The sequence below is a fragment of the Streptomyces sp. NPDC012769 genome, from assembly GCF_042901205.1.
Classification (GTDB): Bacteria; Actinomycetota; Actinomycetes; order Streptomycetales; family Streptomycetaceae; genus Streptomyces.
Genome location: NZ_JBIBCP010000007.1, coordinates 113633 through 224638 on the forward strand (window position 1 = coordinate 113633; position 111006 = coordinate 224638).

Consider the following 111006-nt stretch of genomic DNA (forward strand, 5'->3'; position numbering starts at 1 on the left):
CCATCGTCTGCTGGACGACGGACAGGGCGGTCTCCAGGCCGACCATGCCCATGGCGGCGGCGGCCCACTCGCAGTCCTTGTCCTCGTGGGGGTGCGGGGCGTGGTCGGTGGCCACGATGTCGATGGTGCCGTCGGCCAGGGCCTCGCGCAGGGCCATCACGTCGCGCTCGGTGCGCAGCGGCGGGTTGACCTTGTAGACCGGGTTGTACGTCCGGACCATCTCGTCCGTGAGGAGGAGGTGGTGGGGGGTGACCTCGGCGGTGACGTCGATGCCGCGGGACTTGGCCCAGCGGACGATCTCGACGGAGCCGGCCGTGGAGAGGTGGCAGATGTGGACGCGGGAGCCGACGTGCTCGGCGAGGAGGACGTCGCGGGCGATGATCGACTCCTCGGCGACGGCCGGCCAGCCGCCGAGACCGAGCTCGGCGGAGACGACGCCCTCGTTCATCTGGGCGCCCTCGGTGAGGCGGGGCTCCTGGGCGTGCTGGGCGACGACGCCGCCGAAGGCCTTCACGTACTCCAGGGCGCGGCGCATGATCACGGCGTCGTCGACGCACTTGCCGTCGTCGGAGAAGACGGTGACGCCGGCGGCGGAGTCGTGCATGGCGCCGAGCTCGGCGAGCTTCTTGCCCTCCAGGCCGACGGTGACGGCGCCGATGGGCTGCACGTCGCAGTAGCCGGCCTCCTTGCCGAGCCGGTAGACCTGCTCGACCACGCCGGCGGTGTCGGCGACGGGGAAGGTGTTGGCCATGGCGAAGACGGCGGTGTAGCCGCCGGTGGCGGCGGCGCGGGTGCCGGTGAGGACGGTCTCGGAGTCCTCGCGGCCGGGCTCGCGCAGGTGGGTGTGCAGATCGACCAGGCCGGGCAGGAGGATCCGGCCCTCGGCCTCGATCACCTGGGCGTCCTCGGCCGACAGGCCGGTTCCGACCTCTGCGATGACCTCGCCGTCGATCAGGACGTCCTGGGCCTCGCCGCCGAGCACCTTCGCACCACGGATCAGGATCTTGCTCATGCGCTTCTCAGTTCTCCTCGGTACGGGCGTGGGTGGCGGCGGGCTCGGAGCCGCCGAGCAGCAGGTAGAGGACGGCCATGCGGATGGAGACGCCGTTGGCGACCTGCTCGACGACCGTGCAGCGGTCGGAGTCGGCGACCTCGGCCGTGATCTCCATGCCGCGGACCATGGGCCCGGGGTGCATGACGATGGCGTGCTCCGGCATCTTCGCCATCCGGTGGCCGTCCAGCCCGTAGCGGCGCGAGTACTCGCGCTCGGTCGGGAAGAAGGCGGCGTTCATCCGCTCGCGCTGCACACGCAGCATCATGACCGCGTCGGACTTCGGCAGCACGCTGTCGAGGTCGTAGGAGACCTCGCAGGGCCAGGTCTCGACGCCGACCGGGACCAGGGTGGGCGGGGCCACCAGGGTGACCTCGGCGCCGAGGGTGTGCAGCAGGTCGACGTTGGAACGGGCGACCCGGCTGTGCAGGACGTCGCCGACCAGGGTGATGCGCTTTCCGGCCAGGTCCTTGCCGAGACCGGCGTCGCGGCCGACGAGGCGGCGGCGCATGGTGAAGGCGTCGAGCAGGGCCTGGGTGGGGTGCTGGTGGGTGCCGTCGCCGGCGTTGATGACGGGGGCGTCGATCCAGCCGGAGGTGGCCAGGCGGTACGGGGCGCCGGAGGCGCCGTGGCGGATGACCACGGCGTCGACGCCCATCGCCTCCAGGGTCTGGGCGGTGTCCTTGAGGGACTCGCCCTTGGAGACGCTGGAGCCCTTGGCCGCGAAGTTGATGACGTCGGCGGACAGGCGCTTCTCGGCCGCCTCGAAGGAGATCCGGGTGCGGGTGGAGTCCTCGAAGAAGAGGTTGCAGATCGTGCGCCCGCGCAGGGTCGGGAGCTTCTTGATGGGCCGGTCGGCCACCCGGGCCATCTCCTCGGCGGTGTCGAGGATGAGGACGGCGTCGTCGCGGGTGAGGTCGGCGGCCGAGATGAGGTGACGCATCATCGGGGTTTCTCTCCGTGGTGGGGAGGAGGTGGGCATGCGGGTGCGCAGGGCTGTGCCCCGGACCCGTCGTGGGCCGGTCCGGATCAGGAGGCGGGCTTGCTGCCGAGCAGGACGGTGTCGCGACCGTCCTCCTCGGCGAGCTGGACCTTGACCGTCTCCCGCAGCGACGTGGGGAGGTTCTTGCCGACGTAGTCGGCGCGGATCGGGAGTTCGCGGTGGCCGCGGTCGACGAGGACCGCGAGCTGGACGGCACGGGGGCGGCCGATGTCGCCGAGGGCGTCGAGGGCGGCGCGGATGGTGCGGCCGGAGAAGAGGACGTCGTCGACGAGGACGACGAGGCGGCCGTCGATGCCGTCTCCGGGGATCTCGGTGCGGCCGATGGCGCGCGCCGGCTTCATCCGCAGGTCGTCCCGGTACATGGTGATGTCGAGGGAGCCGACCGGGATCTTGGCGCCGGTGATCGACTCGAGCTTCTCGGCCAGCCGGCGGGCGAGGAAGACGCCGCGGGTGGGAATGCCGAGGAGGACCACGTCGTCGGCGCCCTTGGCACGTTCGACGATCTCGTGGGCGATGCGGGTCAGGACCCGCGCGATGTCCGGGGCCTCGAGAACGGGCCGGGCGGCATCGGTCTGCTGCTGTGCGTCCATATGAAAACGGACCTCCTTCTCCGCCTCACGGGACGGACCTTAAAGGACGTCGGAATTGCGCCGTCCACCTTACCAGGGGCGGATGGGTGCCCTGCTCACCCCTGGGGCGCCACTCCGTGCGCCGTCCCTCGGGAGTGGGCGGTATGGACCATTCGGCTTGACGGGAGAGTGTCACGCTGCGTAACCTCACAGTGAGTTACCAGCCGCGCGGCGCAGCCGCATGTCGTCACAGCGTCCGGGAGCGTTATGTCCAGCGAATACGCAAAGCAGCTCGGGGCCAAACTCCGTGCGATCCGCACCCAGCAGGGCCTTTCCCTCCATGGTGTGGAGGAGAAGTCCCAGGGCCGCTGGAAGGCGGTCGTGGTCGGTTCGTACGAGCGTGGCGACCGTGCGGTGACCGTGCAGCGTCTGGCCGAGCTGGCGGACTTCTACGGTGTGCCGGTGCAGGAGCTGCTGCCGGGGACCACGCCGGGCGGGGCCGCCGAGCCGCCGCCGAAGCTGGTCCTCGACCTGGAGCGCCTGGCCCACGTCCCCCAGGAGAAGGCCGGCCCGCTCCAGCGCTACGCGGCGACGATCCAGTCGCAGCGCGGCGACTACAACGGCAAGGTGCTGTCGATCCGCCAGGACGACCTGCGCACCCTCGCCGTCATCTACGACCAGTCCCCCTCGGTCCTCACCGAGCAGCTGATCAGCTGGGGCGTGCTGGACGCGGACGCGCGCCGCGCCGTCGCCCACGAGGAGGGCTGACCGCCCTGACCCCTTCTCGGGTCACCGCAGAAACGTGCCGCCGGGCCCTGGGAGTCACCGACTCCCAGGGCCCGGCGCTTTCCCGCCCACCGCCCAGGCACGTCGAAGGGGCCCGCAGCACCGAGTGCTGCGGGCCCCTTCGACCGCCAGGGGGGACTAGACGTCCGCGTCCCGGCGCAGGCGCGGCTTCAGGTCCTTGAAGCGCGCGAGCAGACCGTTGACGAAGGTCGGCGACTCGTCCGTGGAGAACTCCTTGGCGAGCTGCACGGCCTCGTCGATCGCCACCGCGTCCGGGGTGCCGTCGTCCCAGATCAGCTCGTACGCGCCGAGGCGCACGATGTTCCGGTCCGCGACGGGCATCCGGTCGAGGTCCCAGTCCACCGCGTAGGTCGCGATCAGCTCGTCGATCCTGGCGATGTGCTGGGCGTAGCCCTCGACGAGCTGCATGGTGAAGTCGTTGACCGGCGGCTGGCGGTCGTCGGCCCGGTGGAGCCGGACCTGGTCCGCGAGGACTTCCTGCACCGAGGCACCGCGCTGATCGGCCTCGAACAGGATCTGGAAGGCCCGCCTGCGGGCCTTGCTCCGGGCGGCCACGGTTAGCTGTTCACCCGGCCGAGGTAGTCGCTGGTGCGGGTGTCGACCTTGATCTTCTCACCGGTGGTGATGAAGAGCGGGACCTGGATCTCGTGGCCGGTCTCCAGGGTGGCGGGCTTGGTGCCACCGGTGGAGCGGTCGCCCTGGACGCCCGGGTCGGTGTGCTGGACGGTCAGCTCGACGGCGGCGGGGAGCTCGACGAAGAGGACCTCGCCCTCGTGCCGCGCGACGGTGGCGGTGAAGCCCTCGATGAGGAAGTTGGCGGCGTTGCCGACGGCCTTGCGGTCGACCATCAGCTGGTCGTAGGTCTCCATGTCCATGAAGACGAAGTACTCGCCGTCCATGTAGGAGAACTGCATGTCACGGCGGTCGATGGTGGCCGTGTCGACCTTCACACCCGCGTTGAAGGTCTTGTCGACGACCTTGCCGGACATGACGTTCTTGAGCTTGGTGCGCACGAAGGCCGGGCCCTTGCCGGGCTTGACGTGCTGGAACTCGACGACGGACCAGAGCTGGCCGCCTTCGAGCTTGAGCACCAGGCCGTTCTTGAGGTCGTTCGTGGAAGCCACGGTTGCGGAATCTCCTGGACTGACGTGGACCCCGGAGGCGTACGCGCCCTACAGCGCGAGCAGCTCCTTGGTCGTGATGGTGAGTAGCTCGGGTCCGCCGTCCGCCTCCTGGCGCACGACGAGCGTGTCATCGATCCGGACCCCGCCCCGGCCCGGGAGGTGGACCCCCGGTTCGACGGTGACCGGCACACAAGCGTCCAGTTTACCCATGGCCGCGGGTGCGAGCTGCGGGTCCTCGTCGATTTCCAGGCCCACGCCGTGCCCCGTGAGGGCCGTGGTGTCGTCGCCGTGGCCCGCCGCGGCGAGAATCTGCCGGGCCGCGCGGTCCACGTCGCGGTACGCGGCGCCGGGGGCGAGCGCCTCGCGTCCGGCCCGCTGAGCGGCGAAGACGAGGTCGTAGAGCTCGATCTGCCAGTCGGCGGGGCTGGTGCCGATGACGAAGGTGCGGCCGATCTCGCAGCGGTAGCCGCGGTAGTTGGCGCCGAGGCAGACGGAGAGGAAGTCGCCCTCCTCCACCCGCCGGTCGGTGGGCCGGTGCCCGGCCCGCCCGGAGTGCGGCCCGGTGGCCACGGAGGTGGGGAAGGCGGGCCCGTCGGCGCCGTGGTCGACGAGCCGGCGTTCCAGCTCCAGGGCGAGGTGCCGCTCGGTCCTGCCGACCAGGATCGACTCCAGGAGCTCACCGAGGGCCTGGTCGGCGATCTCGGCGGCGATCCGCAGACAGGCGATCTCGTCCTCGTCCTTGACGATCCTCAGCTGCTCGACGGCCGAGGACAGGTCGGCCAGCCGCAGGCCGGGCGCGACGGAGCCCATGGCCCGGTGGCGGGAGACCGTCAGATGGTGCTCCTCGACGGCCAGGGCGTCCGCTCCGGCCTTGCGGGCGAAGTCGACCGCGGCGACCGCCGGGTCGCCGCCGTCCGTGGGCAGGGCGAGCCGGCGCAGGAGCTCGTCGAGCCGACCGTCGGCCGGATCTCCGCCCGGGGCGGTCGGGCACAGCAACACGTCCTCGTCGGGGCCGAGCAGGAGCACGGCGCCGGCGGGCGAGCCACCGGTGAGGTAGCGGACATTGGCGGGGCGGGTGACCAGGGCCGCCGCGTTGCCGGCGGCCGCGCACCGGTCGCGCAGCCGCATCCGGCGGTCCGCATACAGCTCTGACATGTTCCGAGCCTACGAGCGCCCGGGCGCCCCGGCCTGTTGTGCGCGGCCGACCGGGAGCCGACCGCTCAGGAGGAGCGCTCAGGACTGCGGCTGGCCGGATATCGCGCGGGCGAGGACCTCGTCCAGGACGCGGGCGGTGGTCTCCACGTCGTACGTGGAGTTGTCGATGATCGGCAGGCCGGAGCCGTACCAGCCGGCCATCCGCCCGTGGATCGCGGCGACCTCCTCGTCCGCGAGACGACGGTTGCCGCTGCGTTCGGCGTTGCGCTCCAGGACCACGTCGAGGCCGGGCAGCAGGACGACAGGGAGCAGACCCGGGCCCACATGGCGTTTCCAGCCGCCGAGGCCGACGACGGGCCAGTCGGGGAAGACGGCGTCGTCGAGGATGCAGGAGATGCCGTTGGCGAGGAAGTTGCGGGCGGCGAAGCCGCAGGTGCGGCGGGCCAGCCGGTACTGGGCCTCGGAGTTCTCGTTCCAGCCGGACTGCGGGTCGGCGAAGCCGGAGCAGACCCACTCGCGCACGTCGTCGAGGCTGATGTGGGCCGTCGGCACGCTCCGGCGGCCGGCCCAGTGCCGGGCGACGGTGGTCTTGCCGGCGCCGGCCGGGCCGATGAGCAGCACGGCGATGGTGGCGGTGCCGGCCGCCGGGGGCGGCGCCGTGAGGTGTCCGGTGACCTGCGGTCCTGCGACGGGCCCGGTGACCTGCGGACCGGCGGTCTGCGGGCCGCCGACGGGCCCGGCGGCCGGTGCGCCGCTCCAGCCGGCCGGCGGGCCGGGCGGCGGGCTCTGGGGCACGGGCGGAGCCGGGTAGGGGTGGTGCGCGTGCGCCGGGGGGACCGGCGGCGGTCCGCCCTGGGCCCGGGCGCCGGGGGCGCCGGGAGCCCAGTGGGTGTGGCCGGCGGGTTCGTTCGGTGGCAACGGAGCCCCCATCCCGTGCTGCATCCGGTGCCCACTCCGTCCCTGCGCCGATGATTCCGTCGTTGCCGGAACGTTACCGCCCCCGGCTTCTCCAGGGGAAACGGCCGGGGGCGGATCGACGTGCCCGGTCAGGAATCGAGCTCCTCCGCGAGCGCGCGCAGGGCGAGCCGGTAGGAGCCGATGCCGAAGCCGGCGACGGTCCCGGTGGCCACGGCGGCGACCACCGAGGTGTGCCGGAACTCCTCGCGGGTGTACGGGTTGGAGATGTGCACCTCGATCAGCGGCGCGGTGCGCTGGGCGGCGGCGTCACGCATCCCGTACGAGTAGTGCGTGAAGGCGCCCGGGTTGAGGACGACCGGCAGGGAGCCGTCGGCGGCCTCGTGCAGCCAGCGGATCATCTCGCCCTCGTCGTTGGTCTCCCGCACCTCGACGTCGAAGCCGAGCTCCTCGCCGAGGGCGCGGCAGGACTCCACGAGCCCCTTGTAGGAGGTGGCGCCGTAGATGTCGGGCTCCCGGGAGCCGAGCCGGCCCAGGTTCGGGCCGTTCAGCACGAGGACGCGGCGGCGCTCGCTCACGCGGACACCTCTCCGTACGCGGCGATCAGCACGGCCGGGTCGGGGCCCTCCAGGACGGTCGGCTTGCCGAGCCCGTCGAGGACGATGAAGCGCAGCAGGTCGCCGCGGGACTTCTTGTCGACCTTCATGGTCTCCAGAAGCTTGGGCCACTGGTCGCCTCGGTAGGTGAGCGGCAGTCCGACCGACTCCAGGACGGCGCGGTGCCGGTCGGCGGTGGCGTCGTCGAGGCGGCCGGCGAGGCGGCCGAGCTCGGCGGCGAAGACCATGCCGACCGAGACGGCGGCGCCGTGGCGCCACTTGTACCGCTCGTTCTTCTCGATGGCGTGGGCGAGGGTGTGGCCGTAGTTGAGGATCTCGCGGCGGCCGGCCTCCTTGAGGTCGCCGGAGACGACCTCGGCCTTGACCCTGATCGACCGCTCGACGAGCTCGGCGGTGTGCGGTCCGGCCGGGGTGCGGGCGGCCTGCGGGTCGGCCTCGATCAGGTCGAGGATGACCGGATCGGCGATGAAACCGGCCTTGATGATCTCGGCGAGACCGCTGACGTAGTCGTTGACCGGCAGCGAGTCGAGCGCGGCGAGGTCGCAGAGCACGCCGGCGGGCGGGTGGAAGGCGCCGACGAGGTTCTTGCCCTCGGCGGTGTTGATGCCGGTCTTGCCGCCGACGGCCGCGTCGACCATCGCGAGGACGGTGGTGGGCACCGCGATCCAGCGCACGCCCCGCAGCCAGGTCGCGGCGACGAAGCCGGCCAGGTCGGTGGTGGCGCCGCCGCCGACGCCGACGATGACGTCGCTGCGGGTGAAGCCGGTCTGGCCGAGCGCCTTCCAGCAGTAGGCGGCGACCTCGGCGGTCTTGGCCTCCTCGGCGTTGGGCACCTGGATGGCGACGGCCTCGTAGCCCTGGTCGGCGAGGTCGGCGCGCAGCGCCTCGCCGGTCTCGGCGAGCGCCTCCGGGTGGATCACGGCGACCCTCTTGACCGACGGGCCGAGGAGCCCGGGGAGCTCGCCGAGCAGCTGCCGGCCGACCAGCACCTCGTACGGGTCGGTGCCCGCGGAGCCGCCGACCTGGATACGGGTCACTTCCTGGTCCGTCATACGTCCTTCAACTCCAGTGCGTCGAGGATCGCGTCGGCGACCTCTTCGGGCGTGCGCTCGTCGGTGGCGACGACGACACGCGCGACTTCTTCGTACAGGTGGCGGCGCGCCTCCATCAGCTCGCGCCACTGGCGGCGCGGGTTGACGGCGAGCAGCGGCCGGGCGGCGCCGAGGCCGACGCGGCGCACGGCGGCCTCGACGTCCATGGAGAGGTACGCGACGGGCAGCCCGCGCAGCAGGGCGCGGGTGCCCTCGTCGAGCACGGCGCCGCCGCCGAGGGCGAGGACGCCCTCGTGCTCGGCGACGGCCGTGCGCACGGCCTCCCGTTCGAGTGCGCGGAAGTGGTCCTCGCCGTCCTCGACGAAGACGTCCGCGATCTCGCGTCCCTCGGCGGCGACGATGTCGGCGTCGGTGTCCCGGTAGGCGGCGCCGAGCCGTTCGGCCAGGAGCGCGCCCACGGTGGACTTGCCGGAGCCCATCGGGCCGACGAGGACGACCAGCGGGCCGCCGGTCACCGGATGTGGAGGTTGTCGAGGTAGCCCTGGACGTTGCGGCGGGTCTCGGGGACCGAGTCGCCGCCGAACTTCTCCAGGACGGCGTCGGCGAGGACGAGGGCGACCATCGCCTCGGCGACGATGCCGGCGGCCGGGACGGCGCAGACGTCGGAGCGCTGGTGGTGGGCCGCGGCGGCCTCGCCGGTGGCCACGTCGACGGTCGCGAGGGCGCGCGGGACGGTGGCGATCGGCTTCATGGCGGCGCGGACGCGCAGCAGCTCGCCGGTGGTCAGGCCGCCCTCGGTGCCGCCGGAGCGGCCGGAGGTGCGCCTGATGCCGTCCTCGGTGGCGACGATCTCGTCGTGGGCCTGGGAGCCGGGGACGCGGGCGAGCTCGAAGCCGTCGCCGACCTCGACGCCCTTGATGGCCTGGATGCCCATGAGGGCGGCGGCGAGCCGGGCGTCGAGCCGGCGGTCCCAGTGGACGTGGGAGCCGAGGCCGACGGGGACGCCGTAGGCGAGGACCTCGACGACGCCGCCGAGGGTGTCGCCGTCCTTGTGGGCCTGGTCGATCTCGGCGACCATCGCCTTCGAGGCGTCGGCGTCGAGGCAGCGGACCGGGTCGGCGTCGAGCTTCTCGACGTCGGCGGGGGTCGGGTAGACGCCGTACGGGGCCTTGGCGGCGGCGAGCTCGACCACGTGGGAGACGATCTCGATGCCGGCCGCCTCCTTCAGGAAGGAGCGGGCCACGGCGCCGAGGGCGACGCGGGCGGCGGTCTCGCGGGCGCTGGCGCGCTCCAGGATCGGCCGGGCCTCGTCGAAGCCGTACTTCTGCATGCCGGCCAGGTCGGCGTGGCCGGGGCGGGGGCGGGTCAGGGGCGCGTTGCGGCCCGTCTCCTTGAGCTCGGACGGGTCGACCGGGTCGGCCGACATGACCTTCTCCCACTTGGGCCACTCGGTGTTGCCGACCATGACGGCGATCGGCGAGCCGAGCGAGAGGCCGTGGCGGACGCCGCCGAGGAAGGTGATCTCGTCCTGCTCGAACTTCATGCGGGCACCGCGTCCATAGCCGAGGCGCCGCCGCGCGAGATGGTCCGCCACCAGCTCCGTGGTGACCGGAACGCCGGCCGGAAGTCCCTCAAGGGTTGCAACCAGCGCGGGTCCGTGGGACTCCCCCGCCGTCAGCCAACGCAACCTGCTCAACGATGCTCCTCATGCTCGCGCCTGGGCACTGCGACGGCGCGACCGGGGTGCGCGGCCCTGGTCCGCCACCCCCGATCCTCCCACGTCCCGGCGGTCGATCGATCGCCGGTCCACGGGTCGGGACACATGTCTCACGTGTCGGCCGGGGTTTCCGCCGCGTCGGGCGGCGTGGCGCCCCGCTCCCGCCACCAGTCCCGGACCCGGGTCCCTATCACCCAGAGGACGAAGGCGCCTCCCAGGATGAGGACGGGATATCGGATCCATTCCGGCAGCGCCATGAACGCGATCCTGATCAGTCCCCACACCAGATGCGCGAGATCGAATCCAATATCCCATTTCGACGCGAGTTCCACGCCGCCCCCCTTGCCTTACGACGTATCTGTTCTTCTGCGTTCTCAGCGCTCGGCGAGCGCCTTCTCCCCCGCCGCCCGCATCGCCGCCAGCGGGCCCGGAGCGCGGCCGGTCATCTGCTCGACCTGCAGCACCGCCTGGTGGACCAGGAGGTCGAGCCCGCCGACGACCTTGCCGCCGCGGGCCGACCAGGCGGCGGCGAGGCGGGTGGGCCACGGGTCGTAGAGGACGTCGAACAGGGTGCCGGGCGTGTCGGGGACGGACGCGGCGAGCGCGTCCGTGGTCCCGGCCGGGGTGGTGGCGATCACCAGCGGCGCGCCGAAGGCCTCGGCGGCGGCGTCCCAGGCGGCGGTGCGCACGTCGACGCCGAGCCGCTCGCCCCAGCCACGCATCTCCTCCGCGCGCGCCTCACTGCGGACGTACGCGGTGACGGGACCCGAGCAGATCCGGGCGAGCGCGGCGAGCGCCGAGGAGGCGGTGGCACCGGCGCCGAGGACGGCCGCGGAGTCCACCTTCTCGACGCCCCGCTCGCGCAGGGCGGCGATCATGCCGGGGATGTCGGTGTTGTCGCCGACCCGGCGGCCGTCCTCGGTGAGGACGACCGTGTTGACCGCCTCGACCGAGGCGGCGGTGTCGGTGACCTCGTCGAGCAGCGGGATGATCGCCCGCTTGAGCGGCATGGTGAGCGACAGGCCCGCCCAGGACGCGTCCAGCCCGCCCACGAAGCCGGGCAGCGCGGCCTCGTCGACCTCGAAGCGGTCGTACGACCAGTCGTCGAGGCCGAGCTCCCGGTACGCGGCCCGGTGCAGCACCGGCGAGAGGGAGTGGGCGATGGGCGAACCGAGGACGGCCGCCCGGTGTCTCGTACTCACTGCCCCGACTTCTCCCGCTCCTTCTCGTACTCCGCGACGTTCTTGTTGTGCTCGGCGATCGTCACGGCGAAGACCGTCTTGTTCTCGTTGATCGACACGAAGTAGTACCACGGGCCGGGCGTCGGGTTCAGGGCCGATTGGACGGCCTCGAGACCCGGGTTGCTGATCGGGCCGGGGATCATGCCCTGGACGCGGTAGGTGTTGTACGGGTCCTGGATCTTCCGCAGGTCCTTGACCGCGCCGACGTCGAGGGTGCTCTCGCCCCTGAGGTAGTTGACCGTGGAGTCGAACTCCAGCCGGCCCACGGTCTCCATGTTGCCGGGCTTGAGGCGGTTGTAGACGACCCGCGCGACCTTGTCGAAGTCGTGCTTGTACTTGCCCTCGACCTGCACGAGGCTCGCGACCGTGATGAGCTCCCACGGTCCCTTCAGACCGAGTTCCCGCGACTTCGTGTCGAGGTCGAGCTTGGTGTACTCGGCGTTCGAGCGCGCGACCATCTTGCGCAGGACGTCCTCGGGCTTGGTGCCCTTGGCGACCGGGTAGCTCGCCGGGAAGAGGAAGCCCTCCAGCGGGTCCTTGACCTCGGGGTGGTTCTTGGCCCAGTCGGGCAGGCCGAGGCTGTTCGCCTGTTTGACGGCGATGCCCTTGGTGGTGCCCGGCTTGAGGTCGAGCCGCTTGTCCAGCTGGTCGTAGATCCAGGCGTTGCGCTTGCCCTCGGGGATGACGAAATTGGCCTGGCTCACCGGGTTGAGCATGAGCGCGACGGCGCTCTCCGCCGACATCTCCTTCTTGAGGGTGTAGACGCCCGCCTGGATGAGCTGGCCCTTGGGGTTCTTCTGCTGGGCCGAGACGAAGGCGTCGACGCTCTTAACGACACCGTTCTTCTTGAGGATGTTGCCGATCTCGTAGCCGAGGGCGCCCTTGGGGATCTCGACCTGGACCTCTCCGCTGCCCTGGCCCGTGTAGTCGGGTGCCGCACCGAACTGGCCCTGCCAGAACTGGTAGCCGAAGTAGCCGACGCCGCCGACGCCGCCCACGAGGACGAGCGCCACGATGAGGCAGGCGACCCCGTTCTTGGCCTTCTTGCCCTTGTTCTTGTTCTTGTTGCCGCGACGGTCACGGCCGGCGCGGCGACCCACCGGCGCCTCGTCCCGGTCGTCGCGCTCGTCGTAGTCGTCGTCGGGCGCGTCCTCACCGGTGAAGAAGGGATGCCGCTCCTCTTCCCGCGGCTCCGCCTCCCAGTCGGTCACCGGCTGCGGCGGCACCTGTCGGCGGCCCGGGGGCTGCGGCGGCGGATAGGCCTCGGGGGTGCCGTAGAGGTCGGGGTTCTGGCCGCCGTAGGGATCGGCGGGCGGGGCGTTGTACGGCATGGCCGCCTGGCCCGTCTCCCAGGTCGTGTCGTACTGCTGTGCGGGATACCCGGGCGTGTCGTAACCGCCCGGGTTCCCGTACTGCTGCTCGCCGTACTGCTGTGCGCCGTAGTCCTGCGGCTGCTGCTGGTACATGCCGTCGGCATATGCCTGCTGCTGCCCGTACGGGTCCTGGTGGCCGTACTGCTGCGGCTGCTGCGGGTACTGCTGCTGGCCCTCCCACCCCTGGTCCCCGTACAGCGGGTCCGTGGGGTGCCACGGTTCGGAGCCGGGGCTCCGGCCATACTCAGTCATCGATCCCCAAACAGCCGCGAGGCTTCCGGACGTTCCGCCTCTACGTTGTGCGGCAGCTGTTCGAACACCGCCGCATCGCGCGGAACGTTACCGTATCGCGATCAGATGACCACTTCGACGCCCTCGCCGGGCGGATTACCTGATACCCGTTCGGACTCAAGAGCTGCCTGAAGGATGATCACAGCGGCGGCCTGATCGATGACGGACCGCCCCTTCTTGGCCTTCACTCCGGAGGCCCGCAGCCCCTGGGTCGCCGTGACCGTCGTCATCCGCTCGTCCACCAGGCGGACCGGCACCGGGGCGATGCCCTTGGCCATCTCCCGGGCGAAGGCACGGACCTTGGTCGCGGCCGGGCCCTCCCGCCCGCTGAGCGAGCGGGGCAGACCCACGACAACCTCGATCGGCTCGTACTCCTCGACGATCTGGCGGAGCCGCCGGTGGGCGGCCGGGATGTCACGTCCCGGCACGGTCTCCACCGGCGTGGCCAGGACCCCGTCGGGGTCGCACGAGGCGACCCCGATCCGGGCGTCCCCGACGTCGACCGCGATACGGCGTCCGCGACGCATCGTCACGCGGTCTCCACCGCGAGACGCTCGACGGCCTCGATGGCCTCGCCGACGGCCTGCGGGTTCTGACCGCCGCCCTGGGCGACGTCGGGCTTGCCGCCACCGCCGCCGCCGAGGGTCTTGGCGGCCGTGCGGACCAGCTCGCCGGCCTTGAAGCCGCGCTCACGGGCGGCCTCGTTGGTGGCGATGACCGTGAGCGGCTTGCCGCCCACGGTGCTGAACAGGGCCACCACGGCCGGGCGGTCGGACGGGATGCGGCCGCGGACGTCGAGGACCAGCTTGCGCAGGTCGTCGGCGCCGGTGCCGTCCGGCACCTGGCCGGTGACCAGGGCGACGCCCCGGACGTCCTTGGCGGACTCGACCAGACCGGCGGCTGCCTGCAGGACCTTCTCCGCGCGGAACTTCTCGATCTCCTTCTCGGCGTCCTTCAGCTTGCCGAGCATGGTGGAGATCTTCTCCGGCAGCTCCTCCGGGCGGCCCTTGACCAGCTCCTGGAGCTGGGCGACGACCGTGTGCTCCTTGGCGAGGAAGCTGTACGCGTCGACGCCGACCAGGGCCTCGATGCGGCGCACGCCGGAGCCGATGGAGGACTCGCCGAGCAGCTTCACCAGACCCAGCTGGGCGGTGTTGTGGACGTGCGTGCCGCCGCACAGCTCCTTGGAGAAGTCGCCGATCGTCACGACGCGGACCTTCTCGCCGTACTTCTCGCCGAACTCGGCGATGGCGCCCTGGCGCTTGGCCTCGTCGATCGGCATGACCTCGGCGTGCACGTCGAGCTCGCGGGCGAGGACCTCGTTGATCTTCTGCTCGACGTCCATGAGGACCGTGCCGGGAACGGCGTTCGGCGAGCCGAAGTCGAAGCGGAAGCGGCCGGGCTGGTTCTCGGAACCGGCCTGGGCGGCCGTCGGGCCGAGGGCGTCGCGCAGCGCCTGGTGGGTCAGGTGGGTGGCCGAGTGGGCGCGGGCGATGGCCCGGCGGCGGCGCACGTCGATGGCGGCGTAGGCGGTGGCGCCCACGGTCACCTCGCCGACCTGCACCGATCCCTTGTGCACGGAAACGCCCGGGACCGGCTGCTGCACGTCGCGGACCTCGATGACGGCGCCGGAGTGCAGCTTGATGCGGCCCTGGTCGGCGATCTGGCCGCCGCCCTCGGCGTAGAACGGGGTGCGGTCGAGGACGACCTCGACCTCGTCGCCCTCGGTGGCGGCCGGCGACGGGACGCCGTTGACCAGCAGGCCGACGACGGTGGTCTCGCCCTCGGTGTTGGTGTAGCCGGTGAACTCGGTGGCGCCGGCGGCGTCGGCGATCTCGCGGTACGAGGTGACGTCGGCGTGACCGGTCTTCTTGGCCTGGGCGTCGGCCTTGGCGCGCTCCCGCTGCTCCTTCATCAGGCGCCGGAAGCCGTCCTCGTCCACGGACAGGCCCTGCTCGGCGGCCATCTCCAGGGTGAGGTCGATCGGGAAGCCCCAGGTGTCGTGGAGCAGGAACGCCTTGTCGCCGGAGAGGACCGTGCCGCCGGCGGCCTTGGTCTCGGTGACGGCGGTGTCGAGGATGTTGGTGCCGCCCTTGAGGGCCTTCAGGAACGCGGCCTCCTCGGCGAGGGCGACCGTCTCGATGCGCTTGCGCTCGGTCTCCAGCTCCGGGTACTGCTCGCCCATCGTCGTGATGACGGTGTCGACGAGCTCGCCGACGACCGGGCCGGTGGCGCCGAGCAGGCGCATGTTGCGGACGGCGCGGCGCATGATGCGGCGCAGCACGTAGCCGCGGCCCTCGTTGCCGGGGGTGACGCCGTCGCCGATGAGCATCACGGAGGTGCGCATGTGGTCGGCGACCACGCGCAGCGAGACGTCGGTGTCGTGGGACTTGCCGTAGGCGACGCCGGTGAGCTCGGTGGCCTTGTCGATGACGACCTTGAGCGTGTCGGTCTCGTACATGTTCTGCACGCCCTGGAGGATCATCGCCAGGCGCTCCATGCCGAGGCCCGTGTCGATGTTCTTGGACGGCAGGTCGCCGAGGATCTCGAAGTCCTCCTTGCCGATGCCCCGGCCCCGCTCGTACTGCATGAAGACGAGGTTCCAGATCTCGACGTACCGCTCGTCGTTGACGGCGGGGCCGCCCTCGACGCCGAACTCGGGGCCGCGGTCGTAGTTGATCTCGGAGCAGGGGCCGCAGGGGCCGGGCACGCCCATGGACCAGAAGTTGTCCTTCTTGCCCAGGCGCTGGATGCGCTCGGCGGGGACGCCGACGACGTCGCGCCAGATCTGCTCGGCCTCGTCGTCGTCCTGGTAGACGGTGATCCAGAGCTTCTCCGGGTCGAGCCCGTAGCCGCCGTGCTCGACCGAGGAGGTCAGCAGCTCCCAGGCCAGCTTGATGGCGCCTTCCTTGAAGTAGTCGCCGAAGGAGAAGTTGCCGCACATCTGGAAGAACGTGCCGTGGCGGGTGGTCTTGCCGACCTCTTCGATGTCCGGCGTGCGCACGCACTTCTGCACGCTCGCGGCGCGCGGGAAGGGCGGCTTGACCTCGCCCAGGAAGTAGGGCTTGAAGGGCACCATGCCGGCGGGGACGAGCAGCAGAGTCGGGTCGTCCGCGATGAGCGACGCCGAAGGGACGACGGTGTGCCCGCGCTCCTCGAAGAAGCTCAGCCAGCGGCGGCGGATTTCAGCCGACTCCATCAGTGGTCCTCATTCCGGTTGTACGAAAGCGAATAGGTGGTCGTGTCTGTGGGGGTGTGGGGCCCGAGCGCGGCCCGGCGGCGGGACGCCGGGAGCTCGTGCTCCGGGTCCACCGGTGCGTCGAGGCCGAGGGCCTCGCCGAGCTCGGCCTCCCGCTGGAGCATGTTCGCCCGCACGTCGAGGGCGAAGTCCTTCAGCCGGTGGCCTGCCTCGACGGCCTTGTCGGCCGCCTGGGCGGCGAGGCTCTCCGGGGTCAGCTGCCTGAGCTTCCGGTTGACCTTGGTGGTGGCCCACACGCCGGCGGCTGCGCCCGCGGTGAACCAGAACGTACGGCGGAACATGGTGCTCAGCCCTTCTGCTTCCGGCGCCTCGCGGACGGCACGGTGCGACCGACGATCACAGTACGCCGCTCGCGCGCGGGCGGCGTGTCCTGCCGGTCCCGGCCCAGCGCCTTGCGCACTCCGTAGCCGAAGGCGGCGACCTTGACCAGCGGGCCGCCGAAGGTGGAGGCGACGGTGGTGGACAGCGCGGAGGCGTTGGAGGTGACCTCCTGGACGTCCGAGGCGATGGCGTCGACCCGGTCGAGCTGGGTCTGCGCGGAGCGGACGGTCGCGGAGGCGTCGGCGAGCAACGGGACTGCCTGGTCGGTCACATCCGCCACGAGCTTGGTGGTCGCCTTGAGCGTCTGCGCCAGTCTCACCAGCACCACGGCGAGGAAGGAGACGAGAATCGCCCAGAACACGGCCACCAGGATCCCGGCAACCTCTCCACCGGTCACTCCGCACCGCTCTCTGCTGTCGTCGGGCCCCGGACGGTCGTCGGACCCGTGCTGATATACGTCCTCCGACCCTATCGCGCCCGAGGTCGGGCGCCCTACCGCATTACCGCCCGCGGGGAGGGGAGTTGTCCGGCGTCGATTGTACGGAGCGCGCGCGGATGAGTACGCTCCGTGTGCCATGCGACGGAGCAATCTCCCTGCGGAGCTGAATCGGTTCGTGGGACGGGCCGCCGAACAGGACGAACTGGCCCGGCTGCTCGGCGAGTTCCGGCTGGTCACGGTCGTCGGGGTGGGCGGGGTCGGCAAGACCCGGCTGGCGCTGCGGGCCGCCGGCGCCTTGCAGAAACGCTACGCCGACGGGGTCCGGCTGGCCGAGCTGTCCTCGCTGCGCGATCCGGAGCTGGTGGCCCATGCCCTGGTCGAGGCGCTCGGACTGACCGACCACACCGTGCGCGGGCCGCGCGAGGTGCTGCTCGATCACCTCGCGGAGCTGCGGCTGCTGCTCGTCGTGGACGGCTTCGAGCACCTGGTGGACGCGTGCGCGGAGCTGCTGCGCGAACTGCTCCTCGGCTGCCCGGGACTGACGGTGCTCGCGGCGGGCCGCCGCCCGCTGCGGGTGGACGGGGAGGCGGTGCTCGGCCTCGCGCCGATGGACGAGGCGGACGCGCTGACGCTGCTGACGGGGCGGGCCCTGGAGGCGGGTGCCGCCGCCGTGGGTGACCGGGGAACGCTGCGGGAGCTGGTCCGGCGTCTGGACGGGATTCCGCTGGCGCTCGAACTGGCGGCGGCGCGGCTGCCGCTGCTGACCCCGGAGCAGGTGCTGCGGCGGCTCGACGACCGCTTCCGGATCCTCGACGGCGGCCGGCGGGGCGCGCTGCCCCGGCACCGGACGCTGCGTACGGCGATCGGCTGGAGCCATGAGCTGTGCACGCCGGAGGAGCGGCTGCTGTGGGCGCGTCTGTCGGTGTTCGCCGGGCCGTTCGACCTGGAGGCGGTGGAGTACGTCTGCGGGGGCCCCGAACTGCCGTCGGACCGGGTGCTCGACGTGCTGGGCGAGCTGCTGGCGCAGTCGCTGGTGGCCAGGGAGGACACGGCCGCCGGGCCGCGCTACCGGATGCTGGACACGGTCGCCGCGTACGGGGCGGAGTGGCTGGCGGCGCTCGGCGACACCGAGCGGATGCGCCGCCGGCACCGGGACTGGTACATGGGACTCGCGACCTGGTGCGAGCTGGAGTGGTTCAGCCCCCGGCAGGCGGAGGTGGCGGCCTGTACGGACGTGGCGCTGCCGAATCTGCGGGCGGCCCTGGAGCTGTGTCTGGAGTCGGCGGAGGAGTCCGCGCTCGCCCAGCACCTGGCGGGGACGCTGTGGTTCTCCTGGGTCGGGTGCGGGCGGCTCTCGGAGGGGCGGCACTGGCTGGACCGGGCGCTCGCCATGCCCGGCGCCGAGGAGGTCGTGCTGCACGAGGACGCGCGGCTGAAGGCGCTGTGGGTGCTGGGCTATGTGGCGATCCTGCAGGGCGATCCGACGGCCGCGGTGGCGGCGCTGCACGAGTGCGGGGAGCGGGCCCGGATCACGGGGAACCCGGTGGCGCGGGCGTACGCGACGCACCGGATGGGCTGTCTGGCGCTGCTGTCGGACGACATGCCGCGGGCCGAGGAGCTGATCGGCGAGGCCCTGGAGACGTACCGGGAGATCGGCGAGCTGAACAGCAACGTGCTGATGGGCCAGGTCGAGCTGGCGATGGCGCGGGCCTTCCAGGGCGATCTGGAGGGTGCGGTGGCCCTGTGCGCGGAGGTGCGCGAGGTCTGTGAGGAGCGGGGCGAGCGCTGGACCCGGGCGTACGCGCTCTATGTGCTCGGCTACGCGGCGCTGACCGGCGGCGACCACGCGGCGGCGCGGGAGCTGCTCGTCGAGTGCGTCGCGATCAACCACGCCTTCCACGATCTGGTGGGCCTGGTCCTGGCGATCGAGCTGCTGGCGCTGGTGACGGCGGCGGAGGGGGACGCGTCGGAGGCCGCGGTGCTGCAGGGCGCGGCCCGGCCCGTGTGGGACTCGGTGGGCGTGCCGGTGTTCGGTTCGGCGTACTTCGACGGGCCGAGGACGCTGTGCGAGCGGCAGCTGCGGGCGGCCCTGGGCCGCGAGGCGTACGGGGCCCGCTATCGGGAGGGCCTGGCCCTGTCGCTGGACGCGGCGGTGGACCGGGCGCTCGCCGAGCGTCGGGCTCCGGCCCTGGGCGGGCACGCGGGGGCACGGGTGCCGCGGCCGCCGCGTACGGGCGGGTCACCGGTCCCGGACACGCGGAAGCCCGCCGGCTCCCCCACCGGTAAGGGCGGGGAAGCGGCGGGCTGAACACCGCGGAGGTGGTACTACGTCCTGACCGGGATCAGCGGGCGTAGTACTCGACGACCAGCTGCTCGTCGCAGATGACCGGGATCTCCTTGCGGTTCGGGTCGCGGTCGAGGCGGAAGGCCAGGGCCTTCAGGTTGACCTGCAGGTAACGCGGGGTCTCACCGTCGGGGGCGAAGCCACCCTCGCGCGCGACCTGGAAGAGGGTCTTGGAGCGGGACTTCTCGCGGACCATCACGACGTCGTCGGGACGGACGCGGAAGGACGGCTTGTCGACCTTCTGGCCGTTGACCTGGATGTGGCCGTGGACGACCATCTGACGGGCCTGGTAGATGGTGCGGGCGATGCCCGAACGCAGGACCAGGGCGTCGAGGCGACGCTCGAGCTCGACGACCAGCGCCTCACCCGTCTTGCCCTCGGCCTTCTTGGCACGGTCGTAGGCGCGGGCCATCTGGCGCTCGCTGATGTCGTACTGGGCGCGCAGACGCTGCTTCTCGAGCAGACGGACCTTGTAGTCCGAGTTCTGCTTGCGGCCACGGCCGTGCTCGCCCGGCGGGTAGGGGCGGGCCTCGAAGTACTTGACGGCCTTCGGCGTCAGCGCGATACCGAGGGCACGCGACTTCTTGACCTTGGGGCGGGACTGGTTCGGCATGAACCAACCTCTCTGTTCTGTACGAATACGGCTTCACCAGTGGTTGAGGAGGTCGCATCCGCAGCCGGGAAACCCCACGGGTCCTCGAGGACCCGCCGGGCAGCCGCTCCCTGGTCTGGGCACGTACGTGCAGCACGCGAACGACCCACCGCCGCTTCCGGAGACCCGGAGGGTGGTGGGTGGCACGCGACACCTTCGAAGGTGCGCGACGCTCCTGGAACTCCGCACGGAGGCGGTGTTCCGGCTGACTGTCCCGCTCTGGTGGCGCCGGCCGGGGCCGGACACGGGACGCAGCTCTCCGCACGAGTGTACCGGTTCGCCGGAGCGGCCGTGCACGGGGCCGGCGGCCCGGGCCGTCAGCCGCCCTCGCCGCGCAGCCGCTCCCGGACCTTCTCCACCACGTCCGCGTAGCGCGCCTCCGCGCCGTACCTCGTCGGCTCGTAGTAGCGCTTGCCGTGGACGGTGTCCGGGGCGTACTGCTGGGGCGCGATGGCGCCCGGGACGTCGTGCGGATACACATAGCCCTGGGCGTGGCCGAGCTTGGCCGCGCCCTTGTAGTGGCCGTCCCGCAGATGGGGCGGGACCGGGCCCGCGAGCCCGTTCCGGACGTCGGCGCGCGCCGCGAAGATCGCGTTCGTCGCCGCGTTGGACTTCGGGGCCAGGGCCAGGGCGATGGTGGCGTGGCTCAGGGTCAGGGCCGCCTCGGGGAAGCCGATCATCGCGACGGCCTGGGCGGCGGCGACGGCCAGCGGCAGTGCGTGGGGGTCGGCCAGGCCGATGTCCTCGCTCGCCGAGATCATCAGCCGCCGGGCGATGAACCGGGGGTCCTCCCCCGCCTCGATCATCCGGGCCAGATAGTGCAGCGCCGCGTCCACGTCCGAGCCGCGGATCGACTTGATGAGGGCGCTCGCCACGTCGTAGTGCTGGTCGCCGTCCCGGTCGTACTTCACGGCCGCGCGGTCGACGGTCTCCTCGACCGTCTCCAGGGTGATCTCCGGCTCAGCCTTGGCGAGGGCCGCGCCCGCCGCCGCCTCCAGGGCGGTCAGGGCGCGCCGGGCGTCGCCGCCGGCGATCCGCAGCAGATGCGCCTCGGCGTCCTCCGGCAGGGTCACCGCGCCGCCGAGTCCCCGCTCCTCCTCCAGCGCCCGGCGCAGCAGCCCGCGCACGTCCTCGTCGGTGAGCGGCTCCAGGGTGAGCAGCAGCGAGCGGGAGAGCAGCGGGGAGATCACCGAGAAGTAGGGGTTCTCGGTGGTGGCGGCGATCAGCGTCACCCAGCGGTTCTCCACGGCCGGGAGGAGGGAGTCCTGCTGGGCCTTGGAGAAGCGGTGGATCTCGTCGAGGAAGAGGACGGTCTCCTTGCCGTAGCCCCCCGCGGCCCGCCGGGCCCCGTCGATGACGGCGCGGACCTCCTTGACGCCCGCGGTGATCGCGGAGAGCTCCACGAAGCGCTTGTCGGTGGCCTTGGACACCACGTAGGCGAGGGTGGTCTTGCCGGTGCCGGGCGGCCCCCACAGGATCACCGAGGACGCGCCCGCCGGGCCGCCGGCCCGGTCGTCGACCAGTCGGCGCAGCGGCGAACCCGGCTTCAGCAGATGGCGCTGGCCGACGACGTCGTCGAGGGTGCGCGGACGCATCCGGACGGCCAGGGGGCTGCTGGTCGGGTCCTTCTCCTGGCGTTCTTCGGCGGCTGCGGTAAAGAGGTCGGGCTCCACGTCATGAAGCCTAAGTCAGAGCACTGACAGTCCCGTCAGCTCGTCCAGAAGTCCCACCAGCGGGTCAGGACCAGCATCCCGATGATGCCGACGTGCAGCGCCGGGAGGACCCAGGTGAACTCGTCGAAGAAGCTGCGCAGGCCGGACGGGGCGGGGATCACGCCGCGGCGGACGTTGTGCGAGGTCGTGTACCAGAACATGACGAGGGTGGCGACCCAGGCGAGGCAGCACCACAGGCACAGCGCGTTGATCTCGTACAGCGACTGGATCATGAGCCAGGTGCAGAAGCCGACGCCGAAGAGCGTGCCGGCGTTGAGGCCGAGCCAGTACCAGCGGCGGTAGCGGGCGCCGGCGAGGAGACCGACGCCGAGGGCGACGACGACGGCGTACGTGACGAGGCCCAGCATCGGGTTCGGGAAGCCGAACGCGGCGGCCTGCTCGCTCTTCATCACGCTGCCGCAGGAGACGATCGGGTTCAGGCTGCAGGCCGGGGTGAAGTTCGGGTCCTCGAGGAGCTTGAACTTGTCGAGCGTGATCACCCAGGAGGCGAGGAGTCCGGCGGCGCCGGTGATCACCAGGATCCAGGCGAAGCCACGGCCGGCGCCGATGGCTCGGGAGTCCTCCCGCTCCGCGGTCCGGTTCGCTGCCGCTGCTTTCGTCATGTCGCTGTGCTCGCTCTTCTCGCTCTGCTCGTCCCCTGACCGGCCACGGTCATTGTGCCGCACAGGGTGGCACGGACGACGTGAGCGGACGGTAAGGGCCCCCGGCCTGCGCCGGGGGCCCTCCTTCGTCGTCGCGCCGGTCAGGCCAGCTTCGCCTTGACCGCCTCGACCAGCGCGTCCAGGGGAACCGCCTGCTGCTCGCCGGACTCCATGTCCTTGAGCTGGACCACGCCCTCGGCGAGGTCGCGCTCGCCGGCGACGACCGCCAGGCGGGCGCCGGAGCGGTTGGCGTCCTTCATCGAGCCCTTCAGGCCCTTGCCACCGAAGGAGAAGTCGGCGGCCACGCCTTCCTTGCGGAGCTCGGTGACCTTGCCGAACAGCACCCGGCGGGCCTCCTCGCCGATCGCGACGGCGAAGACGCTGGTGGTCGCGGGGATGTCCAGCTCCACGCCCTCGGCCTCCAGGGCGAGGACGGTGCGGTCCACGCCGAGCGCCCAGCCGACCGACGGCAGCGCCGGGCCGCCGATCATCTCGGACAGGCCGTCGTAGCGGCCGCCGCCGCCGACCGCGGACTGCGAGCCGAGGCCGTCGTGGACGAACTCGAAGGTGGTGCGGGTGTAGTAGTCCAGACCGCGCACCAGCTTGGGGTCGTCCTCGAAGACCACGCCCGCCGCGCTGATCAGCGCGCGGACCTCCTCGTGGTACGCCTTGCACGCGTCGCACAGGTAGTCGCGCAGCAGCGGGGCCCCGGCCAGCTGCTTCTGCACCGACTCGCGCTTGTCGTCGAGGACGCGCAGCGGGTTGATCTCGGCGCGGCGCAGGGTCTCCTCGTCGAGGTCGAGGCCGCGCAGGAAGCTCTGCAGGGCCTCGCGGTAGACGGGGCGGCACTCCTTGTCGCCGAGCGAGTTCAGCAGGATGCGGAAGTTCCGCAGCCCGAGGGAGCGGTAGGCCTGGTCGGCCAGGATGATCAGCTCGGCGTCGAGCGCCGGGTCCTCGGCGCCGATCGCCTCGGCGCCGACCTGCGAGAAGTGCCTGTACCGGCCCTTCTGCGGGCGCTCGTAGCGGTAGTAGGAGCCCGAGTACCAGAGCTTCACCGGCAGGTTGCCCTGCTTGTGCAGGCTGGCCTCCAGGGCCGCGCGCAGCACGGACGCGGTGCCCTCCGGACGGAGGGCGAGCTTGTCGCCGCCCTTGGTCTCGAAGGCGTACATCTCCTTGGTGACGATGTCGGTGGACTCGCCGACACCGCGGGCGAACAGGTTGACGTCCTCGAAGCCGGGCGTCTCGACGTAGCCGTAGCCGGCCGTCCGCAGCGGGGCGGAGATGGCCTCCCGGACCGCCAGGTACTTCGCCGAGTACGGCGGGATCAGGTCGTAGGTGCCCTTCGGGGCCTTGAAGGTGCTCACGTGGGTCTCGTCACATTCCTCGTCGGGGAGCGTCCGCGCTCCCGAGGCCGGCGGCCACCTGCCGCAGATAGGGGTTGGTGGCGCGCTCCTGGCCGATGGTCGTCTGGGGACCGTGCCCCGACAGCACCACGGTCGAGTTGTCGAGCGGCAGGCACACGCGGGCCAGCGACCGCATCATCTCGTCCATGTCACCGCCGGGCAGGTCGGTGCGTCCGATGGAGCCGGCGAACAGCAGGTCACCGGAGAAGAACACGGAGGGGACCTCCGTGGTCTCCGGCGTCCGGAAGGTCACCGACCCCTTGGTATGACCGGGCGCGTGCGCGACGGAGAACTCCAGTCCGGCGAGCTTCAGCTCGGCGCCGTCGGTGAGCTCGTGCACGTCGTCCGGCTCGCCCACGGTCAGCTCGCCCATGAGGGGCATCCCGATGGAGCGGCCGAGGGCCTTCTCCGGATCGCTCATCATGTACCGGTCGGCGGGGTGGATCCACGCGGGTACGACATGGGCGCCGCAGACCGGGACGACGGAGGCGACGTGGTCGATGTGGCCATGGGTGAGGACCACGGCGACGGGCTTGAGCCGATGCTTCTTCAGCGTCTCCTCGACACCCTGGGCGGCCTGGTGGCCCGGGTCGATGATGACGCACTCCTCGCCTGCGGCGGGGGCGACCACGTAACAGTTGGTGCCCCAGGCTCCGGCGGGGAACCCGGCAATCAGCACGATCGTCCTTATTTGTCGTCCGGCAGAAGGCCGCTGCGGTGCGCTGTGCAGCGGAATGCAGCAGATCAGAGCCTACCGGCGCTGCGTATTCCACAGCCAACCCGTATACGGTACGGGCCATCCGGCCAGGACTGAACAGACGATCGACAAGGAGCGGACCCGGTGGTCACCAGCGATCAGCGGCGGCGGCAGCTCGCCAGAGAGAAGTACCTTCGGCAGCAGCAGCGGCGCGAGGAGGCGCGGCGCAGGTCGCGCCGGAACATCGTCATCGCCTCGACGCTGGCGGTGGTGCTCGCCGCGGGCGGCGCCGTGTGGGCGTCGGTGGCGCTGACCGGCGACGACTCGAAGGGCCCGGACAACGTGGCGTCGAGCCCGTCGGACTCCCCGAGCCCGGAGCAGAGCACGCCCTCGCAGCCCGAGCCGAAGATGGCCATCGACAAGAAGGCCACGTACACGATGGCCCTGAAGACCAACCTCGGGGACATCACCGTCACGATGGACGCGGCGAAGGCCCCGCGGACCGTGAACTCCTTCAAGCACCTCGCCGACAAGAAGTACTTCGACGGCACCAAGTGCCACCGCCTCACCACCTCGGGCATCTTCGTGCTCCAGTGCGGCGACCCGAAGGGCGACGGCACCGGCGGCCCGGGCTACTCCCTCCCGGACGAGAACCTGAACGGCCTGGGCAAGGCCGGGGCGGACGGCTCGGTGACCTATCCGAAGGGCACCGTGGCGATGGCCAACGCCGGTCCGAACACCGGCGGCAGCCAGTTCTTCCTCGTCTACAAGGACACCAAGCTCCCGCCGAGCTACACCCCCTTCGGCACCTTCGACGCGGACGGCCTGAAGCTCGTCGAGGACGTCGCCAAGGCCGGTGTCGCGGGGGGCTCCGGCGACGGGGCGCCGCAGAAGGCGGTCACGATCCAGAAGGCCGCCGTCACCAAGAAGTGACGCGGGGGCGGCCCGGGAGCCGCACCAGCGCGTGACCGCCGAATTTCGGTCGCGCTGAGTGCGGACAGCCGGGCCGCCGTTCGCCTAGATTGGCGTTGTGCAGCGCAGGCCGTCGGCCGCGCTGTGGAGGGCGGGCGAGGCCCGCCGGGAAACCGTGGACGATGCCAGGGGGCCGGGCCCCCGAGTCGGCATCATGTTGAGGAGGCGCTGTGAGCAGCGACCCGTGGGGCCGCGTCGACGAGACGGGCACCGTGTACGTGCGTACGGCCGAGGGCGAGAAGGTCGTCGGTTCGTGGCAGGCCGGCAGCCCCGAGGAGGCGCTGGCCTACTTCGAGCGCAAGTACGAGGGCCTGGTGGTCGAGATCGGCCTCCTCGAGAAGCGGGTGAGGACCACCGACCTCTCGGCGAAGGACGCGCAGGCGGCCATCGAGCACATCCGCCAGCAGGTCGACGAGCACCACGCGGTGGGCGACCTGGCCGCGCTGTCGGCCCGGCTCGACAAGCTGACCGAGACGGTGGAGTCGCGCCGCGAGGAGCGCAAGGCCCAGAAGGCGAAGCAGGCCGACGAGGCGCGGGCCGCCAAGGAGGCGCTGGTCACCGAGGCCGAGGAGCTGGCGCAGAGCGAGCAGTGGCGCGCCGCGGGCGAGCGGCTGCGGGCGCTCGTGGACACCTGGAAGGGCCTGCCGAGGCTCGACCGGAAGTCCGACGACGAGCTGTGGCACCGCTTCTCGCACGCCCGCTCGGCCTTCTCCAAGCGCCGCAAGGCCCACTTCGCGGCGCTGGACGCGCAGCGCGAGGAGGCCCGCAAGACGAAGGAGAAGCTGGTCGCCGAGGCCGAGGCGCTGTCGAATTCGACCGACTGGGGTGCGACGGCCGCCCGCTACCGCGAGCTGATGGCGGACTGGAAGGCGGCGGGCCGGGCCCAGCGCGAGCACGAGGACGAGCTGTGGAACCGCTTCCGCGGCGCCCAGGACGTCTTCTTCGCGGCGCGCGGCGAGGTCTTCGCCGAGCGTGACGCCGAGCAGACCGAGAACCTCAAGCTGAAGGAGGAGCTCGCGGCCGAGGCGGAGAAGCTGGTGCCGGTGACGGAGCTGAAGGCGGCCCGCGCCGCGTTCCGCTCCATCAACGAGCGCTGGGAGGCCATCGGCCACGTGCCGCGCGACGCCCGCCCGAAGGTCGAGGGCCGGATGCACGCGGTCGAGCGCGCGATCCAGGAGGCCGAGGAGGCCGAGTGGCGCCGCACCAACCCGGAGGCGCGGGCGCGTGCCGCGGGTCTGACGGGCCAGCTCCAGGACGCGGTCGACAAGCTGCAGAAGCAGATCGACACGGCCCGCGCGGCGGGCAACGACGCCAAGGCCGACAAGCTCGCCAAGGAGCTCGAGGGCCGTCAGGCGCTGCTCGACCAGGCCCTGAAGGGCCTGCAGGAGTTCGGCGGCTGATCCCGCCCGGCTGACACGAGGAGGGCCCCCGGCAGACGCGCCGGGGGCCCTTCTCGTACGTACCGGGGGCGTACGGCCTAGGGGGTGTCTTGTCGATCAGGCCGGATCAGGGAGCGGCGTCTGATGCCTGGGGTCTCCCCAGGCCCGCAGGGCCTAGGGGACGGATCGCAAGGCGGAGGAGGGAGTCCATACGGTGGGGGCCCCTCCCAGGCGAAGCTCTGGGGGACATCGGCGACCGACGACAACGCAGCGAGGCGCGGTGCCAGACGCCGCGAGCCCGGCAAGATCGGCGAGACACCCCCTAGGGGCGCCGGGCGCTGGTCACGCGGTAGACGTCGTAGACGCCCTCCACGCCCCGCACGGCCTTCAGGACGTGGCCGAGGTGCTTGGGGTCGCCCATCTCGAAGGTGAAGCGGGAGGTGGCCACCCGGTCGCGGGAGGTCTGCACCGCCGCCGACAGGATGTTGACGTGCTGGTCCGAGAGGACCCGGGTGACGTCGGAGAGCAGTCGGGAGCGGTCCAGGGCCTCGACCTGGATGGCGACGAGGAACACCGAGGACTGGGTGGGCGCCCACTCGACGTCGAGGATCCGCTCGGGCTCCCGGGACAGCGAGTCGACGTTGACGCAGTCGCTGCGGTGCACCGAGACGCCGCTGCCGCGGGTGACGAAGCCGATGATCGGGTCGCCGGGCACCGGGGTGCAGCAGCGGGCCAGCTTGACCCAGACGTCCTCGACGCCCTTGACGACCACGCCCGGGTCGGCGCTGGAGCGGCGCTTGGACCGGCCGCGCGAGGGCGGGGCGGTCTCGGCGATGTCCTCGGTGGCGGCCTCCTCGCCGCCGAGGGCCTGCACCAGCTTCTGGACGATGGACTGGGCGGTGACGTGGCCCTCGCCGATCGCCGCGTACAGCGAGGAGATGTCGCTGTAGCGCATCTCGTGGGCGAGGGTGACCAGCGAGTCGCCGGTGAGGATCCGCTGGATCGGCAGGTTCTGCTTGCGCATGGCCCGCGCGATGGCGTCCTTGCCGTGCTCGATGGCCTCGTCGCGGCGCTCCTTGGAGAACCAGGCGCGGATCTTGTTGCGGGCGCGCGGGGACTTGACGAAGCCCAGCCAGTCCCGGGAGGGTCCGGCGCCGGCGGCCTTGGAGGTGAAGACCTCGACGAGGTCGCCGTTGTCGAGGGTCGACTCCAGCGGGACGAGCCGGCCGTTGACCCGGGCGCCTATGGTGCGGTGGCCGACCTCGGTGTGCACGGCGTAGGCGAAGTCGACGGGGGTGGCGCCGGCGGGCAGCGCTATGACGTCGCCCTTGGGGGTGAAGACGAAGACCTCGTTGCGGGAGAGGTCGAAGCGCAGCGACTCCAGGAACTCCGAGGGGTCCTCGGTCTCCTTCTGCCAGTCGAGCAGCTGGCGCAGCCACGCCATGTCGTTGAGGTGGTCGTCCTTGCCGCCGACCTTCTTCGGCACGTCGGCACGGACCTTGGAGGCGCCGGCGACGGCCTCCTGCTTGTACTTCCAGTGCGCGGCGATGCCGTACTCGGCGCGGCGGTGCATGTCGAAGGTGCGGATCTGCAGCTCGACCGGCTTGCCGTTGGGTCCGATGACCGTCGTGTGCAGCGACTGGTACATGTTGAACTTCGGCATCGCGATGTAGTCCTTGAACCGGCCGGGGACCGGGTTCCATCGCGCGTGGACGGTGCCGAGGGCCGCGTAGCAGTCGCGGACGGTGTCCACGAGCACGCGGATGCCGACCAGGTCGTAGATCTCCGCGAAGTCACGGCCGCGGACGATCATCTTCTGGTAGACGCTGTAGTAGTGCTTGGGGCGTCCGGTGACGGTGGCCTTGATGCGGGCGGCCCGCAGGTCGGCCTGGACCTCGTCGGTCACTATGGCGAGGTACTCGTCGCGCTTGGGGGCGCGCTCGGCGACGAGCCGGACGATCTCGTCGTACATCTTGGGGTAGAGGATCGCGAAGGCGAGGTCCTCCAGCTCCCACTTGATGGTGTTCATGCCCAGCCGGTGCGCCAGCGGGGCGTAGATCTCCAGGGTCTCGCGGGCCTTCTTCTCCTGCTTCTCCCGCTTGAGATAGCGCATGGTGCGCATGTTGTGCAGGCGGTCGGCGAGCTTGATGACGAGGACCCGGGGGTCCTTGGCCATGGCGACGACCATCTTGCGGACGGTCTCGGCCTGCGCGGCCTCGCCGAACCTGACCTTGTCGAGCTTGGTGACGCCGTCGACGAGCAGCGTGACCTGGTCGCCGAAGTCGCGGCGCAGGTCCTCCAGGCCGTACTCGGTGTCCTCGACGGTGTCGTGCAGGAGCCCTGCCATCAGCGTCGCCGGGTCCATGCCGAGCTCGGCGAGGATGGTGGTGACGGCGAGCGGGTGCGTGATGTACGGGTCGCCGCTCTTGCGCTTCTGGCCGCGGTGCCAGCGCTCGGCGACCTGGTAGGCCCGCTCGATCTGGCGGAGCGTCGCCGTCTCGATCTTCGGGTCGTTGGAGCGGACGATCCGCAGCAGCGGTTCGAGGACCGGGTTGTACGGGGAGGAGCGCTGGACGCCCAGGCGGGCGAGCCGGGCGCGGACGCGGCTGGAGGATCCGCCGGAGCGGGCGGACGGGGCCGGAGCGGGCCGGGCGGACGGGGCCGGTGCGGGTGCCGCGGGCCTGGGCCGGGTCTCCGCGGGCGGGTTCTGGGGCGCGGCGGGGCCCGTCGCGGCCTTCTCGGCCTTCGGATCGGGCTGCGCGGCGGAGAGTGGCTGGGCCTCGTCTGGCAAGAGCGCTCCTATGGGGTACCCCCGGACGGAGTCGGGGGGAGTTTCCGGGTCCCCCGGTCAGGCCCGGAAAGGCCATCGTATCGACCTGGAAGCGCCTGTGCTCACGTGCCTGGGGGCTGAGACGCCGCCGGTGCGCGCACGGTGCTTCGCCGGGTCCCCGTTCCGGGGTCTGTCCGGAAAACGACGGGGGCGGTCCGGGGAATTCCCCGGACCGCCCCCGTACGGGACCGACGGTGTCAGACGGTGATGAGCGCGGTGAGCGGGGCGCCGCCGAGGGCGGGCTCCAGCCGGGCCCGGCCCGGCAGGAAGCCGAGCTCCATCAGCACGGCGACCCCGGCGACCTCGGCCCCGGCGCGCCGGATGAGCTCGATGGAGGCCTCGGCCGTGCCGCCGGTGGCGAGGACATCGTCGATGACCATGACGCGGTCGCCCGCGGCGAGGTCCTCGGCGTGCACCTCGATCTCGGCGGTGCCGTACTCCAGCTCGTAGGCCTGCCGCAGCGTGGCCCCGGGCAGCTTCCCGGCCTTGCGGACCGGAATGAAGCCGAGGCCGGCGCGGACGGCGACCGGCGCGGCCAGGATGAAGCCGCGGGCCTCCAGGCCGACGATCTTCGTGGCGCCCTGCTCGGCGCAGAGCGCGGCGAGGGCGTCGGTGAGCGCGGTGAACGCCTCCGGGTCCGCGAGCAGCGGGGTGATGTCCTTGAACAGCACTCCCGGCTTCGGGTAGTCGGGGACGTCCCGGATGCGGCTGAGCAGCAGCTCGGTGGTGCTCTGCGTCCCGGCCGTCATCCGTGCCGCTCCGAGGAGCGGCCGCGGCGGCCCTGACCGACGACGGCGGCCTCGCCGGCGAGGGCCTCCTCCTGGAAGTCGGCGTCGGACTCGCCCCGGTCGGCCGCGGCGGACCGCCTGGCGAGGACCTTCTTCCGCAGGTTCTTCATGGCCGGCTCGCGCTCCTTGAGGTCGGCGACGAGCGGGGTGGCGATGAAGATCGAGGAGTACGCACCGGCGGCGAGACCCACGAACAGCGACAGCGAGATGTCGTTCAGCATGCCGGCGCCGAGGACGCCGCCACCGATGAAGAGCAGGCCGGCGACCGGCAGCAGGGCGACGACGGTGGTGTTGATCGAGCGGACCAGGGTGCCGTTGATCGAGCGGTTCGCCATGTCGCTGTAGGTGAAGCGGGTCTGCTTGGTGATGTCCTTCGTCTGCTCCTTGAGGGAGTCGAAGACGACGACGGTGTCGTACAGCGAATAGCCGAGGATCGTCAGCAGACCGATGACCGTACCGACCGTGACCTCGAAGCCGACGAGCGTGTAGATGCCGACGGTGATGGTCAGGTCGTGGATCAGGGCGATGAGCGCCGCGACCGCCATTCTCCATTCGAAGGCGATGGCCAGGTAGATCACCACGAGGATCATGAAGACCGCGAGACCGGTCCATGCCTTGTTGGCGATCTGCTCGCCCCAGCTGGGGCCGACCAGCTCCGCCGCGATCTTGTTCTCGGGGATGTTCAGGTCCTTGGCGAGCTCGGCGCGGACCTGGTCGGACTTCTGGGTGTCGAGCCCGCCGACCTGGATGCGCAGCGCTCCGCTGCCGAGCTTCTGGACCAGCGCCTCGTGGCCGGAGGCCTCTTCCGCGTACTCCTGGGCCTGGGAGACCGAGACCTCGGACTTCGGCGTCGTGAAGACGGCACCGCCCTGGAACTCGATGCCCATGTTCAGGCCGCGGACGGCCAGCGCCACGATCGCCGTGATGGTGATCAGGATGGAGACGCTGTACCAGAGCTTGCGGTTGCCGATGAAGTCGTAGGCGACCTCACCGCGGTTGAGTCGGGCGCCGAGACTGTCGCGCTTCTTCGCCATCTCACGCCTCCTTCGGGGAGTCGACGGGGCCGGCGGCGGTGGCACGGCGGGAGCGGCGCAGCGGCGGCTTGGCGCCGAGGCGCTTCGGGTCGAGGCCGGACCAGGCGTGGCCTTCGCCGTAGAACTTGGTCCTGGCGAGCAGCGTCATCAGCGGCTTGGTGAAGAGGAACACCACGACCACGTCGAGCAGGGTGGTCAGACCGAGGGTGAAGGCGAAGCCCTGGACCTTGCCGACGGTGACGACGAAGAGGACGGCGGCGGCGAGGAACGACACGAAGTCGGAGACGAGGATCGTGCGGCGGGCGCGCGGCCAGGCGCGCTCGACGGCCGGTCGCAGCGTCCGGCCCTCGCGGACCTCGTCGCGGACACGTTCGAAGTAGACGATGAACGAGTCCGCGGTGATGCCGATGGCGACGATGGCGCCGCAGACGGCCGGCAGGTTCAGCGCGAAGCCGATGGCCGGACCGAGCAGCGACATGATCACGTACGTGAGGAGGGCCGAGGCCGCCAGGCTGAGCAGGGCGATCAGCGACAGGCCGCGGTAGTAGACGACCAGGTACAGCACGACGAGCCCGAGACCGATGGCGCCGGCGATCAGACCGGCCTCCAGCTGCTCGCTGCCGAGGGCGGCGGTGACGGTGTCGACGCTCTGGGTCTCGAAGGCGAGCGGCAGGGCGCCGTAGGACAGGATGTTGCCGAGGTCCTGGGCGGTCTGCTGGTTGAAGCTGCCGGAGATCTCGGCGCTGGCGCTCAGCGTCTGGCGCACGGAGGGTGCCGAGACGACCTGACCGTCGAGGACGATCGCGAAGCGGTTCTGCGGGTCGGTCTGCTGCGAGAGCTTGCTGGTGATCGACTGGAACTTCTTCGAGCCCGCGCTCGTGAAGTCCATGGTCACGATCCACATGCCGCGCTGCTGGTCGAAGACGCCCTTGGCCTCGTCGACGTCCTTGCCGTCGACCTCGGCCGGGCCGAGCAGGTACTTCGACCACTGGCCGGGAGCGTCCTCACCGCACGCCACGGTCGACTCGGTGGGCTTGGCGCCCTTGCCGGCGGACGCCTGCTGCTTGGGGTCGAGGCAGTTCAGGGTGGCGAACTTCTGCTCGAGCGCCGCCGTGCCCGGGTCGGGGGTCTGGCTCGCCCCGGGTGTCGCCGGGGCCTTGGGGCTCTCCGAGGTCTTGGGGCTCGCGGAGCCCGTGGGCGTGGGGCTCGGGGCCTTGAGGGCCTCGGTGAGCGCACGGCCCTGCGTGGAGGCGGTGGCCGTCGGCGTGGCCGACTTCCCGCCCTGCGGCTTGCCGGAGGCGGTGGGCGTCGGCGGGGTCGACGGGGTGCCGGAGGGCTTGGCACTCGGCACCGGCTGCGGCGTGGCGGCTGCGACGGCGATCACGGGGCGGAAGTACAGCTGGGCGGTGGTACCGACCTGCTCCCGGGCCTGCTTCTCGTTCGTCCCGCGAGGGATGTTCACGATGATGTTCTCGCGGCCCTGCGTCTGGACCTCGGCCTCGGAGACGCCGAGACCGTTGACACGGCGGTCGATGATGCCGACCGCGGTGTTCATGTTGGTCTCGTTGATCGCCGATTCCTGGCCGGGCTCAGCCGTGGCCTTGAGCGTGATCGACGTTCCGCCGGCGAGGTCGATGCCCAGGCGCGGGGTGGTGTGCCCCGACCAGAACATGCCGCCGGTGAGCGCGACCATGGCGATCAGAATGAGTGCCAGGGCGCGGCCCGGCCGGCCCTGGCCCCCCGCCGGCCTTCGGCCCTTCTTCGGTGCTGCCACCTTGTCGTTTCTCCCTGTCCAAACCGCCGCGCGCCGGGTGGGCGCGAGACGGCCACGAAGTGTGTGTGGGGACCTGCCCCCGCGGTCGAAACCGTCGCCGGAGCCGCGCGCACGCCGGGTGGGCGTGACGCGCGGCTCCGGCCGCGAACTACTTCGCCTCGGTCTCGCCGTCGGCCTTGCCGTCGGCCTTGCCGTCCTTGTCGCCCTCGTCGGCGTCCGTCTTCTTGGTGAGGTCGGCCTTGGCGGTCTCGCCGGGCTCGTCGGCCTCGTCGGCCTTCTCGGCGGCCTCGGTCAGCGAGGAGGCGTCGTCCGGGACGACGGTGTCGTCGTCGCCGTGGACGATGCGGTTGTACTCGCTGTCCTCGAGGACGGCGCCGATGGCGTTCTTCGCGTAGACCGCGTGGACGCCGGGAGCGACCTCGAGGAGGACGGTCTCGTCGCCGACCTCCTTGACGGTGGCGTACATCCCCCCGATGGTTCGTACGCCGGAGCCGGGCTGCATCTGGTTGCGCATCTCCGCCGCCTGCTGCTGCTTCTTCTTGGCAGAACGGGTCATGAGGAACATGGCCCCGATGAGCACGATGAACGGGAGGAGCATGCCGATGTTATTCACGGGACGGAATTTCCTTCGCAAGGCCGGGGAAGACTCCGCGGCCTGATTCGGGGGTGGGTGCGCCGACCACAAGGAGCGGCATCGGCGGAGTCTAGGCGAGTCCGCATCGATGGAACAACGCCCAGCATCGCACCCCGGTTCCCGAACGGGCGAGTCTCCGCGCCGTCACGCCCCGAAGAGCCCCTGTTGTCCCTTTCCCGCTCCGTTCCCCGCGCCTCCCGGGCCCGCTGCCTGCGGCGGAACCAGTCCGAGGTGCGTCCATGCCGCGGGAGTGGCGACCCGGCCACGGGGCGTGCGGGCGAGCAGTCCCTCCCGTACGAGGAAGGGCTCGGCGACCTCCTCGACGGTCTCGCGCTCCTCCCCGACCGCGACCGCGAGGGTGGACAGGCCGACGGGTCCGCCGCCGAAGAGCTTCAGCAGGGCCTCAAGGACCGCCCGGTCGAGGCGGTCGAGGCCGCGGCTGTCGACCTCGTAGACGGCGAGGGCGGCGGCGGCGATCTCCCGGTCGATCACCCCGTCGGCCCTGACCTGGGCGTAGTCGCGGACGCGGCGCAGCAGGCGGTTGGCGATGCGAGGGGTGCCGCGGGAGCGGCCGGCGATCTCGGCGGCGCCGGCGGTGTCGATCTCGACGTCCAGGAGCCCGGCGGAGCGGCGCACGACCCGCTCCAGCTCGTGGGGCTCGTAGAACTCCATGTGGGCGGTGAAGCCGAAGCGGTCGCGCAGCGGTGGCGGCAGCAGACCGGCCCGGGTGGTGGCGCCGACCAGAGTGAAGGGGGGCAGGTCCAGCGGGATGGCGGTGGCGCCGGGGCCCTTGCCGACGATCACGTCGACGCGGAAGTCCTCCATCGCCATGTAGAGCATCTCCTCGGCGGGCCGTGACATCCGGTGGATCTCGTCGAGGAAGAGGATCTCGCCCTCCTGGAGGGAGGACAGGATGGCGGCGAGGTCGCCGGCGTGCTGGATGGCGGGCCCGCTGGTGATCCTGATCGGGGCGTTCATCTCCGCCGCGATGATCATCGACAGGGTCGTCTTGCCGAGGCCGGGGGCGCCGGAGAGCAGGACGTGGTCGGCGGTGGCTCCGCGCTGGCGGGCGGCCTTGAGCACCAGGTCGAGCTGCTGGCGGACCTTCTCCTGACCGACGAACTCGCTGAGGTCCTTGGGGCGCAGCGCGGCCTCGACGGCCTGGTCGTCGCCCTCGGCGGAGGCGCCGACGAGGCGCGCGTCCGGCTCGGCGGTGCTGTCGTCGTCCCAGTTCACGGTGGAGTCTGCCTTCTGGTGGAGTGCGGTGCGGGTGGGCGGGGCGGGCCCCCGGGCCCCGTACGGCCTGCGGCCGTCAGCGGGCGCGGTTCAGGGTCTGCAGGGCGGCTCGCAGGAGCTGCGGGACCGGGGCCGAGCCGTCGGCGGCGATCGCGGCCTCGGCCTGCGGGGTGACGGCGGCGACGGCCTCGTCGGCCTCGCGGCTCGCGTAGCCGAGGCCGATGAGCGCGGCCGCGAGCTGCTCGGTCCAGGGGGCCGGGCCCGTGGCCCCGCGCTGCTGGCCGACCAGGCCGCTGCTGCCGAGCGGGGCTCCGAGCTTGTCCTTCAGTTCGAGCAGGAGCTTCTGGGCGCCCTTCTTGCCGATGCCGGGCACGGCGGTGAGGGCCTTCTCGTCGCCGGTGGAGACGGCGAGGCGCAGGGCGTCCGGGCTGTGCACGCCGAGCATGGCCTGGGCGAGCCGGGGGCCGACGCCGCTGGCGGTCTGGAGCAGCTCGAAGACCTGGCGCTCGTCGTCGTCCGCGAAGCCGTACAGGGTCAGCGAGTCCTCCCGGACGACCAGGGAGGTGGCCAGCCGGGCGTGCTCCCCGACGCGGAGGCCGGCGATGGTGTTCGGGGCGCACTGGACGGCCATGCCGACGCCGCCTACCTCGACGACGGCGGTCGTGGGGGCGAGGGCGGCCACCGGGCCGCTGACGAAGGCGATCATGACGGGCGGCCTTTCGAGGCGTGCAGGGCGACGGCCTGCTGGAGACGGTTCTGGGCGACGGCCTGCTGGAGACGGTTCTGCGCGGGGGCGCGCCAGATGTGACAGATGGCGAGGGCGAGGGCGTCGGCGGCGTCGGCCGGCTTCGGCGGGGCGGAGAGCCGCAGCAGTCGGGTGACCATGGCGCCGACCTGTGCCTTGTCGGCGCGTCCGCTGCCGGTGACGGCGGCCTTGACCTCGCTGGGGGTGTGCAGGGCGACGGGCAGTCCGCGGCGGGCGGCGCACAGCATGGCGACGGCGCTGGCCTGGGCGGTGCCCATCACCGTCCGCACGTTGTGCTGGCTGAACACCCGCTCCACGGCGACCAGTTCTGGCTGGAAGCGGTCGATCCACTCCTCTATGCCCTGCTCGATGCCGACCAGCCGGGGACCGATGTCCGCGTCCGCCGGGGTCCGCACGACACCGACGCCGAGCATCGTCAACGGCCTTCCGGCCACGCCCTCGACGACGCCGATGCCGCACCGGGTGAGCCCCGGGTCCACCCCGAGTACGCGCACGCCGCCCCCTCCTGTCCCGCACCGATCGCAAGCCTGTTTGTGCAGGCTATCGGCTGCCACTGACAACGCAGCGGGCCGACGGGGTGTGTCCCGTCGGCCCGCTGGTGGAAAGCACCGGGATCAGGCGTCGACCTTCGCCATGACCTCGTCGCTGACGTCGAAGTTGGCGAAGACGTTCTGCACGTCGTCGCTGTCCTCGAGCGCGTCGATCAGCTTGAACATCTTGCGGGCGCCCTCTTCGTCGAGCTCGACCTGCATGGTCGGGACGAAGCTGGAGTCGGCCGAGTCGTAGTCGATGCCGGCCGCCTGGAGCGCGGTGCGGACCGCGACCAGGTCGGTGGCCTCGCTGATGACCTCGAAGCTCTCGCCGAGGTCGTTGACCTCCTCGGCACCGGCCTCGAGCACGACCTCCAGGACGTCGTCCTCGGACAGCTCGCCCTTGGGCAGCACGACGACGCCCTTGCGGTTGAACAGGTACGAGACGGAGCCCGGGTCGGCCATCGAGCCGCCGTTGCGGGTCATGGCGACGCGCACGTCGGAGGCGGCGCGGTTGCGGTTGTCGGTGAGGCACTCGATGAGCACCGCGACACCGTTCGGGCCGTAACCCTCGTACATGATCGTCGCGTAGTCCACGCCGCCGGCCTCGAGGCCGCCGCCGCGCTTGACCGCGGAGTCGATGTTCTTGTTGGGCACCGAGCTCTTCTTGGCCTTCTGGATGGCGTCGAAGAGGGTCGGGTTACCGTCCGGGTCGGCACCGCCGGTGCGGGCCGCGACCTCGATGTTCTTGATCAGCTTCGCGAAGAGCTTGCCGCGCTTGGCGTCGATCACGGCCTTCTTGTGCTTCGTCGTAGCCCATTTAGAGTGGCCGGACATCTGCCTGTCTCCTTCGCGTAACCAATTTCCCTACGAACCCCAGAGATCCTACCGGGATCCTCTCACCGCTCCGCGCGCACCATGTCCACGAACAGTGCGTGGATCCGGTGGTCGCCGGTGAGTTCGGGATGGAACGAGGTCGCGAGGGCCTTGCCCTGCCGTACGGCGACGATGTGCCCGTCGTGCTCGGCGAGCACCTCCGTCTCGGCGCCGACCGACTCCACCCACGGGGCGCGGATGAAGACGCCCTCGACGGGAGAGTCGATCCCGGCCACGGTCACACCGGCCTCGAAGGACTCGTTCTGCCGCCCGAAGGCGTTGCGGCGCACGATCATGTCGATGCCGCCGAAGGTCTCCTGGCCCGAGCGCGGGTCGAGGATCTTGTCGGCGAGCATGATCAGGCCGGCGCAGGTGCCGTACACGGGCATGCCGCCCGCGATGCGCTCGCGCAGCGGCTCCATCAGGCCGAAGAGGACGGCCAGCTTGGAGATGGTGGTGGACTCGCCACCGGGGATGACGAGGCCGTCGACCTCGGCGAGCTCTTCGGGGCGCCGGACCGGCCTGGCCACGGCATCGGCCGCGGCCAGGGCGATCAGGTGCTCCCGTACGTCGCCCTGGAGAGCCAGGACACCGATCACGGGAGTGGTCATTACCAGCCCCGGTTGGCGTAGCGCTCGGCCTCGGGCAGGGTGTCGCAGTTGATGCCGACCATGGCCTCGCCCAGGTTGCGGGAGGCGTCCGCGATGATCTTCGGGTCGTCGTAGAAGGTGGTGGCCTTCACGATGGCGGCGGCGCGCTTGGCCGGGTCGCCCGACTTGAAGATGCCGGAGCCGACGAAGACGCCCTCGGCGCCGAGCTGGCGCATCAGGGCGGCGTCGGCCGGGGTGGCCACGCCACCGGCGGAGAACAGCACGACCGGCAGCTTGCCGAGCTCGGCGACCTCCTTGACGAGCTCGTACGGGGCGCGCAGCTCCTTGGCGGCGGCGTACAGCTCGTTGTTGTCGAAGCCGCGCAGCTTGGCGATCTCGTTCTTGATCTGGCGCAGGTGGCGGACGGCCTCGACGACGTTGCCGGTGCCGGCCTCGCCCTTGGAGCGGATCATGGCCGCGCCCTCGGCGATGCGGCGCAGGGCCTCGCCCAGGTTGGTGGCGCCACAGACGAAGGGGGTGGTGAAGGCCCACTTGTCGGAGTGGTTGACCTCGTCGGCCGGGGTGAGGACCTCGGACTCGTCGATGTAGTCGACGCCGAGGGACTGCAGGACCTGGGCCTCGACGAAGTGGCCGATGCGGGACTTGGCCATGACCGGGATGGAGACGGCCTCGATGATCTCTTCGATCATGTTCGGGTCGGACATGCGGGCGACGCCGCCGTCCTTGCGGATGTCGGCGGGAACCCGCTCCAGGGCCATGACGGCCACGGCGCCGGCGTCCTCGGCGATCTTCGCCTGCTCGGCGTTGACCACGTCCATGATCACGCCGCCCTTGAGCTGCTCGGCCATGCCGCGCTTGACGCGGGAGGTGCCGATCGCCGAGGACTCAGCGGACTGGGGGGTGGTGGAAGGCGTGGTGGACACGGGGTACCTCACTCGTGACAACGGGGTTGACGACAAGAGTGAGGAAACAGGCCACGTGCGGTCCACATCAAGGGCCAATGTGCAGCGGGTGGCTCGTTTTCGCAGGTTACGAAGGTGGATAGGGGTCAGGTGGGGCGATCCGCAAGGGCTACGGGCGGTTCGTCATCCATTTCGAAGGCGAGCGGAAACGGAGCGTGCCCGGCCAGGCGGAACCAGCGCACCTTGCGGTGCCGACGCAGCGCCCGTGCGGCGCGGACGGCGTCGTTGTGGAACCGGCGCGCCATCGGCACCCGCCGGACCGCCGCGGCGAGCTCGCCCGCGGCCTCCTCGCCGCCGGGCGCCTCCCGCACCAGCTCGACCTGCTCGGGCTCGCCGAAGACCGCCCGCAGCGCCTGGCTGAGCTCGCTCTCGGCGACCTCACGGTGGTCCTCCTCGGCCTGCCGGGCCGCGTGCGCCGCCTCGTACAGCACGATCGACGCGGCCGGATCCAGCACCCCCGAGGTGGCCAGTTCCTGGGCGACCGAGGCCCGTCGCAGCAGCTGCGCGTCCAGCGCGGCCCGGGCCGCGTCGATCCGCGTGTGCAGCCGGTCGAGCCGGCCGGCGGTCCAGCTCAGGTAGACGCCGACGAGGATCAGCGCGACGACGGTCCAGATCAGGGTTTCGGTCACGGGCGCACAGGCTACCGGGGCAGCGGCAGCGTCCCTTCCCACACCTCGTGGTCATGGGCGAACAGCACCCGCACCCGCCGCCCGGCCGCGAGCTCGCCGATCCGCCCGAGCCAGGAGCGGTACGGGGTGCCGAACTCGTGCGCGAAGTCGTACGCCTGCCCGGCGAGCAGGGTCACGCGGTCGCCGTGGTCGAGGACGAGCGACTGGTGCCCGTCGGTGTGGCCGGGCGTGGGGACGACGCGCACGCCGGGCGCGATCTCGTGCTCGCCGTCGAGCTCCACGTACCGGACGCCGGGGAGCAGCGCGTCGATGGTGTAGTCCCCGGCGAGGGCGGTGGCGAGCTCGGTGCGCTGGACGAGGACGGGGGTGCGGGGGAACCGCTGGTTGCCGCCGATGTGGTCGAAGTGCAGATGGCAGTTCACGACGAGGTCGACGTCGTCCGGCCCGACGGCGAGCGGCCTGCGCACGGGCCGGTAGTGCGCGTCGGCCTCCGGCGAGCCCTCCCCCAGCCCCGTGTCGAACACGAGGGCGCCGCCCTCGTACCGCACGAGATATCCGAGGGCGGGCTCGCGGCGGTCGTGGGGCCCGCCCCACTCCGCGGCGGGCCGGGTGAAGTGGCCGAGGTCGAGCGTCTCGATCGAGATCATGCCCCCACCCTGCCCGCCGGCGGCCCGCTCCACGACCGCCTCCGCCGAGAGCGTACGGGCGGGGGCCGTCGCCGCGTCCGTTGTGGACTGCGCCCCCCGGGCGCGGCGCCCGTCCGCCGTCGCCGCCCCCCGTTGTGGGCATTCGTTCCGCCGGAGCGGTGCCCACCCGTCTCCCGGCGCGGCGCGCCGGGGAGTGGGCCGCGCCACGCTGGGGCGTTGCCCCCTCCCACCCCCGTTGTGGGCATTCGTTCCTCCCCCAGACTTCGTCCGGGGGTGCCCCCAGGCGGAACGGGTGGGCACAACGGAACGGCGCCCCTTGCCGGGCCTAGGCTCCCGGTTCCTTGACCCGCACCACGAGCGCGCCGTACTCGTGGTGCGGGCAGGTGCAGGTGCGGAACGCGCCCGCAAGGGGCGCCGTCCCGTGTGCCCACCCGTCCCTCCCCCTAGGGCTTCGCCCTGGGGGGACCCCCAAGCGGGACGAAGGCCCACACGGGGCGGGGGCGGCGGCCCGCAGGGGCGCGGGGCGGCGGGCCGCGCCGGCCACAGGCGGGCCGCACGCGCGCGCGGCAATGGCTCGCACAGGGGCGCGGGCGCCGGCCCGAGCCGGCTGCGGGCCGCGCGGGCGCCGGGCCGTACGGGGCGCGGGCGCCCGGCCCGCACAGGCAGCGGCCCCTCCCCCTACAAGCCCAGACGCGCCCGCAAGCCCCCCGTCACGCGTTCGTCCGTCGCCACCGAGGCCGCGCCGTCCGTCACCGTCTCGTAGACCGCGAGGATGTCCGCGCCGACCGTCGACCAGTCGAAGCGCCGGACGTGGGCCGAGCCCCGGTCGCGCAGCTCGTCGCGGCGGGTCTCGTCGCCGAGGAGGCGGATCGCCCGGTCGGCGAGGTCGTCGGCGTCCTCGTTGGTGAAGAGCTCGCCGGCCGCGCCCTGGTCGAGGACCTGGGCGAAGGCGTCGAGGTCGGCGGCGAGCACGGGGGCGCCGGCGGACAGGGCCTCGACGAGGATGATGCCGAAGCTCTCGCCGCCGGTGTTGGGCGCCACGTACACGTCGACGCTGCGCAGCAGCCGCGCCTTGTCCTCGTCGCTGACCATGCCGAGGAACTCGACCCGCGACCGCATCTCGCGCGGCAGCGAGGCGACGGCCTCCTCCTCGTCGCCGCGCCCGGCGACGAGCAGCCGGGTCTCGGGCCGCTCCGTGAGGATCTTCGGCAGCGCCCTCATCAGGACCGGCAGGCCCTTGCGCGGCTCGTCGATGCGTCCGATGAAGCCGAGCGTGCCCCCCTGCCACTCCTTCTTGGGCTCGGCCCGGGCGAAGAAGTCGACGTCGACGCCGTTGGGGATGACGACCGCGTCGCCGCCGAGGTGCTCGACGAGCGTCCGCCGGGCGTACTCGCTGACCGCGATCCGCGCGCTGATCTTCTCCAGGGCAGGCTGGAGGATCGGGTACGCGGCGATCATCGCCCGCGAGCGCGGGTTGGAGGTGTGGAAGGTGGCCACGAGGGGCCCGGTCGCCGCCCAGCAGGTCAGCAGCCCGAGCGACGGCGAGGTCGGCTCGTGGATGTGGACGACGTCGAAGGTGCCGTCGTGCAGCCAGCGCCGGACCCGCGCCGCCGAGAGGAAGCCGAAGTTGAGCCGGGCCACCGAGCCGTTGTACGGCACGGGCACGGCGCGCCCGGCGGACACGACGTACGGCGGGAGCGGGGTCTCGTCGTCGGCGGGAGCCAGGACGGAGACGTGGTGACCGAGCCGGATCAGGTGCTCGGCGAGGTCGCGGATGTGGAACTGGACGCCGCCCGGCACGTCCCAGGAGTACGGGCAGACGATGCCGATCCTCAAGGCCGCCGCTCCCCCTCGCCGGTCCCGCGCTCCTCCAGGTCCGCGAGCCACAGCCGCTGCAGCATGTGCCAGTCCTCCGGGTGGTCGGCGATGCCCCCGGCGAAGACGTCGGCGAGGGCCTGCGTCATCGAGGACGTCTTCTCGGCGCGGGTGCCTGACTCCGGAACCTCCACGGGGGCGTGGACCTGCCCCCGCATGACGTCGCTGTCGTCGTACCAGAGCGTCACGGGCAGCAGCAGCGCGCCGGTCTGCTGGGCGAGTATCGCGGGCCCGGCCGGCATCCGCGCCGTCTCGCCGAAGAAGGAGACCTCCACCCCGGACGCGGACAGGTCGCGGTCGGCGACCAGGCACACCAGGCCGCCGGCCCGCAGCCGCCGCGCGAGGGTGCCGAAGGCGGCGCCGCCGGTGTGCGGCAGCACCTCCATGCCCAGCGACTCGCGGTAGGCGACGAACCGGTCGTACAGCGTCTCCGGCTTGAGGCGTTCGGCGACCGTGGTGAACGGCACGCCGAGCGCGCGGGTGACCCAGACGCCGGCGAGGTCCCAGTTGGCCATGTGCGGCAGGGCGATGATCACGCCGCGGTCGGAGGCCAGGCCCTCCTTGAGGTGGTGGACGTCCTTGGGGTCGAAGCTGGCGGTGGCCCGCTCCTTGCTCCAGGTGGGCAGCCGGAAGGACTCCATCCAGTAGCGCATGTACGAGCGCATACCGGCCTTCGACAGCTCGGCGAGGCGCTCGGGCGACGCGTCGGGGACGACCCGCGCCAGGTTGGACTCCAGGCGCAGGACGCTCTTGCCGCGCCGCTTCCACGCCGTGTCGGCGATCCGCCGGCCGAGGCCCCGGGCCACCGGCTCGGGGAGTTTCTTGACGGTGGCCCAGCCCAGGCCGTACAGGCCGTCGCTCAGCTTGTCCTTGAGCCCGCTCACGATGTCGCCTCGCTCCCCCGGGAGGCGGCGTCCGCCTCCGCCGACTCCCTGCGTACGGTCACGACCCGCTGTCCCAGGGTCACGGCCGAGCCGGTCGCCACGATCCACAGGGCGATGGGCAGCAGCACCTGGACGCCGGGCACGCCGAAGCCGTGCAGTCCGGCGAGACCGGCCGCCACCAGCGAGATCACGAGCCGCTCGGCCCGTTCGACGAGTCCGTTGACCGCGACCGGCAGGCCGATCGATTCGCCTCGCGCCTTGGTGTACGACACGACCTGGCCGCTGGCCAGGCAGAAGATCGCGACGGCGCACAGGACGTTGTCGTCGCCCCGGCCCGCGTACCAGAGGGCGAATCCGCCGAAGATCGCCCCGTCGGCGACCCGGTCGAGGGTCGAGTCGAGGAAGGCGCCCCAGCGGCTGGAGATGCCCGCCTGCCGGGCCATGTTGCCGTCGACGAGGTCCGAGAAGACGAACAGCGTGATGACGATCGTGCCCCAGAAGAACTCCCCGCGGGGGAAGAAGACCAGGGCGCCGGCGACCACTCCGGCGGTGCCGACGAGCGTGACCGCGTCGGGGCTGACGCCCCGGCGGAGCAGAAACGCGGCGAACGGTGTGAGGACACGCGTGAAAAACGCACGCGCGTACTTGTTCAGCATGGCCTTCCCGAGGTTCGGTGGGCCGCGCGGCCCCTACGACCACCGGCTCACCCATCGTAGCCACGCGGGCCCCCGCCGCAGCGGCGGCACCCGCGGACGGCCCCGGGGCGGCCCGCGCCCGTACGACGTATGGACGCACCATGACGTCGGTGCAAAGCTCGAAGGACAACCGCGGGCGCCGCCGGAGCCGCACGCGACGGGCGGCCGAACGCCGTCGGGTGCTGCCACTCCCCCGCGCCCGCGCCCCGCCTCACCGTACGAGCAGTCGGGAGGAACATCATGGGCGACAAGGCGAACACCCACTCCGGGGCCGCCGGCAGGGCTCCAACGGCCGACCAGCCCTCGGCCGTACGGAACGTGGTGCTGGTCGGCCACAGCGGATCGGGCAAGACGACCCTCGTCGAGGCCCTGGCGCAGACCGCGGGCGCGGTGAACCGCGCCGGGCGCGTCGAGGACGGCGGCACGGTCTCCGACTACGACGAGATCGAACACCGCCAGCAGCGTTCCGTACAGCTCTCCCTCGTCCCGGTGGAGTGGGGCGGGTGCAAGATCAATCTGTTGGACACCCCGGGATACGCCGACTTCGTCGGGGAGCTGAGGGCCGGTCTGCGCGCGGCGGACGCGGCCCTCTTCGTCGTCTCGGCGGCGCAGGAGGCCGACGCGGTCGTCGGCTCGACCCGCGCGGTGTGGGAGGAGTGCGCCGCGGTCGGCATGCCCCGCGCCATCGTCGTCACCCACCTCGACACGGCCCGCACCGACTACACCCGCCTGACCGAGGTCCTCGCCTCGCTGTTCGGCGGTGACGACCCCGACGCCGTGCTCCCGCTGTACCTGCCGGTGCGCGGCGCCGAGGGCGCCGACGGGCACGCGGCCGTCACCGGCCTGGTCGGGCTGCTCACGGAGCGGATCTTCGACTACTCGACGGGCGTACGGCGGGAGGACCCGCCCGACGAGACGCAGAAGCCGCTGATCGCCGAGGCGAGGGCCCGGCTGATCGAGGGGATCATCGCCGAGAGCGAGGACGAGACCCTCATGGACCGCTATCTCGGCGGCGAGGACATCGACCTCAAGTCCCTGATCGACGACCTGGAGAAGGCGGTCGCGCGCGGCACCTTCCATCCGGTGCTCGCCGCCGCCCCCGCCGCCGACGGCGGGAAGCAGGGCCTCGGCACGGTCGAGCTGCTCGAGTTGATCACCGGTGGTTTCCCCACCCCGCTGGAGCGGGAGGCTCCGGCCGTCACCACCCTGGAGGGCGCGCCGCGTCCGGCGCTGACCTGCGATCCGGACGGGCCGCTGGTCGCCGAGGTCGTGAAGACCTCCTCGGACCCCTATGTGGGGCGGATCTCGCTGGTGCGGGTCTTCTCCGGCACCCTGCGGCCCGACGAGACCGTCCATGTGTCCGGCCACGGGCTCGCCGACCGGGGGCACGAGGACCATGACGTCGACGAGCGGGTCGGCGCCCTCACCTCTCCGTTCGGCAAACAGCAGCGCACGCTCGCCCACTGCGTGGCGGGCGACCTCGCCTGTGTCGGCAAGCTGGCGCGGGCGGAGACCGGCGACACCCTGTCGGCGAAGGACGCCCCGCTCCTGATGGAGCCGTGGTCGATGCCCGAGCCGCTGCTGCCGCTGGCGATCGAGGCGCACAGCAAGGCCGACGAGGACCGGCTCTCGCAGGGGCTGGCCCGGCTGGTCGCCGAGGACCCGACGATGCGCCTGGAGCAGAACCAGGACACCCACCAGGTCGTCCTGTGGTGCCTCGGCGAGGCGCACGCCGACGTGGCCCTGGAGCGGCTGCGCGGCCGGTACGGCGTCCAGGTCGACACCGTGCCGCACAAGGTGGCGCTGCGCGAGACCTTCGGCGGCCCCTCGTCGGGGCGCGGCCGGCACGTGAAGCAGTCGGGCGGGCACGGCCAGTACGCGATCTGCGAGATCGACGTGGAACCGCTGCCGCCGGGCAGCGGCGTCGAGTTCGTCGACAAGGTGGTCGGCGGGGCCGTCCCGCGCCAGTTCATCCCGTCCGTCGAGAAGGGCGTCCGCGCGCAGGCGGCGAAGGGGGTGGCGGCGGGCCATCCGCTGGTCGACATCCGGGTCACCCTGCGGGACGGCAAGGCGCACTCGGTGGACTCCTCCGACGCCGCCTTCCAGACGGCGGGCGCCCTCGCCCTGCGGGAGGCGGCGGCCGAGGCGCAGATCCATCTCCTGGAACCGGTCGCCGAGGTGCAGGTGCTCGTCCCCGACGACTACGTGGGCCCGGTGATGAGCGACCTGTCGGGCCGCCGCGGGCGCGTGGTCGGCACCGATCAGGCGGGGCCGGGCCGGACGGTGGTGCGGGCGGAGGTGCCGGAGATCGAGATCGGGCGGTACGCGATCGACCTGCGGTCCGTCTCGCACGGAACGGGCAGCTTCGACCGTACGTACGCACGGCACGAGGCGATGCCGCCGCATCTGGCCGACCGGGTCCGCGAGGAGACGCGAAAGGCTTCGTGAGCCGGTTCGTAAGCCGGTCCGAGAGCCGGTTCCTGACACCGTGACAGGCAGATGCCGCCCGCCGACCCCACTGCGGCGGGCGGCATTCGGCCGTGCTCCCGTGCTCCGGTGACGCATCCGGTGCCGCCCGGTTACGCTGTGGTGCCCAGCTCAGAAGGTGTGCGGGGCGCGGCAGTTGGGAACAGCCCGCACAGGGAACCGTGGCGATGGGGGCGGCAGTGACGATCGGCAGTTTCGGACCCGGGGCGCAGATTCCCCTGCAGGGCTCGGACGCGCAGACGGCGGCGACCGCCGCCCTCGCCTCCGTCGCGTATCGCGACAGCCCGGTCGAGGAGATCCTCAAGGCCGACAACGACCTGCACAAGTCGACACTCAAGCCGGGCAGATGGCAGAAGCTGTTCCGGCCCGACCTCGGCGAGGCGTTCTCCCGCGCCGTCCAGGTCCGGATGCTCGGCGGCGCGCGCAAGCCGCTGATCCAGTCCTTCGGCGCCGACCCCCAGCCCGTGGTGGAGCACTGCCTGGCGGCCACCGGCCTGCGCAAGCAGCGTGACGTGAAACTGACGCTGGTGACCCTGGTCTTCGGCGTGCTGTTCCTGCCGGGCCTGCTGCTCTGGCTCGGGGTGATCCAGCTCCGCCGGCTGGCCGCGGGCTCCGAGAACAAGCGCACCAGCGCCATCGGCACGGCCCTGATGCTCGCGGCCGGCTTCATCGCCCTGCTGTTCCTGCTCAAGCTGCCCTTCGACGGCGTGCTGCCGAACTATCTGCGCGCCATGATCGTGGCACCGGTGGTCGGCTGGTTCCTGGCCCGCCGGATCTGCGAGAGCACCGCCCAGGACCTGCGGGAGCGCTGGACGGCGCTGCTCAGCGGAGGCGGGATCGGCGCCGCCATCCCCCAGGCCGTACCGAAGGACCCCACCGAGAAGACGGCCGAGGAGCTGCGCCTCAACCTGCAGAAGCTGACGGCCGAGCAGCAGTCCAACGTCGTCTTCTACGCCGGCCCCAAGGGAATACTGGGCATGGGCACGCGCTGGGGCAGCTGGACCCTCGCGGAGGAACTGGTCCCGCGCGCGGGCAAGGAGATCCATGACTTCCGCGCCTGGGACGTCGTCCGCCAGATCCACACCGAGCTGACGCTGCTCGAACGCGGCTCCCTGAAGACCGGCTTCCCCAAGCCGACGGTCAAGCACTGGATCGTCTCGCCGATCGGCGAGGGCGCCGACGAGGTCGCCCGCCCCGAGGGCGAGAACATCGTCGCCTTCCAGGTGAAGCCCCACGAGATACAGCGCATCTGCAACGACCAGCAGTTCGGCGCCGGCAACCGCCACTATCTGGGCGTCCAGTTCACGCTGTGGGACGGCCAGCTGGTCCTCACGATGATGGTGACGGTCACCTCGCTCCACCACACGCTGCGCGTCGAGGTCACCGGCCATGCCCTCGGCCCGGTGCACTCGCTCTTCACGACGAAGCCGGCGGCGAAGACGAAGGAGGTCTCCAAGACCGTCAGGTTCTGGGAGACCAAGGAGATCAAGCTGCCGCTGACGGACACGGACGACGTGGTGCGCCAGGCCGTGCGCGCCCCGCTCACCTGGTTCCCGCCGGTCCTGGACTTCCTCGGCGGCAAGCTGGTCCTGCCCGAGCCCTTCGGCCTTCGCCACCCCTGGGCGAGCCCGCCGTGGAAGAACCGCTTCATGGCCGACGACGCGATCCGCGCGGCCACGCCGGTGCTGCGCGCGGTCCACGCCGCGACCATCAGGGTGCTGGACGATCACAACGTGGACACCGAGCGCTTCAGCAACCGCTCGCTGGTCCTCAGCGGCGGCGTCCAGGACGCCGGCCCGAAGAAGGCCGACGTCTACGACGCCTAGGGGCTGCCCTTCGGGCGGGTCCGGGTCAGATGCCGGCCGGCCAGGCGTCGGCCAGCATCCGCCGGGTGTCGGCGAGCAGCTGCGGCAGCACCTTGGTGTGGCCGACCACCGGCATGAAGTTCGTGTCCCCGCCCCAGCGCGGCACGATGTGCTGGTGCAGATGGGCCGCGATCCCGGCCCCCGCCACCGTGCCCTGGTTCATGCCGATGTTGAAGCCGTGCGCGCCCGAGGCCGCCCGCAGCGCGACCATGGCCCGCTTGGTGAACTCGGCGAGCTCCTCGGTCTCGGCGGCGTCGAGGTCCGTGTAGTCGGCGACGTGGCGGTAGGGCACCACCATCAGGTGGCCGCCGTTGTAGGGGTACAGGTTCAGCACCGCGTACACGCTCGTGCCGCGCGCGATCACCAGACCGTCCTCGTCCGACTTCGACGGGATCGTGCAGAAGGGACAGCCGTCCTCGGCACCCGGCCCGGTCGGCTTGTTCTCGCCCTGGATGTACGCCATCCGGTGAGGCGTCCACAGGCGCTGGAACGCGTCCTGCGTCCCCACTCCGATCTGCTGTTCCGGCTCAGTCGTCATGCTGTGCAGCATATGGCTTCGCCCGTTCGGATCGTGTCGCCGGGGCAGCGGATCCCCGCGGGGGCCATCCTGATCCGATGAGCGAGCGAGCGGCGTCGCAGGAGCGCTGGGAAGCACGGACGGAGACACCGCTCGCGGTGGCGTCCCTGGTGTATCTCGGCGGGTACACGGTCCGGGTGCTGGCCCGCGACCTCTCCTCGGGCCTGCAGGACCTGTGCCTCGCGATCACCTGCGCCGCCTGGGCGCTCTTCGCCGTGGACTACGCGGTACGGCTGCGGCTCAGCGGCCTCGGGCCGCTGCGGTTCCCGCGTCGGCATCCACTCGACACCGTCGTCCTCGTCCTGCCGCTGCTGCGTCCCCTGCGGATGATCACGGTGTACGACCGGGTGCAGCGCCGCCGTGACAGGGCGCGGCTGACCCTCTACGCCCGGGTGATGGCCTACGCCGGTCTGACGGTCACGCTGCTGGGGTTCGCGGGGGCGCTGGCGGTCTACCACCACGAGTACGGGGCACCCGGCGCCACGATCCGCACCTTCGGTGACGCGGTCTGGTGGACCTGCGCGACGCTGGCGACGGTCGGCTACGGGGACGTGGCCCCGGTGACCCCGGTCGGGCGGCTGGTCGCCGTGGCGCTCATGGCCTGCGGGCTCGCGCTGCTCGGCGCGGTGACCGGCTCGTTCTCGTCCTGGCTGATCCAGCGCTTCGACCGCGGGAACGAGAGGAGGCCCCCGGGGGATTCCCCGGGGGCCTCCTGAGACCGTCGGACCGGCTTACGGCGTGGGCCGTACGACGGGCCGTCAGACCTGGACGCGGTCCTCGACGATCTTGGCGATCTTGGCGATGGCCTCGTCGACCGGGACGCCGTTCTCCTGCGAACCGTCGCGGTAGCGGAAGGAGACGGCACCGTTGGCCATGTCCTCGTCACCGGCGATGATCATGAACGGGACCTTCTGCTTCTGGGCGTTGCGGATCTTCTTCTGCATCCGGTCCGAGGAGGCGTCGACCTCCACCCGAAGCCCCTGCTTCTTCGCCTTGGCGGCGAACTCCTGGAGGTACTCCACGTGCGCGTCGCCGATCGGGATGCCGGTCGCCTGCACCGGGGCCAGCCAGGCCGGGAACGCACCCGCGTAGTGCTCGAGGAGCACCGCGAAGAAGCGCTCGATCGAGCCGAACAGCGCGCGGTGGATCATGACCGGGCGCTGCTTGGTGCCGTCCGGCGCGGTGTACTCCAGGTCGAAGCGCTCCGGCAGGTTGAAGTCGAGCTGCACGGTCGACATCTGCCAGGTGCGGCCGATGGCGTCACGGGCCTGCACGGAGATCTTCGGGCCGTAGAACGCGGCGCCGCCCGGGTCGGGGGTCAGGGGCAGGCCCTGCTTCTCGGCGACCTGCTGGAGGACCGCGGTGGCCTCCTCCCACACCTCGTCGGAGCCGACGTACTTCTCCGGGTCCTTGGTCGACAGCTCCAGGTAGAAGTCGGTCAGACCGTAGTCGCGCAGCAGGTTGAGGACGAAGGTGAGCGTCTTGTCGAGCTCGTCCGCCATCTGCTCGCGGGTGCAGTAGATGTGGGCGTCGTCCTGGGTGAAGCCGCGGGCCCGGGTCAGACCGTGGACGACGCCGGACTTCTCGTACCGGTACACGGTGCCGAACTCGAACAGGCGCAGCGGCAGCTCACGGTAGGAGCGCCCGCGCGCGTCGAAGATCAGGTTGTGCATCGGGCAGTTCATGGGCTTGAGGTAGTAGTCCACGCCCTCGTCGAGCTGCATGGGCGGGTACATGCCCTCGGCGTACCAGTCGAGGTGGCCGGACTTCTCGAACAGCTTGCCCTTGGTGGCGTGCGGCGAGTAGACGAACTCGTAGCCCTCCTCCTCGTGCCGGCGGCGCGAGTAGTCCTCCATCACCCGGCGGATGATGCCGCCCTTGGGGTGGAAGACGGCGAGACCGGAACCGATCTCGTCCGGGATGGAGAAGAGGTCGAGCTCGTTGCCGAGCTTGCGGTGGTCGCGCTTCTCGGCCTCGGCGAGGAAGTCGAGGTGGGCCTTCAGCTCGTCCTTCGACGGCCACGCGGTGCCGTAGATGCGCTGGAGCATCGGGTTCTTCTCGCTGCCGCGCCAGTAGGCGGCGGCGTTGCGCATCAGCTTGAACGCGGGGATGTTGCGGGTGGTGGGCAGGTGGGGACCGCGGCAGAGGTCCTTCCAGCACAGCTCGCCGGTCTTCGCGTCCAGGTTGTCGTAGATGGTCAGCTCGCCGCCGCCCACCTCGACGTTCGCGCCGTCGTCGGTCGACGCGGCGCCCTTGATGCCGATGAGCTCCAGCTTGTACGGCTCGGAGCTGAGCTCCTCGCGGGCCTCCTCGTCGGAGACGACGCGGCGGGAGAAGCGCTGGCCGCGCTTCTGGATCTCCTGCATCTTCTTCTCGATGGCCTTGAGATCCTCGGGCGTGAACGGCTTCTCCACGTCGAAGTCGTAGTAGAAGCCGTCCCGGACCGGCGGGCCGATGCCCAGCTTGGCCTCCGGGAACAGCTCCTGCACGGCCTGGGCCATCACGTGCGCGGTGGAGTGGCGCAGGATGTTCAGGCCGTCCTCGGAGGAGATCTCGACGCCCTCGACGACATCGCCCTCGGCGATCTCGTAGGACAGGTCCTTCAGCTCGCCCGCGACACGGGCGGCGATGACGGTGCGGTCGTCGGCGAACAGGGCGCCGGCCGTGGTGCCCGCGCTCACCGTCCTCTCCTCTGATCCCGAGGCGGACTGGACGGTCACACGGACTTCAGACACGGGTGCTCCATACATAGGGGCGCAGGCAGACACGAGGTGCCGGCGCCGGCGGTGCGCGACAGAGACGAGGTGCCGCGCAGCCTCGATCCTATAGGGGGCCGCGGTGCGACCAGGGCTCCCGGGCGGATGCGTCAGTCCTCGCCCGGCCCGCAGGCCTCCTCGAAGAACTCGAGGTTCTCCTGGAGCGATTTCATCAGCCGGTCCCTGACCGCCTCGTCCACCTGCACCGGTACGACCCCGGTGGCGTCGGTCAGCCGGCGGAAGCCGCCCCGGCTCTCCAGGCGGCCGACGAGCCGGATCGGCAGCCCGACGAGGTGGGCGTGCCCGGCGGTGCGGTACGCCTCCTCGTCGAGGGTGACGCGGACGTGCCCCACCTCGGCGCCGGCCAGCACCCGCAGCCGTACCGTGCCGTGGCCGCGCGGCCCGGAGCGGCGCATGCGGACGACGGCGCCGGTGATGCGGACCGGCAGCGACGGCTCGTCGGTCAGGTAGCGGGCGCCGGCGGCGCGCAGGGCCGGCAGGTCGCCGGGCGAGAACTCGACCGGCTCGGGCCGGGCGGCACAGCCCTCGGGGGTGCCGGCGGCCGGGGACCACTCCAGGGCGATTCCGGCCCCTTCGGTACCGCGGACGAGGGCGACCAGGGCCTCGGTGAGCTCGCGGCTCACCCCGGCCTCGACGGCGGTGTCGAAGGCTTCCATGCCGCCGGTGGCCCGCTGGTAGTCGACGGCCTCACGGGCCGCGTAGAGGGCGTGGTAGAGCCGGACGGTGACCGCACGGCCGGGGTCGACGGGCAGGAAGGCGGTCAGGCCGCGCCCGCCGGGGGCGGCGCCGACGACGACGCTCTCCAGGGAGGCCTGGGCGTGTCTGCGGTGCCGGGCCCCGTGATAGCCGGCCCGGCCGCGGACGGCGAGGGCGCCGGCGAGCAGGACGCCGCGGGCCGCGGTCCTCAGCTGTTCCTGGACGGGCCAGGGCACGGCACCGGCCGGGCCCGGAGGCACATCGCGCCACCAGCGGATCTCGTCGCTGGGGACGGTGAGGCCGGTGAGGACCTCACGGGCGGAGGGCGCGGCGCTGCGGGCGAGGGCGGTGAGCGCCTCGCCGAGCAGGTCCTCGCTGTCGGGGAAGGAGCGGCTCTCCGGTACGAGGAGGCTGGTGCCGCGGCTGCCGGCCTCGGGGCCGGGCGGCGACCAGCGGCTGTAGCGCCCGGCGGCTCCGCCGCGCCGCCGCCAGCCGTGCCTGGCGAGGAGCGCGCCGAGGACCCGGGGGTCGACGCGGCCGGGGTCGGGGGTCTCTCCGGCCTCGGCCCAGGGCCCGGCGGGGGCGGCGGGCACGCCGGTCCAGTGGCCGGGGAGGTCACCGGGGAGCGGGTGGGGCCTTGGCCACAGGGGTGGGGGTGGCACGGGATCGGGGCCGTGGCCGGCGCCGTTCTCCGGTTCGTCGGTCGGCCGGTGCATCAGGGTCTCCCTCCCACGCCGACCCGGGCCATGATCTCGCAGAGCGCCCGGTCGTCGAAGATCCGTGCCGTCGGGATGCGCACGGTGGTCCTGCTTCGTCCCGTGACCGGGTGGCCGGCCAGGTTGATCCAGTAGCAGCAGTGCCGCAGGTCGAGCCCGTCGTGCCCGGCCCGCAGCCAGTCCTCCCGGTCCCGCGGGACGATCATCACGACCAGGATCTTGTGGACCGCCACGGGGGTCCGCGCGAGCTTCACCAGGTGCTCGTTGTCGAGGGTGAACGAGAACTCCGCGGCGGCGGACCCGGCCGTGCGCGGCGGTATCTGGTAGGTGCACTTCAGCTGCACCTTGATGGTCACTTCGTCGTCGATGGTGTGGCCGGGAGCGCTGTGGCTCACGTGCCAGTCGATGCCGTTGTCCGGAAACGGCTGCGACAGCGAGCAGCCCGCCGCCGCCGCGACCGCGTGGAGGTATCCGACCTGGAGGGTCTCCATGCAGGCGGTGGTGGCGAGTGAGCCGCGCAGCGGTGCTGCCCGCTGAGGCGGCAGCCCTCCCGATTCGGGCTGGGCGAGCGCCATGTCAATTTCCTTCCCCGTCACCTGTGTTGTCACCGGTCCGCGTACGGCGCAAACAGCCCGGGTATCAACGATTCGGGCAGGGGGATGGCCATCTGCCGCGCACGTGCGAGGAGTTCGGGGATGACGACGCACTGGTACGAAGGGCCCCTGGCCGCTTTCGACACGGAGACCACGGGAGTCGACGTCGAGGAGGACCGGATCGTGTCCGCCGCCCTCGTCGTCCAGGACGCGACGGGCACGCGCCCGCGGGTGACGCGCTGGCTGGTGAATCCGGGGATTCCGGTGCCGGCCGAGGCCACCGCCGTCCACGGTCTGACGGACGATCACCTCCAGCGCAACGGGCGGTGGCCGTCGCCGGTCGTGGAGGAGGTGGGCCGGGCGATAGCCGAACAGATCGCGGCGGGGCGGCCGTTGGTGGTGATGAACGCACCCTTCGACCTGACGATCCTGGACCGCGAGCTGCGCCGCCACCGCGCGTCCTCGCTGGGCCGCTACCTGGAGCACGTGCCGCTGTGCGTGCTCGACCCGCGGGTCCTGGACAAGCACCTGGACCGCTACCGCAAGGGGCGGCGGACGCTGACGGACCTGTGCGAGGAGTACGGGGTGGTGCTGGACGGCGCGCACGACGCGGCGGCGGACGCGCAGGCGGCGATGGATGTCGTACGGGCGGTGGGGCGGCGTTTCGCCGCGCGGCTCGACCGGCTGTCGCCGGCCGAACTGCACACGCTGCAGGCGGTGTGGCACGCGGCGCAGGCGCGGGGCCTGCAGGCGTGGTTCGCCCGGCAGGGCACCCCGGAGTCGGTGGACCCGGCGTGGCCGCTGCGCCCGGAGCTGCGTACGGCGGCGTGATCCGTCACCGCCGGACGGCGGGACGACGGGGTGGTGGTGAGCCTTCGCCGGAAACGGCTGAGGCCGGTCCGTCATGCGACGGACCGGCCTCTCCCGGTGGGCGATACTGGGATCGAACCAGTGACCCCTTCGGTGTGAACGAAGTGCTCTCCCGCTGAGCTAATCGCCCGGGAACGGGTTGAACCATACAGGGCCCGCGGGGCTCGGTTCAAACCGGCGGCGGCGAGGCGCGCAGGTGGGCGGCGAGCCCACGGCGTCCGGCGCGCATCATCAGGGCGTGGTTGACCCGGAAGACGGGCCGTCCCGGTACGGCGAGGGCGCGCATCAGCGGGCTGCGGACCTCGACCTCCTGCTCGTACAGGGCGTGGGTGCCGGTGCCGTCGGGCAGGGTGCTGAGGGTCCAGCGGGCCCAGCCCTCCAGGTCTCCGCCGAGCGCGATCTCCAGGACCCGGGCGGCGGGGTCGCGCCGCCTGGCCCGGGCGGTGACGACCAGGTCGTACGGGAGGAGGGAGCGGAAGCGGGCGGTGCCGGTGGTCTCGTCGACGGGGACGACCTCACGGACCTGCGGCCACCAGCGGGGGTAGTCCTCGGCACACTCCAGGGCGGCGTAGACGGCCTCGGGCGGCGCGGCGAGGCGCCAGACGCTGCGGAAGCGGTAGCGGCACCAGTCCATGGCTCCAGTGTGGGCTACTCAGAGGCGGATCTGAGTAGCCGTACGCATCCCCTCCTCGCGTGTCCGGCGTCACACTCCGCCTATGGACTCCTCCCTGCCTCCCGCGGAAGAGCTGGTGCTCGTCGACCGCGAACTGGCCCGACTCGATGCCCGCCGGGCCCAGTTGCTGGTGCGCCGGGACTGGCTGCTGCGGGCGCTGTACCCCCAGGTGAGCGCGCCGGTGGCCGCGCCGGCGCCGTTCCCCGCGCCGCCCCGGCCCGAGGCGACGCCGCGCAGCACGCAGAACGTGCTGCTGACGCTGGGCGGGGTGCTGCTGACCGTCGCCGCGCTCGTCTTCACGCTGGTGAGCTGGGGCAGCATGGGCATCGGCGGCCGGGCGGCCGTCCTGGCCGTCGTGACCTCGGCCGCGCTCCTCGCCCCGGTGGCCCTGCTGCGCCGGGGCCTGGGCTCCACGGCGGTGTCGCTCGCCGCGCTCGGTCTGGTCCTGACGCTCCTCGACGCGTACGCGCTGCACCGGGTGGCGCTGCCGGACACGGACGGCCTGGCGTACGCGGCGGTGGCCTCGGCCGTCCTCGCGGGTGCCTGGGCCGCGTACGGCTCCGCCCTGCCCCGGCTGCGGGTGCCGCTCCCGGCGGCCGTGATCGCCGCCCAACTTCCGCTTCCGCTGGGCGTGCTGGCCGCCGACGGCGGTGCGCTCGCCTTCGCGTGGGCGGCCCTGGCCACGGCGGTGCTCGACCTCGCGGCCGTTCTGCGCGCCGGGATCCCGGCCGTGCGCGTGACGGCCGGCGTCGGCGCCGCCGCCCTCGGCGGCTGGGCCCTGCTGACCGGTCTCGGGTTCTCGGTCACCGTCCCGGGCCGGGCCGCCCCGCTGCTCCTCGTGGCAGCCGCGGTCCTGCTCCTGCTCGCCCACCGCCACACCCCGACCGCCCTCGCCTCGGCCACCGTCGCCGGGCTGGCGGTCGTCGCCACCCTGGGCGGCCTGCTGCGCCCCGCGCTTCCGGATGTCTGGGCGGTCCCGGGCTACGCCCTGTGCGCCGTGGTCGTGGCGTCGGTGGCGCTGTGGGGCCGGGGAGCGGCCGACACGGCCGGTTCCGGTGGGCGTTTCGTTCCGTCGCGGGGGATGCGGCTCGGCCTGGCCGCGGCGGGTGGCGGTGTGCTGGCGCTCGCGGTGGCGTGGGCGCTGCCGCCGGTGGTGGCGGGGCTGCTCGGGCCGCTGGCGCGGTCGACGGACATCTGGTCGGGGACGCATGCCCGGCCGATCCTGCCCGACCACCCGGCGACCGCCCCGCTGGTCCTGCTGCTCGCGGCCGCCGCCCTGGCGGTGGTGCCGCGCCTGTGGGCCCGGTGTGGCGCCCTGCTGCTGGTGTGGGGCCTGCTCACCGCTCTGCCGGTGTCCCTGGGCCTGCCGTACGCGGTGACGCTGCTGCTGCAGCTTTCGACGGCCGCGGCGGCCCTGGCCGTGGCCCTGCGCCCGGCGCTGCTGGCCCGGGGGCTGCCGTCCGGCGACCCGGCCGGCGGGGACGCGGACGGGGAAGGGCATGCGGCGCCCGGGACCTGGGCCGGGTGGGCGCCTCGCCGTCCGGCCGCCGAGGGCCGGCGGGCGGCGCCGGAGAGCGTCGTCGGGTGGCTGGCGTACGGGTGCGGCCTAGGGTCCGCCGTCGGCGCGGTGGCGCTGGGCCTGGACACCCGCGCGGCCACGTTCGCGGTGCTGGGCGTGCTGGCGGTGCTGTTCGGCGGGGTCGCCGTGCTCGGCACGGGCGGGCGGCGGCTCGTCGGGGCCGTGGGGGCGGTGCTGGCGGTGGCCGGTCTGGTGGGGGCCGGTGCGGCGGCCGCGGAGCTGGGGGCGGCGCTGAGCGGTCTGGTGCTGCTGGCCGTGCCCGCGGCGACCGCCGGGGTCGGCGCGCGGCTGCGGCGGCACCCGGTGGCCGTGGCGGTGGAGGGCACGGGCGCGGCCGTGGGGCTGTGCGCGCTGGGGCTGACCGGGGGCCGGCCGGCGCTGCTGGCCCTGGCGCTGGCGCTCGGCGGGGTGGTGGCCGCGGCGACGGCGGTACGGCCGGAGCGGCGAGTGGTGGCCTCGTGGGTGGCGGCGGCGCTGTTCCTGCTGGCCACCTGGGTGCGGCTCGCGGTGTGGGAGGTGACGACGCCGGAGGCGTACACGCTGCCGGTGACGGTCCCGGCCCTGCTGGTGGGCGTGCTGCGGCGGCGGCGCGACCCGGAGGCCTCGTCCTGGGCGGCGTACGGTCCGGGTCTGGCGGCGACGCTGGTGCCGAGCCTGGTCGCGGTCTGGGCCGATCCGCACTGGGTGCGGCCGCTGCTCCTGGGGCTCGCCGCGCTCGTGGTGACGCTGGTGGGCGCGCGGTTCCGGCTGCAGGCGCCGCTGCTGCTCGGTGGCGCGGTGCTGGCCCTGGACGGGCTGCACGAGCTGGCGCCGTACGTGGTGCAGGTGGTGGGCGCGCTGCCGCGCTGGCTGCCGCCGGCCCTGGTGGGTCTGCTGCTGCTCGCGGTGGGGGCGACGTACGAGCAGCGGCTGCGCGACGCGCGACGGCTGCGGGAGCGCCTCGGGCGGATGCGCTGAGGCGGCCGGGGCGGTGGGACGCCGAGGGCCCGGAGACGGTGTCGTCTCCGGGCCCTCGGTCCGGGTGGTGGGCGATACTGGGTTCGAACCAGTGACCTCTTCGGTGTGAACGAAGCGCTCTCCCACTGAGCTAATCGCCCGGGCGCACCGCAAACATTACCCCATGTCAGCGGGGCTGCCGCACCACGTTCGGTTCAGCGGTCGATCTTCCACGGCATGACGAAGCCGAACTTCCACAGGTAGACGCCGAGCAGCACGGCGGTGATCACCAGACCGATGGTGGTGAGGATGATGTTGCGGCGACGGACCTTGGGGTCGAGGGCGCGCTGGGCGGCTTCGGTGACCTTGCGCTTGGTCCAGCGCAGCACCAGCTGGGCCCAGACGAACTCGGTCGCCCAGATCGCCATGCCGGCGAAGATCACCAGCCAGCCGGGGCCGGGCAGGGGCAGCATCACGATGCCGGCGCCGACCACGGCGAGGCCGACCACGAAGACGCCGACCTGCCAGCTCAGGTGCAGGGTCCTGCGGGCCTTGATGAACTCCGGGGCCCGCGAGCCCAGAGGGGTCTCCTCGGGCTGTTCGGCGCCGCTTCCCCCGCCGGCCGCGGACTGTCCGGCGCGCTCGTCACTCTCCGCATGCATGGGCCCAACTTACCGGACCGGCGCCGACTGCCGGAATGGCGGTATTACCCAAAGTTACATGCCTCCATACGAGCTACCTGAACGATCACAAAACAGACAGAGGGGTTTACAACGGCACCGTAGGTGGCATGTCGATTTCGCCGACGTGCGAATCCCCGAGCGCACACTGAGCGAAAGGCCCTGGCGCTTATGAACACCACGGTCAGCTGCGAGCTGCACCTGCGCCTCGTTGTGTCGAGCGAGTCCTCACTGCCTGTACCCGCGGGCCTGCGGTATGACACGGCCGATCCGTATGCCGTGCACGCCACCTTCCACACCGGAGCCGAGGAGACGGTCGAATGGGTGTTCGCCCGCGACCTTCTCGCCGAGGGGCTGCACCGGCCCACCGGCACGGGCGACGTCCGCGTCTGGCCGTCCCGTAGCCACGGCCAGGGAGTCGTCTGCATCGCCCTGAGCTCTCCCGAGGGCGAAGCCCTGCTCGAGGCCCCGGCGAGGGCCCTGGAGTCGTTCCTCAAGCGGACCGACGCTGCCGTGCCGCCCGGCACCGAGCACCGCCACTTCGACCTCGATACGGAGCTCTCCCACATCCTGGCCGACAGCTGAGCCAGGCCGACAGCCGCCGCACGGCGCCGTCCGACTCGGGGAGACGGCGCCGCGCGGGCAGCCCCCCGCGCCTTCCGTCGGCGCCCCTCACCGCGCAGCCGGCGCGGTGAGGGGCGCCGATGCCCGTTTCCGGGTCGCGCTAAAGTCAGCGCAATTGCGCGGGCGCCCGCCCGCAGCCGGCCAGGGAGCGAATCGTGCTGATCCCCCACGACACCCGGATCGCCCTCGACACCGTCGTCGGTCTGGTGAACACCGCCCCCCAGGGCGACCGCGACGACGAACTCGGGGACCTCCAGGCACTGCAGTCCTTCGTGCACGCCCACAAGATCAGCGACGTGGGTGAGCTCGGAGCCGAGGACCTGCGGGCCGTCCGGGACGTGCGCGACCGCTTCACGGCCGTCTTCTCCGCCCCCGACGCCAGGATCGCCGCCACGCTGATCAACCAGCTGGTCGCCGCCGCGGGCACCACGCCGCAGCTCACCGACCACGACGGCTACGACTGGCACGTGCACTACTTCGCGCCGGGCGCCTCCCTCGCCGACCACCTGGCCGCCGACTGCGGCATGGCGCTCGCCTTCATCGTGGTCGCCGGCGAGCAGGAGCGGCTGCGGCGCTGCGAGGCCCCCGACTGCGGCCGCGCGTTCGTCGACCTCTCCCGCAACCGTTCCCGGCGCTACTGCGACAGCCGCACCTGCGGCAACCGACTGCACGTCGCCGCGTACCGGGCGCGCCGCAAGGAGGCCGCCGGCTGACGCCGTCGGGCCGGAGGCTCACAGCAGGAACAGATCATGGACGGCGGCCATGAGCAGCAGCCCGCCGATCACCGCCAGGAAGATCATCAGCGGTGGCTGGGAGAGCGCGAACAGACAGCCGCGCGGCTCGTCGGCGGCGGAGGGGGCAGGGGCGGGGGCGGGAACGGGGTCCCGCGAGGTATCCAGCATCTCGGGGGGATGATGGCGCACCCGACGCCCCGACGATCCCGCAACACGCCCCGGGTCAGGGCCGGTTCATCCCATCCCGTGGCCGCACGGGACGAGAAGTGACAGAAGCGGTCATATTCCGTGCTTCTTCAGAATCGCCTCGATGTCGCTGAAGTCGTCCTCGGCGGCGGAACCGGCCTTGGGTTTCGTGGTCGGCCCGCGCCGGCCGGCACCGTGTGAGGGCGCCGACGCGGCGGGCGCCACGGCCGGCCGCTCCGCTGCCCCGGCCGTCTCCTTGCGTCCGGCGCGACGCCGCTCGACGGCCCGCGTGGAGGAGAACAGCAGCCAGGCCGCGCCCAGCACCCCGAAGCCGATCCACGCGGTCGGACTGAAGGCCGTACGCGCCAGCCACTCCACCGCACCCGTCATCACCAGCCCGAGCGGCACCAGCGCATAGGCGGCGATCCTGGCCGCGGTCAGGAACCTCCTGCGGAAGGCCGTGATCGCGGCGATGCCCAGGCCCGCCGCGGACACCGCGGAGCAGATGGTCTCGGCGAGCATGCGATCCTCCAGGTCCCGGGTGATACGTCCCTTCCATCCTGCACCGCCCCGCCCCGCGCGACCATGCCTCCGGCCGCGGATCAGGGAGATCTCCGGGTCGTCCCCCAGGGACCGAGGGCGGGCGGGGACGCGGATGGGAGAGACTCTTCCCATGAGTGAGTCCACCACCCCCGCCTCCCCCGTCGTCCTGGAGGCCTGGTTCGACCTGCAGTGCCCCGACTGCTTCAAGGCCCTCGACGACGTCCGCGCGCTGCGCGAGAAGTACGGCGAGCGCCTCGACGTACAGCTGCGCCACTTCCCGCTGGCCAAGCACAAGCACGCCTACGCCGCCGCCCAGGCCGCCGAGGAGGCCTTCGCGCAGGGCAAGGGCTGGGCCTACACGGAGGCGCTGCTCGCCAGGACCGAGGAGCTCGGCGGGCGCGGCGAGCCGGTGCTTCTGGACGTGGCCCGGGAACTGGGCCTGGACGACGAGGAGTTCGACACCGCCCTGATCGACGGCCGGCACCTCCTGACGGTCGACGCGGACGAGGCCGAGGGCAAGGCGGTCAAGGTCACCGGCACCCCCACCTATGTCATCGGCGGCGAGCGGCTCGACGGCGGCCAGAGCCAGGACGGCCTGCGCGCCCGCATCGAGGAGATCGCCGACCGCCTGCTCGCCGACGCCTAGAACCCCGCTCAGCCCCGCTCGCCGACGCCCGGGCCCGTAGCGGCGGCCCCTCGCCCCCGCGGCCCCGGCCCGACGCTCAGAGCGCCTTGAAGCTGTTGATGTGCGTCGTGCGGTAGCCCAGGGACTCGTAGAGCCGGATCGCCGGGGTGTTGCCCGCGAAGACGTGCAGTCCCAGCAGGCGCTCCCCGGCCGCCAGCACCACGCCCTCGGCCACCAGCATCAGCGCCCGGCCGTAGCCCCTCCCCCGGTGCTCCTCGGCGACCTCGATGTCGTACACGTAACCGGCGCTCACCCCCGGTTCCAGCTCGCGGACGCCCGTCCACACCCGGCCGACCGCCTCGCCGCGCAGAACCCCCAGGTGGATGGCCGTGCCGGGGGTGGCGAGGCCCCTCGGGAGCAGCTCCCGGTGGCTGGCCTCCGCCTTGGCGCGGGCCTGCGCCTCCGGGACGCCCCGGCTGAGCCAGCTCCGGGCGAACCTCTCCCTCGCCGCGGCCTCCCACCTGACGAACTCCTCGTCGGTCATCGGCCGCACGTCGAGGCCGGGCGGCAGGGCGGGAGGGTGCTCGGGCAGTTCCTTGACCATGTTCCGGCTGCGCTCGGTGTAGCCGAGCGAGCGGACCAGGCGCAGCGCCGCCTCGGCGTCCGCGGGCACGGACACCTGCACCTGCCCGCAGCCCCAGTCCCGCAGCACCTCCTCGGCGGCGAGCGCCGCCACCGTGGCCCGGCCCCGGCCCCGGTCCGGTTCGTCGACCCGCAGGCGTTCGATGATCCCCGAGGCGGCGCCGAACGCCGGGTCGGTGGTGAGGCGGACGGAGCCGACCCGGCGGCTGTTCACGCAGATGTCGTACGTGCGCGACCGGCCGCCGTCGGCGGTCTGCTGGAGCGGCTCGGACGGCCGCAGGGTGGTGGTCATCACCCGTGTTCTACCCACCCCCGCCCCGGTCCGTCATCCGGATTCCGGGGCGGGGCCGGGGTCAGCCGAGCCGCGGGTCCCGGTCCCGGGCCGCCCGCTCGTCGAAGATCCGCATGGCCTTGGCCGTGACCGGGCCCGGCGCCGCGGAGAGCTCCCGGCCGTCCACCCGGTGCACCGCCTGCACGTCGCGCAGGGTCGAGGTCAGGAAGATCTCGTCGGCGCTCTCCAGGACCTCCAGCGGAAGGTCGGTCTCCTCCGCCCCGGTCCACGCCACGGCGAGGGCGCGGGTGATGCCCGCGAGACAGCCGGAGGAGACGGGCGGGGTGAGGATCCGGCCGTCCACCACCACGAAGACGTTGGAGCCGGTGCCCTCACACAGTCGGCCGACCGTGTTGCCGAACAGGGCCTCGGACGCGCCCCGCTCCCGCGCCCTGGCGAGGGCGACGACGTTCTCCGCGTACGAGGTGGTCTTCAGGCCCGTGAGGGCGCCGCGCTCGTTGCGGGTCCACGGGACGGTGATCACGGCCGTGGAGTCGGGGCGCCGGCTCGTCTCGCCGAGGGCCACGACCAGGCTGGGGCCCGCGTCCCCGCGCTCGGAGCCGAGCGGCGACAGACCGCCGGTGTAGGTGATGCGGAGCCGGCCGAGTTCCATCGGATTGGCGGCGAGCACGGCGGCGCAGGCGCGGCGGACCTCGTCGAGGTCCGGGTCGGGCAGTCCCAGGCCCCGGGCGGAGCGGGTGAGCCGCTCCAGGTGCAGCGTGAGAGCGAACGTTTCGCCACGCTCGGCCTTGACCGTCTCGAAGATGCCGTCGCCGACGGTCAGACCGTGGTCCAGGACGGACACCAGCGCGGTCCCGGCGTCGTGCAGTCCGCCGTTGACCCAGAGTTTCATCGAGATATGGCCTTTCCACTCGCGTCGTACGCGCCACTCGTCTCGTACGCGCCGCTCGCCTCGTACCCGCCCGACGCTATCGCGACCAGGCGGGACGCCTTCAGTTCGGTCTCCGCCCATTCCCTCTCGGGATCGGAGCCCCAGGTGATCCCCGCGCCGGTGCCGAAGCGCAGCACGCCCTCGGGGCGGTCGATCCAGAAGGTGCGTATGCCGACGGCCAGCGCGGCGGTGCGCCGGTCGGCGTCGACCCAGCCGATGCCGCCGCAATAGGGCCCGCGGGGGACGGTCTCCAGCGCCTCGATGATCCGCAGGGCGCTGGACTTGGGGGCGCCGGTCACGGAGCCGGGCGGGAAGGTCGCGGCGAGCAGATCGCCCCAGCCGGCGTCCTCGCGGAGCTCACCGCGGACGGTGGAGACCAGGTGGACGAGCCCCGGGTGCGGTTCGACCGCGCAGAGCTCGGGCACGGTGACCGAACCGGTGGCGCAGACCCGGCCCAGGTCGTTGCGCACCAGGTCCACGATCATCACGTTCTCCGCGTGGTCCTTCTCCAGGAGGTCCTCGGCGGTCCGGCCGGTGCCCTTGATCGGGCCGGACTCGACGGTGCGGCCGGTACGCCGCAGATAGAGCTCGGGAGAGGCAGTGGCGATCTCCACGCCGTGCGCGGGCAGGCGGATCGTTCCGGCGTAGGGGGCGGGGTTGCCGCGGGCGAGGAGCGCCGTGAGCGCGTCGACGTCGGCGCGGGCCGGGTCGGGCAGCGGCGCGGAGAGCACCCGGCAGAGATTCGCCTGGTAGACCTCCCCGCGCGCGATGTGCTCGCGCACGCGTCGCACGCCCGCCGTGTACGCGGCGCGGTCGAGGGACGACGTCCAGTCGTCGGCCGCCGGGCCGTGCCAGGCGCCCGGGACGGGCGCGGGAACCGGGTCGGGCCGTACGTCGCCGAAGCGGGCGCAGGTGAGACGGCCCTCGAAGTCCGCGCAGACGGCCCAGAAGCCGGCGGAGTCCAGCGCCTCGGGATCATGGGTGACGTCCCGGAGGTCGGTGGCGAGGAGGCCGCCGAAGCGGGCCAGAGGAGCGAGGGTGTGCACGCTTGCGAGTCTAGGGGCGCCGGGTCGGGCGGGGCGGGGGCCGGAGCCACGGGGTCGGGGAGCGCGGTCGGGGAGCGGGGTCAGGGGGCGGCCGGGGGGCGCGCGGGAGCCGCTGGGTGCCACCCGGGGAACACGCGGAGTGAACGCCGTACGAACGCTCCCGGCCCCCGGGAGGTGCCGCAGGTCAGCACGCTGCGGAAACGCGTTTTTGTACTGGCCCAGGAATCCGCTAGAGTTCAACACGTCGCCGGGACGCGCAAGCGAAACGGAAACGACAAGCGGACGTGGCTCAGTTGGTAGAGCATCACCTTGCCAAGGTGAGGGTCGCGAGTTCGAATCTCGTCGTCCGCTCGATGTGGGGGATCTTCCCGAACCCCCGTATTCACTCCGGGTGGAGTGGCCGAGAGGCGAGGCAACGGCCTGCAAAGCCGTCTACACGGGTTCAAATCCCGTCTCCACCTCCAAGGACGATTAGCTCAGCGGGAGAGCGCTTCCCTGACACGGAAGAGGTCACTGGTTCAATCCCAGTATCGTCCACTGGACCCTCGGGTCCTGGATCTTCGGATCCCCCGCGCGATTAGCTCAGCGGGAGAGCGCTTCCCTGACACGGAAGAGGTCACTGGTTCAATCCCAGTATCGCGCACGCAGTAACCGCACCCCCGGGTGTTCCCGCGCGATTAGCTCAGCGGGAGAGCGCTTCCCTGACACGGAAGAGGTCACTGGTTCAATCCCAGTATCGCGCACCACACACGAAGCCCCCGGCCGCTCCTCGCGGCCGGGGGCTTCGTCGTGACGCTTCGGGCCTCGGGCCCTGGCTTCGGGCCCGGTGCTCGGGCCCGAAGCTGAGGAAGAGCTCAGGAGGAGAAGAGCATCCGGCCGAAACCGCGCGGGCGGTGACCGTGGTGGCCGCCGTGGTGCGGGGCGCCCCACGCGGGAGCGGCGGGCTGCGCCGGGTACGCCGGCGGGGCGGCGGGCGGGGCCGGCTGGGCCCACTGCGCCTCGAGACGGGTCAGGGCCTCCAGCTCGCCGTAGTCCAGGAATATGCCGCGGCAGCCGCTGCACTGCTCGATCTGGACACCGTTGCGGTTGTACGTGTGCATGGGCGCGTGGCACTTGGGACACTGCATGCTGGAATCAACTCCCTGCCTTCGAATGGGACTCTCACCCTACGGGGACGCAGGCCGGGCCAACTCGGTTCGCAGCGACGCGATTCGGGCACACGTGTCGATCATCACGACCTCCACCTCGTCCAGCGGCCGCCCCTCGGCGGTCGACTTGGCGACGGCGAGCGCGGCGGTCTGCACCGTCAGGGCGCGGGCCGGTACGTCCAGGCGCGCCCAGGGGTCGGCCGGGGCCGGACCGGCGGTCGAGGGGCCGACGCCCGCCGGGCCGACGCTCGCCGGGGCGGCGGTCGCGGGGCCGCAGGCCGTCTCGTACGCCCCCAGGAAGCGCGCCCAGACCTCCGGCGGCAGCAGCCCGGCCGCGAACCACGCGGCCGGACGGGCCAGGTCCCAGGCCGGATCGCCGACACCCAGATCGTCCACGTCGATCAGACGCCAGCACGGTCCACCGCCCGGCCGCACGAGCTGACCGAGATGGAAGTCGCCGTGACACAGCGCCGGGCGGCCCTGGCCGGTGTCCCCGGCCGGCAGCGTGGCCCACGCGCGCAGCACCGTCGCCGCGGCCGGATGGTCCGGAGCGGTGCGGCGCATCCGCTCCACCGCCAGCGCCACCTTCACCCGCGCCCTCATCGACGGCAGACCGGGCGGCGCCGGAGTCCGGTGCAGCAGGGCGAGCAGCCGCCCCGCCTCCTCCCAGGGAGCCGCGTCCGGATCCTCCGGGTCGACCGGCGCCCCGAAGGGCCAGACCGTCAGCGGACGGCCGTCCGGCAGGGCCTCCGGCCCCGCCACGGGCGGAAGCAGGACCCCCTCCAGGGCCGGCAGGCCCGCGAGCGCGACCCGCGCCCGTAGCTCCGCCGTGTCACTGTCCGGGGCGTGCGCCTTCAGGACCAGTCCCCCGTGCCGTACGACCGTGCCGTCGTCCCGGTCCGCCAGCAGACCGACCGGACAGGCGCACGGGCCGTCTCGGTCCGGCCCGATCGGGTGCGCGGCGGCGCGGGCGAGGGCGTGCAGCTTCAGGAGGGTGGTGTCGTCCACGCGGGGAGCCTACGTGGGTGTCCGCGTGGCTGGTTCCGGGTGGGGGAAGGGCTCGCTGCCGCTCCGGGAAAAGCGCGAGGGCCGGTCAGCTCCCCAGCTGACCGGCCGCACGCTGCCGTCCGCCGCACCCCCGTCCCCACGGGGTTGTTGGCCGGATGTCCCCGACCCGGGCCGCTCTCCCGGGTCCGGGGCGCCACTCAGCGCCCCAGCATCACGCCCACGGACGACGCCTGTGTGACCACCGCGTCCCAGCCGCCGAAGACGACCACGAGCAGGGTCGCGAGAGGGAGGACCATGGCAGTCGCCACCAGCGGGTGACGACGGCCGGAAGGGCGGGGGTTCATCCGCGGGGCCGAGTACGCCATGGTTCCTCTCCTGTCGGTCTGGATGCGGCGGGTGCGGTGACCTCGGGGGACGAGTGCTGCACCCGCCGCTTGCCCTCAAATCTAGGCAGCGACGGCCGCCCGGACGTCATGCCCGCGTACCGACTTCCGGGCCTCCCGGAGGATGACGACCCTCCGCCCGGCGTACTCCCCTGGGTGGAGACGGCTCCCCCGGAATAAGGGTCTTCCCGGAGGGGCCCCCACAGCTCGCGTGACGTCACTCACGTTTACCGCCGACCCACGGGGTGTCGACCCGGCCGAATCCCAACCGCCCTGATACGAAGGGGTGTTGACGACCGAACGGGCTGACCGGGCCTCAAGTGTGCCCCCCAGCACTGACAATCGAAGCGACCACGAGGGCGCGGCCTGTGAGCACGCCGGGGCGGCGGTACGTAAGCTGTGCCACGTCGAACGGACGAGGGGACGGACATGGCGATGATGCGGCTCCGGCGCGAGGACCCGCGGATCGTCGGGTCGTTCCGGCTCCACCGCAGGCTGGGAGCCGGCGGCATGGGAGTCGTGTACCTCGGCTCCGACCGGCGCGGACAGCGCGTGGCGCTCAAGGTGATCCGGCCCGACCTCGCCGAGGACCAGGAGTTCCGCTCCCGGTTCGCCCGCGAGGTCTCCGCCGCCCGGCGGATCCGCGGCGGCTGCACCGCCCGGCTCGTCGCCGCCGACCTCGAGGCCGAGCGCCCCTGGTTCGCCACCCAGTACGTCCCCGGGCCCTCGCTGCACGACCGCGTCGCCGAGGAAGGACCCCTACGGGCCGCCGACGTGGCCGCGATCGGCGCGGCGCTCTCCGAGGGCCTCGTCGCCGTCCACGAGGCCGGCGTCGTCCACCGTGACCTGAAGCCCTCCAACATCCTGCTGTCCCCCAAGGGCCCCCGGATCATCGACTTCGGGATCGCCTGGGCCACCGGCGCCAGCACCCTCACCCACGTCGGCACCGCCGTCGGCTCCCCCGGCTTCCTCGCGCCCGAGCAGGTGCGGGGCGCGGCCGTCACCCCCGCCACGGACGTCTTCTCGCTGGGTGCCACTCTCGCGTACGCCGCCATGGGCGACTCGCCCTTCGGGCACGGCAGCTCCGAGGTCATGCTCTACCGGGTCGTGCACGAGGAGCCGCAGCTGCACGGCGTGCCGGACGCACTGGCGCCGCTCGTACGGGCCTGCCTCGCGAAGGACCCGGAGGAACGGCCCAGCACCCTCCAGCTGTCCATGCGGCTCAAGGAGATCGCCGCCCGCGAGGCGCAAGGGCTTCCCGCCGCCACCCGGACCCCCGGCCAGCGCGAACGCGTCGAGGAACGCAACACCGTCCGGCCCACCGAGCGGTACACCGAACGCACCACGGAGCGGTCGGGCGGGCGCGGCGGTGAGCGGTCCGGGGAATGGTCAGGGGAATGGTCCGGCGAGCGTGCGGGCGAACGCGCGGGCGAGCGGGCCACCACCGGCGAGCGGGGCATCGGTGACCGGCCCACCGGGGGTTCGCGGCCGTCCGCATCCCGGCCCGCCTCACCCCGTACCGGCGCGGGATCCCGTAACTCGCAGTCCCGGCCCGGCACCCGCCCCGGAGCGCGCGGCACCTCCACCGGGCGCCGGCCCGCCAACCCCAGGCTGCTGCGCCAGCGGCTCTTCGTCTTCGTCGTCGTGACGCTCGTCGTCGCCCTGGGCATCGCCGCCGCGCAGGCCCTGCAAGGGTGACGGGGCCGCGGGGCGAGCGGGGATCGTTCTTGCACGTGAGGGTGCGGGTCCGCGTGCGGCTGGGCTGCGGCTTCGGCTTCGGCTGCGGGCCCTACGGCTGAGGGCGGCCGCTCGTCACCGCGTAGAACGCCACGGCCGCGGCCGCACCCACGTTCAGCGAGTCCACGCCGTGCGCCATCGGAATGCGGACCCACTCGTCCGCCGCGCGCAGCGCCTGCGTCGACAGGCCCTCGCCCTCCGCGCCCAGCATCAGCGCCACCCGGTCCAGCCGGTGCGGCGCCGCCTCGTCCATGGACGTGGCCTTCTCGGCCGGGGTGAGGGCGAGAAGCCTGAAGCCCGCCTCCCGTACCGCCTCCAGACCGCGCGGCCAGGTGTCCAGGCGGGCGTACGGGACGGAGAAGACGGCGCCCATCGAGACCTTCACCGACCGGCGGTACAGCGGGTCGGCGCAGTCCGGGGACAGCAGGACGGCGTCCATGCCGAGGGCGGCGGCACTGCGGAAGATCGCGCCGATGTTGGTGTGGTCGTTGACCGACTCCATCACCGCGACCCGGCGGGCCGCACCCAGCAGCTCCCTGGCGTCCGGCAACGGCTTGCGCTGCATCGAGGCCAGGGCGCCGCGGTGCACGTGATAGCCCGTGACCCGCTCGGCCAGATCCGGCTGCACCGCGTACACCGGAGCCGGGACCTCGTCGATCACGTCCCGCATCACGTCGACCCACTTGGCGGAGAGCAGCATCGACCGCATCTCGTAACCCGCCTGCCTCGCCCGGCGGATCACCTTCTCGCCCTCGGCGATGAACAGGCCCTCGGCCGGCTCGCGCCTGCGGCGCAGCTCGACATCGGTCAGGCCGGTGTAGTCGCGCAGACGCGGGTCGTCGGGGTCGTCGATCGTGATGAGTTCGGCCACGGGGTGATACTGCCTTGTCCGGGGGGTGGTGCCAATGGTGGGGCGGGGCGGGGGTGGGGTTACTCGGGGCGCCGCGTCAGCTTGTCGGGGGCCTCGTTCACCACGTCGCCGATGACGATCACCGCCGGCGGGCGGACCTCCTGGGCCTTCACGGTCTCGGCGACCGTCGCCAGCGTCGCGTCGACGCGGCGCTGGGTGGCCGTCGTGCCCTCCTGGACCAGGGCCAGCGGGGTGTCGGGCGACTTGCCGTGGGCGACCAGCGCCTCCGCGATCTTTCCGATCTTGTCGACGCCCATGAGGATGACCAGGGTGCCCGTGAGCTTCGCGAGGGACGCCCAGTCCACCAGCGAGCGCGGGTCGTCCGGGGCCACATGACCGCTGACCACCGTGAACTCGTGCGCCACGCCGCGGTGCGTGACCGGGATGCCCGCGGCGCCCGGCACCGAGATCGAGCTGGAGATGCCCGGGACCACCGTGCAGGCGATGCCCTCGGCCGCCAGCGCCTGGGCCTCCTCCATGCCCCGGCCGAACACGAACGGGTCGCCGCCCTTGAGGCGGACCACGGACTTGCCCTGCTTGGCGTGCTCGATCAGGGCGTTGTTGATGGCCTCCTGGGCCATGAAACGGCCGTACGGGATCTTCGCCGCGTCGATCACCTCGACGTGCGGGGGAAGCTCGGAGAGGAGGTCGCGCGGGCCGAGCCGGTCCGCGATGACCACGTCCGCCTCGGCCAGGAGGCGGCGGCCGCGGACCGTGATCAGGTCCGGGTCGCCGGGGCCGCCGCCGACGAGGGCGACGAACGGCGTGCGGGCGCGGCGGGCGGGGGCCGTGATCGAGCCGTTGCGGAGGCTCTCGACGATCGCGTCCCGGACCGCCGCGGAACGGCGCGGGTCGTGGCCCGTGAGGACGGCGACGGTCACGCCCTCGCTGCGGCCGGTGGCCGGGGTCCAGGCGGTGGCCGCCTCCGCGTCGTCGGAGCGCACGCACCAGGTCCGGGTCCGCTCCGCCTCGGCCGAGATGGCGGCGTTCGCCACCGGGTCGGTGGTGGCGACGAGGGCGTACCAGGCGTCGGCCAGGTCGCCCTCCTCGTACCGGCGCTTGATCCAGGTGATCTCGCCCGTCTCGGCCATCGCGTCCACGGAAGGGGTGGCGGAGGGAGAGATGAGGGTGATCTCCGCCCCGGCCGCGATCAGGGCCGGGAGCCGGCGCTGGGCGACCTGACCGCCGCCGAACACGACGACGCGGCGGCCGGCGAGGCGCAGTCCGACGGGGTAGGCGGGGTGCTCGGCGTGGTCGGCATGCTCGGCCATGGTGCGGGCGGCTCCTCTGGAGGGGCGGTGGTGTGCCCCAAACGATATCGGTGACCTGCGGAAATCACGCTGTGACGGATGTCCCGCCGTGGTCCGGTGACGCGGGGCACGCTCCGGGACCCGTGGTCGGGACTGCATGATTTACGGCGCGGTTCGGGAGCTTGTGACGCGCACGCCCTTGTTCCGCGCCACACATCACGCTTTACGTCCCGAACACGGGTCCCTGCACGTCCCCCACTCCCGTAGCTGGGGCGGGGGGGCGTGCAGGGTGCGTCTGCTACTTCTCCGTGACGCCCGCGGAGTCGAACGTGGCGACCTCGTGCATCGCCCGCGCGGCGCTCTGGACCACCGGGAGGGCGAGGAGTGCTCCGGTGCCCTCGCCGAGGCGGAGGTCCAGGTCGACCAGGGGACGCAGGCCCAGCTTGTTGAGGGCCGCGACATGGCCCGGCTCGGCGCTGCGGTGGCCCGCGATGCAGGCCGCCAGCGACTCGGGGGCGATGGCCCGGGCCACCAGGGCGGCCGCGCCGGTGGAGACGCCGTCGAGGATGACCGGGGTACGGAGCGAGGCCGCGCCCAGGATCAGGCCGACCAGCGCCGCGTGCTCCAGGCCGCCGAGCGCCGCGAGGACGCCGATCGGGTCCGCGGGGTCCGGCTTGTGGAGGTCGAGGGCGCGGCGGACCACGTCCACCTTGCGGGCGTGCATCTCGTCGTTGATGCCGGTGCCGCGGCCGGTGACCTCGGTCGGGTCCACCCCGGTGTACACCGAGATGAGGGCGGCGGACGCGGTGGTGTTCGCGATGCCCATCTCACCGGTGAGGAGGGCCTTGTTGCCGGCGGCGACGAGGTCGCGGGCGGTCTCGATGCCCACCTCGATCGCCGCGACCGCCTCCTCGCGGGTCATGGCCTGGGTGATGGTGAAGTCGGCCGTGCCCGCGCGGACCTTGCGGGGCAGCAGGCCGGGCGTGGCGGGGAGGTCGGTGGCGACGCCGACGTCGATGACGCAGACCTCGGCGCCCACCTGGTTCGCGAAGGCGTTGCAGACCGCTCCCCCGCCGAGGAAGTTCGCGACCATCTGGCCGGTCACCTCCTGCGGCCAGGCGGTGACGCCCTGGGCGTGCACGCCGTGGTCGCCGGCGAAGATCGCCACGGCGGCCGGCTCCGGGATCGGAGGGGGGCAGACGCGGGAGAGGCCCGAGAGCTGGGCGGAGATGATCTCCAGCATGCCCAGCGCGCCCGCGGGCTTGGTCATGCGCTTCTGGCGCTCCCACGCCTCGCCGAGCGCCTTGGCGTCCAGCGGGCGGATGTTGGCGACGGTCTCCTGGAGCAGGTCGTGCGGCTCCTCGCCGGGCAGGGCGCGGCGACCGTACGTCTCCTCGTGGACGACCCAGGACAGCGGGCGGCGCTTGGACCAGCCCGCCTGCATCAGCTCGGGCTCCTCCGGGAACTCGTCGACATAGCCGACGCAGAGGTACGCGACCACTTCGAGGTGCTCGGGCAGGCCGAGGGCGCGGACCATCTCGCGCTCGTCGAAGAAGCTGACCCAGCCGACGCCCAGGCCCTCGGCGCGGGCCGCGAGCCAGAGGTTCTCGACGGCGAGCGCCGAGGAGTACGGGGCCATCTGCGGCTGCGTGTAGCGGCCGAGGGTGTGGCGGCCGCCCCGAGTCGGGTCGGCGGTCACGACGATGTTCACCGGGGTGTCGAGGATGGCCTCGATCTTCAGTTCCTTGAACTGCTTCGCCCGGCCCTTGGGGAGGGACTTGGCGTACGCCTCGCGCTGGCGCGTGGCGAGTTCGTGCATCGTCCGGCGGGTCTCGGCGGAGCGGATGACGACGAAGTCCCACGGCTGCGAGTGGCCGACGGAGGGGGCCGTGTGGGCGGCCTCCAGGACCCGCAGGAGCACCTCGTGCGGGATCGGGTCGGAGCGGAAGCCGTTGCGGATGTCGCGGCGCTCGCGCATCACGCGGAGCACGGCCTCGCGCTCGGCCTCGTCGTAGCCCGGGGCGCGGTCGGAGGGCGCGCTGTCGTTCTGCTCCGGCGTGGACGGCTCCTCGGCGGACGGCTCCGGATGTTCGGCGATCTGCTGCTCGGCGGTCTGCTCCGGGGCGGACGGCTCCTCGGCGATCTGCTCCGGGGCGGACGGCTCCTCGGTGACCTGCTCCGGGGCGGACGGCTCCAGCTCTTCGGCGGACTCCGGGGCGGTCGGCTCCTCGGCGATCTGCTGCTCGGTGATCTGCTGCTCGGTGATCTGCTGCTCGGCAGGGGTTTCCGCGGCGGGGACCGCCTCGGCCGACGGCTGCTCGGCAGGCAGCTCCTCGGCGGTCGGCTCGTGGGCGGGGACCTCCGCGGCGGGAGCCGCCTCGGCCGGCAGTTCCTCCGCGGGGGCCTCCGCGGCGGGAGCCGGCTCGGTCGGCTGCGCCTCGGGGAGGGGGGTCTCGGCGAGGGGGGCCTCGGCTGACGGCTCTTCGGTCGGGAGGGCCTCGGTGGGCGGCTCTTCGACCGGGTGCGCCTGGGCCACGGGGACCTCGGCCACGGGCGCCTCCGGCATCGGCTCCTGGGCAGGCGCCGCCTCGGCGGTGGGGACCTCCTCCGACGGCGCCTCGGCCGCCGGGGCCTCCAGGGCCGGCTCGGCGACGGCCGGGGCCGGGGCAGGCTCCAGGTGGGGCTCCTCGGCCGGGGCCAGGGCCTCCGCCACGGGGGCGACCGGGGCGGGGGCGACCGGGGCGGGGGCCGCCTCCACGGCGGGCTCCGGCTCGGGCTCGCGCGGGGCGGGGACCTCGACGACGGGAGCGGGCGCCTGCTCGACGACGGGCTCCGGGGCGACCTGCTCGGCCACCGGGGCCTCGACGGGAGCGGGGGCGGGCTCCTCCGCGACGGGAGCGGGCTCGGGCTGAGGGGTCGGGGCGAGGTGCGGGGTCGTCGGGACGGAGCCCTCGACCGGGACGAACTGGGCGACCGGCGGGACGACCGTTTCTGCGACGGCCTCCTGAGGTTCCTGGGGCTGCGCGGGCCACGGCATCGCGCCCTGCGGCGCGGTCTGCTGGTCCTGCGGCGGCACGTCGAAGTACTGGGGGCCCTCGGTCGGCGGGCCCGGCGTGCGGACCGGCATCGGGGCGGCGGGGCCGCGGTCGGCGAGCGAGCGCACCACGCCGGCACCGGCGTCCGGCACGGGCGGGCCCATGTGCAGGGGACGGCGGGCGGGCGGCGGGGTGGACGCGGTGGGCGGCTCCGGCATGCGGACCGCGCCCAGGTCCACCGAGCCCGAATCACGGCCCGCGGCCTCGTGGGCGCCGGTGTCGAGGACGCCCGGCTCGTAGCCGTGGTCGAGCACCGGCTCCTGCGGGGCGGCCAGGGGCACGCCGTGCGCCGGGGTGGCGGTCACCTGCTCGATGGGGGCGGTGAGCGGGTCCACGGGGGCGGGCACGGCCACCGGCGGCGCGGGCTGGACGCCCGGCTGGTGCTCGCTCCAGGCGCCCTGTGCGCCCGGCATCAGGAGCAGGTCGTCGTCCTCGGCTGCGTTCTCGGAGGGGTCCAGGAAGGTGTACGCGCCCGGAGCGGGGATGCCCGGCTGCTCGACCATGCCTGCGTTCTCCGGCAGCCCCTCGCCCGGGATCTGGCCGGTGTCCGTCATGCTGCGTACCCCTCGCCCATCGGTTGTGCTCCTTCAGACCTTGCCCGTCAACAAGAACGAGCGTGCGCGCCGCGCGGCACGAGGCACGCGGACACCCATGCATTGTCGCGGCCTTGGGCCATCGTGGCAGGCGGATCCGCCACGGTGCGCTGTGGACTGCGCCACGTCGCGCGGTCCCCCACTGCTCCGTACCACATCAGCGACCCAATGGGGCCACTACTTCCGGACATTGACGAACAAAACGCCGAACATCTGGGTGCGGTACAACAATCGGCCAGCCTACCGCGCCGCTCGGACGACGCGATCACGGGTGGCCCTCAGGCTCTGCGGCCGGACAGGAGGAAGACGACGGATCGGGCGCGCTCCGCCCAGTCGTCCGGGTCGAGGCCGACGGTCTGGAGGAGGGCGCACTCGACGTCGTAGCCGCCGTCGGCGAGGGCGGCGCCGATCGCCTCGGCCTCGTCGCGGGTGGCGGCGTGCGCGACGATCCGCTCGGGCCTGCGGTCGGTGCAGGCGGTGACGACGGGGACTCCCCCGCCGCCGATGCGGACGACGTCGGGCTCGGGCAGGCTCTCCAGGACGTGCGGGGCGCGGCCGGGGACGGTCTGGAGCTGGACGCCGGCCCGGCGGGCGGCGGCGTCGGTGCGGGCGCAGGCCTCCGGGTCGGTGTCGACGGCGATGACGGCGGCGCCGAAGCGGGCGGCCTCGACGGAGAAGGTGCCGCCGGCGCAGCCGATGTCCCAGACGAGGTCGCCGACGCGGGGGCCGAGCCGGGCGAGTTGGGCGGCGCGCAGGGTGGCGTCCTGGCCGGTGCGGCCGCCGGTCTCCTCGGTGGGCAGGGCCCAGCCTCGTACGGCGGGCGTGTCATGGCCCATGAGCCAGCCCGCGGCGGAGTTGCCGCCGCCGATGACGAGGACGACGTTGGGGTCGCGCCAGGCGTGGTCGGCGGCCTTGTCGGAGGTGAGGACGCTGACCTGTTCGCGTTCGGTGCCGAGGGCCTCGCAGATGACGAAGGTGCGGTGGACGCCGTCGAGGAGGAGGGCGAGTTCGGCGGGTCCGGCGCCGGGCGAGGTGAGGACGGCGACCTTGGGGTGGGCGCGGCAGACGTTGACGGCGCGGCGCAGGGTGCGCTGGTGGGCGACGACGATCCGGGCGTCGTCCCAGGGCATGCCGGCCCGGGCGAAGGCGGCGGCGACGGAGGACACGGCGGGGACGACCTCGACCTCGAGGCCGTGTTCGGGGGCGCGCAGGGTGCGGACGACGCCGAAGAAGCCGGGGTCGCCGTCGGCGAGGACGACGGCGGTGCCGCGGTGGGCGGCGATGCGGCGGGCGGCGAGGTCGACGCTGCCGAGGCGGACGCGCTCGGCGGTCGGGGGCACTTCGGGCAGCGCCAGGTGGTGCGCGGCGCCGGCCACGAGGGTGGCGGCGGCGAGGGCGGACCGGGCCGCCGCGGTGAGGGGTGAGCCGTCCCAGCCGATCACCGTGACCCGGTCGGCCATCTGTGTCTGTCTCCCTCGGAGTGTGTGCAGGTCAGGGGCGGGTCCGAGCCTACCGGTGCGGTCAGCTCCAGTCGGCGTAGGTGGAGTAGCCGGCCTCGGCCATCTGGTCGGCGACGCCGTCGAGGTCCTCGGGGAGGAGGCTCCACACGATGAGGTCGGTGCGGATGCCGGCCCACTCGCCGGACTCGGTCTGGCTGCGCGCTATCCAGGCGTTGCGCAGGACGCCTTCGCTGATGCAGCCGATCTTCTGGGCGACCTGCTGGGAGGCGGTGTTGTCGGCGGCGGTGCGCAGTTCGAGGCGTTCGAAGCCGCGGTCGCCGAAGAGCCATTGGGCCACGGCGAGGACGGACTCGGTGGCGTAGCCCTCGCCTCGGGCCCAGGGCGCGGTCACGTAGGCCACCTCGGTGGCCAGGGTGCGCCAGTTGGTGTTGTGGAGGTGGACGGTTCCGACGAGGCGCTGGGTGAGGAACTCGGTGACGGCGAAGACGATGCCGCGGCCCTCGGTGCGTTCCGCAGGAGCGATCCTGCGGACCCAGGTCTCGGCGTCGGCGCGGGTGTACGGGTGCGGGACGGAGGTCCAGGCGACGACGAGTTCGTCGTTCATCATCTCCACGAAGGCGGGGATGTCGGCCTCTTCGTACGCGCGCAGCACCAACCTGTCCGTGCTGATGGAGATGGACGGGAAGGTCGTAGTCATGCGCAGCTCCATACGTGAAGACCGTGAACGCACAGCATGCAGCATGGGGATGCCGCCGCGCATGCGCGGGTGAGCCGAAGGCCCCGCGTGCCGGACGGGGCGCGCGGGGCCTTCGGGGCGAGGACGTTACCGCCGGTGTTACTTCGCGGGGGTGCCGAAGGCCGGGATGACCGAGCCCTTGTAGGTGTCCTCGATGTACTTCTTCACCTCGGGCGAGTTGAGGAGCTTGACGAGCTTCTGGACGCGGGCGTCCTTCTCGTCGCCCTCCTTGACCGCGAGGAAGTTGGCGTAGGGGTTGCCCTCCGCCTTCTCCAGGACGAGGGAGTCCTCGGCGGGCTGGAGGTCGGCCTCGATGGCGTAGTTGCCGTTGATGACGGCGGCGTCGACGTCGTTCAGGGCGCGGGGCACGGTGGCGGCCTCCAGCTCCTTGAACTCCAGGCCCTTCTTGTCGGTGATGTCGGAGAGCTTGGCGTCGGTGCCGACGCCCGCCTTGAGGGTGATGAGCCCGTTGTCGGCGAGCAGGTGAAGGGCGCGGCCCTCGTTGGTGGTGTCGTTGGGGACGGCGATGGTCTGGCCGGCCTTGATGTCCTTCACCGACTTCAGGCCCTTGGAGTAGAGGCCGAGCGGCTCGAGGTGGACGTTGGCCACCGGGACGATGTGGGTGCCGTTCTTCTTGTTGAAGTCGTCGAGGTACGGCTTGTGCTGAAAGAAGTTGGCGTCGACCTGGCCGGTCTCGGTGGCGGTGTTCGGCAGGACGTAGTCCGTGAACTCGCGCACCTCCAGCTTCAGGCCCTCCTTCGCGGCGAGTTCCTTCTTGACGAAGTCGAGGATGTCGGCGTGCGGCGTCGGGGACGCGGCGACGACGAGCGGCTTGTCGGCGGAGCCGGCCGCGTCCTTGGAGGAGGACGGGTCGGAGGAGGTGCCGCAGGCGGTGAGGCCGAGGGCGAGGGCGGCGGTGGCGGCGATACCCGCGGTGAGCTTGATGTTCTTGCGCACGAAGAGTGCCTCTTTCCGGTGGAGCGGTGGTCGCCTGGACAACAAGTCCGGGCTTGTCTTCGGGTTGCGAAGTCTGGGGGTGCCTCAGGCGGTGCGGCCGCGGCGGGCGAGGAGGCGGACGACGCCGTCGCCGATGAGCTGGACGACGGTGACGATCACGACCAGGACGACGACGGTGACCAGCATGAAGGTGGTGTCGAAGCGCTGGTATCCGTAGGTGACGGCCTTGGAGCCGAGGCCTTCGCCGCCGACCGCGCCGGCCATCGCGGAGTAGCCGATGAGGACGATCACGGTGGTGGTGACGGCGGACACGAGGGAGGGCAGGGCCTGCGGGAGGAGGACCTTGCGGACGATGGTGGGGATGCCTCCGCCCATGGCCTGGACGGCCTCGACGAGTCCGTGGTCGACCTCGCGGATGGCGGTCTCGACGAGCCGGGCGAAGAAGGGGATGGCGCCGATGGCGAGCGGCACGATCATGGCGGTCGGGCCGATGAAGGTGCCGACGACGAAGGTGGTGAACGGGATCAGGGCGATCAGCAGGATGATGAAGGGCAGCGAGCGGCCCACGTTCACGACGGCGCCGACGACCTTGTTCACCGGCCGGTTCTGCAGCAGTCCGCCCTTGTCGGTGAGGACGAGGAGGATGCCGAGGGGGAGGCCGCCGATGATGGTGACGACGGTGGCCCACAGGACCATGTAGAGGGTGTCGACGGTGCCCTGCTCAAGGAGCGGCTGCATCTCGGACCAGGTCACTTGGCACCTTCCTTCACCAGCACGGGCGCCTCGGCGGACTCCGGCCGGTCCTGCGGTTCGACGATCTCGACCTGGAGGCCCTGCTCGCGCAGGAAGCCGACCGGGACGACGTTGTCCTCGTAGCGGCCGGGGAGTTCGATCCGCATGCGGCCGATCTGCCGGCCGCCGACGGTGTCCATGGCCGCGCCGAGGATCGAGATGTCGATGTTGTACGTACGGGAGAGCTGCGAGATCACCGGCTGGGTGGCGGTCTCGCCGTGGAAGGTGACGTCCACGACGGTGCGCTCGGGGCCGGTGGCGGCGCCGCTGACGGGGAAGAGCTCGGCGGCCAGCTGGGAGCCGGGGGTGGCAAGCAGTTCACCGACGGTGCCGGACTCGACGATGCGGCCCTTCTGCATGAGGGCGGCCGAGTCGCAGATGGTCTTGACGACGTCCATCTCGTGCGTGATGAGCAGGACGGTGAGGCCGAGCTGCTGGTTGAGGTCGCGCAGCAGCTGGAGGATGGAGCGGGTGGTCTCCGGGTCGAGGGCGCTGGTGGCCTCGTCGGAGAGGAGGACCTTGGGCTTGCCGGCGAGGGCGCGGGCGATGCCGACGCGCTGCTTCTGGCCGCCGGAGAGCTGGCCGGGGTAGGCCTTGGCCTTGTCGGCGAGGCCGACGAGGTCGAGGAGTTCCAGGGCACGGCGGGTGCGCTCGGCGCCGGAGACGCCGAGGATCTCCAGGGGCAGCTCGATGTTGTCCTTGACGGTGCGGGAGGACAGCAGGTTGAAGTGCTGGAAGACCATGCCGATGCTGCTGCGGGCGCGGCGCAGGTCCTTCCCGGCGCGGCGGCCGCGGCCGGCGAGCGCGGTGAGGTCGACGCCGTCCACGGTCACGGTGCCGGAGGTGGGGCGCTCCAGGAGGTTGACGCAGCGGATGAGCGAGGACTTGCCGGCGCCGCTCTGGCCGATCACGCCGAACACCTCGCCTTCGCGGACGTGGAGGTCGACGCCGTCCAGAGCGGTGACCTGGCGGCCTCGCGACTCGTAGACCTTGGTCAGGCCCGAAGTGGTGATCACAGGGTTTCCGTCACTGTCGAGTGCGCGGCGCGGGGTCCGCCGAGCACGGGGCATTCGTCGTTCGGACAGTCAGGCGCAGGCGGTCGCTGTCGCGGCTGGTGGCCGGGAGGCAGCGCGTGCGCGGGGCGGGGCTCGGTCCGGCGCCCGGGGGTGCGGACCGGCTCGGCCGTCGGGGGCTCGCTTCGGGGCGCGAGTCTCTGGCGGGGGCCCTCAGATGGCGCACATTCGACACATACAACGAGCACCGGGCGTCGTGATCGCCTCGGTCGCAAGGGTGCGGCTGCTCGTCGTGGTCATGGCTGCAAGTAAAGCATGCAAACGTGCGAACGAAAGTGGACTGTCCGTATAGCGGACATGGATGAGACACCATGCGGACAGCCCGTGCGGCCCGGCGGCCTGGGGCGATGGCTGCGGCACATGGGGTGGGACCCGGCCCGCGTCGGGCCGTTCGCGATCGCGGTTGTGGCCAAGGCCACGGTGCCGGGGCAGGGCGTGGGGCGCCTCTCGTGAGAAGGCGGGCCGGAGGCGGACCGCGCGCGGACGGGGGCCGCGCGCATCGGGCCATTCGGCCCGTAATACCCTCGGGCGCATGCTTGACGCCCTGACGGTCGCGGTCTCGGTGGCCGCGCTCGCGCTCGCCGCCTGGTGCGGCTTCGCCTTCACCCGGGACCAGCCCACCAAGGACTGGCACTTCATCGGCATGGCCGTGGTGACCTTCCTCGCCCTGGTGCAGCTGGTGGTCGGCATCGTGCAGCTGGCGCGCGGCGAGAAGGCCGAGGAGGGCGCGACGATCTTCGTCGCCTATCTGCTGGGCTCGCTGTGTGCGGTGCCGGCGGCCGGTCTGATGTCGCTGACCGAGCGCAGCAAGTGGGGCTCGGCGACGGTGGCGGCCGGTGCGGTGGTGCTGGCCGTGCTCGAAGTGCGTCTCCACGACATCTGGACGGTGGGCTGACCATGACCGCGACCGAGGGGACCACGCGTCTGGTCAAGGGGCCGGGCACGCTGGTGGTCTGGCTGTACGGCGTGATGTCGGTGGGCGCGGTCTCCCGCTCGATCTACCAGATCGCCACCGAGTTCGACCGCGCGCCGCTCGCGTACGGCCTGTCGGCGGTGGCCGCCGTGGTGTACGCCTTCATCACCTACACGCTGGTGCGGGGCGGGGAGACGGCCCGCAAGGCGGCGCTGGTGTGCTGCGCCGCCGAGCTCGTGGGCGTGCTCACGGTGGGGACCTGGACGCTGGTGGAGCCGTCGGCGTTCCCGGACGCGACGGTCTGGTCGGACTACGGCTACGGCTACATCTTCATTCCGGTGCTGCTTCCGCTGACCGGCATCTGGTGGCTGCGCCGGTCCCGTACGGCCTGAGCCGCCGTCTGTTTCGGGCGCGCCCGCTAGAGCGCGGCCAGGACGAGGGCGAGAGCGCCGCAGGCGTCGAAGACGCCGCACCATTCCGACCACTGCCGGGGCGCGACCCGCGCCCTGACGAAGTGCACGGCGTCCCACACGGCGTGCCCCAGCCAGCCGGCTGCGAGGACGAGCAGCGCGAGGGTGCCGTCCACGGTCACGGCCAGCAGGGCGACGGCGGCGAAGCCGGCGAGACCGGCGAGCTGCACGGCGAGGACGCGCGGGGGCCGCAGTTCGCCGCGGAGCGCGCCGAAGAGCAGATAGAACAACGGCATCGCGGCGAGGACCGCCGCGAGGAACTCCGGTGCCGGGCGGCCGTCGACGAAGGTGAGGCCCGCCAGGGCCAGGGCGACCAGGGTGGGCCAGCGGTGCGCGAGCGTGTGCATGCGGATGCCTTCCGGAGAGCGGGGCCGTTGCCGGAGTGCGGCAGGTGCGGCGAGCTGGTGGACGCGTGCGGCGGTGCGGGCGGGCGCGGTGAGCGCGGTGACGTGCGGGCGAGTGCGGTGAGCGCGGTGATTTGCGGACGAGTACGGTGAGCGCGGGTGAACGCCGTGAGTGCGGTGAGGACCACTGTCCCGGGTGGCCGGGCCGCCGGGAAGCGGTGCGCGGCCGCGGTGTCCGTCCCCTTGGGGTACCCGTCCTTCCGGCATAGGGTCGGGCGCATGGCGGAGCGGCTCATGGTGGTGGTCGGCTACGAGGCGGCCGAGCTGTTGGACATCGCGTGCGTGACGACGACCCTGGCCATGGCCAACGGGATCGGCGCGCCCGCGGTCCCGTACCGGGTGCTCCTCGCGGGTCCGGGCGGCGGCCCGCTGGTCTGCGGCTCGGGTCTCGTCCTCGGCAGCGAGCGGTCGCTTGAGCGGCTGACGGGCCCCCTCGACACCCTGATCGTCTCGGGCGGTACGGGCTTCGAGCGGGCGGCGGCGGACACCCGGCTCGTCGGGCACGTGCGGCGGCTGGCGCGGGAGAGCCGCAGGGTGGCGTCGGTGTGCACGGGCGCGGGAGTGCTGGCCGCCGCCGGGCTCCTGGACGGCCGGCGGGCGACCACGCACTGGCGGTTCGCGCGGCTGCTCGCCGAGCGGCACCCGGAGGTGACCGTGGACCCGGCGCCCATTTACGTCCGCGACGGGCACGTCTACACGGCGGCCGGGGTCACCAGCGCGCTCGACCTCACCCTCGCGTTCGTCGAGGAGGACCACGGCCCGGAGCTGGCCCGCCAGGTCGCCCGTGACCTCGTGGTGTATCTGCAACGCCCCGGGAACCAGGCGCAGATGAGCCTGTTCACCGCGACCCCGCCGGCCCGTGACGACCTGGTCCGCGGGCTCGTCGAGCACATCGCGGCCCATCCGGACGGCGACCTGAGCACGGCGGCGCTCGCCGCCCGGGCGGGGGTGACGCCCCGCCATCTGACCCGTCTCTTCACGGAGCAGCTGGGCCGGGCGCCCGGCCGTTATGTGCGGCAGGCCCGCACCGAGGCCGCCGCGCAGCTGCTCGCCTCGACGACGCTGCCGATGGCGGGGGTGGCGGCGCGCTGCGGGTTCGGCAGCGCGGAGGCGCTGCGGCAGGCGTTCACCGAGCGGTTCGGGATCGCCCCGTCCCGCTACCGGGCGGCGATGCGGCCCGCCTGAGGAGGCGGGCCGGCGGGCGCGGGCGGGAGCGGGCGGACCAGGGTCGGCTACGCGGCCTTCTCCAGGGTGACGAGGGTGAGGCGGGGGCCGATCTCTCGGGTGGCGACCTGCTCGTAACCCTTGCTGCGGTAGAGGCGCAGATTGCCCTCGCTGCGGTGGCCGGTGAAGAGCTGGAAGCGCTTGGCGGCGGGGGCGGGCTCGCCGGCGAAGTGGCTCTCGATGGCGTCGAGCAGCCGACCGCCGAGGCCGTGGCGCTGGAGGCGGGGGTGGACGATGAGCTTGGCGATCCGTACGGTGCCGTCCTCGTCGAGCCGGCCGCGGACGGAGGCGACGATCTCGTCGCCGAGGCGGGCGACGAAGCCCCGGCCCTCGACGAGTTCGGCGCGCAGGGCGTCGAGCGACTGGGTGAGCGGCTCGATGGACCAGTCCTGGTAGATCTCGGCCTCGCGCTGATAGCAGAGGTACTGCAGCTTGAGGATGTGCTCCGCGTCCTGCGCGTCTGCCGCTGAGATGGTCACGCTCATGCCCATGTGTGCATGCCTCCCGCTCACCTGGTCCGCCGTCGGTCTACGGCACCCTTCCCCGTGCGCTCGGGGCGGGAACCTCCGCAGCCAGCATTCTGCGCAGGCATCCCAGGCAACGGGAACGCATCGGCCCCAGACTCCCCTGTGAGATACCCAACGCCCCTGCGATTTCCCGGTAGGTGGGGTCGTCCGGGTGGAGCATCGCGGTGAGCAGCCGGGGGCAGTGGCCGGGGGTGCGGCGGACGGCGGCGCGCAGGGCTCGGCGGCGTTCGGCGACGAGCGCGGAGTGTTCGGGTGAGCGTTGTGCGTCGTGCGCCGGTTCGCCGCGGTAGGGGCGCTCACGGGCCGACGCCCGGCGGGCGCGGCGGGCCTCGGCGCGTACGGCCCGGCGCAGCCAGTCGGCGGGGTGGTCGGGGGCGCCGTCCCCTTGGAGCCGTTCCAGGAGCCGCAGCCAGACGGCCTGTTCGAGGTCTCCGGCCTCGACGCCGGCGGCCGGGGCCTCCGCCCGGGACTCGGCGGCGAGCAGGGGGCGGAGGGTGGCGAGCAGCGTCTCGCGGGAGGTGCGGGAGGGCGGGGAGGTCATGCCCGCCACGATGCGGCGCGGGCCGGGCCCGGTTGCGGGCCCGGCCGGGAACCACCCGGTCGGGGGTACGCGGGTGGATATGGGATCCAACATCCTGGATCCAATATCCCGTATCCAGGATCCCGTATCCCGGATCCAACATCCAGGACCCAGGATCCTGCGGCCTCAGCGCCCCGAGAACTCCGCCGCCGCCAGCAGCGCGGTGTCGGGGTTGTCGGAGAAGATGCCGTCGATGCCGGTGGCGAGGTAGCGCCGGAGCGCGCCGAAGGAGTCCCCGTACGCGGTCGGGTCGGTGCCCCGACGGTGGTCGGCCGGCAGGAAGGTGTTCTCGTTGCGGTGGGTGTACGGGTGCAGGATCAGGCCCTTCGCGTGGGCGTCGCGCACCAGCGTGGTGGGGCTGCCGAGCCGGCCGTCCTTGTCCTTGGGGATGACCAGGTCGAGCAGCGGGCCGATGCCCTGGGCGTAGGAGGCGATCCAGGCCAGGCCCTCGGGCGTGACGAGGTCGGCGACGGTGCGCGGGTCGCCCGTCTCGCGGAAGTCCCACGGGCGGTCGTCGGCGGTCCACAGCAGCACGACCCGGGGCGTGTCGACGAGCTTCGCCATCCGCTGCATGCTGGTGGGCTCGAAGGACTGGAGGAAGGTCGGCGAGTCGGCGCGGTGGCGGCCGTGGCGGCGCAGCAGCCGGGCGAGCCGCTCCTCGAGGCCGAGGCCGAGGGAGCGGAAGTAGGTGGGGTGCTTGGTCTCGACGTGCAGCCAGATCTCGCGGCCCCGGCGGCGGCCCTCCTCCTCGGCCCAGCGGAGCACCTCCTCGAAGGTGGGGATCGTCCAGCGGCGGTCGTAGAGGGTGTTCTCCTGGCGGATGGCGGGGATGCGCTCCTTGGCGCGCAGGGTCTTCAGCTCGGCGAGCGTGAAGTCCTCGGTGAACCAGCCGGTGAGGGCGGTGCCGTCGACGGTCTTGGTGGTCTTGCGGGACGCGAACTCGGGGTGGTCGGCGACGTCGGTGGTGCCGGTGATGTCGTTCTCGTGGCGGCAGACCAGGTGGCCGTCCTTGGTGGGGACGAGGTCCTGCTCGATGACGTGGGCGCCCAGGTCGAGGGCGTGCCGGTAGGAGCCGAGGGTGTGTTCGGGGCGGTAGCCGCTGGCGCCGCGGTGGGCGATGACGGTGGGGACGGGCAGGGAACGGTAGCCGCGGCCGCGGCCGGTGCCACGGGCGGCGCCCCGGTCGGTGTCGGCGGCGACGGCCGACTGCACGGCCTGCGCGGTGCCGCCGGCGAGCACGGTGGAGCCGCCCAGGACGGCGGCTCCGGCCGCTCCGAGGACCGCTCGTCGGGCCGGGGTCGGGCGCTCGGGCTGGGTCATGAACTCTCCTTGGTGTATCCGGTGTGATGTCCCGCACCTGTCAAAGGTGTCCCCGACGCTAGGCACTGATGCCCTACGGACGGCAGACCTGGGCGGAACATGGCGGAAACACACGTCAACACCGCGTATCCATGTGGTGAACCCGATGTGCGACCGGACGTGACCCGCGAGTATCGTCGCCACCTGCACCGTCGGCTCCGTGGAGCCGCCCGCCCGACACCGGAGGAACCGTTGTCCCGTCTCGCGATCATGAAGGCCACCCTGGGCCCGGTCCTGCGCCTCATGTTCCGGCCACGCGTCGAGGGCGCCGAGAACGTCCCGGGCACCGGGCCGGTCATCCTCGCGGGCAACCACCTCACCTTCATCGACTCGATGATCATGCCGATCTGCCTGGACCGCCAGGTGTTCTTCATCGGCAAGGACGAGTACGTCAAGGGCAAGGGCCTCAAGGGCCGGCTGATGGCCTGGTTCTTCACCAGCGTCGGCATGATCCCGGTGGACCGTGACGGCGGCCGCGGCGGTGTGGCCGCGCTGATGACGGGGCGTCGGGTCCTGGAGGAGGGCAGGATCTTCTCGATCTACCCCGAGGGCACCCGCTCCCCCGACGGCCGCCTCTACCGGGGCCGTACCGGCATCGCCCGCCTCACCCTGATGACGGGGGCGCCGGTGGTGCCGTTCGCGATGATCGGCACCGACAAGATCCAGCCGGGCGGCGCGGGCATCCCGCGGCCGGGCCGGGTGACGGTCCGCTTCGGCGAGCCGATGGAGTTCTCCCGTTACGAGGGCATGGACCGGGACCGGTACGTGCTGCGGGCGGTCACGGACTCGGTGATGGCGGAGGTCATGCGACTGTCCGGCCAGGAGTACGTCGACATGTACGCCACCAAGGCGAAGGAAGCGGCGTAACGCCGCACGACGACGGCGCCCCCGTACGGATCGATCCGTACGGGGGCGCCGTCTCGTGTGGCGGGCGTCAGTGCTCGACGCCGTCCGCGAGCTTCTGGCCCTTCAGCAGGAACCAGGCCGCGACCGCCGTCGCCAGGAGGACCACCGCGCCGACGCCGGCCGCGATCCGCAGGCCGTCGACGAAGGCCTCCTGGGCGGCGGAGACCAGCGCGCCGGCCTGGGCCGGGGCGAGCCCCGCGGATGCCTCGACGGCGCCGCCGAGCGAGTCGTGGGCCGCTGCGGCGGTGTCGGCGGGGATGCCGGCCGGGGTGGCGAAGCCCCGGTAGACGCCGGTCACGATGGAGCCGAGGAGCGCGATGCCGAGGGCCGCGCCCAGCTCGTACGCCGTCTCGGAGACCGCGGAGGCGGCGCCGGCCTGCTCCTTGGGCACGCTGGAGAGGATCACGTCGGCGGTGACGGTGAACGCGAAGCCCGCGCCCACGCCGACGACGAGCAGGCTCGCGCCGAGCAGCGGGTAGCCGGTGGACTGCCCGATGGCGGTCAGGGCCGCCAGGGCGAGACCGATGGCGGCGAGACCGCCCGCGACCACGGACCGCACCGTGAACCGCCGGGCGACGTGGCCGGCGATCAGACCGGCCGTCACCGCGCCGATGGCGGCGGGCAGTTCGGCGAATCCGGCCTCCAGCGGCTGCCGGCCCTGGACCAGCTGGAAGAACTGGGACAGGAAGAACACCAGGCCGGACAGGCCCAGGATGGTGAGCAGGTCGGCGAGGACGGCGGCGGAGAAGCCGCGGTTGCGGAACAGCCGCATGTCAAGGAGCGGGGTCGGCAGGGTGAGCTGCCGGCGGACGAACCAGGTCAGGCCGCCGAGGCCCACCAGCGTGGCGACGGCCACGTCGAGGGTGGGGCCGTGCGAGGCGACCTCCTTGATCGCGTAGACGACGCCGATCATGCCGATGAGGGAGAAGCCGACGCTGGGCAGGTCCCAGGGGCCGGGGTTCGGGTTCTTCGACTCGGGGATCAGCTTGACGCCGATGAGGACCAGGACGGCCATCACGGGCAGGTTGATGAGGAAGACCGAGCCCCACCAGAAGTGTTCGAGCAGGAATCCGCCGACGACCGGGCCGACGGCGGCACCGGCCGAGGCCATGGCGCCCCAGATGCCGATGGCGAGGCTGCGCTCGCGCGGGTCGTGGAAGAGGTTGCGGATCAGCGCGAGCGTGGACGGCATGAGGGTGGCGCCGGCGACACCGAGCAGGGCGCGGGCCGCGATCATCATCTCGGGGCTGGTGGCGTAGGCGTTGAGCACGGAGACGGCACCGAAGGCGACGGCGCCGACGAGCAGCAGCTTCTTGCGGCCGATGCGGTCGCCGAGGCTGCCCATCGAGACGAGGAGACCGGCGATGACGAAGGAGTAGACGTCGCCGATCCACAGCAGCTGACTGCCGGAGGGCTTGAGGTCCTCGGAGAGGAACGGGGTCGCCAGGCCGAGTACGGTGGCGTCCACGGCCACCAGCAGGACCGCCAGGACGAGCACGGCGAGGGCGAGCCACCGGCCGGGGCGGCGGACGCCCTCGGTATGGCTCTCGTGCGTGCCCGCACGGGTGACGCTGTCGGTGATCACTTCTCCACGCTCCTGCGCGCTCCGCCGAGCAGCAGCTCGGCGATCATGTACTGGAAGTCCTTGGCTGCGAGCCGCCCGTCCTGCACGGACCAGGCGGCGGCGCCGAAGAGCCCGTAGAGGGCCTCGGTGAGCCAGACGGGGGTCAGGTCGATCCGGAAGACGCCCTGTTCCTGTCCGCGCCGGAAGAGCGCGGAGACCCGGGCGTCGAGGCGGGCCCAGCCCTCGTTCTGCTGGTCGCCCTCGAAGAGCTGGTTCTCGGTGACGAGGAAGGCGAGCAGCGGGGCGACCGGCTCCACTTCGCCGATCAGCCTGCGTACGGCCTCGTCGGCGGGCCCGTCGTCGAGCCCGGCCGCGTCGAGGGCGGACTCGAGCTCTTCGAGACCCATCTGCTCCAGGGCCCGCACGAGCGCGTCCCGGCCGGCGAAGTGCCGGTGCAGGGTGGCGCGGCCGATGCCGGCGGCCCGGGCGACCTCGTCCATGGTGGCGGTCGCCTTGCGGGAGAGCAGGGCAGCGGCGCTGCGGAGCACCTGGGTGCGATCGACTGACATGAGACAACCATACACCGAATGAGACATCAACGTCTCATTCGAAATTACCGTGCCTCACCAGACGGGAAAGGAATGCTGTGGACATGACGAAGCCGCTGCTGCTGATCGACGTGGACGGACCGCTGAACCCCTATGCCGCGCAGCCCGAGCGCTACACCACCCACCGGATGCGGCCGACCGGCTGGACCGGGACCAAGCCGCTGCGGGTGTGGCTGAACCCCGGCCACGGCGAGGAGCTGCTCGCCCTCGCCGAGGCGTACGAACTGGTCTGGGCGACGACGTGGAAGGGCGAGGCGAACGACTGGATCGGGCCGCGGCTGGGGCTGCCCGAGCTGCCGTTCATCGACTGGCCCCAGATGCACGGAAAGGCCCCTCGCGGGACCTTCTGGAAGACGCAGTACATCCTGGAGTACGCGGCGCGGCGGCCCTTCGCCTGGATCGACGACGACATCACGTCGTACGACCACGAGTACGTGGAGCGGAACCACCTCGCCGCCGCCCTGCTGCTGCGCGTCGACGAACGGACCGGGCTGACCCGGCCGGACTTCGACGCGCTCGCGGACTGGGCGGCGGCGCTCTAGGGGTGCGGGGGTGCGGGGATTCAGTTCTTGGCGGTGGCCCAGGCCTGCTGGATGACCAGGTCCGCCTTGACCTCGACCAGCTGTGCCGCGACCGCCGAGGGGGCGGTGCCGCCCCGGCCGCTGCGGGAGGCGAGGGCGCCGGGCACGTCGAGGACCGTGCGGACCTCGGGCGTGAGGTGCTCGGAGATCTTGGCGAACTGCTCGTCCGTCAGCTCGTCGAGCTCCTTGCCCTCCGCCTCGGCGACCTTGACGCACTCGCCGGCCACCTCGTGCGCCACCCGGAACGGCACGCCCTGCCGGACCAGCCACTCGGCGATGTCGGTGGCCAGGGAGAAGCCGGCCGGGGCGAGCTCCTCCATCCGCTCGCGGTGGACGGTGAGGGTGGCCATCATGCCGGTGAAGGCCGGGAGCAGGATCTCCAGCTGGTCGATGGAGTCGAAGACCGGCTCCTTGTCCTCCTGGAGGTCCCGGTTGTAAGCGAGCGGCAGGGCCTTCAGCGTGGCCATCAGGCCGGTCAGGTTGCCGATGAGCCGGCCGGACTTGCCACGGGCCAGCTCGGCGATGTCCGGGTTCTTCTTCTGCGGCATGATCGACGAGCCGGTGGAGAAGGCGTCGTGCAGGGTCACGAAGGAGAACTCCTTCGTGTTCCAGATGATGATCTCCTCCGCGATCCGGGAGATGTTCACCCCGATCATCGCCGTGATGAAGGCGAACTCGGCGACGAAGTCACGGGAGGCGGTGCCGTCGATGGAGTTGCCCGCCGAGCCCCGCTCGAAGCCGAGGTCCTTGGCGACCGCCTCCGGGTCGAGCCCGAGCGAGGAGCCGGCGAGCGCGCCGGAGCCGTAGGGGGAGACGGCGGTCCGGGTGTCCCACTGGCGCAGCCGCTCGGCGTCCCGGGACAGCGCCTGGACGTGGGCGAGGACATGGTGGGCGAAGAGCACCGGCTGGGCGTGCTGGAGGTGGGTCCGGCCCGGCATGGCGACGTCCGGGTGGGCCTCGGCGAGGCCGACCAGGGCGGCCTGGAGGTCGGCGATCAGCCCGCCGATGATCCGGGCGTGGTCCCGCAGGTACATCCGGAAGAGCGTGGCGACCTGGTCGTTGCGGGACCGGCCGGCCCGCAGCTTGCCGCCGAGCTCGGCGCCGAGGCGCTCCAGGAGGCCCCGCTCCAGGGCGGTGTGGACGTCCTCGTCGGCGATGGTGCCGGTGAAGGAGCCGTCGGCGACGTCCGCCTCCAGCCGGTCGAGACCGGCCAGCATGCGGGTCAGCTCGTCCTCGGTGAGCAGCCCGGCCTTGTGCAGCACGCGCGCGTGGGCACGGGAACCGGCGATGTCGTACGGCGCGAGACGCCAGTCGAAGTGGACGGACGCGGACAGCTTCGCCAGGGCCTCGGCGGGTCCGTCGGCGAACCGGCCGCCCCAGAGCCGGACGTCACCGTTGTTGCTGCTCACAGCTGCTGCTCCTCAAGACTGTGGGTGTGCGGCCGCCTCCCCACCGCTGGGGCGAGGAGGCGGCTGTGAACGAGTCGTGCCTACGCCAGGTCACGCTTGGCGGCGATCTTCGCGGAGAGCGCGAAGATGTCGATGAAGCCCTGGGCCTTCGACTGGTCGAAGGTGTCGCCCGTGTCGTAGGTGGCGAGGTTGAAGTCGTAGAGCGACTCCGCGGACTTCCGGCCGGTGACGACGGCGCGGCCGCCGTGCAGGGTCATCCGGATGTCGCCGGTGACGTGCTGGTTGGCCTCGTCGATGAAGCCGTCCAGGGCGCGCTTGAGCGGGGAGAACCACAGGCCGTCGTAGACGAGCTCGCCCCAGCGCTGCTCGACCTGCCGCTTGTAGCGGGCCAGCTCGCGCTCGACGGTGACGTTCTCCAGCTCCTGGTGGGCGGTGATCAGGGCGATCGCGCCGGGAGCCTCGTACACCTCGCGGGACTTGATGCCGACGAGCCGGTCCTCGACCATGTCGATCCGGCCGATGCCCTGGGCGCCGGCGCGCTCGTTGAGCTGCTGGATCGCCTGGAGGACGGTGACGGGCTTGCCGTCGATGGCGACCGGGACGCCCTCCTTGAAGGAGATGACGACCTCGTCGGCCTCGCGGGCGACCGCCGGGTTCTGGGTGTACTCGTAGATGTCCTCGATCGGGGCGTTCCAGATGTCCTCGAGGAAGCCGGTCTCGATGGCGCGGCCGAAGACGTTCTGGTCGATGGAGTACGGGGACTTCTTGGTGGTGGCGATCGGCAGGTTCGCCTTCTCGGCGAAGGCGATGGCCTTGTCCCGGGTCATCGCGTAGTCACGGACCGGGGCGATGCACTTGAGGTCCGGGCCGAGGGCCTGGATGCCGACCTCGAAGCGCACCTGGTCGTTGCCCTTGCCGGTGCAGCCGTGGGCGACGATCGAGGCGTTGTGCTTGTGGGCGGCGGCGACCAGGTGCTTGACGATGGCCGGCCGGGAGAGGGCGGAGACCAGCGGGTAGCGGTCCATGTAGAGGGCGTTGGCCTTGATCGCCGGGAGGCAGTACTCGTCGGCGAACTCGTCCTTGGCGTCCGCGACCTCGGCCTCGACCGCACCACAGGCGAGCGCGCGCTTGCGGATGACGTCCAGGTCCTCGCCGCCCTGGCCGACGTCCACGGCGACGGCGATGACCTCGGCACCCGTCTCCTCGGCGATCCAGCCGATGGCGACGGAGGTGTCCAGGCCGCCCGAATAGGCGAGTACGACGCGCTCGGTCACGGGGTTCTCCTTACCTTGCAACCACTGATGGGTATAACTATGCAGTCCTCCGTATGTTTTGTCAACGGGCCTGCGTGGAGCGCCTGCGCGAGCGGAAAAATCGCAGGCGGGACGGGGTGCGGGGGCCCTACGCTCCGTGCATGACGAGCGAGGAGCCGCCGCTGGACGCGGCGATACGAGGGCTCGCGCGCGGGCGCGCGCCCGCCCGGGTGCTGAGGGACGTGTGGCGGCCGGGCACGTGGACCGAGCTGGACGCGCGCATCCGGTCCGGCCACACCTGGACCCGGTTCGAGCGCCCCACCCACGACTGGCTGAGGGCCACCGGCCCCGCCGTCACGCCCGGCGGGCCCCGGCCCACCGAAGGGCAGCTGATCCTCGCGCTGTGCGCGGGCGAGGGACTCGTCCGCGAGGCGGCGCTCGCCCACGCCCCCGGGCGGCCCGCCGTGCTCCCGCTCGTGGCCGTCCGCACGGCCGACTGGGCCGATCCGGTCCGTGCGCGGGCCCGCCACGTCCTGGCCGCGGCCCTGCCCGGGGCCGACGACCGCACGCTCGCCGTCACCGTCCCGGTGATCCTCCGGGTCGGGCGCCGGCTGCGCGGCGCCGAGGCCACCGCGCTGCTGCGGGATTTCCTGCGCACCGCCCCGGCCGCCACCGTCACCGCCCTGCTGCTCAACCGGGACCGGCCCACCCGGCGGCTCGCCCTGGACCTCGCGGTCGAGCGAGGACTGCTCGGACCCGGCGAGCTGGCCCGGCTGGCCGCGTACGACGAGGACGTGGCCGTACGGGACCGGGCCGCCGGCGCCGCGCTGGCCGCGGGCGTCCCCGACGAGACGCTGCCCCTGCTGCTCGGCGCCCGCGCCGGCGAGGTGCGCTCGGCCGGGGTGACCGCGCTGCGCGGGGCCGGCCGGGCCGCCGAGGCCGAGCCGTTCCTCCACGACCGCTCGGCGCTCGTGCGGGCCTGCGCCCGCTGGGTACTGCGACAGGACGGGCGGGACCCGCTGGCCCTGTACCGGGCGGCCTGCGCGGACCCGGCGACCGTGCCCGACCGGGCACCGCTCGGGCTCGCGGAGTGCGGCGAGCGGTCGGCCGACCTTCCGTCGCTCTGGGAGCTGACCGGTCACGAGCGCGCGACGGTCCGGTCCTCGGCCGTCGCGGGACTGCGCGTGCTCGAGGTCGCCGACCACGCCCGGCTGCTGCCCCTGCTCGACGACCCCGCGCCCGGTGTCGTACGGGAGGCGGCGCGGGCCCTGCTGCCCTGGGCGGACCGCCTGCCCGAGGACGAACTCCTGCGGCGCACCGGCCCCGAACAGCCGCTGCACGTCCGCGTCCGCGCGCTGCGGCTGCTGCGCGAGCACGGCACGGCTGCCTACGAGGAGACGGCCCGGCGGCTCACGGAGGACCCCGATCCGGTGGCGCGGCTGCGGTTCCGGCGGGCCCTCGGCATCGAGGAGGCCCGACCGCGGCCGGCGGACGGCCGCACCCGGTTCTGGCGCTTCTGACCGTCCGGGGCGCCGTTGGGCGTGCGGGGAGAATGATCGTCACGGGAAAAACGCAGCACGCATGGACGGTCGTCTCCCCGGCTTCATCGAGGCCCAGCCGCTGTTCTTCACCGCGACCGCGCCACTCGCCGGTGACGCCTAAGGGAACCTCTCCCCCAAGGGGCGCCGGGGACGCTGGTCGTCCTCGACGAACTGACGCTCGTCTACGTGGACTTCGGCGGCAGCGCCGCCGAGACCGTCGCCCATCTGCGCGAGCCGGGGAACGGGCGGATCACCCTCATGTGGACCTCGCTCTCGGGCCGCCGACGGTGGTGCGGGTGCACGGCACCGGCGAGGCCGTGCTCCGCGACGACCCGCGCTCCCCCGAGCTGTTCGCCCGCTTCCCCGCGGAGGCCGTCGAAGGGCAGGGCGGGGTGCGGGCGATCGTCGTGGTGCACGCCCGGCGGATCAGCGACGCCTGCGGGTTCGCCGTACCGCTGATGGAGTACCGGGAGGAGCGCCGGCTCCACGCGGACTACTTCCACCGCACGTCGGAGGAGGAGTTCGACGCGTACTGCGCGCGCAGGTGGCGACCAGCCTCGACGGGCTTCCCGGACTGCCGCTTCCGCTGCCGCCGCTCCCCCGTACGGCCTCGTGACCTGGCGGCCGTCCGGCGGCCCGCCTAGCGTCGCGCCATGCGTACCCTTCTCGCGCTCGGCGCCCTGGCCGCGACGCTGGCCGCGCCCGGACCCGTGCCGCTGCCCGCGCGGATGGCGGACACCGGCGGCGGCTCGCAGCTGATCACCGCCGTGGCCGCGGACACCGCCGCCACGACCGGCACCCTCACCTGGTGGGACCGGCGCGGCGGACGGTGGGTGAAGGCGGGATCGGCGCCCGCACGGTTCGGCGCGAAGGGGCTCGCCGAGGGCAGCCGGCGGCGGCAGGGCACGAACACCACGCCGACGGGGCTCTACGACCTGCCGTACGCCTTCGGGATCGAACCGGCCCCGGCCGGGACGGCGTACCGCTACGCGCGGGTGACCGACCGGTCCTGGTGGTGCCAGGACAACGACGCGCGCGCCTACAACCGGTGGGTGGAGGGGCTGCCCCGGGACTGCCGGGCGGCCGAGGCCGAACACCTCGTCACGTACGGCACGCAGTACGCGTACGCGCTCGTCGTCGGCTTCAACTACGAGCGCCCGGTGCGCGGGCGCGGCGCGGGCATCTTCCTGCACGTGAACGGGCGCGGGGCGACGGCCGGTTGCGTGTCCGTGCCGAAGGACGCGATGCGGCGGATCCTGGCCTGGGCCGATCCGGCCCGCCGGCCGCACGTCGCCGTCGGCACGCGGGGCGGGCCGACGGCGATCACGAACTACTAGGCCGTGTCCGGAAAGCAGCGCCGTCTGACCGCAGGGCAGGGCCCGCGGCGTCTGGTGCGTGCGATCGCAAGGCGGAGGGTCGCCCTCGTACTGGGCGTACGTGGGTGATCCCGACAACGCAGCGAGCGTGCGTGCCAGGGGTCGCGGGCCAGGCGGGACCTTACGGACACGGCCTGGCGTCGGCTAGCGCTCCTTCTGCGCGAGGCGGAGGAGGTGGTCGGCGAGGGCCTGGCCGCCGACCGGGTCGCGGGAGATGAGCAGCAGGGTGTCGTCACCCGCGATGGTGCCGAGGATGGCGTGGAGTTCGGCCTGGTCGATGGCCGACGCGAGGAACTGGGCGGCGCCCGGCGGAGTGCGGAGCACCACCAGGTTGGCCGAGGCCTCGGCGGAGATCAGCAGTTCGCCGGAGAGGCGGCGCATGCGCTCCTCCTTGGCGGACTCCCCCAGCGGGGCCTGCGGGGTGCGGAAGCCGCCCTCGCTGGGCACGGCGTAGATGAGCTCGCCGCCGGTGTTGCGGATCTTCACCGCGCCGAGCTCGTCGAGGTCACGGGAGAGCGTCGCCTGGGTGACGCTCAGCCCGTCGTCGGCGAGCAGCTTGGCCAGCTGGCTCTGCGAGCGCACCGGCTGCCGGTTGAGGATGTCGACGATCCTGCGGTGGCGTGCGGTGCGGGTCTGCGGAACCGACGGCCCTCCGTGCTCGATTTCCTGCGCGTCGGTCATCGTCGTCTCATTCTCCGGTTCGTCCTTGCCCGTTCGCCACGTCGAGGACACCGGGCAGGGCCTGGAGGAAGGCGTCCACCTCCGCGTCGCCGATGACGAGCGGCGGCATGAGCCGTACGACATCGGGGGCGGGCGCGTTCACCAGGAGACCGGCGTCCTGAGCCGCCTGCTGCACCTGCGGCGCGAGGGACTCGGTGAGCACGATACCCAGCAGAAGGCCCGAGCCACGGACGTGGGAGACCAGTGGGTGACCCGAAGCCTCGATTCCGTCGCGCAGCTTCTCGCCGAGCCGCTTGACCTCGTCGAGGCGGCCGTCGGCGGCGAGGGTGTCGATCACGGCGAGTCCGGCGGCGCAGGCGACCGGGTTGCCGCCGAAGGTGGTGCCGTGGTGGCCGGGCGTGAACAGCTCGGCCGCCGCGCCGAAGGCGACGGTGGCGCCGATCGGCAGGCCGCCGCCGAGGCCCTTGGCCAGGGTGACGACATCGGGGTCGACGCCCTCGTGCGCCTGGTGCTCGAACCAGTGTCCGGTCCGGCCGATGCCGGTCTGGACCTCGTCGAGGACGAGCAGGGTGCCGGTGGCGCGGGTGATCTCCCGGGCGGCCTTCAGGTAGCCGGCGGGCGGGACGACGACGCCGTTCTCGCCCTGGACGGGCTCGATGATGACGAAGGCGGTGTCCTCGGTGACGGCGGCGCGCAGGGCGTCGACGTCTCCGTACGGGACGTGGGTGACGTCGCCGGGCAGCGGCAGGAACGGGGTCTGCTTGCCGGGCTGGCCGGTGAGGGCGAGGGCGCCCATGGTCCGGCCGTGGAAGCCGCCGCTGGTGGCGACCATGTGGCGCCGGCCGGTGAGCCGGCCGAGCTTGAAGGCGCCTTCGTTGGCCTCGGCGCCGGAGTTGCAGAAGAAGACCTTGCCGGGGCGGCCGAAGAGTCCGAGGAGGCGTTCGGCGAGGGCGACGGGCGGCTCGGCGACGAACAGGTTGGAGACGTGGCCGAGGGAGGCGATCTGCCGGGAGACGGCGTCGACGACGGCCGGGTGCGCGTGGCCGAGGGCGTTGACGGCGATGCCGCCGACGAAGTCGAGGTATTCCCTGCCGTCGGCGTCCCAGACCTTGGCGCCCTCGCCGCGGACCAGCGGCAGCCGGGGCGTGCCGTAGTTGTCCATCAGCGCGTCCTGCCACCGCTGGGTCAGGTCGGCGTTGCTCATCACGACTCCCCCTTCGTCTCGTCGGGCACGACCATCGTGCCGATGCCTTCGTCCGTGAAGATCTCCAGCAGGATCGAGTGCTGGACGCGGCCGTCGATGACGCGGGCCGTGGTGACGCCGTTGCGCACGGCGTGGAGGCAGCCCTCCATCTTGGGGACCATGCCGCTGGAGAGCTCGGGAAGGAGTTTCTCCAGCTGGCTCGCGGTGAGCCGGCTGATGACCTCGTCGCTGTGGGGCCAGTCCTCGTAGAGGCCCTCGACGTCGGTCAGGACCATCAGCGTTTCGGCGCCCAGCGCCGCAGCGAGTGCCGCAGCCGCCGTATCAGCATTGACGTTGTAGACATGGTCGTCGTCCTGGGAGCGGGCGATGGAGGAGACGACGGGGATCCGTCCGTCGTCGAGGAGCGCCTGGATGGCGCCGGTGTCGATGGCGGTGATCTCGCCGACCCGGCCGATGTCGACCGGCTCGCCCGCGATCACCGGCTGGTGTTTGGTGGCGGTGATGGTGTGGGCGTCCTCGCCGGTGAGGCCGACGGCGAAGGCGCCGTGCCGGTTGAGCAGGCCGACGAGCTCGCGCTGGACCTGGCCGGCGAGGACCATCCGTACGACGTCCATGGCCTCGGCGGTGGTGACCCTGAGGCCGGCCTTGAACTCGCTGACCAGGCCCGCCCGGTCGAGCGCCGCGCTGATCTGGGGGCCGCCGCCGTGCACGACGACCGGCTTGAGACCGGCGTGGCGCAGGAAGACGACGTCCTGGGCGAAGGCGGCCTTGAGGTCGTCGTCGATCATGGCGTTGCCGCCGAACTTGATGACGACGGTCTTGCCGTGGTGGCGGGTGAGCCAGGGCAGCGCCTCGATGAGGATCTGCGCCTTGGGCAGGGCCTTGTGCTTCCGCGTGGTGTTGGTCATGACGAGTACGCGCTGTTCTCGTGGACGTAGTCGGCGGTGAGGTCGTTGGCCCAGATGACGGCGGACTCGGACCCGGCGGCGAGGTCGGCGGTGATGACGACCTCCCGGTAGCGCATGTCGACGAGCTCGCGGTCCTCGCCGACGGAGCCGTTCCGGCACACCCAGACGCCGTTGATGGCGACGTTGAGCTCGTCGGGCTCGAAGGCGGCGGAGGTGGTGCCGATGGCGGAGAGCACCCGGCCCCAGTTGGGGTCCTCGCCGTGGATGGCGCACTTGAGGAGGTTGTTGCGGGCGATGGACCGGCCGACCTCGACGGCGTCGTCCTCGGTGGCCGCGTTGATCACCTCGATCCGGATGTCCTTGCTGGCGCCCTCGGCGTCACCGATGAGCTGGCGGGCGAGGTCGGCGCAGACCTCCCGCACGGCCTCGGCGAAGTCGTCCTGGGCCGGGGTGACGCCAGCGGCGCCGGAGGCGAGCAGGAGGACGGTGTCGTTGGTGGACATGCAGCCGTCGGAGTCGACCCGGTCGAAGGTGAGCCGGGTGGCCTGCCGGAGCGCGGAGTCCAGGTCCTTGGCGTCGACGTCGGCGTCGGTGGTGAGGACGACGAGCATGGTGGCGAGGCCGGGGGCGAGCATGCCCGCGCCCTTGGCCATGCCGCCGACCGTCCAGCCGTCCTTGCCGGCGACGGCGGTCTTGTGGACGGTGTCGGTGGTCTTGATGGCGATGGCGGCCTTCTCGCCGCCGTGCTCGGAGAGCTCGCCCGCGGCCTTCTCGACGCCGGGGAGGAGCTTGTCCATGGGGAGCAGGACGCCGATGAGGCCGGTGGAGGCGACGGCGACCTCGCCGGCGCCGATGACCGTGCCCTGGGCGCTGAGGACCTCGGCCACCTTCTCGGCGGTGGCGTGGGTGTCCTGGAAGCCCTTCGGGCCGGTGCAGGCGTTGGCGCCGCCGGAGTTGAGGACGACGGCGGTCAGCTCGCCGTCGGCGAGGACCTGCTGGGACCACAGGACGGGGGCGGCCTTGACGCGGTTGGAGGTGAAGACTCCCGCGGCGGCGCGGCGCGGCCCGGTGTTGACCACGAGGGCCAGGTCGGGGTTGCCGTTCTCCTTGATCCCGGCCGCGATGCCCGCGGCCGTGAATCCCTTCGCTGCGGTGACGCTCATGGAGCGACTCCAATCGTGGAAAGTCCGGTGTCCTCGGGCAGCCCGAGGGCGATGTTCATGCTCTGCACCGCGCCGCCGGCGGTGCCCTTGGTGAGGTTGTCGATGGCGCTGATCGCGATGATCCGGTGCACGGCCTCGTCGTAGGCGACCTGGACCTGTACGGCGTTGGAGCCCTGGACGGACGCCGTGGAGGGCCACTGGCCCTCGGGCAGCAGGTGGACGAACGGCTCGTCCGCGTAGGCCTTCTCGTACGCGGCGCGCAGGCTCTCGGCGGTGACGCCGGGCCGGGCGGGGGCCGAGCAGGTGGCGAGGATGCCGCGCGGCATGGGCACGAGGGTCGGCGTGAAGGACACGGCCACCCGTTCGCCGGCCACGGCGCTGAGGTTCTGGATCATCTCGGGGGTGTGCCGGTGGCCGCCGCCGACGCCGTACGGGGTGACGTTGCCCATGACCTCGCTGCCGAGCAGGTGCGGCTTGAGGGCCTTGCCCGCGCCGGAGGTGCCGGTGGCGGCGACGATCACCGCTTCCGGCTCGGCGAGCCCGTCCGCGTAGGCGGGGAAGAGCGCGAGCGAGACGGAGGTGGGGAAGCAACCGGGCACCGCGACGCGCTTGGACCCCTCCAGCGCGGCGCGGGCACCCGGCAGTTCGGGCAGGCCGTAGGGCCAGGTGCCGGCGTGGGGGGAGCCGTAGAACCTCTCCCAGTCGGCGGAGTCGGAGAGCCGGAAGTCGGCGCCCATGTCGATGACGAGCGTGTCCGGGCCGAGCTGCTCGGCGACGGCGGCGGACTGGCCGTGCGGGAGCGCGAGGAAGACGACGTCATGCCGACGGCCCCGGCCCGCGAGGACCTCGGCGGTGGTGTCCTCCAGGACGCGGTCGGCGAGCGGCAGCAGGTGCGGCTGGAGTCCGCCGAGTCGCTGACCGGCGTTGGAGTGGGCGGTCAGGGCGCCGATCTCGACCTGGGGGTGGGCGAGGAGCAGGCGCAGGAGCTCTCCGCCCGCGTATCCGCTCGCGCCCGCGACTGCTGCTCGTACCGTCATGGAAACCCTCCTCATGGATGGCATGACTATACGCGTGACCGCAGGTTTATGCAAAGACTTCCGCTGTCACATCCGCACGGCCCGGAGCGTCAGGGCACTGCACCGACGATTCCGCACGACCGCCGCCGGCGGTCCCGACGAGGAGTGAGGCCCGATGAGCGGTGAGGCCGGATGAACGAGGAGACCTTTCTGACCGCGCGGTTCGACGCGCAGGAGGAGCGGCTGCGGGCCGTGGCCCGGCGGATGCTCGGGGGGTGCGCGGAGGCGGACGAGGCCCTCGCCGAGGCGCGGGCGGAGGTCGGCGAGGGGCTGCGGGAGTGGCTGGTGACGGTGGTGGGGCGGGCGTGCGTGCGGCGGCTGCAGCGCCGGGCGGGCCTGGAGCCGCCGCGGGCGGCGGACCCGGACGGCGTGGATCCCGTCTGGCTCGGGCTGCTCGTCCTCCTGGAGGGTCTCGAGCGCGGCGAGCGTCTCGCCTATGTGCTGCACGACCTCTTCGGACTGTCCCTCGACGACACGGCGCGGATCACCGGCGGCACCCCCGAGGAGGCGGGCCGGCGCGCGAGGTCGGCCCGGCTGCGGGTGCGGGGCCCCGGTCCCGGTCCCGGCGGGGATCCGGCGCGGCAGCGGGCCGCGATGGAGCGCTTCCTGTCCGCCGCCCGCGCCCGCGACCCGCGCGCCCTCGCCGCCGCCCTCCACCCGGAGGTGGTGGCCCATTGCGCCCACGGCCCGGTCCACGGCGCCGGCGCGGTCGCCGAGCGGGCTGCGGTCGCCCTCGCCGGGACGGCCGGGACGGCCGGGACGATCCGACCGGCCCTGGTCGACGGCGCCCTCGGGGTGGTCGCCTTCACCGCCGGCCGCCCGGTCGTGGCGGTGGCCCTCACCCTGCGCGACGAGCGCATCACGGCCCTGGACATCACGACGGGCGAGGAGGGCGTACGGGCCCTGGAGCTGAGGTTCCCGGACGGCTGAGGGGTGGTGGGGCCGGAGGGCCGGTCGCGGCTCTACGCCTGCGGGGGCACGACTCTGGCGGCGGCCTCGCGACCTGCGGGGCCAGCCGGGGACGGCGGCTCGCCACCCGAGGGGGCCGGCCTCGCACACGGCGAGAGCGGCCTCTCTGCGCCGCTTCGGCCGGGCCGAGGCGGGGCGGGGAGGCCCTGCCCTACCTCGGGCCGGCGGGGCGGGCGGGGCTGGGCGGAGCGGTTCGGCCCGAGGCGGCTCGGCCCGAGGCGACTCGACCCGAGGCGGCTCGGAGCGGCCCAGACCGAAGCGGCTCGACCGCCCCGGGGGCTACGCCCTGCGCTACGGCCTGGCCCGGAGCGGCCCAGCCCAGAGCGGTTCGACCCCGTCCGCGGCGGGTCGGCCCCGCACCCGCCCCGTCCTCGACAGAGGCGCCCCGACCAAAATCGGATGCGCCCGGCCCGCCCCGCCCCTTACCCTCAGCCCCATGTCTACGCCCCGAATTTCCTAGCTGAGGACCCGCTACCACGCCACCCGTGTGTCCTTCAGTCTGTTCGGAGCGTTATCCCATGATCACCGTCCGCGGTGTCGACGTGCGCGTCGGCGCCCGTCTCCTGCTGTCCGATCTCTCCTTCCACATCGCGCCCGGCGACCGCGTCGGCCTCGTCGGCCGCAACGGCGCCGGGAAGACCACCCTCCTGCACACCCTGGCCGGGCTGCGCGCCCCGGCCGCCGGCAGCGTCGCGCGCACCGGTCCCGTCGCGCTTCTCGCGCAGGACTCGCGCGCCGCCGACCCCTCGGTGACGGTCACCGACCGCATCCTGTCGGCGCGGGGCATGGACGTCGCCGTCCGCCGGCTGCGCGAGGCCGCCGACCGGCTCGCCGAGCGGGCGGACGCCCGTGCGATGGACGCCTACGGCCGCGCCGAGGCCGCGTTCGAGGCCTGCGGCGGATACGCGGCCGAGGCCGAGGCGGCCCGGGTCGCCGCCGGTCTCGGGCTGCCCGCGGAGGCGATGGCGCGGCCCGTCGGCACCCTGTCGGGCGGACAGAAGCGGCGCGTCGAGCTGGCGCGGATCCTGTTCGCCGAGCACGGCCGCGAGGGCACGCTGCTCCTGGACGAGCCGACCAACCACCTCGACGCGGACTCGGTCGGCTGGCTGCGCGGCTTCCTCTCCGCGCACCAGGGCGGCCTGGTCGTCATCAGTCATGAACTCGACCTGATCGCCGCCACCGTCAACCGGGTCTTCCACCTCGACCCGCTGCGCACGACCGTCGACGTCCACAACACCGGCTGGGCCGCCTACCTCGCCCAGCGGGACGCCGACGAGCGCCGCCGGACCCGCGAGCGCGCCAACGCCGAGCGCAAGGCCGCGGCGCTGCACGCACGGGCCGACCGGATGAAGGCCCGCTCGTCGACCTCGGTCACCGCCCGCAGCATGGCCCGCCGGGCCGACCGGCTGCTGGACGGCCTGGAGGAGGTGCGACGTACCGACAAGGTGGCACGGATCCGGCTGCCGGAACCGGCGCCCTGCGGTCGTACGCCGCTGGGCGCGATCTCCCTCACCAAGGGGTACGGCTCCGGCCGGCCGGTCCTCGACGGGGTCGACCTCGCGGTGGACCGGGGCGGCCGGCTGGTCGTCCTCGGGCTCAACGGCGCGGGGAAGACGACCCTGCTGCGGCTGCTCGCGGGCCGCGAGACCCCCGACGCGGGGCGGGTGGTGCACGGACACGGCCTGCGGATCGGCTACTTCGCCCAGGAACACGAGACGCTCGACCCGGACCGCACGGTCCGGGAGAACCTGGCCGCGGCGGCGCCGGACCTGACCGACGGGGAGGTGCGGAGCGTGCTCGGCGCCTTCCTGTTCCGGGGCGACGACGCCGACAAGCCGGCCCGGGTCCTCTCGGGCGGCGAGAAGACCCGGCTCGCCCTGGCGGGTCTGGTGCACTCGGGCGCGAACGTGCTGCTGCTCGACGAGCCGACGAACAACCTCGACCCGGCCTCGCGCGACGAGGTCCTGGCCGCCGTGGGAACGTACCCGGGCGCGATCGTCATGGTGACCCACGACGAGGGTGCGATCGACGCGCTGCGTCCGGAGCGGGTGCTGCTGCTTCCGGACGCGGAGGAGGACCTGTGGAACGAGGGCTACCGGGAGCTGGTCACCCTCTCCTGACGGCCTTCACCCCTGCACCCCTGCACCCCTTCACCGCTTGACCGCTTCACCGCCTTCAGGACGACGAACTTCGGTTCGCTCGCGACCAGTTCGGCGTTGCCGAAGATCCGCCGCAGGGTGACGTGGTAGCCGAGGTGCCGGTTGCCGACCACCCACAGCTCCCCGCCGGACCGCAGGGCCCGGCGGGCGTCGGCGAACATGCGGCGGGCGGTGCGGTCGGTCGTGGCCTGGTGGCTGTGGAACGGCGGGTTGTTGAGTACCAGGTCGACCGACTCGGGCTCGGCATCGGCGAGGCCGTCCCCGACGACGAACCGGGCCTTGCGCCCCTCCCCCGCCTGCGTACGGAAGTTCTCCTCGGCGGAGGCGACGGCCTGGTACGACTCGTCGGTGAAGAGCAGCTCGGCCTCCGGCTCGGCGAGCGCGACGGCGAGCCCGACGACGCCGTTGCCGCAGCCGAGGTCGACGACCGTGGACCGGCCGAGGCCCGTGGGCAGGTTCCGCAGCAGGAAGCGGGTGCCGATGTCGAGCCGGTCGGCGCAGAAGACGCCGGCCTGGTTGACGACGGTGCGCCCGGCGAGCCCGGCCGGCGCGTCCGCCGGCAGCGCGTACCGGTACGGCCAGGGGTTCTCGCCCCGCGCCGCTCCGGGCGCGGGCGTGGTGTGGATGAGCCGGGCCTTCTTCACGGCGAGGGAGGTGCGGGTGGGGCCGAGGATCGTCTCGAACAGCTTCAGCGTCGAGGTGTGGATCTCCTTCACCATGCCCGTGCCGACGATCACCGTCCCCTCGTGCACGGCGGGGGCGAGCCGGTGCAGCTGGTCCTCCAGGAGCGCGAGGCTCTTGGGCACGCGGACGAGCAGCACGTCGACCCGCTCGGGCGGCGGGTCCTGCGTCGTGAGCAGCCGTACCGCGTCCGGGGCGGCCCCCGAGCGGGCCAGGTTCTCGCCGGTGGCGCTCCTCCCGAGGTACGAGTCGGAGATCTGCACCAGTTCTCCGGTGCCCGCGCAGGCGCCGGCGCCGGCGAGCGCGGTGACGAGCGCGCCCCACCGGTCCCCCACCACGACGACGGTCCCGGACAGATCGGTGCCGGCCTCGGCGAGGTGGTCGAGCAGATACGCGTCGGCGGCGTCCCAGGCGCGCAGCGGGTCGCGCGGGTCGGCGGGGAAGCGGGTGAGCGGGAAGGTGCCCCATGACGTGGTCAGACGGTTCATCGTGCCCCCAGGCTAGCCGGTCGGGCACCGCCCACCGGACGCCGCCGGACGCCCCGCCCACCCCGGCTCGTCCCTCAGCCCACCGCCGCCCCCAACTGCAGGTGCCACAGCCCCGGCCGACCCGTCAGGGTGACGGTCGACAGCGGGCGGACGTCGACGTTCCAGTACGTGGCGGGCGGGGCCTTCAGGGCGTAGACGAGGGCGGCGCGCACCACGGCGGGTTCGGCGACGGCGACGATCGCGCCGTCGTCGGCGGGCCGGGTGTCGAGCCAGCCGCCGACCCGGACGATGAAGGACAGCAGCGTCTCGCCGCCGTGCGGGGCGGTGCGCGGGTCGGTGAGCCAGGCGTCGACGGCCGCCGGTTCGAGGGCGGCGACCTCGGCGAGGGTGAGTCCGCGCCAGCGGCCCATGTCGCAGTCGCGCAGGGCCGGCTGCGCGAGCGGGGCGTAGCCGAGGGCGGTGCCGGTGGCGCGGCTGCGCGGGGTCGGGGAGCAGTAGCGGAGCTCGGCCGCGCCGAGCGGAATCAGCCGGGGCGCGGCGAGCTGCACCTCGTACCAGCCGGCCTCGTCGAGCGGCCGGTCGTCGTCGAAGCGTTCGGCGAGCAGGGAGGAGCTGCGCGCCGCCGCGACGAGCGTGACCCGAAGACCCATGGCCGCGATCGTGAGGCCGGTGGGTCAGCAGGTCAAGGGGTCATTTCCCGGCTCGGAGCGAATCGTGACTCACTGCTGTCCGAGAGCCATCCAGATGTCCGGATTCCGCAGTGGCGCGAATCCGACCTTCTCGTACACGCCGTGGGCGTCGGCGGTGGCGAGCATGATGCGGCGCAGCCCGTACGGCTCCAAGTGGTCGCGGACGGCGGCGGCCAGGGCGGTGCCGAGGCCGGTGCCGCGGGCCGGCCGGTCGACGTAGACGTCGCAGAGCCAGGCGAAGGTGGCGTAGTCGGTGACGACCCGGGCATAGGCGGCCATCGCGCCGCTCCGCCGGTCGTAGGCCCCGAAGTTGAGGGATCCGGCGATGGCCCGGTCCTGCTTTTCCCGAGGTCGGCCCATGGCCCAGTAGGAGTCGGTGGAGAGCCAGTGGTGGACGCGGGCGGCGTCGATGCGGGCGGGGTCGGCTGAGATCTCGTACGCCCCGTGCATGACGGTGTCGTACGCGGCTGCGGAGTCGCTCATGGGCGCAGGGTGCCAGGGCCGCGGTCCCGTGTCAGGCGAATATCCCCGGGGCGATGGCCACCGCGGGGACCGCGACGGCCGCGGCGGGAACCGCCTCCCGCCTCACCCGGTGAGCTCGTCGATCGCGGTCCGCAGCCGGCGGACGCCCTCGATGATCTCCGCGGGCCCGGCGACACCCGCGAAACTCAGCCGGATGTGGCCGGCGGGCGGTTCGGCGGCGAAGTAGGGGCGGCCGGGGGCGACGGCGACTCCGGCGCGCAGGGCGGTGGGGAGGAGCGCCGCTTCGGGGAGGGTGTCGGGGAGGCGGAGCCAGAGGTGGTAGCCGCCGGACGGGATGTGGGGCAGGGCGAGTTCGGGGAGGTGGAGCGCGACGGCGCCGGTCATGGTGTCGCGGCGGTTCTTCAGCTCCTGGGTGACCGCCCTCAGGTGGCGGCTCCAGGCGGGCGAGCCGACGAGTTCGAGGGCGGCTTCCTGGAGGGGGCGGGGGACGAAGAAGCTGTCGACGACCTGGATGGCGCGGAGCCGTTCGAGGACGGGGCCGCGGGCGGCGAGGGCGCCGACCCGGAGGCTCGCCGAAGTGATCTTGGTAAGGGAGCAGACGTGGACGACGACGCCGTCGGGGTCGTCGGCGGCGAGGGTCGGGGGCAGCGGGGCGGAGTCCTCGTGGACGAGGCGGCGGGCGAAGTCGTCCTCGATGACGAAGGCGCCGGCGGCGCGGGCGATGCGCACGACGGCGGCCCGCCGTTCGACGGGGAGGGCCGCGCCGGTGGGGTTCTGGAAGAGCGGCTGGCAGACGACGACGCGGGCGCCGGTGGCACGGAAGGCGGCTTCGAGGAGGTCGGGGCGGATGCCGTCGGCGTCGGTGGGGACGGGGACGGGGCGCAGTCCGGCGGAGCGGGCGACGGCGAGCATGCCCGGATAGGTGGGCGATTCGACGAGGACGGGGGTGCCGGGCGGGGCGAGGGCGCGCAGGGCGGTGGTGAGGGCGGACTGGCCGCCCGCGGTGATGAGGATCTCGGCGGCGGTGACGCTGCCGCCGACCTCGCGGGCGAACCAGGCGCGCAGGTCGGTGAGACCGTCGGCAGGCGGCCGGCCCCAGGCGCCGGGGCGGCGGCCGGCCCGGGCGAGGGCGGCGGCGAGGGCGCGTTCGGGCTGGAGGACGGGGTGGAGGTAGCCGCCGTTGAACTCGACGACGCCGGGCGGCGGCGCGGCGAGGGTGACGAGGACGCCGGAGGCGTCGACGGACCGGGGGACGAGTTCGGTGGCCGTGTCGGCGCTGAGGGCGAGCTCCTGCCAGGAGGTGTCTCCGGCGGCGGGGGCGGCGGTGCGGGTGTCGGCGCGGTAGGCGCCGGCGCCGGGCCGGGTGACGACGAGGCCTTCGGAGGCGAGCTGGGCGAGGGCGCGGGTGACGGTGACCGGGGAGACGCGATAGCGCTCGACGAGGGCCCGACTCGACGGCAGCTTCTCCCCTGGGGAGTAGCGGTTGAGCTCCGCCTTCAGGGATTTCGCCAGGCCCGCGACACTGCTACGCTCGTGCATGACAGCACAGAATAGCGCTACTACTCCGAGCACGATAGCGGTCGCGACTCCCCGAGACGCCGCCGGATCGACCGGCCCCGCGTCCGTCGCTGCCCCCGTCGCCGCCGGAGCCACCACGGACGGGTCCACGGCCACCGGATCCACGGCCACCGGATCCACGGCCGACGGGTCCCCGGCCGACGGATCCCCGGCCGCGAGCCGGGGCACCCTGCTCGCCGCGCTCGGCGTGCTCTCCTTCTCGCTGACCTTCCCCTCCACCGTCTGGGGCCTGGAGAGCTTCGGCCCCTGGTCTCTGGTCGCCGTCCGCTCGGTGCTCGCCGCGCTGATCGCGGGCGCCTTCCTCCTGGTGGGCCGGGTGCCGCTGCCGGAGCGGCGCCACTGGGCCGGGCTCGCCGTTGTCGCGGGCGGTGTGGTGGTCGGCTTCCCGCTCCTGACGACCCTGGCGCTGCAGACCTCGACCACCTCGCACGCCGCCGTCGTGGTGGGTCTGCTGCCGCTCACCACGGCGACCTTCGCCGCGATCCGCACGGGGCGACGCCCGTCCCGTACGTTCTGGATCGCGGCGGTCTCCGGAGCCGTGGTCGTGCTCGCCTTCACCCTCCAGCAGAGCGGCGGCGCGCTGTCGACCGGCGACCTCTACCTGTTCGGCGCGCTGCTGGTGTGCGCCGCCGGCTACACCGAGGGCGGCCGGCTCGCGCGGCTGATGCCGGGCTGGCAGGTGATCGGCTGGGCGCTGGTGTTCTGTCTGCCGCTGATGGCGGTGGGCTCGGCGGTGGCCCTCGCACACGAGCCGGTGCGTCTGACGGCGCACGGTGTCGTCGGGCTCGTCTGGGTGGCGGCCGGCTCCACCTTCTTCGGCCTGTACGTCTGGTACCGGGGCATGGCGGCGATCGGCATCCCGCGCGCCAGCCAGCTCCAGCTCGCCCAGCCGCTGCTCACGCTGTTCTGGTCGGTGACCGTGCTCGGGGAGGACCTCGCCCCGGCGGCCCCGGTCGCGGCCGTGGCGGTGCTCGTCTGCATCGCGGTGACCCAGCGGGCGAAGAGCTGAGACGCGGGTCACAATGACAGGAGTGAAAGCCGTAGTCCGGAGTAGGTCGAGCCCGGCCGCGAGGAGGTCACCGATGCGTGCGTCCGAGGGCGACAAGCTGGTGGTGCACGGCCGTACGGTCGGTCACCACGACCGCACGGCCAAGGTCCTGGAGGTACTGGGCGAGAACGGCAGCCCGCCGTACCGCGTCAAGTTCGACGACGACGGCCACGAGGCCCTGATGTCGCCGGGCCCCGACACCGTCGTACGCCATAAGGCGGAGGCCGGGGGCCAGTAGCCCCCGGGTCCGCGCGGTCCCGGCCCTCAGAGACCCGGGACCTCACGATGACGTGGCCCTCAGGAGACCTGGCCCTCACGAACCCTGTGCTCAGAGACCTCAGAGACCCGGTCCTCGGAGACCCGGCTCTCAGGCCTCGATGGCGGCGGTGAGCGCGCCCAGCGGGTCCTTGGCGACCTCGCGGGCCGCGAAGTAGACGTGCCCGCCGACGTTCGGATAGCGCCGGGCCAGTTCGACGTGGCGCGCCAGCTCCCGGGAGTCCTGCCAGGCCGCGGGCTGCGCCGGGTCGCCGACCTTGTACAGGGCTTCGCCGAGGTAGAGGCGGACGCCGGTGCCCCGGACGACCCCGTCCCACCAGGGCACGAGCTTGGCGTAGTCGGTCGCGGCGGCGCCGATGTGCCAGTAGAGCTGCGGGACGACGTAGTCGATCCAGCGCTCCCGGATCCAGCGGCGGGTGTCGGCGTACAGGTCGTCGTAGGTCTGCACGGTCGGGCCGGTGTCGGAGCCGGCCGGGTCGGTGGAGGCGTTGCGCCAGACCCCGAAGGGGCTGACGCCGAAGGCGACGTCGGGCTTGACCTCCTTGATCCGCGCCGCCATCTCGGAGACGAGCAGATCCGTGTTGTGGCGCCGCCACGCCGCCCGGTCCGTGAACCCCGCCCCGTACCTCCGGAACGTCTCGTCGTCGTCGAGCCGCTGTCCCGGCACGGGGTACGGGTAGAAGTAGTCGTCCCAGTGGAGGGCGTCGATGTCGTAGCGGCGTACGGCGTCGAGCATGGCGTCCTGGACGTGGCGCCGGACCTCGGGCACGCCCGGGTCGTAGAAGAGCTTGCCGTCGTAGGTGAGGGCCCACTCGGGATGCCGCCGCACGGGGTGGCCCGCGGCGAGCCGGGCGGGGTCCGCGTGGAAGGCGACGCGGTACGGATTGCACCAGGCGTGCAGCTCCAGGCCGCGGGCGTGCGCCTCCGCCACGGCCGTGCCGAGCGGGTCCCAGCCGGGGTCCTTGCCCTGGACACCGGTGAGGCACTGCGCCCAGGGCTCGTACGGGGAGGGCCACAGGGCGTCGGCGGAGGGGCGGATCTGGAGGACGACGGCGGTCATCCGGCGCCGTACGGCGAGGTCCAGCAGGGCTTCGAGCTCCGCGCGCTGCTCGGCGGCGGGGAGGCCGGGCCGGGAGGGGAAGTCGCGGTTGCCGATCGTGGCGATCCACATGCCCCGGAAGGCGGCCGGGGCCCGCCCGTCCCCGTCGTCCCGCTCGCCGGCGTGGCCGACGGCGGTCTCCGCACCCGCCCCGGCAGCCGTCCCGGCGCCCGTGCCGACGGCGAGTGCCGTCAGCGTGATTCCGGCCACGAACCCTCTTCTACCGATCGGCGGCATTTGTCACCCCTGGCCTTCCTTGGATATCGGATACGTCACAGCCCCTGGGACAGCATGCCCACCCCAGAACGATCGATCATCTGCTCCGTCGGGAGTAACGTCGTGGAGTCGAGGCGGTCGCACCGGAATCACACGGGCCCGCCGCCAGCAATGAGCGAAAGGCACGAGGTGACGGACTCCATGGCCGACATTGAGCGCGTCGGAGTGGTGGGCTGCGGCCAGATGGGCGCGGGCATCGCGGAGGTGTGTGCCCGCAGCGGTCTCGAGGTGAAGGTCGCCGAGACCACCGGCGAGGCGCTGGAGATCGGCCGTACGCGGCTCTACAACTCGCTCGCCAAGGCCGCCGAACGCGGCAAGATCAGCGACGAGGAGCGCGACGCCACCCTGGCGCGGCTCAGCTTCACCACCGACCTGGGCGAGTTCGCCGACCGTGACCTCGTGATCGAGGCGGTCGTGGAGAACGAGCAGATCAAGACCGAGATCTTCCAGGTGCTCGACCAGGTGGTGACCCGGCCGGACGCCATCCTGGCCTCCAACACCTCCTCCATCCCGCTGGTGAAGCTGGCCGTGGCGACCTCGCGCCCCGACCACGTGATCGGCATCCACTTCTTCAACCCGGCGCCGGTGCAGAAGCTCGTCGAGCTGATCCCCGCCCTCACCACCTCCGAGGGCACGATCAGCCGGGCGCAGCTGTTCGCCGAGAAGACCCTCGGCAAGCACGCGATCCGCGCGCAGGACCGCTCGGGCTTCGTGGTGAACGCACTGCTCGTGCCGTATCTGCTGTCCGCGATCCGGATGTTCGAGTCGGGCATCGCGAGCCGCGAGGACATCGACAACGGCATGGAGTTCGGCTGCGCCCACCCGATGGGGCCGCTGAAGCTGTCGGACCTGATCGGTCTGGACACGATCGCCTCGATCGCCGACTCGATGTACGCCGAGTACAAGGAGCCCCTGTACGCCGCTCCCCCGCTGCTCCAGCGGATGGTGGACGCGGGCCGTCTGGGCCGCAAGACCGGTTCGGGTTTCTACCCGTACTCCTGACCGCGGAGTGCTTCACGCACCTCCGCTGCCACCGGACGGCCCGTACACCGCACAGGTACGGGTCGTCCGGCCTTTTGCGCCCCGTCCGGCCTTTTCCGCGCCCCGCCGGGCCTTTTCCGCGCCCCGTCCCCGGCCTCGGTACCCGGCGGCTCGGGTCAGCCCAGCCGCAGGTGGTGCAGCATCAGCAGCCCGGCGGCCATGTTCGCGGCGGGGACCTCGCCGCGGGCGATCATGTCGGGGACGAGTTTGAGCGGGACCCAGGCGAGACGCGAGGACTCGAAGGCGTCCTGGGGCGGGCCGGTCCAGATGGCCTCCTCGGCGAAGAAGAGGTGGTGGCGGGCGTCGGTGAGGCCGTTGGACGGCTCCACGGTGAGCAGCGGGCGCAGCGGTCCGGGGCGCCAGCCGGTCTCCTCCTCCATCTCGCGGGCGGCGGCGACCTCGATCGTCTCGCCGTCCTCGACGACGCCGGCGGCCATTTCCCAGCCCCAGCTGTCGGTGATGAAGCGATGGCGCCAGAGCAGCAGGACCTCGTCGGCGGCGTTGACGGCGGTCGCGACGGCGACCGGCCGGAGCCGGATCAGGTAGTGGTCGAGGCGGCGGCCGTCGGGGAGTTCGACGTCCGCGAGATTGACCCGGAACCAGCGGTTCTCATAGACGGGCTGTTCGCTTAATTTCGTCCACTGCACGGTTTTGCCACCTTCCGACTGGTCGGTGATTACTTGGTGGCAATATCGCAGCTGTGACGAGGTCGCAAGAACGGGCTCACAGAGGCACGCGCAGCGCGGCGTCGATGAGCTCGGCGGCCTCCCGTGCCTCTCCTCCCCCACTCGCGAGCAGCTGCTCCCGCACCAGCCTCAGCCGGTCCCGCAGCCGCCGCGACTCCATGCCGCGGGCCCGCTCGGTCATCTCCACCGCCGTCCGCGCGGCCAGATCCGGCTCGCCCTGCCGCAGCTGGACCTGACACAGCATCGCCAGCCGGTGCACCCGGCCCCGGTCGTGCGCCGGAGTCTCCACGGCCGCCGCCGCGTGCGCGTGGGCCGCCGCGAGTTCACCCAGACTGAGCAGGGCCTCGGCGACCTGTACGTTGACGAGGCCGGGCTGGACGTAGCCGGTCTCGGCCGGTTCGCGGCCCGGGGCGATCCGCTCCGCCTCCGCCTCCGCCCGGCGCACGCAGGCCAGTGCCGCCGCCGCGTCGCCGAGGTGCGCGTAGGCCTTGGCCTGCATCGCCGTCAGGTCGGTGGCGAGCGCCGGGGTGATCTCCCGTCCGGCCGAGCGCAGCGCCGCCTCGGCGAAGGCCACCGCCTGCCGGTACTCCCCCATGAACAACGACTGGTTGACGAGCAGCGCGACCACATAGGCGCCGAGCCCGCGGTCGCCGCTCGCCTTCGCCAGGCGCAGTGCCTGGTGGAAGTAGCGCTGGGCGAGCCCATGGGCGTCGGAGTCGTAGGCGCAGATACCGGCCACGGCCACCAGGCCGCCGGTCGCGCGGTGCAGCCGGCGGCCGAGGGCGTCGCCGTAGGCGCCGCGCAGCAGCGGCGCGGTCTCGGTGGTGAGGAAGCCGACGATCCGGGCGCGCGTCGCCATCCCGCCCGCCTTGCGGTACATCTGCTCGTAGTGCGCCCGGGCCGCGCTCAGCATCGAGACGTCGGCGGCCGAGACCCGGGTGCGGCCGTCGCGGGAGACGTCGGTGTCCTCCGGCGGGTTCTCCCACTCCCACACCGGCATCACGGCGGGGGTCCCGGTCACCGCCGGGGCGGCGTGGAGGTGGGGG

At 72.6% G+C, this 111006-nt stretch carries 106 protein-coding genes, 7 tRNA genes and 1 pseudogene (2 of these 114 only partly in view); 31 read left to right on the forward strand and 83 right to left on the reverse strand.

Going from position 1 to position 111006, the window contains the following annotated elements; translation table 11 throughout:
- From ACFY7C_RS31695 to pyrR, 3 genes are all read right to left on the reverse strand, one after another.
- On the reverse strand, nt 1–1012 hold the 5' portion of the coding sequence (locus tag ACFY7C_RS31695; RefSeq protein WP_389657237.1) for a dihydroorotase. Its footprint begins 275 nt before the window's first position; only the first 1012 of its 1287 coding nucleotides appear in the window; the start codon lies at nt 1010–1012; its stop codon lies beyond the left edge, outside the window.
- A 7-nt stretch (nt 1013–1019) separates the two neighbouring features.
- Nucleotides 1020–1997 carry an aspartate carbamoyltransferase catalytic subunit gene (locus ACFY7C_RS31700; RefSeq protein ID WP_389657240.1) on the reverse strand — a complete coding sequence of 326 codons (978 nt, stop codon included), beginning with the start codon at nt 1995–1997 and terminating at the stop codon, nt 1020–1022.
- A gap of 83 nt (nt 1998–2080) precedes the next feature.
- Nucleotides 2081–2644 carry a bifunctional pyr operon transcriptional regulator/uracil phosphoribosyltransferase PyrR gene (pyrR, locus tag ACFY7C_RS31705; RefSeq protein ID WP_389657243.1) on the reverse strand — a complete coding sequence of 188 codons (564 nt, stop codon included), beginning with the start codon at nt 2642–2644 and terminating at the stop codon, nt 2081–2083.
- Between the two features lie 246 nt (nt 2645–2890).
- On the opposite strand from pyrR, the gene bldD reads away from it, so the two are divergent.
- Entirely contained in the window at nt 2891–3391 is a 501-nt protein-coding gene (gene bldD / locus ACFY7C_RS31710; protein ID WP_030355502.1) for a transcriptional regulator BldD, read from the forward strand.
- A 156-nt stretch (nt 3392–3547) separates the two neighbouring features.
- Here bldD and nusB read toward each other — a convergent pair whose 3' ends face one another.
- The 15 genes from nusB to ACFY7C_RS31785 all read right to left on the reverse strand — a co-directional run bounded on the left by nusB (nt 3548) and on the right by ACFY7C_RS31785 (nt 16892).
- Nucleotides 3548–3985, reverse strand: a complete 438-nt coding sequence (gene nusB / locus ACFY7C_RS31715) for a transcription antitermination factor NusB (RefSeq protein WP_389657246.1) — start codon at nt 3983–3985, stop codon at nt 3548–3550.
- Nucleotides 3986–3987: 2 nt separating this feature from the next.
- On the reverse strand, nt 3988–4554 hold the full coding sequence (gene efp, locus ACFY7C_RS31720; protein ID WP_389657249.1) for an elongation factor P: 567 nt from the start codon (nt 4552–4554) through the stop codon (nt 3988–3990).
- A gap of 48 nt (nt 4555–4602) precedes the next feature.
- Nucleotides 4603–5709, reverse strand: coding sequence for an aminopeptidase P family protein (locus ACFY7C_RS31725; protein ID WP_389657251.1), 1107 nt, complete (start codon nt 5707–5709; stop codon nt 4603–4605).
- 78 nt (nt 5710–5787) lie between these two features.
- Nucleotides 5788–6651 (reverse strand): AAA family ATPase, encoded by an 864-nt coding sequence (locus ACFY7C_RS31730; RefSeq protein ID WP_389657254.1) that lies wholly within the window; start codon nt 6649–6651, stop codon nt 5788–5790.
- 104 nt (nt 6652–6755) lie between these two features.
- Entirely contained in the window at nt 6756–7202 is a 447-nt protein-coding gene (gene aroQ / locus ACFY7C_RS31735) for a type II 3-dehydroquinate dehydratase (protein ID WP_389657257.1), read from the reverse strand.
- On the reverse strand, nt 7199–8293 hold the full coding sequence (gene aroB, locus ACFY7C_RS31740) for a 3-dehydroquinate synthase (protein ID WP_389657259.1): 1095 nt from the start codon (nt 8291–8293) through the stop codon (nt 7199–7201). Before aroB ends, aroQ begins: the two co-directional genes overlap by 4 nt.
- On the reverse strand, nt 8290–8808 hold the full coding sequence (locus ACFY7C_RS31745; RefSeq protein WP_389657262.1) for a shikimate kinase: 519 nt from the start codon (nt 8806–8808) through the stop codon (nt 8290–8292). Before ACFY7C_RS31745 ends, aroB begins: the two co-directional genes overlap by 4 nt.
- Nucleotides 8805–9989 (reverse strand): chorismate synthase, encoded by a 1185-nt coding sequence (aroC, locus tag ACFY7C_RS31750; RefSeq protein ID WP_389657265.1) that lies wholly within the window; start codon nt 9987–9989, stop codon nt 8805–8807. The genes ACFY7C_RS31745 and aroC overlap by 4 nt, the downstream gene beginning before the upstream one ends.
- Before the next feature lie 131 nt (nt 9990–10120).
- The gene (locus ACFY7C_RS31755; protein WP_389657268.1) at nt 10121–10342 is read right to left on the reverse strand and encodes a hypothetical protein; all 222 of its coding nucleotides are present in this window, start codon (nt 10340–10342) and stop codon (nt 10121–10123) included.
- A gap of 42 nt (nt 10343–10384) precedes the next feature.
- Complete coding sequence (locus ACFY7C_RS31760; RefSeq protein ID WP_389657271.1) at nt 10385–11212, reverse strand: shikimate dehydrogenase; 828 nt, start codon at nt 11210–11212, stop codon at nt 10385–10387.
- On the reverse strand, nt 11209–12876 hold the full coding sequence (gene mltG, locus ACFY7C_RS31765; RefSeq protein ID WP_389657275.1) for an endolytic transglycosylase MltG: 1668 nt from the start codon (nt 12874–12876) through the stop codon (nt 11209–11211). Before mltG ends, ACFY7C_RS31760 begins: the two co-directional genes overlap by 4 nt.
- A 101-nt stretch (nt 12877–12977) precedes the next feature.
- Nucleotides 12978–13442 carry a Holliday junction resolvase RuvX gene (gene ruvX / locus ACFY7C_RS31770; RefSeq protein ID WP_389658128.1) on the reverse strand — a complete coding sequence of 155 codons (465 nt, stop codon included), beginning with the start codon at nt 13440–13442 and terminating at the stop codon, nt 12978–12980.
- A 2-nt stretch (nt 13443–13444) separates the two neighbouring features.
- Nucleotides 13445–16114 (reverse strand): alanine--tRNA ligase, encoded by a 2670-nt coding sequence (gene alaS / locus ACFY7C_RS31775; protein ID WP_389657278.1) that lies wholly within the window; start codon nt 16112–16114, stop codon nt 13445–13447.
- On the reverse strand, nt 16114–16455 hold the full coding sequence (locus ACFY7C_RS31780; RefSeq protein ID WP_389657281.1) for a DUF6167 family protein: 342 nt from the start codon (nt 16453–16455) through the stop codon (nt 16114–16116). Before ACFY7C_RS31780 ends, alaS begins: the two co-directional genes overlap by 1 nt.
- Nucleotides 16456–16460: 5 nt before the next feature.
- A complete protein-coding gene (locus ACFY7C_RS31785) occupies nt 16461–16892 on the reverse strand; it encodes a DUF948 domain-containing protein (RefSeq protein ID WP_389657284.1) in 432 nt (143 codons plus the stop codon).
- Nucleotides 16893–17070: 178 nt separating this feature from the next.
- Here ACFY7C_RS31785 and ACFY7C_RS31790 point away from each other — a divergent pair, with 178 nt between their 5' ends.
- On the forward strand, nt 17071–19242 hold the full coding sequence (locus tag ACFY7C_RS31790; RefSeq protein WP_389657287.1) for an ATP-binding protein: 2172 nt from the start codon (nt 17071–17073) through the stop codon (nt 19240–19242).
- 34 nt (nt 19243–19276) lie between these two features.
- Here ACFY7C_RS31790 and rpsD read toward each other — a convergent pair whose 3' ends face one another.
- From rpsD to ACFY7C_RS31815, 5 genes are all read right to left on the reverse strand, one after another.
- Nucleotides 19277–19891 (reverse strand): 30S ribosomal protein S4, encoded by a 615-nt coding sequence (gene rpsD, locus ACFY7C_RS31795; RefSeq protein ID WP_389657290.1) that lies wholly within the window; start codon nt 19889–19891, stop codon nt 19277–19279.
- Nucleotides 19892–20247: 356 nt separating this feature from the next.
- Nucleotides 20248–21603, reverse strand: a complete 1356-nt coding sequence (locus tag ACFY7C_RS31800; RefSeq protein ID WP_389657293.1) for a replication-associated recombination protein A — start codon at nt 21601–21603, stop codon at nt 20248–20250.
- 35 nt (nt 21604–21638) lie between these two features.
- Nucleotides 21639–22265: a vitamin K epoxide reductase family protein gene (locus tag ACFY7C_RS31805; protein ID WP_389657296.1), complete on the reverse strand. Its 627-nt coding sequence runs from the start codon at nt 22263–22265 to the stop codon at nt 21639–21641.
- Nucleotides 22266–22405: 140 nt separating this feature from the next.
- Nucleotides 22406–23668, reverse strand: coding sequence for a histidine--tRNA ligase (gene hisS, locus ACFY7C_RS31810; protein ID WP_389657299.1), 1263 nt, complete (start codon nt 23666–23668; stop codon nt 22406–22408).
- A 10-nt stretch (nt 23669–23678) separates the two neighbouring features.
- Nucleotides 23679–24386, reverse strand: coding sequence for an MBL fold metallo-hydrolase (locus tag ACFY7C_RS31815; RefSeq protein WP_389657302.1), 708 nt, complete (start codon nt 24384–24386; stop codon nt 23679–23681).
- Nucleotides 24387–24548: 162 nt separating this feature from the next.
- Between ACFY7C_RS31815 and ACFY7C_RS31820 the strand changes: the two genes are divergently transcribed.
- Nucleotides 24549–25337 carry a peptidylprolyl isomerase gene (locus ACFY7C_RS31820; RefSeq protein ID WP_389657305.1) on the forward strand — a complete coding sequence of 263 codons (789 nt, stop codon included), beginning with the start codon at nt 24549–24551 and terminating at the stop codon, nt 25335–25337.
- A 209-nt stretch (nt 25338–25546) separates the two neighbouring features.
- The gene (locus ACFY7C_RS31825) at nt 25547–26776 is read left to right on the forward strand and encodes a DUF349 domain-containing protein (RefSeq protein ID WP_389657308.1); all 1230 of its coding nucleotides are present in this window, start codon (nt 25547–25549) and stop codon (nt 26774–26776) included.
- Between the two features lie 301 nt (nt 26777–27077).
- On the opposite strand, the gene ACFY7C_RS31830 is transcribed toward ACFY7C_RS31825, so the two are convergent.
- The 16 genes from ACFY7C_RS31830 to pgsA all read right to left on the reverse strand — a co-directional run bounded on the left by ACFY7C_RS31830 (nt 27078) and on the right by pgsA (nt 43487).
- The gene (locus tag ACFY7C_RS31830) at nt 27078–29546 is read right to left on the reverse strand and encodes a RelA/SpoT family protein (RefSeq protein ID WP_389657311.1); all 2469 of its coding nucleotides are present in this window, start codon (nt 29544–29546) and stop codon (nt 27078–27080) included.
- A gap of 236 nt (nt 29547–29782) precedes the next feature.
- Entirely contained in the window at nt 29783–30334 is a 552-nt protein-coding gene (locus ACFY7C_RS31835; protein ID WP_389657314.1) for an adenine phosphoribosyltransferase, read from the reverse strand.
- Nucleotides 30331–31407, reverse strand: a complete 1077-nt coding sequence (gene secF / locus ACFY7C_RS31840; protein WP_389657317.1) for a protein translocase subunit SecF — start codon at nt 31405–31407, stop codon at nt 30331–30333. The genes ACFY7C_RS31835 and secF overlap by 4 nt, the downstream gene beginning before the upstream one ends.
- Before the next feature lies 1 nt (nt 31408).
- Nucleotides 31409–33181, reverse strand: a complete 1773-nt coding sequence (gene secD / locus ACFY7C_RS31845) for a protein translocase subunit SecD (RefSeq protein ID WP_389657320.1) — start codon at nt 33179–33181, stop codon at nt 31409–31411.
- 148 nt (nt 33182–33329) lie between these two features.
- Nucleotides 33330–33779, reverse strand: coding sequence for a preprotein translocase subunit YajC (gene yajC, locus ACFY7C_RS31850; RefSeq protein ID WP_389658131.1), 450 nt, complete (start codon nt 33777–33779; stop codon nt 33330–33332).
- Nucleotides 33780–33959: 180 nt separating this feature from the next.
- The gene (gene ruvB / locus ACFY7C_RS31855) at nt 33960–35051 is read right to left on the reverse strand and encodes a Holliday junction branch migration DNA helicase RuvB (protein ID WP_389657323.1); all 1092 of its coding nucleotides are present in this window, start codon (nt 35049–35051) and stop codon (nt 33960–33962) included.
- A 76-nt stretch (nt 35052–35127) separates the two neighbouring features.
- On the reverse strand, nt 35128–35757 hold the full coding sequence (gene ruvA / locus ACFY7C_RS31860) for a Holliday junction branch migration protein RuvA (protein WP_389657326.1): 630 nt from the start codon (nt 35755–35757) through the stop codon (nt 35128–35130).
- A complete protein-coding gene (ruvC, locus tag ACFY7C_RS31865; protein WP_389657329.1) occupies nt 35754–36311 on the reverse strand; it encodes a crossover junction endodeoxyribonuclease RuvC in 558 nt (185 codons plus the stop codon). The genes ruvA and ruvC overlap by 4 nt, the downstream gene beginning before the upstream one ends.
- Before the next feature lie 120 nt (nt 36312–36431).
- Nucleotides 36432–37184 (reverse strand): YebC/PmpR family DNA-binding transcriptional regulator, encoded by a 753-nt coding sequence (locus ACFY7C_RS31870; RefSeq protein ID WP_389657332.1) that lies wholly within the window; start codon nt 37182–37184, stop codon nt 36432–36434.
- A 62-nt stretch (nt 37185–37246) separates the two neighbouring features.
- On the reverse strand, nt 37247–37834 hold the full coding sequence (gene pdxT / locus ACFY7C_RS31875) for a pyridoxal 5'-phosphate synthase glutaminase subunit PdxT (protein ID WP_389657335.1): 588 nt from the start codon (nt 37832–37834) through the stop codon (nt 37247–37249).
- Nucleotides 37834–38757 (reverse strand): pyridoxal 5'-phosphate synthase lyase subunit PdxS, encoded by a 924-nt coding sequence (gene pdxS, locus ACFY7C_RS31880; protein WP_389657337.1) that lies wholly within the window; start codon nt 38755–38757, stop codon nt 37834–37836. Before pdxS ends, pdxT begins: the two co-directional genes overlap by 1 nt.
- A 125-nt stretch (nt 38758–38882) precedes the next feature.
- Entirely contained in the window at nt 38883–39425 is a 543-nt protein-coding gene (locus tag ACFY7C_RS31885) for a hypothetical protein (RefSeq protein WP_389657340.1), read from the reverse strand.
- A gap of 11 nt (nt 39426–39436) precedes the next feature.
- The gene (locus ACFY7C_RS31890) at nt 39437–40072 is read right to left on the reverse strand and encodes an MBL fold metallo-hydrolase (protein ID WP_389657343.1); all 636 of its coding nucleotides are present in this window, start codon (nt 40070–40072) and stop codon (nt 39437–39439) included.
- A gap of 678 nt (nt 40073–40750) precedes the next feature.
- On the reverse strand, nt 40751–41908 hold the full coding sequence (locus ACFY7C_RS31895; protein ID WP_389657346.1) for a glycosyltransferase family 4 protein: 1158 nt from the start codon (nt 41906–41908) through the stop codon (nt 40751–40753).
- Nucleotides 41905–42831: a phosphatidylinositol mannoside acyltransferase gene (locus ACFY7C_RS31900; protein ID WP_389657349.1), complete on the reverse strand. Its 927-nt coding sequence runs from the start codon at nt 42829–42831 to the stop codon at nt 41905–41907. The genes ACFY7C_RS31895 and ACFY7C_RS31900 overlap by 4 nt, the downstream gene beginning before the upstream one ends.
- Nucleotides 42828–43487, reverse strand: coding sequence for a phosphatidylinositol phosphate synthase (gene pgsA / locus ACFY7C_RS31905; RefSeq protein ID WP_389657352.1), 660 nt, complete (start codon nt 43485–43487; stop codon nt 42828–42830). The genes ACFY7C_RS31900 and pgsA overlap by 4 nt, the downstream gene beginning before the upstream one ends.
- A 279-nt stretch (nt 43488–43766) precedes the next feature.
- On the opposite strand from pgsA, the gene ACFY7C_RS31910 reads away from it, so the two are divergent.
- Both ACFY7C_RS31910 and ACFY7C_RS31915 read left to right on the forward strand, forming a co-directional pair.
- Nucleotides 43767–45974, forward strand: a complete 2208-nt coding sequence (locus ACFY7C_RS31910; RefSeq protein ID WP_389657355.1) for an elongation factor G-like protein EF-G2 — start codon at nt 43767–43769, stop codon at nt 45972–45974.
- 206 nt (nt 45975–46180) lie between these two features.
- Nucleotides 46181–47839, forward strand: coding sequence for a hypothetical protein (locus ACFY7C_RS31915; protein WP_389657358.1), 1659 nt, complete (start codon nt 46181–46183; stop codon nt 47837–47839).
- 25 nt (nt 47840–47864) lie between these two features.
- Here ACFY7C_RS31915 and ACFY7C_RS31920 read toward each other — a convergent pair whose 3' ends face one another.
- Nucleotides 47865–48428: an HIT family protein gene (locus ACFY7C_RS31920; RefSeq protein WP_389657361.1), complete on the reverse strand. Its 564-nt coding sequence runs from the start codon at nt 48426–48428 to the stop codon at nt 47865–47867.
- A 65-nt stretch (nt 48429–48493) separates the two neighbouring features.
- Between ACFY7C_RS31920 and ACFY7C_RS31925 the strand changes: the two genes are divergently transcribed.
- Nucleotides 48494–49171 (forward strand): potassium channel family protein, encoded by a 678-nt coding sequence (locus ACFY7C_RS31925; RefSeq protein WP_389657364.1) that lies wholly within the window; start codon nt 48494–48496, stop codon nt 49169–49171.
- A 42-nt stretch (nt 49172–49213) separates the two neighbouring features.
- Here ACFY7C_RS31925 and thrS read toward each other — a convergent pair whose 3' ends face one another.
- The 3 genes from thrS to ACFY7C_RS31940 form a co-directional block, all read right to left on the reverse strand.
- The gene (gene thrS, locus ACFY7C_RS31930; RefSeq protein ID WP_389657367.1) at nt 49214–51190 is read right to left on the reverse strand and encodes a threonine--tRNA ligase; all 1977 of its coding nucleotides are present in this window, start codon (nt 51188–51190) and stop codon (nt 49214–49216) included.
- Between the two features lie 131 nt (nt 51191–51321).
- Complete coding sequence (locus ACFY7C_RS31935; RefSeq protein ID WP_389657370.1) at nt 51322–52644, reverse strand: hypothetical protein; 1323 nt, start codon at nt 52642–52644, stop codon at nt 51322–51324.
- Nucleotides 52644–53219 carry a DUF4365 domain-containing protein gene (locus ACFY7C_RS31940; protein WP_389657373.1) on the reverse strand — a complete coding sequence of 192 codons (576 nt, stop codon included), beginning with the start codon at nt 53217–53219 and terminating at the stop codon, nt 52644–52646. Before ACFY7C_RS31940 ends, ACFY7C_RS31935 begins: the two co-directional genes overlap by 1 nt.
- Nucleotides 53220–53339: 120 nt before the next feature.
- On the opposite strand from ACFY7C_RS31940, the gene ACFY7C_RS31945 reads away from it, so the two are divergent.
- The gene (locus ACFY7C_RS31945; RefSeq protein WP_389657376.1) at nt 53340–54068 is read left to right on the forward strand and encodes a 3'-5' exonuclease; all 729 of its coding nucleotides are present in this window, start codon (nt 53340–53342) and stop codon (nt 54066–54068) included.
- A gap of 97 nt (nt 54069–54165) precedes the next feature.
- On the opposite strand, the gene ACFY7C_RS31950 is transcribed toward ACFY7C_RS31945, so the two are convergent.
- Both ACFY7C_RS31950 and ACFY7C_RS31955 read right to left on the reverse strand, forming a co-directional pair.
- A tRNA-Val gene (locus ACFY7C_RS31950) sits at nt 54166–54237 on the reverse strand.
- A gap of 39 nt (nt 54238–54276) precedes the next feature.
- Nucleotides 54277–54741, reverse strand: coding sequence for an SRPBCC family protein (locus tag ACFY7C_RS31955; protein WP_389657379.1), 465 nt, complete (start codon nt 54739–54741; stop codon nt 54277–54279).
- A gap of 82 nt (nt 54742–54823) precedes the next feature.
- Here ACFY7C_RS31955 and ACFY7C_RS31960 point away from each other — a divergent pair, with 82 nt between their 5' ends.
- The gene (locus ACFY7C_RS31960) at nt 54824–57316 is read left to right on the forward strand and encodes an SCO7613 C-terminal domain-containing membrane protein (protein WP_389657382.1); all 2493 of its coding nucleotides are present in this window, start codon (nt 54824–54826) and stop codon (nt 57314–57316) included.
- Nucleotides 57317–57381: 65 nt separating this feature from the next.
- On the opposite strand, the gene ACFY7C_RS31965 is transcribed toward ACFY7C_RS31960, so the two are convergent.
- Both ACFY7C_RS31965 and ACFY7C_RS31970 read right to left on the reverse strand, forming a co-directional pair.
- Nucleotides 57382–57456, reverse strand: a tRNA-Val gene (locus ACFY7C_RS31965).
- A gap of 54 nt (nt 57457–57510) precedes the next feature.
- A complete protein-coding gene (locus tag ACFY7C_RS31970; protein ID WP_389657385.1) occupies nt 57511–57957 on the reverse strand; it encodes a TIGR02611 family protein in 447 nt (148 codons plus the stop codon).
- A 189-nt stretch (nt 57958–58146) separates the two neighbouring features.
- On the opposite strand from ACFY7C_RS31970, the gene ACFY7C_RS31975 reads away from it, so the two are divergent.
- Together ACFY7C_RS31975 and ACFY7C_RS31980 are read left to right on the forward strand one after the other, a co-directional pair.
- Nucleotides 58147–58560, forward strand: coding sequence for an SsgA family sporulation/cell division regulator (locus tag ACFY7C_RS31975; protein ID WP_015032345.1), 414 nt, complete (start codon nt 58147–58149; stop codon nt 58558–58560).
- A 194-nt stretch (nt 58561–58754) separates the two neighbouring features.
- Complete coding sequence (locus tag ACFY7C_RS31980; RefSeq protein ID WP_389657388.1) at nt 58755–59312, forward strand: CGNR zinc finger domain-containing protein; 558 nt, start codon at nt 58755–58757, stop codon at nt 59310–59312.
- An 18-nt stretch (nt 59313–59330) separates the two neighbouring features.
- Here the strand turns inward: ACFY7C_RS31980 and ACFY7C_RS31985 are convergent, their stop codons facing one another.
- Together ACFY7C_RS31985 and ACFY7C_RS31990 are read right to left on the reverse strand one after the other, a co-directional pair.
- Nucleotides 59331–59501, reverse strand: coding sequence for a hypothetical protein (locus ACFY7C_RS31985; protein ID WP_389657391.1), 171 nt, complete (start codon nt 59499–59501; stop codon nt 59331–59333).
- Between the two features lie 111 nt (nt 59502–59612).
- Nucleotides 59613–60041: a hypothetical protein gene (locus ACFY7C_RS31990; protein ID WP_389657394.1), complete on the reverse strand. Its 429-nt coding sequence runs from the start codon at nt 60039–60041 to the stop codon at nt 59613–59615.
- 151 nt (nt 60042–60192) lie between these two features.
- On the opposite strand from ACFY7C_RS31990, the gene ACFY7C_RS31995 reads away from it, so the two are divergent.
- A complete protein-coding gene (locus tag ACFY7C_RS31995) occupies nt 60193–60708 on the forward strand; it encodes a DsbA family protein (protein WP_389657397.1) in 516 nt (171 codons plus the stop codon).
- Between the two features lie 76 nt (nt 60709–60784).
- Here ACFY7C_RS31995 and ACFY7C_RS32000 read toward each other — a convergent pair whose 3' ends face one another.
- The 3 genes from ACFY7C_RS32000 to ACFY7C_RS32010 form a co-directional block, all read right to left on the reverse strand.
- Complete coding sequence (locus tag ACFY7C_RS32000) at nt 60785–61621, reverse strand: GNAT family N-acetyltransferase (RefSeq protein WP_389657400.1); 837 nt, start codon at nt 61619–61621, stop codon at nt 60785–60787.
- A 61-nt stretch (nt 61622–61682) separates the two neighbouring features.
- A complete protein-coding gene (locus ACFY7C_RS32005; RefSeq protein ID WP_389657403.1) occupies nt 61683–62513 on the reverse strand; it encodes an aminotransferase class IV in 831 nt (276 codons plus the stop codon).
- Entirely contained in the window at nt 62510–63598 is a 1089-nt protein-coding gene (locus tag ACFY7C_RS32010) for a chorismate-binding protein (RefSeq protein ID WP_389657406.1), read from the reverse strand. The genes ACFY7C_RS32005 and ACFY7C_RS32010 overlap by 4 nt, the downstream gene beginning before the upstream one ends.
- Nucleotides 63599–63876: 278 nt before the next feature.
- On the opposite strand from ACFY7C_RS32010, the gene ACFY7C_RS32015 reads away from it, so the two are divergent.
- The 5 genes from ACFY7C_RS32015 to ACFY7C_RS32035 all read left to right on the forward strand — a co-directional run bounded on the left by ACFY7C_RS32015 (nt 63877) and on the right by ACFY7C_RS32035 (nt 64344).
- Nucleotides 63877–63949 (forward strand) — tRNA-Gly (locus ACFY7C_RS32015).
- Between the two features lie 39 nt (nt 63950–63988).
- Nucleotides 63989–64062 (forward strand) — tRNA-Cys (locus ACFY7C_RS32020).
- A 1-nt stretch (nt 64063) separates the two neighbouring features.
- Nucleotides 64064–64135, forward strand: a tRNA-Val gene (locus ACFY7C_RS32025).
- Between the two features lie 34 nt (nt 64136–64169).
- Nucleotides 64170–64241, forward strand: a tRNA-Val gene (locus ACFY7C_RS32030).
- Nucleotides 64242–64269: 28 nt separating this feature from the next.
- Nucleotides 64270–64344: transfer RNA gene (locus tag ACFY7C_RS32035), tRNA-Val, on the forward strand.
- 108 nt (nt 64345–64452) lie between these two features.
- Here ACFY7C_RS32035 and ACFY7C_RS32040 read toward each other — a convergent pair.
- From ACFY7C_RS32040 to ACFY7C_RS32050, 3 genes are all read right to left on the reverse strand, one after another.
- Nucleotides 64453–64725 (reverse strand): zf-TFIIB domain-containing protein, encoded by a 273-nt coding sequence (locus ACFY7C_RS32040; RefSeq protein WP_389657409.1) that lies wholly within the window; start codon nt 64723–64725, stop codon nt 64453–64455.
- Between the two features lie 39 nt (nt 64726–64764).
- Nucleotides 64765–65754 carry a phosphotransferase family protein gene (locus ACFY7C_RS32045; RefSeq protein ID WP_389657412.1) on the reverse strand — a complete coding sequence of 330 codons (990 nt, stop codon included), beginning with the start codon at nt 65752–65754 and terminating at the stop codon, nt 64765–64767.
- 197 nt (nt 65755–65951) lie between these two features.
- On the reverse strand, nt 65952–66119 hold the full coding sequence (locus ACFY7C_RS32050; protein ID WP_389657415.1) for a hypothetical protein: 168 nt from the start codon (nt 66117–66119) through the stop codon (nt 65952–65954).
- Between the two features lie 447 nt (nt 66120–66566).
- Between ACFY7C_RS32050 and ACFY7C_RS32055 the strand changes: the two genes are divergently transcribed.
- A complete protein-coding gene (locus tag ACFY7C_RS32055) occupies nt 66567–67835 on the forward strand; it encodes a serine/threonine-protein kinase (protein ID WP_389657418.1) in 1269 nt (422 codons plus the stop codon).
- A 91-nt stretch (nt 67836–67926) separates the two neighbouring features.
- Here ACFY7C_RS32055 and ACFY7C_RS32060 read toward each other — a convergent pair whose 3' ends face one another.
- The 8 genes from ACFY7C_RS32060 to ACFY7C_RS32095 all read right to left on the reverse strand — a co-directional run bounded on the left by ACFY7C_RS32060 (nt 67927) and on the right by ACFY7C_RS32095 (nt 78683).
- On the reverse strand, nt 67927–68745 hold the full coding sequence (locus tag ACFY7C_RS32060; protein ID WP_389657422.1) for a TrmH family RNA methyltransferase: 819 nt from the start codon (nt 68743–68745) through the stop codon (nt 67927–67929).
- Between the two features lie 59 nt (nt 68746–68804).
- Nucleotides 68805–70055: a uroporphyrinogen-III C-methyltransferase gene (cobA, locus tag ACFY7C_RS32065; protein WP_389657425.1), complete on the reverse strand. Its 1251-nt coding sequence runs from the start codon at nt 70053–70055 to the stop codon at nt 68805–68807.
- Between the two features lie 277 nt (nt 70056–70332).
- On the reverse strand, nt 70333–73683 hold the full coding sequence (gene cobT, locus ACFY7C_RS32070) for a nicotinate-nucleotide--dimethylbenzimidazole phosphoribosyltransferase (protein ID WP_389657428.1): 3351 nt from the start codon (nt 73681–73683) through the stop codon (nt 70333–70335).
- Between the two features lie 317 nt (nt 73684–74000).
- A complete protein-coding gene (gene cbiE / locus ACFY7C_RS32075; RefSeq protein ID WP_389657431.1) occupies nt 74001–75182 on the reverse strand; it encodes a precorrin-6y C5,15-methyltransferase (decarboxylating) subunit CbiE in 1182 nt (393 codons plus the stop codon).
- A 61-nt stretch (nt 75183–75243) separates the two neighbouring features.
- Complete coding sequence (locus ACFY7C_RS32080) at nt 75244–75891, reverse strand: GNAT family N-acetyltransferase (RefSeq protein WP_389657434.1); 648 nt, start codon at nt 75889–75891, stop codon at nt 75244–75246.
- A gap of 126 nt (nt 75892–76017) precedes the next feature.
- Nucleotides 76018–76875, reverse strand: a complete 858-nt coding sequence (locus tag ACFY7C_RS32085) for a MetQ/NlpA family ABC transporter substrate-binding protein (RefSeq protein ID WP_389657437.1) — start codon at nt 76873–76875, stop codon at nt 76018–76020.
- Between the two features lie 84 nt (nt 76876–76959).
- Complete coding sequence (locus ACFY7C_RS32090; protein WP_389657440.1) at nt 76960–77628, reverse strand: methionine ABC transporter permease; 669 nt, start codon at nt 77626–77628, stop codon at nt 76960–76962.
- Nucleotides 77625–78683, reverse strand: coding sequence for a methionine ABC transporter ATP-binding protein (locus ACFY7C_RS32095; protein WP_389657443.1), 1059 nt, complete (start codon nt 78681–78683; stop codon nt 77625–77627). Before ACFY7C_RS32095 ends, ACFY7C_RS32090 begins: the two co-directional genes overlap by 4 nt.
- Before the next feature lie 589 nt (nt 78684–79272).
- Here ACFY7C_RS32095 and ACFY7C_RS32100 point away from each other — a divergent pair.
- Together ACFY7C_RS32100 and ACFY7C_RS32105 are read left to right on the forward strand one after the other, a co-directional pair.
- Entirely contained in the window at nt 79273–79635 is a 363-nt protein-coding gene (locus tag ACFY7C_RS32100; protein ID WP_389657446.1) for a hypothetical protein, read from the forward strand.
- Nucleotides 79636–79637: 2 nt separating this feature from the next.
- Nucleotides 79638–80045, forward strand: a complete 408-nt coding sequence (locus ACFY7C_RS32105; protein ID WP_389657449.1) for a hypothetical protein — start codon at nt 79638–79640, stop codon at nt 80043–80045.
- Nucleotides 80046–80071: 26 nt separating this feature from the next.
- On the opposite strand, the gene ACFY7C_RS32110 is transcribed toward ACFY7C_RS32105, so the two are convergent.
- Nucleotides 80072–80470 carry a hypothetical protein gene (locus ACFY7C_RS32110; RefSeq protein ID WP_389657452.1) on the reverse strand — a complete coding sequence of 133 codons (399 nt, stop codon included), beginning with the start codon at nt 80468–80470 and terminating at the stop codon, nt 80072–80074.
- 276 nt (nt 80471–80746) lie between these two features.
- On the opposite strand from ACFY7C_RS32110, the gene ACFY7C_RS32115 reads away from it, so the two are divergent.
- Complete coding sequence (locus tag ACFY7C_RS32115; RefSeq protein ID WP_389657455.1) at nt 80747–81712, forward strand: GlxA family transcriptional regulator; 966 nt, start codon at nt 80747–80749, stop codon at nt 81710–81712.
- Nucleotides 81713–81759: 47 nt separating this feature from the next.
- On the opposite strand, the gene ACFY7C_RS32120 is transcribed toward ACFY7C_RS32115, so the two are convergent.
- The 3 genes from ACFY7C_RS32120 to ACFY7C_RS32130 all read right to left on the reverse strand — a co-directional run bounded on the left by ACFY7C_RS32120 (nt 81760) and on the right by ACFY7C_RS32130 (nt 84178).
- Nucleotides 81760–82242, reverse strand: a complete 483-nt coding sequence (locus ACFY7C_RS32120; RefSeq protein ID WP_389657458.1) for a GNAT family N-acetyltransferase — start codon at nt 82240–82242, stop codon at nt 81760–81762.
- Nucleotides 82243–82279: 37 nt separating this feature from the next.
- Complete coding sequence (locus ACFY7C_RS32125) at nt 82280–82819, reverse strand: sigma-70 family RNA polymerase sigma factor (RefSeq protein WP_389657461.1); 540 nt, start codon at nt 82817–82819, stop codon at nt 82280–82282.
- Between the two features lie 165 nt (nt 82820–82984).
- On the reverse strand, nt 82985–84178 hold the full coding sequence (locus ACFY7C_RS32130) for a glycerophosphodiester phosphodiesterase (RefSeq protein WP_389657464.1): 1194 nt from the start codon (nt 84176–84178) through the stop codon (nt 82985–82987).
- A gap of 231 nt (nt 84179–84409) precedes the next feature.
- On the opposite strand from ACFY7C_RS32130, the gene ACFY7C_RS32135 reads away from it, so the two are divergent.
- Nucleotides 84410–85084, forward strand: a complete 675-nt coding sequence (locus tag ACFY7C_RS32135) for a lysophospholipid acyltransferase family protein (RefSeq protein WP_356700411.1) — start codon at nt 84410–84412, stop codon at nt 85082–85084.
- 67 nt (nt 85085–85151) lie between these two features.
- Here the strand turns inward: ACFY7C_RS32135 and ACFY7C_RS32140 are convergent, their stop codons facing one another.
- A complete protein-coding gene (locus ACFY7C_RS32140) occupies nt 85152–86708 on the reverse strand; it encodes an MFS transporter (RefSeq protein ID WP_389657468.1) in 1557 nt (518 codons plus the stop codon).
- Nucleotides 86705–87256, reverse strand: a complete 552-nt coding sequence (locus tag ACFY7C_RS32145; protein WP_389657471.1) for a TetR/AcrR family transcriptional regulator — start codon at nt 87254–87256, stop codon at nt 86705–86707. Before ACFY7C_RS32145 ends, ACFY7C_RS32140 begins: the two co-directional genes overlap by 4 nt.
- 83 nt (nt 87257–87339) lie before the next feature.
- On the opposite strand from ACFY7C_RS32145, the gene ACFY7C_RS32150 reads away from it, so the two are divergent.
- Nucleotides 87340–87837 carry an HAD domain-containing protein gene (locus ACFY7C_RS32150; protein WP_389657474.1) on the forward strand — a complete coding sequence of 166 codons (498 nt, stop codon included), beginning with the start codon at nt 87340–87342 and terminating at the stop codon, nt 87835–87837.
- A gap of 20 nt (nt 87838–87857) precedes the next feature.
- Here the strand turns inward: ACFY7C_RS32150 and argH are convergent, their stop codons facing one another.
- Together argH and ACFY7C_RS32160 are read right to left on the reverse strand one after the other, a co-directional pair.
- Complete coding sequence (gene argH / locus ACFY7C_RS32155; protein ID WP_389657477.1) at nt 87858–89285, reverse strand: argininosuccinate lyase; 1428 nt, start codon at nt 89283–89285, stop codon at nt 87858–87860.
- 80 nt (nt 89286–89365) lie between these two features.
- The gene (locus tag ACFY7C_RS32160) at nt 89366–90559 is read right to left on the reverse strand and encodes an argininosuccinate synthase (RefSeq protein WP_389657480.1); all 1194 of its coding nucleotides are present in this window, start codon (nt 90557–90559) and stop codon (nt 89366–89368) included.
- A 140-nt stretch (nt 90560–90699) separates the two neighbouring features.
- Here ACFY7C_RS32160 and ACFY7C_RS32165 point away from each other — a divergent pair, with 140 nt between their 5' ends.
- From ACFY7C_RS32165 to ACFY7C_RS32175, 3 genes and pseudogenes are all read left to right on the forward strand, one after another.
- Entirely contained in the window at nt 90700–92058 is a 1359-nt protein-coding gene (locus ACFY7C_RS32165) for a hypothetical protein (protein WP_389657482.1), read from the forward strand.
- 61 nt (nt 92059–92119) lie between these two features.
- Nucleotides 92120–92695: pseudogene (locus tag ACFY7C_RS32170) on the forward strand (pyridoxamine 5'-phosphate oxidase family protein).
- 37 nt (nt 92696–92732) lie between these two features.
- Entirely contained in the window at nt 92733–93416 is a 684-nt protein-coding gene (locus ACFY7C_RS32175; RefSeq protein WP_389657485.1) for a L,D-transpeptidase family protein, read from the forward strand.
- Between the two features lie 183 nt (nt 93417–93599).
- On the opposite strand, the gene ACFY7C_RS32180 is transcribed toward ACFY7C_RS32175, so the two are convergent.
- Genes ACFY7C_RS32180 through argC form a run of 5 tightly spaced genes read right to left on the reverse strand, consistent with a single transcriptional unit; the run spans nt 93600 to nt 98448 of the window.
- Nucleotides 93600–94136, reverse strand: a complete 537-nt coding sequence (locus ACFY7C_RS32180; protein WP_345490155.1) for an arginine repressor — start codon at nt 94134–94136, stop codon at nt 93600–93602.
- Between the two features lie 7 nt (nt 94137–94143).
- Nucleotides 94144–95340 carry an acetylornithine transaminase gene (locus ACFY7C_RS32185; RefSeq protein WP_389657489.1) on the reverse strand — a complete coding sequence of 399 codons (1197 nt, stop codon included), beginning with the start codon at nt 95338–95340 and terminating at the stop codon, nt 94144–94146.
- On the reverse strand, nt 95340–96248 hold the full coding sequence (gene argB / locus ACFY7C_RS32190) for an acetylglutamate kinase (protein WP_389657492.1): 909 nt from the start codon (nt 96246–96248) through the stop codon (nt 95340–95342). The genes ACFY7C_RS32185 and argB overlap by 1 nt, the downstream gene beginning before the upstream one ends.
- Nucleotides 96245–97411, reverse strand: coding sequence for a bifunctional glutamate N-acetyltransferase/amino-acid acetyltransferase ArgJ (argJ, locus tag ACFY7C_RS32195; protein ID WP_389657495.1), 1167 nt, complete (start codon nt 97409–97411; stop codon nt 96245–96247). The genes argB and argJ overlap by 4 nt, the downstream gene beginning before the upstream one ends.
- Nucleotides 97408–98448 (reverse strand): N-acetyl-gamma-glutamyl-phosphate reductase, encoded by a 1041-nt coding sequence (argC, locus tag ACFY7C_RS32200; RefSeq protein WP_389657498.1) that lies wholly within the window; start codon nt 98446–98448, stop codon nt 97408–97410. The genes argJ and argC overlap by 4 nt, the downstream gene beginning before the upstream one ends.
- Nucleotides 98449–98619: 171 nt before the next feature.
- On the opposite strand from argC, the gene ACFY7C_RS32205 reads away from it, so the two are divergent.
- On the forward strand, nt 98620–99417 hold the full coding sequence (locus ACFY7C_RS32205) for an RNA polymerase subunit sigma-70 (RefSeq protein ID WP_389657501.1): 798 nt from the start codon (nt 98620–98622) through the stop codon (nt 99415–99417).
- A gap of 557 nt (nt 99418–99974) precedes the next feature.
- Entirely contained in the window at nt 99975–101576 is a 1602-nt protein-coding gene (locus tag ACFY7C_RS32210; RefSeq protein ID WP_389657504.1) for an ABC-F family ATP-binding cassette domain-containing protein, read from the forward strand.
- Here the strand turns inward: ACFY7C_RS32210 and ACFY7C_RS32215 are convergent.
- The 4 genes from ACFY7C_RS32215 to ACFY7C_RS32230 all read right to left on the reverse strand — a co-directional run bounded on the left by ACFY7C_RS32215 (nt 101549) and on the right by ACFY7C_RS32230 (nt 105495).
- Nucleotides 101549–102784: a methyltransferase gene (locus ACFY7C_RS32215; RefSeq protein WP_389657507.1), complete on the reverse strand. Its 1236-nt coding sequence runs from the start codon at nt 102782–102784 to the stop codon at nt 101549–101551. The two genes, ACFY7C_RS32210 and ACFY7C_RS32215, sit on opposite strands and share 28 nt — an antisense overlap.
- 74 nt (nt 102785–102858) lie before the next feature.
- Complete coding sequence (locus tag ACFY7C_RS32220; RefSeq protein WP_389657510.1) at nt 102859–103434, reverse strand: histidine phosphatase family protein; 576 nt, start codon at nt 103432–103434, stop codon at nt 102859–102861.
- 69 nt (nt 103435–103503) lie between these two features.
- Nucleotides 103504–103956 carry a GNAT family N-acetyltransferase gene (locus tag ACFY7C_RS32225; RefSeq protein WP_389657513.1) on the reverse strand — a complete coding sequence of 151 codons (453 nt, stop codon included), beginning with the start codon at nt 103954–103956 and terminating at the stop codon, nt 103504–103506.
- Nucleotides 103957–104058: 102 nt separating this feature from the next.
- Nucleotides 104059–105495 carry a PLP-dependent aminotransferase family protein gene (locus ACFY7C_RS32230; protein WP_389657516.1) on the reverse strand — a complete coding sequence of 479 codons (1437 nt, stop codon included), beginning with the start codon at nt 105493–105495 and terminating at the stop codon, nt 104059–104061.
- On the opposite strand from ACFY7C_RS32230, the gene ACFY7C_RS32235 reads away from it, so the two are divergent.
- Entirely contained in the window at nt 105494–106543 is a 1050-nt protein-coding gene (locus ACFY7C_RS32235) for a DMT family transporter (RefSeq protein WP_389657519.1), read from the forward strand. The two genes, ACFY7C_RS32230 and ACFY7C_RS32235, sit on opposite strands and share 2 nt — an antisense overlap.
- A gap of 73 nt (nt 106544–106616) precedes the next feature.
- Nucleotides 106617–106820 (forward strand): DUF1918 domain-containing protein, encoded by a 204-nt coding sequence (locus tag ACFY7C_RS32240; RefSeq protein ID WP_389657522.1) that lies wholly within the window; start codon nt 106617–106619, stop codon nt 106818–106820.
- Nucleotides 106821–106949: 129 nt separating this feature from the next.
- On the opposite strand, the gene ACFY7C_RS32245 is transcribed toward ACFY7C_RS32240, so the two are convergent.
- Entirely contained in the window at nt 106950–108194 is a 1245-nt protein-coding gene (locus ACFY7C_RS32245) for a glycoside hydrolase family 10 protein (RefSeq protein WP_389657525.1), read from the reverse strand.
- 180 nt (nt 108195–108374) lie between these two features.
- Between ACFY7C_RS32245 and ACFY7C_RS32250 the strand changes: the two genes are divergently transcribed.
- Complete coding sequence (locus tag ACFY7C_RS32250) at nt 108375–109235, forward strand: 3-hydroxybutyryl-CoA dehydrogenase (protein ID WP_389657528.1); 861 nt, start codon at nt 108375–108377, stop codon at nt 109233–109235.
- Nucleotides 109236–109390: 155 nt separating this feature from the next.
- Here the strand turns inward: ACFY7C_RS32250 and ACFY7C_RS32255 are convergent, their stop codons facing one another.
- Complete coding sequence (locus ACFY7C_RS32255; RefSeq protein WP_389657531.1) at nt 109391–109921, reverse strand: NUDIX hydrolase; 531 nt, start codon at nt 109919–109921, stop codon at nt 109391–109393.
- Between the two features lie 76 nt (nt 109922–109997).
- Nucleotides 109998–111006 carry the 3' portion of a transcriptional regulator gene (locus ACFY7C_RS32260; protein WP_389658134.1) on the reverse strand. The gene runs 368 nt beyond the window's last position, so only the last 1009 of its 1377 coding nucleotides appear in the window; the start codon falls outside the window, past its right edge; it ends in the stop codon at nt 109998–110000.

Coding starts and splice junctions, on each gene's coding strand:
- ACFY7C_RS31700 (WP_389657240.1), bottom strand. CDS start 1,997: ATGATGCGTCACCTCATCTCGGCCGCCGACCTCACCCGCGACGACGCC.
- pyrR (WP_389657243.1), bottom strand. CDS start 2,644: ATGGACGCACAGCAGCAGACCGATGCCGCCCGGCCCGTTCTCGAGGCC.
- bldD (WP_030355502.1), top strand. CDS start 2,891: ATGTCCAGCGAATACGCAAAGCAGCTCGGGGCCAAACTCCGTGCGATC.
- ACFY7C_RS31725 (WP_389657251.1), bottom strand. CDS start 5,709: ATGTCAGAGCTGTATGCGGACCGCCGGATGCGGCTGCGCGACCGGTGC.
- ACFY7C_RS31730 (WP_389657254.1), bottom strand. CDS start 6,651: ATGCAGCACGGGATGGGGGCTCCGTTGCCACCGAACGAACCCGCCGGC.
- aroB (WP_389657259.1), bottom strand. CDS start 8,293: ATGACGGACCAGGAAGTGACCCGTATCCAGGTCGGCGGCTCCGCGGGC.
- mltG (WP_389657275.1), bottom strand. CDS start 12,876: ATGACTGAGTATGGCCGGAGCCCCGGCTCCGAACCGTGGCACCCCACG.
- ruvX (WP_389658128.1), bottom strand. CDS start 13,442: ATGCGTCGCGGACGCCGTATCGCGGTCGACGTCGGGGACGCCCGGATC.
- alaS (WP_389657278.1), bottom strand. CDS start 16,114: ATGGAGTCGGCTGAAATCCGCCGCCGCTGGCTGAGCTTCTTCGAGGAG.
- ACFY7C_RS31780 (WP_389657281.1), bottom strand. CDS start 16,455: ATGTTCCGCCGTACGTTCTGGTTCACCGCGGGCGCAGCCGCCGGCGTG.
- ACFY7C_RS31790 (WP_389657287.1), top strand. CDS start 17,071: ATGCGACGGAGCAATCTCCCTGCGGAGCTGAATCGGTTCGTGGGACGG.
- rpsD (WP_389657290.1), bottom strand. CDS start 19,891: ATGCCGAACCAGTCCCGCCCCAAGGTCAAGAAGTCGCGTGCCCTCGGT.
- ACFY7C_RS31805 (WP_389657296.1), bottom strand. CDS start 22,265: ATGACGAAAGCAGCGGCAGCGAACCGGACCGCGGAGCGGGAGGACTCC.
- ACFY7C_RS31835 (WP_389657314.1), bottom strand. CDS start 30,334: ATGACGGCCGGGACGCAGAGCACCACCGAGCTGCTGCTCAGCCGCATC.
- secF (WP_389657317.1), bottom strand. CDS start 31,407: ATGGCGAAGAAGCGCGACAGTCTCGGCGCCCGACTCAACCGCGGTGAG.
- yajC (WP_389658131.1), bottom strand. CDS start 33,779: ATGCTCCTCCCGTTCATCGTGCTCATCGGGGCCATGTTCCTCATGACC.
- ruvA (WP_389657326.1), bottom strand. CDS start 35,757: ATGATCGCCTTCGTCAGCGGCCCGGTGGCCGCCCTCGCCCCCACGACC.
- ACFY7C_RS31870 (WP_389657332.1), bottom strand. CDS start 37,184: ATGTCCGGCCACTCTAAATGGGCTACGACGAAGCACAAGAAGGCCGTG.
- pdxT (WP_389657335.1), bottom strand. CDS start 37,834: ATGACCACTCCCGTGATCGGTGTCCTGGCTCTCCAGGGCGACGTACGG.
- ACFY7C_RS31890 (WP_389657343.1), bottom strand. CDS start 40,072: ATGATCTCGATCGAGACGCTCGACCTCGGCCACTTCACCCGGCCCGCC.
- pgsA (WP_389657352.1), bottom strand. CDS start 43,487: ATGCTGAACAAGTACGCGCGTGCGTTTTTCACGCGTGTCCTCACACCG.
- ACFY7C_RS31910 (WP_389657355.1), top strand. CDS start 43,767: ATGGGCGACAAGGCGAACACCCACTCCGGGGCCGCCGGCAGGGCTCCA.
- ACFY7C_RS31915 (WP_389657358.1), top strand. CDS start 46,181: ATGGGGGCGGCAGTGACGATCGGCAGTTTCGGACCCGGGGCGCAGATT.
- ACFY7C_RS31920 (WP_389657361.1), bottom strand. CDS start 48,428: ATGCTGCACAGCATGACGACTGAGCCGGAACAGCAGATCGGAGTGGGG.
- ACFY7C_RS31925 (WP_389657364.1), top strand. CDS start 48,494: ATGAGCGAGCGAGCGGCGTCGCAGGAGCGCTGGGAAGCACGGACGGAG.
- ACFY7C_RS31935 (WP_389657370.1), bottom strand. CDS start 52,644: ATGCACCGGCCGACCGACGAACCGGAGAACGGCGCCGGCCACGGCCCC.
- ACFY7C_RS31940 (WP_389657373.1), bottom strand. CDS start 53,219: ATGGCGCTCGCCCAGCCCGAATCGGGAGGGCTGCCGCCTCAGCGGGCA.
- ACFY7C_RS31945 (WP_389657376.1), top strand. CDS start 53,340: ATGACGACGCACTGGTACGAAGGGCCCCTGGCCGCTTTCGACACGGAG.
- ACFY7C_RS31955 (WP_389657379.1), bottom strand. CDS start 54,741: ATGGACTGGTGCCGCTACCGCTTCCGCAGCGTCTGGCGCCTCGCCGCG.
- ACFY7C_RS31960 (WP_389657382.1), top strand. CDS start 54,824: ATGGACTCCTCCCTGCCTCCCGCGGAAGAGCTGGTGCTCGTCGACCGC.
- ACFY7C_RS31970 (WP_389657385.1), bottom strand. CDS start 57,957: ATGCATGCGGAGAGTGACGAGCGCGCCGGACAGTCCGCGGCCGGCGGG.
- ACFY7C_RS31975 (WP_015032345.1), top strand. CDS start 58,147: ATGAACACCACGGTCAGCTGCGAGCTGCACCTGCGCCTCGTTGTGTCG.
- ACFY7C_RS31985 (WP_389657391.1), bottom strand. CDS start 59,501: ATGCTGGATACCTCGCGGGACCCCGTTCCCGCCCCCGCCCCTGCCCCC.
- ACFY7C_RS31990 (WP_389657394.1), bottom strand. CDS start 60,041: ATGCTCGCCGAGACCATCTGCTCCGCGGTGTCCGCGGCGGGCCTGGGC.
- ACFY7C_RS31995 (WP_389657397.1), top strand. CDS start 60,193: ATGAGTGAGTCCACCACCCCCGCCTCCCCCGTCGTCCTGGAGGCCTGG.
- ACFY7C_RS32000 (WP_389657400.1), bottom strand. CDS start 61,621: ATGACCACCACCCTGCGGCCGTCCGAGCCGCTCCAGCAGACCGCCGAC.
- ACFY7C_RS32005 (WP_389657403.1), bottom strand. CDS start 62,513: ATGAAACTCTGGGTCAACGGCGGACTGCACGACGCCGGGACCGCGCTG.
- ACFY7C_RS32040 (WP_389657409.1), bottom strand. CDS start 64,725: ATGCAGTGTCCCAAGTGCCACGCGCCCATGCACACGTACAACCGCAAC.
- ACFY7C_RS32050 (WP_389657415.1), bottom strand. CDS start 66,119: ATGGCGTACTCGGCCCCGCGGATGAACCCCCGCCCTTCCGGCCGTCGT.
- ACFY7C_RS32055 (WP_389657418.1), top strand. CDS start 66,567: ATGGCGATGATGCGGCTCCGGCGCGAGGACCCGCGGATCGTCGGGTCG.
- cobA (WP_389657425.1), bottom strand. CDS start 70,055: ATGGCCGAGCATGCCGACCACGCCGAGCACCCCGCCTACCCCGTCGGA.
- cobT (WP_389657428.1), bottom strand. CDS start 73,683: ATGACGGACACCGGCCAGATCCCGGGCGAGGGGCTGCCGGAGAACGCA.
- cbiE (WP_389657431.1), bottom strand. CDS start 75,182: ATGGCCGACCGGGTCACGGTGATCGGCTGGGACGGCTCACCCCTCACC.
- ACFY7C_RS32080 (WP_389657434.1), bottom strand. CDS start 75,891: ATGGAGCTGCGCATGACTACGACCTTCCCGTCCATCTCCATCAGCACG.
- ACFY7C_RS32100 (WP_389657446.1), top strand. CDS start 79,273: ATGCTTGACGCCCTGACGGTCGCGGTCTCGGTGGCCGCGCTCGCGCTC.
- ACFY7C_RS32105 (WP_389657449.1), top strand. CDS start 79,638: ATGACCGCGACCGAGGGGACCACGCGTCTGGTCAAGGGGCCGGGCACG.
- ACFY7C_RS32110 (WP_389657452.1), bottom strand. CDS start 80,470: ATGCACACGCTCGCGCACCGCTGGCCCACCCTGGTCGCCCTGGCCCTG.
- ACFY7C_RS32115 (WP_389657455.1), top strand. CDS start 80,747: ATGGCGGAGCGGCTCATGGTGGTGGTCGGCTACGAGGCGGCCGAGCTG.
- ACFY7C_RS32120 (WP_389657458.1), bottom strand. CDS start 82,242: ATGGGCATGAGCGTGACCATCTCAGCGGCAGACGCGCAGGACGCGGAG.
- ACFY7C_RS32125 (WP_389657461.1), bottom strand. CDS start 82,819: ATGACCTCCCCGCCCTCCCGCACCTCCCGCGAGACGCTGCTCGCCACC.
- ACFY7C_RS32130 (WP_389657464.1), bottom strand. CDS start 84,178: ATGACCCAGCCCGAGCGCCCGACCCCGGCCCGACGAGCGGTCCTCGGA.
- ACFY7C_RS32145 (WP_389657471.1), bottom strand. CDS start 87,256: ATGTCAGTCGATCGCACCCAGGTGCTCCGCAGCGCCGCTGCCCTGCTC.
- ACFY7C_RS32150 (WP_389657474.1), top strand. CDS start 87,340: ATGACGAAGCCGCTGCTGCTGATCGACGTGGACGGACCGCTGAACCCC.
- ACFY7C_RS32165 (WP_389657482.1), top strand. CDS start 90,700: ATGACGAGCGAGGAGCCGCCGCTGGACGCGGCGATACGAGGGCTCGCG.
- ACFY7C_RS32175 (WP_389657485.1), top strand. CDS start 92,733: ATGCGTACCCTTCTCGCGCTCGGCGCCCTGGCCGCGACGCTGGCCGCG.
- ACFY7C_RS32180 (WP_345490155.1), bottom strand. CDS start 94,136: ATGACCGACGCGCAGGAAATCGAGCACGGAGGGCCGTCGGTTCCGCAG.
- ACFY7C_RS32185 (WP_389657489.1), bottom strand. CDS start 95,340: ATGAGCAACGCCGACCTGACCCAGCGGTGGCAGGACGCGCTGATGGAC.
- argB (WP_389657492.1), bottom strand. CDS start 96,248: ATGACCAACACCACGCGGAAGCACAAGGCCCTGCCCAAGGCGCAGATC.
- argJ (WP_389657495.1), bottom strand. CDS start 97,411: ATGAGCGTCACCGCAGCGAAGGGATTCACGGCCGCGGGCATCGCGGCC.
- argC (WP_389657498.1), bottom strand. CDS start 98,448: ATGACGGTACGAGCAGCAGTCGCGGGCGCGAGCGGATACGCGGGCGGA.
- ACFY7C_RS32205 (WP_389657501.1), top strand. CDS start 98,620: ATGAACGAGGAGACCTTTCTGACCGCGCGGTTCGACGCGCAGGAGGAG.
- ACFY7C_RS32210 (WP_389657504.1), top strand. CDS start 99,975: ATGATCACCGTCCGCGGTGTCGACGTGCGCGTCGGCGCCCGTCTCCTG.
- ACFY7C_RS32215 (WP_389657507.1), bottom strand. CDS start 102,784: ATGAACCGTCTGACCACGTCATGGGGCACCTTCCCGCTCACCCGCTTC.
- ACFY7C_RS32220 (WP_389657510.1), bottom strand. CDS start 103,434: ATGGGTCTTCGGGTCACGCTCGTCGCGGCGGCGCGCAGCTCCTCCCTG.
- ACFY7C_RS32225 (WP_389657513.1), bottom strand. CDS start 103,956: ATGAGCGACTCCGCAGCCGCGTACGACACCGTCATGCACGGGGCGTAC.
- ACFY7C_RS32235 (WP_389657519.1), top strand. CDS start 105,494: ATGACAGCACAGAATAGCGCTACTACTCCGAGCACGATAGCGGTCGCG.
- ACFY7C_RS32230 (WP_389657516.1), bottom strand. CDS start 105,495: ATGCACGAGCGTAGCAGTGTCGCGGGCCTGGCGAAATCCCTGAAGGCG.
- ACFY7C_RS32240 (WP_389657522.1), top strand. CDS start 106,617: ATGCGTGCGTCCGAGGGCGACAAGCTGGTGGTGCACGGCCGTACGGTC.
- ACFY7C_RS32245 (WP_389657525.1), bottom strand. CDS start 108,194: ATGCCGCCGATCGGTAGAAGAGGGTTCGTGGCCGGAATCACGCTGACG.
- ACFY7C_RS32250 (WP_389657528.1), top strand. CDS start 108,375: ATGGCCGACATTGAGCGCGTCGGAGTGGTGGGCTGCGGCCAGATGGGC.